The 114,716-nt window shown below is 62.3% G+C and carries 100 protein-coding genes and 3 tRNA genes (1 of these 103 running past the window's edge); 43 read left to right on the top strand and 60 right to left on the bottom strand.

The window, feature by feature from the left end; genetic code table 11:
• The 5 genes from AC1DZP_RS14005 to AC1DZP_RS13985 all read left to right on the top strand — a co-directional run.
• Positions 1-533: the 3' portion of an electron transfer flavoprotein subunit alpha/FixB family protein gene (locus tag AC1DZP_RS14005; protein ID WP_477303105.1), read on the top strand. It extends 436 nt beyond the left edge of the window; the window shows 533 of its 969 coding nt (coding positions 437-969); its start codon lies beyond the left edge, outside the window; its stop codon occupies positions 531-533.
• 1 nt (position 534) lies between these two features.
• Positions 535-2,514, top strand: coding sequence for a heterodisulfide reductase-related iron-sulfur binding cluster (locus tag AC1DZP_RS14000; RefSeq protein WP_477303103.1), 1,980 nt, complete (start codon positions 535-537; stop codon positions 2,512-2,514).
• 46 nt (positions 2,515-2,560) lie between these two features.
• Complete coding sequence (locus AC1DZP_RS13995; protein ID WP_477303101.1) at positions 2,561-3,484, top strand: NAD(P)-dependent oxidoreductase; 924 nt, start codon at positions 2,561-2,563, stop codon at positions 3,482-3,484.
• Between the two features lie 104 nt (positions 3,485-3,588).
• Positions 3,589-4,281 (top strand): N-acyl homoserine lactonase family protein, encoded by a 693-nt coding sequence (locus AC1DZP_RS13990; RefSeq protein WP_477303099.1) that lies wholly within the window; start codon positions 3,589-3,591, stop codon positions 4,279-4,281.
• A 749-nt stretch (positions 4,282-5,030) separates the two neighbouring features.
• Positions 5,031-5,270, top strand: coding sequence for a hypothetical protein (locus AC1DZP_RS13985; RefSeq protein WP_477303097.1), 240 nt, complete (start codon positions 5,031-5,033; stop codon positions 5,268-5,270).
• A gap of 248 nt (positions 5,271-5,518) precedes the next feature.
• On the opposite strand, the gene AC1DZP_RS13980 is transcribed toward AC1DZP_RS13985, so the two are convergent.
• The 9 genes from AC1DZP_RS13980 to AC1DZP_RS13940 all read right to left on the bottom strand — a co-directional run bounded on the left by AC1DZP_RS13980 (position 5,519) and on the right by AC1DZP_RS13940 (position 15,021).
• Complete coding sequence (locus AC1DZP_RS13980; RefSeq protein ID WP_477303095.1) at positions 5,519-7,207, bottom strand: ABC transporter ATP-binding protein; 1,689 nt, start codon at positions 7,205-7,207, stop codon at positions 5,519-5,521.
• Entirely contained in the window at positions 7,207-8,151 is a 945-nt protein-coding gene (locus AC1DZP_RS13975) for an acetamidase/formamidase family protein (protein ID WP_477303093.1), read from the bottom strand. Before AC1DZP_RS13975 ends, AC1DZP_RS13980 begins: the two co-directional genes overlap by 1 nt.
• Positions 8,152-8,255: 104 nt before the next feature.
• Positions 8,256-9,884, bottom strand: coding sequence for an ABC transporter substrate-binding protein (locus AC1DZP_RS13970; protein ID WP_477303091.1), 1,629 nt, complete (start codon positions 9,882-9,884; stop codon positions 8,256-8,258).
• 29 nt (positions 9,885-9,913) lie between these two features.
• Positions 9,914-10,834, bottom strand: coding sequence for an ABC transporter permease (locus AC1DZP_RS13965; RefSeq protein WP_095088311.1), 921 nt, complete (start codon positions 10,832-10,834; stop codon positions 9,914-9,916).
• 2 nt (positions 10,835-10,836) lie between these two features.
• Positions 10,837-11,685 carry an ABC transporter permease gene (locus AC1DZP_RS13960; protein WP_457152773.1) on the bottom strand — a complete coding sequence of 283 codons (849 nt, stop codon included), beginning with the start codon at positions 11,683-11,685 and terminating at the stop codon, positions 10,837-10,839.
• A 7-nt stretch (positions 11,686-11,692) separates the two neighbouring features.
• A complete protein-coding gene (locus AC1DZP_RS13955) occupies positions 11,693-12,277 on the bottom strand; it encodes an ANTAR domain-containing response regulator (RefSeq protein ID WP_477228923.1) in 585 nt (194 codons plus the stop codon).
• Complete coding sequence (locus AC1DZP_RS13950) at positions 12,274-13,413, bottom strand: transporter substrate-binding protein (RefSeq protein WP_457152775.1); 1,140 nt, start codon at positions 13,411-13,413, stop codon at positions 12,274-12,276. The genes AC1DZP_RS13955 and AC1DZP_RS13950 overlap by 4 nt, the downstream gene beginning before the upstream one ends.
• 725 nt (positions 13,414-14,138) lie before the next feature.
• Positions 14,139-14,215: transfer RNA gene (locus AC1DZP_RS13945), tRNA-His, on the bottom strand.
• Between the two features lie 347 nt (positions 14,216-14,562).
• On the bottom strand, positions 14,563-15,021 hold the full coding sequence (locus AC1DZP_RS13940; protein WP_095088547.1) for a phasin: 459 nt from the start codon (positions 15,019-15,021) through the stop codon (positions 14,563-14,565).
• A 247-nt stretch (positions 15,022-15,268) separates the two neighbouring features.
• Here AC1DZP_RS13940 and AC1DZP_RS13935 point away from each other — a divergent pair, with 247 nt between their 5' ends.
• Positions 15,269-19,210, top strand: coding sequence for a PAS domain S-box protein (locus tag AC1DZP_RS13935; RefSeq protein WP_477303089.1), 3,942 nt, complete (start codon positions 15,269-15,271; stop codon positions 19,208-19,210).
• Between the two features lie 368 nt (positions 19,211-19,578).
• On the opposite strand, the gene AC1DZP_RS13930 is transcribed toward AC1DZP_RS13935, so the two are convergent.
• Entirely contained in the window at positions 19,579-21,549 is a 1,971-nt protein-coding gene (locus tag AC1DZP_RS13930; protein ID WP_477303087.1) for an acetoacetate--CoA ligase, read from the bottom strand.
• A 200-nt stretch (positions 21,550-21,749) separates the two neighbouring features.
• Here AC1DZP_RS13930 and AC1DZP_RS13925 point away from each other — a divergent pair, with 200 nt between their 5' ends.
• A complete protein-coding gene (locus tag AC1DZP_RS13925; RefSeq protein ID WP_477225443.1) occupies positions 21,750-23,603 on the top strand; it encodes an AsmA family protein in 1,854 nt (617 codons plus the stop codon).
• Positions 23,604-23,671: 68 nt separating this feature from the next.
• Here the strand turns inward: AC1DZP_RS13925 and AC1DZP_RS13920 are convergent, their stop codons facing one another.
• From AC1DZP_RS13920 to AC1DZP_RS13895, 6 genes are all read right to left on the bottom strand, one after another.
• Complete coding sequence (locus AC1DZP_RS13920) at positions 23,672-24,490, bottom strand: ABC transporter permease (RefSeq protein ID WP_477303085.1); 819 nt, start codon at positions 24,488-24,490, stop codon at positions 23,672-23,674.
• Complete coding sequence (locus tag AC1DZP_RS13915; RefSeq protein ID WP_477303083.1) at positions 24,487-25,458, bottom strand: ABC transporter permease subunit; 972 nt, start codon at positions 25,456-25,458, stop codon at positions 24,487-24,489. Before AC1DZP_RS13915 ends, AC1DZP_RS13920 begins: the two co-directional genes overlap by 4 nt.
• A 9-nt stretch (positions 25,459-25,467) precedes the next feature.
• The gene (locus AC1DZP_RS13910) at positions 25,468-26,607 is read right to left on the bottom strand and encodes an ABC transporter ATP-binding protein (protein ID WP_095088558.1); all 1,140 of its coding nucleotides are present in this window, start codon (positions 26,605-26,607) and stop codon (positions 25,468-25,470) included.
• 82 nt (positions 26,608-26,689) lie between these two features.
• A complete protein-coding gene (locus tag AC1DZP_RS13905; RefSeq protein WP_477303081.1) occupies positions 26,690-27,787 on the bottom strand; it encodes a polyamine ABC transporter substrate-binding protein in 1,098 nt (365 codons plus the stop codon).
• Between the two features lie 350 nt (positions 27,788-28,137).
• Positions 28,138-29,091 (bottom strand): DMT family transporter, encoded by a 954-nt coding sequence (locus AC1DZP_RS13900; protein WP_477303079.1) that lies wholly within the window; start codon positions 29,089-29,091, stop codon positions 28,138-28,140.
• A gap of 150 nt (positions 29,092-29,241) precedes the next feature.
• Positions 29,242-30,684 (bottom strand): helix-turn-helix domain-containing protein, encoded by a 1,443-nt coding sequence (locus AC1DZP_RS13895; RefSeq protein WP_095088564.1) that lies wholly within the window; start codon positions 30,682-30,684, stop codon positions 29,242-29,244.
• 236 nt (positions 30,685-30,920) lie between these two features.
• Here AC1DZP_RS13895 and aceA point away from each other — a divergent pair, with 236 nt between their 5' ends.
• From aceA to AC1DZP_RS13880, 3 genes are all read left to right on the top strand, one after another.
• Positions 30,921-32,210, top strand: coding sequence for an isocitrate lyase (gene aceA / locus AC1DZP_RS13890; protein WP_477225438.1), 1,290 nt, complete (start codon positions 30,921-30,923; stop codon positions 32,208-32,210).
• 58 nt (positions 32,211-32,268) lie between these two features.
• A complete protein-coding gene (locus tag AC1DZP_RS13885) occupies positions 32,269-32,511 on the top strand; it encodes an SMc00767 family acetate metabolism repressor (RefSeq protein WP_095088567.1) in 243 nt (80 codons plus the stop codon).
• Between the two features lie 229 nt (positions 32,512-32,740).
• Positions 32,741-33,193: an ANTAR domain-containing protein gene (locus AC1DZP_RS13880; protein ID WP_457152492.1), complete on the top strand. Its 453-nt coding sequence runs from the start codon at positions 32,741-32,743 to the stop codon at positions 33,191-33,193.
• A 43-nt stretch (positions 33,194-33,236) separates the two neighbouring features.
• Here the strand turns inward: AC1DZP_RS13880 and AC1DZP_RS13875 are convergent, their stop codons facing one another.
• Entirely contained in the window at positions 33,237-33,953 is a 717-nt protein-coding gene (locus tag AC1DZP_RS13875) for an HAD family hydrolase (protein WP_477303077.1), read from the bottom strand.
• Positions 33,954-34,109: 156 nt separating this feature from the next.
• Here AC1DZP_RS13875 and AC1DZP_RS13870 point away from each other — a divergent pair, with 156 nt between their 5' ends.
• The 3 genes from AC1DZP_RS13870 to AC1DZP_RS13860 all read left to right on the top strand — a co-directional run bounded on the left by AC1DZP_RS13870 (position 34,110) and on the right by AC1DZP_RS13860 (position 38,141).
• Positions 34,110-35,546, top strand: a complete 1,437-nt coding sequence (locus AC1DZP_RS13870; RefSeq protein WP_477303075.1) for a glutamine synthetase family protein — start codon at positions 34,110-34,112, stop codon at positions 35,544-35,546.
• Positions 35,547-35,644: 98 nt separating this feature from the next.
• Entirely contained in the window at positions 35,645-36,931 is a 1,287-nt protein-coding gene (locus tag AC1DZP_RS13865; protein ID WP_477303073.1) for an NAD(P)/FAD-dependent oxidoreductase, read from the top strand.
• Between the two features lie 343 nt (positions 36,932-37,274).
• Entirely contained in the window at positions 37,275-38,141 is an 867-nt protein-coding gene (locus AC1DZP_RS13860) for an SH3 domain-containing protein (protein WP_477303071.1), read from the top strand.
• Between the two features lie 186 nt (positions 38,142-38,327).
• Here AC1DZP_RS13860 and AC1DZP_RS13855 read toward each other — a convergent pair whose 3' ends face one another.
• The gene (locus AC1DZP_RS13855) at positions 38,328-39,074 is read right to left on the bottom strand and encodes an SDR family oxidoreductase (protein WP_095088868.1); all 747 of its coding nucleotides are present in this window, start codon (positions 39,072-39,074) and stop codon (positions 38,328-38,330) included.
• Positions 39,075-39,418: 344 nt separating this feature from the next.
• On the opposite strand from AC1DZP_RS13855, the gene zwf reads away from it, so the two are divergent.
• The 3 genes from zwf (at position 39,419) to edd (ending at position 43,481) form a co-directional block, all read left to right on the top strand.
• On the top strand, positions 39,419-40,888 hold the full coding sequence (gene zwf / locus AC1DZP_RS13850) for a glucose-6-phosphate dehydrogenase (RefSeq protein ID WP_095088578.1): 1,470 nt from the start codon (positions 39,419-39,421) through the stop codon (positions 40,886-40,888).
• Positions 40,870-41,586, top strand: a complete 717-nt coding sequence (gene pgl / locus AC1DZP_RS13845; protein WP_477303069.1) for a 6-phosphogluconolactonase — start codon at positions 40,870-40,872, stop codon at positions 41,584-41,586. Before zwf ends, pgl begins: the two co-directional genes overlap by 19 nt.
• Positions 41,587-41,657: 71 nt before the next feature.
• Positions 41,658-43,481 (top strand): phosphogluconate dehydratase, encoded by a 1,824-nt coding sequence (gene edd, locus AC1DZP_RS13840; RefSeq protein ID WP_477303067.1) that lies wholly within the window; start codon positions 41,658-41,660, stop codon positions 43,479-43,481.
• A gap of 71 nt (positions 43,482-43,552) precedes the next feature.
• Here the strand turns inward: edd and AC1DZP_RS13835 are convergent, their stop codons facing one another.
• The 4 genes from AC1DZP_RS13835 to AC1DZP_RS13820 all read right to left on the bottom strand — a co-directional run bounded on the left by AC1DZP_RS13835 (position 43,553) and on the right by AC1DZP_RS13820 (position 50,177).
• Positions 43,553-45,223: a vWA domain-containing protein gene (locus AC1DZP_RS13835; RefSeq protein ID WP_477303065.1), complete on the bottom strand. Its 1,671-nt coding sequence runs from the start codon at positions 45,221-45,223 to the stop codon at positions 43,553-43,555.
• A gap of 126 nt (positions 45,224-45,349) precedes the next feature.
• Entirely contained in the window at positions 45,350-46,312 is a 963-nt protein-coding gene (locus tag AC1DZP_RS13830; protein ID WP_013530232.1) for a GlxA family transcriptional regulator, read from the bottom strand.
• Positions 46,313-46,368: 56 nt separating this feature from the next.
• Positions 46,369-47,268, bottom strand: a complete 900-nt coding sequence (gene folD, locus AC1DZP_RS13825) for a bifunctional methylenetetrahydrofolate dehydrogenase/methenyltetrahydrofolate cyclohydrolase FolD (protein ID WP_477303063.1) — start codon at positions 47,266-47,268, stop codon at positions 46,369-46,371.
• Positions 47,269-47,513: 245 nt separating this feature from the next.
• Positions 47,514-50,177, bottom strand: a complete 2,664-nt coding sequence (locus AC1DZP_RS13820) for a Wzz/FepE/Etk N-terminal domain-containing protein (RefSeq protein WP_477303061.1) — start codon at positions 50,175-50,177, stop codon at positions 47,514-47,516.
• A 200-nt stretch (positions 50,178-50,377) separates the two neighbouring features.
• Between AC1DZP_RS13820 and AC1DZP_RS13815 the strand changes: the two genes are divergently transcribed.
• Positions 50,378-51,676, top strand: a complete 1,299-nt coding sequence (locus AC1DZP_RS13815) for a lipopolysaccharide biosynthesis protein (RefSeq protein ID WP_477303059.1) — start codon at positions 50,378-50,380, stop codon at positions 51,674-51,676.
• A 96-nt stretch (positions 51,677-51,772) separates the two neighbouring features.
• Here AC1DZP_RS13815 and AC1DZP_RS13810 read toward each other — a convergent pair whose 3' ends face one another.
• From AC1DZP_RS13810 to AC1DZP_RS13800, 3 genes are read right to left on the bottom strand one after another with little or no spacing between them, the layout of a single operon-like run.
• On the bottom strand, positions 51,773-52,696 hold the full coding sequence (locus AC1DZP_RS13810) for a DUF6492 family protein (RefSeq protein ID WP_477303057.1): 924 nt from the start codon (positions 52,694-52,696) through the stop codon (positions 51,773-51,775).
• The gene (locus tag AC1DZP_RS13805) at positions 52,693-53,487 is read right to left on the bottom strand and encodes a WecB/TagA/CpsF family glycosyltransferase (protein ID WP_477225425.1); all 795 of its coding nucleotides are present in this window, start codon (positions 53,485-53,487) and stop codon (positions 52,693-52,695) included. The genes AC1DZP_RS13810 and AC1DZP_RS13805 overlap by 4 nt, the downstream gene beginning before the upstream one ends.
• Positions 53,484-54,656 carry a glycosyltransferase gene (locus AC1DZP_RS13800; protein WP_477303055.1) on the bottom strand — a complete coding sequence of 391 codons (1,173 nt, stop codon included), beginning with the start codon at positions 54,654-54,656 and terminating at the stop codon, positions 53,484-53,486. Before AC1DZP_RS13800 ends, AC1DZP_RS13805 begins: the two co-directional genes overlap by 4 nt.
• A 171-nt stretch (positions 54,657-54,827) precedes the next feature.
• On the opposite strand from AC1DZP_RS13800, the gene AC1DZP_RS13795 reads away from it, so the two are divergent.
• From AC1DZP_RS13795 to proC, 3 genes are all read left to right on the top strand, one after another.
• Positions 54,828-55,826 carry a glycosyltransferase family 2 protein gene (locus tag AC1DZP_RS13795; RefSeq protein ID WP_477225423.1) on the top strand — a complete coding sequence of 333 codons (999 nt, stop codon included), beginning with the start codon at positions 54,828-54,830 and terminating at the stop codon, positions 55,824-55,826.
• Positions 55,795-57,120: an O-antigen ligase family protein gene (locus tag AC1DZP_RS13790; protein WP_477225422.1), complete on the top strand. Its 1,326-nt coding sequence runs from the start codon at positions 55,795-55,797 to the stop codon at positions 57,118-57,120. Before AC1DZP_RS13795 ends, AC1DZP_RS13790 begins: the two co-directional genes overlap by 32 nt.
• Positions 57,121-57,199: 79 nt before the next feature.
• On the top strand, positions 57,200-58,015 hold the full coding sequence (proC, locus tag AC1DZP_RS13785) for a pyrroline-5-carboxylate reductase (protein ID WP_477303053.1): 816 nt from the start codon (positions 57,200-57,202) through the stop codon (positions 58,013-58,015).
• 4 nt (positions 58,016-58,019) lie between these two features.
• On the opposite strand, the gene AC1DZP_RS13780 is transcribed toward proC, so the two are convergent.
• The 3 genes from AC1DZP_RS13780 to metH form a co-directional block, all read right to left on the bottom strand.
• Positions 58,020-59,336: an NAD(P)H-dependent oxidoreductase gene (locus AC1DZP_RS13780; protein WP_477303051.1), complete on the bottom strand. Its 1,317-nt coding sequence runs from the start codon at positions 59,334-59,336 to the stop codon at positions 58,020-58,022.
• 152 nt (positions 59,337-59,488) lie between these two features.
• Positions 59,489-60,883 (bottom strand): multicopper oxidase family protein, encoded by a 1,395-nt coding sequence (locus tag AC1DZP_RS13775; protein ID WP_477303049.1) that lies wholly within the window; start codon positions 60,881-60,883, stop codon positions 59,489-59,491.
• A gap of 178 nt (positions 60,884-61,061) precedes the next feature.
• Complete coding sequence (metH, locus tag AC1DZP_RS13770) at positions 61,062-64,871, bottom strand: methionine synthase (RefSeq protein ID WP_477303047.1); 3,810 nt, start codon at positions 64,869-64,871, stop codon at positions 61,062-61,064.
• A gap of 453 nt (positions 64,872-65,324) precedes the next feature.
• On the opposite strand from metH, the gene AC1DZP_RS13765 reads away from it, so the two are divergent.
• Together AC1DZP_RS13765 and AC1DZP_RS13760 are read left to right on the top strand one after the other, a co-directional pair.
• Positions 65,325-66,095 carry an SDR family NAD(P)-dependent oxidoreductase gene (locus tag AC1DZP_RS13765; RefSeq protein WP_477303045.1) on the top strand — a complete coding sequence of 257 codons (771 nt, stop codon included), beginning with the start codon at positions 65,325-65,327 and terminating at the stop codon, positions 66,093-66,095.
• A gap of 111 nt (positions 66,096-66,206) precedes the next feature.
• Complete coding sequence (locus AC1DZP_RS13760) at positions 66,207-66,416, top strand: hypothetical protein (RefSeq protein WP_477303043.1); 210 nt, start codon at positions 66,207-66,209, stop codon at positions 66,414-66,416.
• Between the two features lie 63 nt (positions 66,417-66,479).
• On the opposite strand, the gene AC1DZP_RS13755 is transcribed toward AC1DZP_RS13760, so the two are convergent.
• From AC1DZP_RS13755 to AC1DZP_RS13725, 7 genes are all read right to left on the bottom strand, one after another.
• Positions 66,480-67,169: a GNAT family N-acetyltransferase gene (locus AC1DZP_RS13755; RefSeq protein WP_477303041.1), complete on the bottom strand. Its 690-nt coding sequence runs from the start codon at positions 67,167-67,169 to the stop codon at positions 66,480-66,482.
• Between the two features lie 19 nt (positions 67,170-67,188).
• Positions 67,189-67,929, bottom strand: coding sequence for a class I SAM-dependent methyltransferase (locus AC1DZP_RS13750; protein WP_477303040.1), 741 nt, complete (start codon positions 67,927-67,929; stop codon positions 67,189-67,191).
• 33 nt (positions 67,930-67,962) lie between these two features.
• Positions 67,963-68,880, bottom strand: coding sequence for a ketopantoate reductase family protein (locus AC1DZP_RS13745; RefSeq protein ID WP_477303038.1), 918 nt, complete (start codon positions 68,878-68,880; stop codon positions 67,963-67,965).
• A 161-nt stretch (positions 68,881-69,041) separates the two neighbouring features.
• Positions 69,042-70,778 (bottom strand): adenylate/guanylate cyclase domain-containing protein, encoded by a 1,737-nt coding sequence (locus tag AC1DZP_RS13740; protein WP_477303037.1) that lies wholly within the window; start codon positions 70,776-70,778, stop codon positions 69,042-69,044.
• A 256-nt stretch (positions 70,779-71,034) separates the two neighbouring features.
• On the bottom strand, positions 71,035-71,328 hold the full coding sequence (locus tag AC1DZP_RS13735; protein WP_142869763.1) for a GYD domain-containing protein: 294 nt from the start codon (positions 71,326-71,328) through the stop codon (positions 71,035-71,037).
• A gap of 112 nt (positions 71,329-71,440) precedes the next feature.
• Positions 71,441-73,543 carry an alpha/beta fold hydrolase gene (locus AC1DZP_RS13730; protein WP_477303035.1) on the bottom strand — a complete coding sequence of 701 codons (2,103 nt, stop codon included), beginning with the start codon at positions 73,541-73,543 and terminating at the stop codon, positions 71,441-71,443.
• A gap of 711 nt (positions 73,544-74,254) precedes the next feature.
• Positions 74,255-74,329, bottom strand: a tRNA-Thr gene (locus tag AC1DZP_RS13725).
• Positions 74,330-74,423: 94 nt separating this feature from the next.
• Between AC1DZP_RS13725 and AC1DZP_RS13720 the strand changes: the two genes are divergently transcribed.
• From AC1DZP_RS13720 to yacG, 9 genes are all read left to right on the top strand, one after another.
• A complete protein-coding gene (locus AC1DZP_RS13720) occupies positions 74,424-74,657 on the top strand; it encodes a hypothetical protein (protein ID WP_477303033.1) in 234 nt (77 codons plus the stop codon).
• Positions 74,658-74,785: 128 nt separating this feature from the next.
• Positions 74,786-76,078, top strand: coding sequence for a UDP-N-acetylglucosamine 1-carboxyvinyltransferase (murA, locus tag AC1DZP_RS13715; protein ID WP_477225412.1), 1,293 nt, complete (start codon positions 74,786-74,788; stop codon positions 76,076-76,078).
• Between the two features lie 193 nt (positions 76,079-76,271).
• Entirely contained in the window at positions 76,272-76,706 is a 435-nt protein-coding gene (locus AC1DZP_RS13710; RefSeq protein ID WP_477303031.1) for a DUF2948 family protein, read from the top strand.
• Between the two features lie 7 nt (positions 76,707-76,713).
• Positions 76,714-78,006 carry a histidinol dehydrogenase gene (hisD, locus tag AC1DZP_RS13705; protein WP_477303029.1) on the top strand — a complete coding sequence of 431 codons (1,293 nt, stop codon included), beginning with the start codon at positions 76,714-76,716 and terminating at the stop codon, positions 78,004-78,006.
• 6 nt (positions 78,007-78,012) lie between these two features.
• The gene (locus tag AC1DZP_RS13700; protein WP_095088641.1) at positions 78,013-78,498 is read left to right on the top strand and encodes a UPF0262 family protein; all 486 of its coding nucleotides are present in this window, start codon (positions 78,013-78,015) and stop codon (positions 78,496-78,498) included.
• Entirely contained in the window at positions 78,486-78,950 is a 465-nt protein-coding gene (locus AC1DZP_RS13695; RefSeq protein ID WP_477303528.1) for an arsenate-mycothiol transferase ArsC, read from the top strand. Before AC1DZP_RS13700 ends, AC1DZP_RS13695 begins: the two co-directional genes overlap by 13 nt.
• A gap of 87 nt (positions 78,951-79,037) precedes the next feature.
• Positions 79,038-79,256 (top strand): translation initiation factor IF-1, encoded by a 219-nt coding sequence (gene infA, locus AC1DZP_RS13690; protein ID WP_006200926.1) that lies wholly within the window; start codon positions 79,038-79,040, stop codon positions 79,254-79,256.
• Between the two features lie 21 nt (positions 79,257-79,277).
• Positions 79,278-79,907 (top strand): Maf-like protein, encoded by a 630-nt coding sequence (locus tag AC1DZP_RS13685; protein WP_477303027.1) that lies wholly within the window; start codon positions 79,278-79,280, stop codon positions 79,905-79,907.
• Entirely contained in the window at positions 79,904-80,101 is a 198-nt protein-coding gene (gene yacG / locus AC1DZP_RS13680) for a DNA gyrase inhibitor YacG (protein ID WP_095088647.1), read from the top strand. Before AC1DZP_RS13685 ends, yacG begins: the two co-directional genes overlap by 4 nt.
• A 24-nt stretch (positions 80,102-80,125) precedes the next feature.
• Here yacG and melA (AC1DZP_RS13675) read toward each other — a convergent pair whose 3' ends face one another.
• From melA (AC1DZP_RS13675) to melA (AC1DZP_RS13650), 6 genes are all read right to left on the bottom strand, one after another.
• Positions 80,126-81,496: an alpha-galactosidase gene (melA, locus tag AC1DZP_RS13675; RefSeq protein ID WP_477303025.1), complete on the bottom strand. Its 1,371-nt coding sequence runs from the start codon at positions 81,494-81,496 to the stop codon at positions 80,126-80,128.
• Positions 81,497-81,515: 19 nt separating this feature from the next.
• Positions 81,516-83,183 carry an ABC transporter ATP-binding protein gene (locus AC1DZP_RS13670; RefSeq protein WP_457151824.1) on the bottom strand — a complete coding sequence of 556 codons (1,668 nt, stop codon included), beginning with the start codon at positions 83,181-83,183 and terminating at the stop codon, positions 81,516-81,518.
• A gap of 10 nt (positions 83,184-83,193) precedes the next feature.
• The gene (locus AC1DZP_RS13665; protein ID WP_477303023.1) at positions 83,194-84,333 is read right to left on the bottom strand and encodes an ABC transporter permease; all 1,140 of its coding nucleotides are present in this window, start codon (positions 84,331-84,333) and stop codon (positions 83,194-83,196) included.
• Complete coding sequence (locus tag AC1DZP_RS13660; protein ID WP_477303021.1) at positions 84,334-85,341, bottom strand: ABC transporter permease; 1,008 nt, start codon at positions 85,339-85,341, stop codon at positions 84,334-84,336.
• Between the two features lie 116 nt (positions 85,342-85,457).
• A complete protein-coding gene (locus AC1DZP_RS13655) occupies positions 85,458-87,539 on the bottom strand; it encodes an ABC transporter substrate-binding protein (RefSeq protein WP_477303019.1) in 2,082 nt (693 codons plus the stop codon).
• A gap of 119 nt (positions 87,540-87,658) precedes the next feature.
• Positions 87,659-89,125, bottom strand: a complete 1,467-nt coding sequence (melA, locus tag AC1DZP_RS13650; RefSeq protein WP_095088881.1) for an alpha-glucosidase/alpha-galactosidase — start codon at positions 89,123-89,125, stop codon at positions 87,659-87,661.
• Positions 89,126-89,190: 65 nt separating this feature from the next.
• On the opposite strand from melA (AC1DZP_RS13650), the gene AC1DZP_RS13645 reads away from it, so the two are divergent.
• Positions 89,191-90,246, top strand: coding sequence for an AraC family ligand binding domain-containing protein (locus AC1DZP_RS13645; protein WP_477303017.1), 1,056 nt, complete (start codon positions 89,191-89,193; stop codon positions 90,244-90,246).
• 67 nt (positions 90,247-90,313) lie between these two features.
• On the opposite strand, the gene AC1DZP_RS13640 is transcribed toward AC1DZP_RS13645, so the two are convergent.
• The 5 genes from AC1DZP_RS13640 to AC1DZP_RS13620 form a co-directional block, all read right to left on the bottom strand.
• Positions 90,314-92,341: an aldo/keto reductase gene (locus AC1DZP_RS13640; protein WP_477303015.1), complete on the bottom strand. Its 2,028-nt coding sequence runs from the start codon at positions 92,339-92,341 to the stop codon at positions 90,314-90,316.
• 34 nt (positions 92,342-92,375) lie between these two features.
• Positions 92,376-93,455 carry an ABC transporter ATP-binding protein gene (locus AC1DZP_RS13635; protein ID WP_477303013.1) on the bottom strand — a complete coding sequence of 360 codons (1,080 nt, stop codon included), beginning with the start codon at positions 93,453-93,455 and terminating at the stop codon, positions 92,376-92,378.
• A gap of 8 nt (positions 93,456-93,463) precedes the next feature.
• Entirely contained in the window at positions 93,464-94,300 is an 837-nt protein-coding gene (locus AC1DZP_RS13630; protein ID WP_477303011.1) for a carbohydrate ABC transporter permease, read from the bottom strand.
• Complete coding sequence (locus AC1DZP_RS13625; RefSeq protein ID WP_184872124.1) at positions 94,297-95,157, bottom strand: carbohydrate ABC transporter permease; 861 nt, start codon at positions 95,155-95,157, stop codon at positions 94,297-94,299. The genes AC1DZP_RS13630 and AC1DZP_RS13625 overlap by 4 nt, the downstream gene beginning before the upstream one ends.
• A 106-nt stretch (positions 95,158-95,263) precedes the next feature.
• Positions 95,264-96,535: an extracellular solute-binding protein gene (locus AC1DZP_RS13620; RefSeq protein WP_477303009.1), complete on the bottom strand. Its 1,272-nt coding sequence runs from the start codon at positions 96,533-96,535 to the stop codon at positions 95,264-95,266.
• Between the two features lie 85 nt (positions 96,536-96,620).
• On the opposite strand from AC1DZP_RS13620, the gene AC1DZP_RS13615 reads away from it, so the two are divergent.
• From AC1DZP_RS13615 to AC1DZP_RS13605, 3 genes are all read left to right on the top strand, one after another.
• Positions 96,621-97,514 (top strand): helix-turn-helix domain-containing protein, encoded by an 894-nt coding sequence (locus tag AC1DZP_RS13615; protein WP_477303007.1) that lies wholly within the window; start codon positions 96,621-96,623, stop codon positions 97,512-97,514.
• Between the two features lie 326 nt (positions 97,515-97,840).
• A tRNA-Phe gene (locus tag AC1DZP_RS13610) sits at positions 97,841-97,916 on the top strand.
• 447 nt (positions 97,917-98,363) lie between these two features.
• Positions 98,364-98,768 carry a DUF2335 domain-containing protein gene (locus AC1DZP_RS13605; RefSeq protein WP_477303005.1) on the top strand — a complete coding sequence of 135 codons (405 nt, stop codon included), beginning with the start codon at positions 98,364-98,366 and terminating at the stop codon, positions 98,766-98,768.
• Positions 98,769-98,820: 52 nt separating this feature from the next.
• Here AC1DZP_RS13605 and AC1DZP_RS13600 read toward each other — a convergent pair whose 3' ends face one another.
• The gene (locus AC1DZP_RS13600) at positions 98,821-99,297 is read right to left on the bottom strand and encodes a hypothetical protein (protein ID WP_477303003.1); all 477 of its coding nucleotides are present in this window, start codon (positions 99,295-99,297) and stop codon (positions 98,821-98,823) included.
• On the bottom strand, positions 99,294-99,737 hold the full coding sequence (locus AC1DZP_RS13595; protein WP_477303001.1) for a hypothetical protein: 444 nt from the start codon (positions 99,735-99,737) through the stop codon (positions 99,294-99,296). The genes AC1DZP_RS13600 and AC1DZP_RS13595 overlap by 4 nt, the downstream gene beginning before the upstream one ends.
• A gap of 420 nt (positions 99,738-100,157) precedes the next feature.
• Here AC1DZP_RS13595 and AC1DZP_RS13590 point away from each other — a divergent pair, with 420 nt between their 5' ends.
• Both AC1DZP_RS13590 and AC1DZP_RS13585 read left to right on the top strand, forming a co-directional pair.
• On the top strand, positions 100,158-101,120 hold the full coding sequence (locus AC1DZP_RS13590) for a site-specific integrase (RefSeq protein WP_477302999.1): 963 nt from the start codon (positions 100,158-100,160) through the stop codon (positions 101,118-101,120).
• A gap of 278 nt (positions 101,121-101,398) precedes the next feature.
• Entirely contained in the window at positions 101,399-101,656 is a 258-nt protein-coding gene (locus AC1DZP_RS13585) for a hypothetical protein (RefSeq protein WP_477302997.1), read from the top strand.
• Here AC1DZP_RS13585 and AC1DZP_RS13580 read toward each other — a convergent pair.
• On the bottom strand, positions 101,653-101,955 hold the full coding sequence (locus tag AC1DZP_RS13580; RefSeq protein WP_477302995.1) for a hypothetical protein: 303 nt from the start codon (positions 101,953-101,955) through the stop codon (positions 101,653-101,655). The two genes, AC1DZP_RS13585 and AC1DZP_RS13580, sit on opposite strands and share 4 nt — an antisense overlap.
• Before the next feature lie 322 nt (positions 101,956-102,277).
• On the opposite strand from AC1DZP_RS13580, the gene AC1DZP_RS13575 reads away from it, so the two are divergent.
• On the top strand, positions 102,278-103,765 hold the full coding sequence (locus tag AC1DZP_RS13575) for a hypothetical protein (protein WP_477302993.1): 1,488 nt from the start codon (positions 102,278-102,280) through the stop codon (positions 103,763-103,765).
• The gene (locus AC1DZP_RS13570) at positions 103,762-104,064 is read left to right on the top strand and encodes a hypothetical protein (protein ID WP_477302991.1); all 303 of its coding nucleotides are present in this window, start codon (positions 103,762-103,764) and stop codon (positions 104,062-104,064) included. Before AC1DZP_RS13575 ends, AC1DZP_RS13570 begins: the two co-directional genes overlap by 4 nt.
• A gap of 169 nt (positions 104,065-104,233) precedes the next feature.
• Here the strand turns inward: AC1DZP_RS13570 and AC1DZP_RS13565 are convergent, their stop codons facing one another.
• Together AC1DZP_RS13565 and AC1DZP_RS13560 are read right to left on the bottom strand one after the other, a co-directional pair.
• Positions 104,234-104,434, bottom strand: coding sequence for a hypothetical protein (locus AC1DZP_RS13565; RefSeq protein WP_477302989.1), 201 nt, complete (start codon positions 104,432-104,434; stop codon positions 104,234-104,236).
• Between the two features lie 48 nt (positions 104,435-104,482).
• The gene (locus AC1DZP_RS13560) at positions 104,483-104,731 is read right to left on the bottom strand and encodes a hypothetical protein (protein WP_477302987.1); all 249 of its coding nucleotides are present in this window, start codon (positions 104,729-104,731) and stop codon (positions 104,483-104,485) included.
• Positions 104,732-105,341: 610 nt separating this feature from the next.
• On the opposite strand from AC1DZP_RS13560, the gene AC1DZP_RS13555 reads away from it, so the two are divergent.
• Complete coding sequence (locus AC1DZP_RS13555) at positions 105,342-105,572, top strand: hypothetical protein (protein ID WP_477302985.1); 231 nt, start codon at positions 105,342-105,344, stop codon at positions 105,570-105,572.
• 200 nt (positions 105,573-105,772) lie between these two features.
• On the opposite strand, the gene AC1DZP_RS13550 is transcribed toward AC1DZP_RS13555, so the two are convergent.
• Both AC1DZP_RS13550 and AC1DZP_RS13545 read right to left on the bottom strand, forming a co-directional pair.
• The gene (locus AC1DZP_RS13550; RefSeq protein WP_477302984.1) at positions 105,773-106,066 is read right to left on the bottom strand and encodes a hypothetical protein; all 294 of its coding nucleotides are present in this window, start codon (positions 106,064-106,066) and stop codon (positions 105,773-105,775) included.
• A gap of 168 nt (positions 106,067-106,234) precedes the next feature.
• Positions 106,235-106,612 (bottom strand): hypothetical protein, encoded by a 378-nt coding sequence (locus AC1DZP_RS13545; RefSeq protein WP_477302982.1) that lies wholly within the window; start codon positions 106,610-106,612, stop codon positions 106,235-106,237.
• A 110-nt stretch (positions 106,613-106,722) separates the two neighbouring features.
• On the opposite strand from AC1DZP_RS13545, the gene AC1DZP_RS13540 reads away from it, so the two are divergent.
• The gene (locus AC1DZP_RS13540; RefSeq protein WP_477302980.1) at positions 106,723-106,929 is read left to right on the top strand and encodes a hypothetical protein; all 207 of its coding nucleotides are present in this window, start codon (positions 106,723-106,725) and stop codon (positions 106,927-106,929) included.
• Positions 106,930-106,950: 21 nt separating this feature from the next.
• Here AC1DZP_RS13540 and AC1DZP_RS13535 read toward each other — a convergent pair whose 3' ends face one another.
• The 3 genes from AC1DZP_RS13535 to AC1DZP_RS13525 form a co-directional block, all read right to left on the bottom strand.
• Complete coding sequence (locus AC1DZP_RS13535; protein WP_477302978.1) at positions 106,951-107,109, bottom strand: hypothetical protein; 159 nt, start codon at positions 107,107-107,109, stop codon at positions 106,951-106,953.
• 225 nt (positions 107,110-107,334) lie between these two features.
• Positions 107,335-107,625 carry a hypothetical protein gene (locus tag AC1DZP_RS13530; protein ID WP_477302976.1) on the bottom strand — a complete coding sequence of 97 codons (291 nt, stop codon included), beginning with the start codon at positions 107,623-107,625 and terminating at the stop codon, positions 107,335-107,337.
• An 11-nt stretch (positions 107,626-107,636) separates the two neighbouring features.
• Complete coding sequence (locus AC1DZP_RS13525) at positions 107,637-108,491, bottom strand: ATP-dependent DNA ligase (protein WP_477303526.1); 855 nt, start codon at positions 108,489-108,491, stop codon at positions 107,637-107,639.
• Positions 108,492-108,848: 357 nt separating this feature from the next.
• Between AC1DZP_RS13525 and AC1DZP_RS13520 the strand changes: the two genes are divergently transcribed.
• A complete protein-coding gene (locus AC1DZP_RS13520; protein ID WP_477303524.1) occupies positions 108,849-109,955 on the top strand; it encodes a DegT/DnrJ/EryC1/StrS family aminotransferase in 1,107 nt (368 codons plus the stop codon).
• Entirely contained in the window at positions 109,952-110,893 is a 942-nt protein-coding gene (locus tag AC1DZP_RS13515) for a glycosyltransferase family 2 protein (RefSeq protein ID WP_477302974.1), read from the top strand. Before AC1DZP_RS13520 ends, AC1DZP_RS13515 begins: the two co-directional genes overlap by 4 nt.
• Positions 110,894-110,945: 52 nt before the next feature.
• Here the strand turns inward: AC1DZP_RS13515 and AC1DZP_RS13510 are convergent, their stop codons facing one another.
• From AC1DZP_RS13510 to AC1DZP_RS13495, 4 genes are all read right to left on the bottom strand, one after another.
• The gene (locus tag AC1DZP_RS13510; protein ID WP_477302972.1) at positions 110,946-112,541 is read right to left on the bottom strand and encodes a hypothetical protein; all 1,596 of its coding nucleotides are present in this window, start codon (positions 112,539-112,541) and stop codon (positions 110,946-110,948) included.
• Positions 112,534-112,944: a GtrA family protein gene (locus tag AC1DZP_RS13505; RefSeq protein ID WP_477303522.1), complete on the bottom strand. Its 411-nt coding sequence runs from the start codon at positions 112,942-112,944 to the stop codon at positions 112,534-112,536. Before AC1DZP_RS13505 ends, AC1DZP_RS13510 begins: the two co-directional genes overlap by 8 nt.
• Before the next feature lie 7 nt (positions 112,945-112,951).
• Positions 112,952-113,920 (bottom strand): WxcM-like domain-containing protein, encoded by a 969-nt coding sequence (locus AC1DZP_RS13500; RefSeq protein ID WP_477302970.1) that lies wholly within the window; start codon positions 113,918-113,920, stop codon positions 112,952-112,954.
• Between the two features lie 121 nt (positions 113,921-114,041).
• Positions 114,042-114,716 (bottom strand): rhamnan synthesis F family protein (locus AC1DZP_RS13495; RefSeq protein ID WP_477302968.1); only part of this gene is annotated, 675 nt, incomplete at its 5' end.

Below are 114,716 nucleotides of genomic sequence, written 5' to 3'. Positions count from 1 at the left end.
CGGCAATCCTGATGATCAATCCGGGCGCCTTTGCGGAGGCAGCACCTGGTCCGATCGATACGGCGAGGGTGCGCACGATCGATGCCGAACCCGTGCTCGCCGGCGGCAAGGTGAAGATGGTGGCCATCGACGTGCCCGACTATGCCGACGTCGATCTGACGACGGCCGAGAGGATCGTGTGCGTGGGCCGAGGCATCGGCGACGAAGCAAGCATTGACCTTGCGCGCGATCTGGCGACGATGCTGGGGGCGGAGATCGCCGGCAGCCGTCCGGTCGTCGACAATGGCTGGCTGCCAAAGCTGCGCCAAGTCGGCAAATCCGGCCAGAAGGTCAAGCCGAAGCTTTATCTGGCGCTCGGCGTGTCCGGTGCGCCCGAACATCTCGAAGGCATGTCGCAGGCCGACCTTATCATTGCAGTCAACACCGATCCGAAGGCACCCATTTTCAATGTCGCGCATTACGGCGCGACCTGTGACCTGTTCGATCTCGTCGCCAATCTGAGCGACAGGCTGCGGGCCGGCTCTGGCCGTTGAGATGGCATCGACCCTGCCACTCTGGATCCTGGTCATCACAGCACTCGCGTTGACGGTCTGGCGCTCGCGCCGTTACGCGGTTGCTCTTGCCAATGCACCGGCAGCGGCCCGCTTCGACCGCCCGATGCTGCGTCTCCAGGGCGTGATGGTCGCCATCGGCATGCACCGGAAAATGGTCCGCAAGCCGCTTTCCGGCGTGCTTCACGCAATCATCTTCATTTCGTTCTTCGTGCTGTTCACCGCCACGATCGATGCCTTCGGCTCGCGGCTGTTTCCCGGGTTCTCACTTGCGCCCATCGGTGGCGAAACCTGGATTGCCGCTCTGCAGGATATCTTTTCGGTGCTGATGCTGGTCGGCGTCGGACTTGCACTCTATCAGCGTTACGTGCTGCGGCCTGCCCGTTTCGACGGCTCGAGCGGCAGTGATGCGGCAATCATCTATGTGTTGATCGTCCTGATCGTGGCGTCTCTGCTGCTTGAGGCGGCCGCGCGCATAGTCGGTGGCGCCGACGGCTCGTGGCGGCCGGTCGCGTCAGCGCTGGCAGGACTGCTCGATCGTGCCGGCATGTCGGCGCATGCGGGCGAAGAGCTGTTCTACTGGGTTCACATCGGCGCCATTCTGGCATTCCTTGTCTATATCCCCGGTTCGAAGCACCGGCACATGTTCCTTGCCGCGCCCAACATCTACTTCCGCAGCCTCGAACCGCGCGGCCTGGCGCCCGCGGTCCCGGAAGCGCGTGAGACTCCAGGCATCGACAGCCTGGGGCAGTTCGACTGGAAGCAGCAGCTCGACCTTCTGTCCTGCACCGAATGCGGCCGTTGCCAGGCGGTCTGCCCAGCCTATGCGGCCGGTCTGCCGCTCAGCCCGAAATTGCTGATCACCGACATGCGCGACGCGCTTGCCGCAGGATCATCGGCGGCCCTGCTGGTCGGCGGGGTGATTTCCGAGGAGACGCTGTGGGCCTGCACCACCTGCCGTGCCTGCATGGAGGCATGCCCGGTCGAGATCGAACATCTGCCCAAGATCATCGACATGCGCCGTCATCTGGTCGACGAAGGCCATGTCAGCCCCGGTCTGCAGGAGGCGCTATCGAACCTGACCCGTCTCGGCAATTCCATGGGCAAGCCTTCCAAGATGCGGGCGCGCTGGACCCGGGAGCTCGGCTTTCCGGTCAAGGACGCGCGCGAGGAACCCGTCGACGTTCTGTGGTTCGTAGGAGACTACGCGTCCTACGATCCGCGCATTCAGGAAATCACCCGCAAGGTTGCAGAACTGCTGACCGCGGCCGGTGTCGACTTCGGCATTCTCTTCGATGCCGAGCGCAACAGCGGCAATGATGTGCGGCGTGCCGGCGAAGAAGGTCTGTTCGAGACGCTCGCTCAGTCCAACATCGATGAGATCAAGGCGTGTCGCTTCAACCGGATCATGACCACCGATCCGCATAGCCTGAATGCGCTGAAGAACGACTATCAGCATTTCGGCGCGGCGTTCGAGGTGTTGCACTATACGGCGCTGCTGGCGGAACTCATCGCGGCAGGAAAACTCGACCTGCATGTCGTCGACGGCGCCAGGGTCACCTATCACGATCCCTGCTATCTTGGGCGCTACAATGGCGGCTTCGATGCGCCGCGCGAGCTGATCCGCGCCGCCGGCTATACGCTTCATGACATGCCGCGCTGCCGCGAGAATTCCTTCTGCTGCGGCGCCGGCGGCGGCCGCATCTGGCAAGGCGACGACGGCGTGACCGAGCGGCCGAGCGAGAACCGCATCCGTGAAGCGCTGAGCCTGGGCGACATCGCCTATTTCGTCGTCGCCTGCCCGAAGGACAAGGTGATGTACACCGCCGCGATCGATGCGCTCGGCGTGGCCGACAGATTAAAGGTCGTGGACATAGCGGAACTTCTCGTGCCGCGAACAGGCCAGGCGCTCGAAAATGCCCACGGTGGAAACGACCTGACGGAATGCGATCCCAGAGATTGAGACCAAGCACCATGGGCAATAGGCCCCGAAAGAGGAGAGAGCGATCATGTCGACCCTGAAAATCGGCTTTGTTGGCATCGGAAAAATGGGCACGCCGATGGCGACCCGTCTCATCAAGGCCGGATACGAAGTGACTGTCTACGACGTCGACGGCAAAGCCGTTGCGGAGTTGACCAATGCGGGCGCGAAAGCCGCCGCCGGTGCGCGCGATGTTGCCGACAATGCGGAGATCGTCTTTGCCAGTCTGCCCAGCCCGCAGATCCTGGAAAAGGTGGTGCTCGGCGAAGGCGGTATCGCCGAGGGCAAGGCGGTTCGCATCTTCATCGACATCTCGACGACGGGTCCGCGCACGGCCGCCAAGGTTGCCGAAGGCCTTTCTGCCAAGAATATCGCCATGATCGACGCGCCCGTCAGCGGAGGATTGAAGGGAGCGCGCAACGGCACCCTCGCCGTTATGGTGTCGGGGCCGAAGGCTGCCTTCGAAACGGCAAGGCCGGTGATCGAGAATTTCGGGCGGATATTCTTCATGGGCGAGGTTCAGGGCTCCGCCCAGACCATGAAGCTTGCCAACAATCTGCTTGCGGCGGCGGCACTTGCGATCTCCTCCGAAGCGGTCGTGATGGGCGTCAAGGCAGGCCTCGACCCCAAGGTGATGATCGACGTCATCAACGCCTCGAGTGGCCGCAACAGCGCCACCGAAGACAAGTTCCCGAAATCCGTCCTGCCGCGCACCTTCGATTTCGGTTTCGCCACAGGCCTGTCCTTCAAGGATGTACGCTTGTGCGTGGATGAGGCGGAGGCGATGGGCGTACCGATGGTGGTGGGCAGTGCCGTGCGCCAGTTACTCAGCGTGACGAACCAGCTCTACGGGCCTGATTCCGATTTTACCTGTATGGTCAAGACGGTCGAGACATGGGCTCATGTGGAGGTCGGCTCGGCCCAGACCACAGATGTCGCCAAAGCGAGCTGATCATGGGTGACCCCGGACGCTATGAAATCCATGCCGTTCGCTACGGCCATTTCAAGCGCCGCTCGGGCGAGAATTTCCTGGGCGGCGACACGCATGATGTTCCCATGCCGCTGGACTACTTCGTCTGGGCGATCGTTGGGGAGAAACGCACCTTCATCGTCGACACCGGCTTCGACAAGCCGACCGGCGACAAACGCGGACGCAGTGTCGTCAGGCCCGTCGATGAAGGCCTAGCGGCAATCGGCATCAACCACGCCGACGTCAGCGACGTCATCATCTCCCACATGCATTACGACCATTGCGGGAACCATCATCTATTCCCGAACGCGACCTTTCACCTGCAGGATGCGGAGATGGAGTTCGCGACCGGCCGCTGCATGTGCCACCATGCCATGCGCCATCCCTTCGAGGCCGAAGACGTCACCACCATGGTGCGGCGCGTCTTTGCCGGAAAGGTCTGCTTCCACGACCCCGAGTCGCAGATCGCGCCCGGCATAACGCTCCACAAGGTTGGCGGCCACTCGCGCGGATTGCAGGTGGTGCGGGTGGAAACCGACAACGGCGCGGTCGTGATCGCGTCGGACGCAGCCCATTTCTACGCCAACATGGAACGCGAAAAACCTTTTCCCGTCTTTGACCGGCTGAGCGATGTGATCTTCGGGGTCGAGCGTATGAAACAACTCGCCAGTTCCCCCGCTCACATCGTCCCCGGGCACGACCCTCTGGTGCTCAAGCGCTTCGCGCGTACCCGCCAGGACGTCGAAGGCATTGTTACGCTGAGCCGCCCGCAGCACTGAACATGTTGGTGCCGCAGGGGTCTCGGGGGGCACGTCCGGCAGCTTTCGAAACTTGTCCTCACGTTGAAACAATCGACGTCCGCTTCTTGAGGATAGTGCGGATTGCCTGAACGGCCGACATGAGGCGCAAAGCTGCCGCCCTCTTGCGGCTGGCGCAGGTCAACTTTGGGGCAAGTCGGGACATACCACATGTCCAGTCCAGTGATCCGGAACGACTCAAAGATCAACTTCGCGGCAGGCCTCGAAATCGTTTTCGAACACAATCCAATTGATTTTTATGAGGGGTTCGAGTCCATGGCGTGGGCCAGGAAATAATAAATAACTTACATGGGTATCTTGGTGGGCCCGGAGGGTCACCGTTTTCTACAGGAAATCAATGCGCTAGCGGATGGTTCGCCAAGCCATATTCTTCGTATTCTCTCGTATGGTCTGGCGAACCCAAGGACGATGAACGCGACTAATTACAGGCTTCGAGATATTGCTGATTTAGCCGTAGGTAGAACTCGCTTGTAGCGAATGACCGAAATGGGGCCGGAAGGAGAACGTCCGGTCTCGGCTGCCGTTGGCGATAAGCTGTCGTTCAGCCGATGGTTCATGCGAGGCATCGAAGCGGTGCTGGGTTGGTACTCTCTTACACTGTTTACAGAAATGTAAGCCTTTCGCTTACTAAATATCAGACGGGCTCACCGGAGGACACGATAAAAACGCGCGGCAGCTGGCGGAGCCGCAACCCGAGGTCCGCGAACGTGTTGGCGGTGGCCATCGCGGCATTGCTGGTGGGCTGGCCAGCGTATGGTGTGCTGCACGACGATTTCGCGGTCCCCGTTGGCCGCCTCGACGGGCGCGATTTCCATTTTCACGGCGCGGCGCTTTGGCTGATGTTCGCCGGGTTCGCCTGCCAAGCCGCAAGTATACCCGTAACAGTGGCCATGGTGGGTGCATTCATCATCATGGCGATGGTGGTCCTGAAAATGATGAGCCTGGTGTGAAGGGTCAATGCCGGACATGGCGCCGCCCAAGCCGGACGTCAGCTTTGGGGACCGGCGAGTTTGATGCCCGGGTTGAGGCGCAAAGCGGACGTCACTTGCAGAACTATACGCTCCCGCGGCTACTCCTCCTTCCGATGGCTGGCAGGTTCAGTCCCTGAAAAACTAGCCAAGGTCGGTAGGGCCACTAGCCACCCACCCGCCACCGAGGAACCCGGCCGAGATGATTTGGTGCGCCGGTCTCAGCAACGCTACTTCTGTGGGTTTGCGATGCGTGGGGCCGGTATAGGCACGGCGGCGATCAGTTCACGCGTGTAGGCTTCGCGCGGTGATGACAGCACCGCGCGGCGTGCGCCAGCCTCGACGATGCGGCCGGCGCGCATGACGGCGACGTTGTGGCTCATGCGCTCGACCACGGCCATGTCGTGTGAGATGAACAGATAGGAGAGCCCGAGCGTCTCCTGCAGCTCAAGCATCAGGTCGAGCACGCGCGCCCGGACCGACACGTCGAGGGCCGCAACGCTTTCGTCGGCGACAATCAGCTTCGGCTCGAGTGCCAGCGCTCGGGCGATGCAGATGCGCTGGCGCTGGCCGCCGGAAAATTCATGCGGATAGCGCGTGGCATGATCGGCGGCGAGGCCGACGTGCTTCAGAAGCGAGGCCACACGCTCGTTGCGGTCGCCCTTGGCACCAATGCCATGGATGACGAGCGGTTCTGCGATGGCAGCGCCCACTGTCATGCGCGGGTCGAGCGAGGCGTAGGGATCCTGAAAGATCATCTGCGCGGCGCGGCGCACCGGCCGCATCGCGGCGGCGGAAAGGCCCTGGATGGCCGTGCCGCCGATGGTCACTGCACCCGTGAAAGGCACCAGGCCGAGCACGGCCTTGCCTGTGGTGGATTTGCCGGAACCGCTTTCACCGACGAGGCCGAGCGTCTGTCCCGGCATGATGTCGAAAGAGACGTCCTGCACCGCCGGCGCCTCGGCGGCGCGGCGACGAAAAAGGCTGGCGGAAGCGCCGTAATCGACGACGAGGTTCTTGACCGACAGCACCGGCGCGGCGCCCTCTGGCGCGGCTGGTCGGATGGTGGCGGTGACCCTCGGCGGCGCGTCGGTCGCGGCGTGCGCGCCGAGGCGCGGCACGGCGGCGAGCAGCTCGCGCGTGTACTCGGCTTGCGGCCGCTCGAAGATGTCGAGCACCGGGCCTGCCTCGACAATGCGGCCGTCACGCATCACGGCCACCCGGTCGGCCATCTCGGCGACGACGCCCATGTCGTGGGTAATCAGGATGATGGCGGTGCCGAATTCCCGCTTCAACTCGCGCATCAGTTTCAGGATCTGCGCCTGCACGGTCACGTCGAGCGCCGTCGTCGGCTCGTCGGCCAGCAGCACTTTCGGCCGGCAGGACAGCGCCATGGCGATCATGACGCGCTGGCGCATGCCGCCGGAGAGCTCGTGCGGATATTGCTTCATGCGCCGCGCCGGGTCGTTGATCTGGACGACGTCGAGCATGGCACGGGCGCGGCTTTCGATGCTGGCGCCTTCCGCGCCCTGATGGGTGCGGATCGCCTCGGTCAGCTGCGCGCCGATCGAGTGTACCGGATTGAGCGAGGTCATCGGCTCCTGGAAGATCATGGCGATCTCGCCGCCACGCACATCGCGCATGGCGCGCTCGGACAGGAGCGGCAGGCTCTGGCGATCGAGCCTGATGTCGCCGCCGGCGATGCGCAGCGAGGTGCGCGGCAACAGCCGCATGATCGAAAGCGCCGTCACCGACTTGCCCGAACCGGACTCACCGGCGATGCACAATGTCTCGCCCGGCGCCAAGGCAAAGCTGATGCCGTCGATGACGCGCCTCGCCCCTTCAGGCGTCAGCGCGTCCACCGACAATTTGTCGACGGTCAGGACGGCATCCTGCTTTGGCCCGGAAGCATCCGCCATCAATTGAAGACGATTCTTGGGAAGTAGAACGAGACGACCCAGTTCGGCATGTCAACGATCTCGCTGATGCGCAGGTCGCCGCAAACCGAGCAGAGCATGTAGGCGTCGACCGGCTTCAGCCCATGCTCCGCGGCAAGCAGGTCGACCATGCGCATGACGCTTTCGCGCGCCGCGGTCATCAGGTCCGGCCCGATGCCGGTGGTGGCCTCGTAGCCGGCCGCGTCGAGATGGCGGGTCACCGGTCCCGGCGTGGTGAAGCGCGGACTTTGGAGCCGCGCGTCCTTTACCAGCTCGATCGTCGCCTCGACATCCATACGGCTCTCGATGGCGGTGCCGCAGACCTCGCCGTCGCCTTGAGCGGCATGGGTGTCGCCGATCGAAAACAGCGCGCCCACGACCTCGACCGGCAGATAGAGCGTGGTGCCAGCCGAAAGGTCGCGGATGTCGAGATTGCCGCCGACACGGCGCGGCGGCACGACCGAGTGCAGGCCGGGTTCGGCAGGCGCCACGCCGATCGTGCCGGCGAAGGGTTTTAGCGGTACGCGGCCACCAGGGCCAAAGAGTGCCGGCGTCATCGCGGCGGCGTCATATTTCCAGATGTGCAGCGCCGGCTCCTCGAACTGGTCGGCGAGCAGGCCGAAGCCTGGAATGTTGGCGGTCCAGCCGAGGCCCGACGGTTCGAAATGGCGCAGCGTGATCTTCAGCGCATCGCCGGGCTTGGCGCCCTCGACATAGACCGGTCCGGTCACCGGATTGACCTTGCCGAAATCCATCGTCTTGACGTCCGCGACCGTGGAGCTGGCGTTGAACTGCCCGCCTGAGGAATCGAGACATTCGAAATGGATTGTCGAGCCGGGCCTTGCCGTCAGCGCCGGCTCGAAGTCGCGGTTCCAGCCGAAATGATGACTGGCGCGATGGATGGTGTAATCGCACTTCACGCACATGGTTTTTTCTCGTTGTCTTGGGCAAGCCGCCCTCCCGTGCAGGCGGCATCATGGGACGGTCCCGGCGGTGAGCTGGATGCCTGCCGCCGGGAGATGAGAAGAGCCTATTTGTTCGCGTAGATCGCTTCGTAATCGATGACGCGGGTGGGATCGATGTAGATCTCGTCCGGGCCGCCCATGCGCTTGGACTTGGCCACCACGCGGCGTTCGTTGAAGACCGGGATCCAGGGTGCTTCATTGGTCTGGATGTCGGTGAAGATCTGCGCCCAGGCCTTGTTGCGCTCCTCGGCCTTGGCCGGTACCGGCATGGCGTCAGCGGCCTGGCCGCGGGCGTCGATGTCCTTGTTGCAGTACCACGACCAGTTCCAGCCGCCGGCAACAGCGCTGCCGCAGCCCAGGATCGGCCCGTAGAAGTCGGACGGATCCGGGAAGTCGGCGATCCAGCCGAGGCCGCCGGACCAGACCATCGGCGCCTGCCCCTGCGTGCCGCCGGCGGCGATCACGTTCGGGTTCGCCACCGCCTTGATCTCGGCCTTGACGCCGATCGCCGCCAAATCCTGCTGGATCGCCTGGGTGATGCGTGGCTGCGGATCGGTGTTGGAGGTGTAGATCTGCGTCGAGAAGCCGTCCTTCAACCCGGCTTCGGCAAGCAGCGCCTTCGCCTTTTCGGGGTCGTAGGCATAGCCCTTGTAGTTCTGGTCATAGCCCGGCATCAGCGGCGGCAGCACCTGGCTGGCCGGCGTGGCGCGGCCGTTGATGATGCGCACGATGCGGTCCTTGTTGATGGCCATGTTGACGGCCTGCCGCACCTTGGCGTTGTCGAACGGCTTCACCTGCGTGTTCAAGGTGACATAGCTGGTCTCGAGCTGCTGGCGGTCGACGATCATGCCCTCGAACTCGGCCGACTTCTTCATCTCCAGATATTTCGCCGGCGGGATGCCGTCGCCGGCGATATCGACCTCGCCCTTCTGCAGGCGCAGCAGCGCCACCAGCGGCTCCTGGCCGACTTCGACGGTGAAGCTGTCGACATGCGGCCGGTCCTTGACGAAATAGTCGGGGTTCTTCTGGAAGACGAGGCGCTGGCCGATCGTCCATTCCTTCAGCGTGAAGGCGCCGGAGCCGACCGGGTGTTTGCCGAAATCGCCATTGGCGGCTTCCACGGCCTCCTTCGGCACGACGGAAGCGAAGTTCAGCGCCAGGACGTTGAGGAAGGTGGCGTCGGGCTGCGACAGGGTGAACTTGACCGTGTGGTCGTCGACCGCGGTAATGCCTTCCATCGTGTCGGCGGTGCCGGCGGTCATCTTGTCGGCGCCGACGATCGAGTGGAAGAAGCCGGCGCCGGGGCCTTGCGTCTTCGGGTTGACGGCGCGCTCGATCGACCACTTCACGTCCGCCGCCGTCACCTCGCGGCCGTTGGTGAACTTGACGCCCGGATGCAGTTTGAAAGTGTAGATCTTGCCGTCGTCGGAGACGTCGTAGCTGTCGGCAAGCGCCGGCCCGAGCTCCGTCGTGCCGGGCTTGTAGTCGACGAGGCGCGAGAACAGCGCGTTGATCATCGACCAGTTCTGCCAGTCGTAACCGACGGCCGGGTCAAGCGTGGCGATGTCGTCCTTATAGGTGACGATGATGTCGCCGCCGTTGGTCGGCGTGTCAGCGAAGGCAAGCTTGGCCGGCACCAGGGCGGAGGTGGCGAGCAAGGCCGCCAGGCCCATCCTTTTGGCGAATTTGTTCATTGAGTTCACTCCTCTGTTGGTTTTGTTGGTTATTGGCTGCGGATGCGCGGGTCGACGAAGGGCGCGATGAAGTCGGCGAGCAGATTGCCGAGCACTATGGCCAGCGCCGAAACCAGGGTGACGCCCATGATGATGGGCACGTCGACCTGCTGGATGGCCTGCCAGGCGAGCTGGCCGATACCGGGCCAGCCATAGACGGCCTCGACCACCACCACGCCGCTCATGAACTGGCCGATGTCGATGCCGACCATGGCGATGATCGGCAACAGCGCGTTGGGCAGCGCATGGCTGAGCACGACACGGCGGCCGCTGAGACCCTTGGCATGGGCGGTGCGCACATAATCCTGGCGCAGCACCTCGATCATGGCCGAGCGCACCATGCGCGCGTACCATCCGGCGCCGAGCACGCCGAGCGTGAGGGCCGGCAGCACCACATGCCGCGCGGTGCCGAAGCCGGACATCGGGAACCAGCCGAGCGTGGCGGCAAAGACGTATAAAAGCAGCAGCGCCACGACGAATTGCGGCGACGAGACGCCGACGAAGGACAGCATCATGATCGAACGGTCGACGAAGCCACCGCGCCAGACCGCCGCGATGATGCCGAAGGTCAAACCAAGCGCCACCTCGACGACGATGCCGGCGGCCATGAGCACGAGCGTCGCCGGCAAGCGCGCCAGGATCAGCGGCAGCACTTCGGTCTTCTGCGTGTAGGAGCGGCCGAGGTCGCCATGCAGCAAAGAGCCGACATAGTGCAGGAACTGCATGATCAAAGGCTGGTCGAGGCCGAGCTCATGACGGATCGCGGCCACCATCTGCGGCGTAGCTGAGCGGCCGGCGATCAGCACGGCGGGGTCGGCCGGCAGGTAGTAGAGCAGAAGGAAGGTGATGGCGGCGACGCCGAGCAGGATCAGCACGGCCTGGACAAGACGGCGGGCGAGGAAGACGGCCATCGTTACAGCCTCCCGCGCTGCGTCGGGTCGAGGATGTCGCGCAAGGCGTCGCCGATCAAATTGAACGACAAGGCGGTGGCGAGGATGATCGCGCCGGGGATGAACACCAGCCAGGGCGCATCCTGGAAATAGCTCTGGCTCTCGAAGATGATGTTGCCCCAGGAGGGTTGTGGCGGCTGCACGCCGATGCCGAGAAAGGACAAGGTCGCCTCGAGCAGCACCGTGGTGGCGATGCCGAGCGTGCCCCAGACGATCGCTGTCGGCATCAGATGCGGCAGGATGTGCAGGAAGATGATGCGGCCATTGCCGGCGCCGAGCGAACGTTCGGCGACGATGAAGTCGCGCTCCACCAGGCCGCGCGTTTCTGTGTAGACGATGCGGGCGACCTGCACCCAGTTGACCAGCGCGATGACCATGGCGACGATCCACAGGCTGGGCTTGAGCAACGCCGCGAGCGCGATGGCGAGCAGCAACGCCGGGAATGCCATCATCAGGTCGGTGAAGCGCATCAGCAAATTGCCGACGGTGCCGCGCAGATAGCCGGCGAGCAGCCCGACGAGAAGGCCGATCGCGACGGCGACGCCATTGGCGACGAGACCGATGATCAGCGACGTGCGGGCGCCGAACAGAACGCGCGAGAAGAGGTCGCGTCCAAGCGTGTCGGTACCGAACAAATGCTCGCCGCTGGGTGGCAGCGGTGCGCCTTCGAGCGACAGGCCGTCGGTGAGCTGGTTGTCCGGCGAGAAGTGCACGATCCAGGGCGCGAAGATCGCCGCCAGCAAAACGATGACGACCACGATCAGCCCGAACAGGGCGGAAGGCCGTCTGACAAGTTCGCGCAAAACCCGCATGCGGCGCCTACATCGCCCGCGGCACGGGCTCATGCCCGGCGACGATGGCCGCGGCGACATGCTCGACGGTGAGTCGGCGCTGCATGGCGAGGCGACACAGGATGCGATAGGCGCCGTCCTCATCCGTACCCTGCGCGGCCATGATCGAGCGCATAGCGTCATGGACGATCGGCCTGAGCCGCAAGCGCTCCTCCAGGCCGGCAATGCGCGCCCGCACAGCGGTACGCTCGTGATGGGCATGTGTGGCAAGCACCAGCGCCGGATAGACCGAGGAGGCGACGACCGGCTTTGCCATGATCGCGCCGGCGCCCTTGGCCAGCGCCCAGGCGATGCGGCCCGGCGCTTCGGAGCCGAGGAGTGCCACCACCGGAACCGGTGCATCGTCGCCATTCCATGGCAACAGATCGTCCCACCCCTGATCGGCATCGACCAGGACGATATCGGCCGGCGTCTCGGCAAGATCGAGCGGCTTCCACTGCACCAGAACGGTGACGCCGAGACGTTCAAGCTGCCGCTTCAGGCGCTCGATGTTGTCGTCGGCGCGATGCAGGATCGCGGCGCGCCAGGAAACGAAATTGGGCGTGCGCGTCATTGCACCACCCTCAGATGCGGGGCGTGCTGGATGGGCAGCGTGCCGACGAGATAAGGGTCGGCGGCGATGGCGCCATGCGAGGCGATGATGTCGAAGCCGGAGCGCTCGTTGATGCGGCCCAGATGGAAGGGCAAGGCGGCGTGGTTGGTGCGCGGATCGATGGCCAGCGTGCCGAGCACAGTCTGCCGCGGCCGGGCATGCAGGAAGCCGCGCACGCTGGCAGGGTCGTCGCGGTCGGCCTCCGACACCGCCTCGGCGCAAAGTTTCACGGCGGCGTAGGCGCCGGCAAAGAAGCTGGAGACGCGACGCTCGGCGCCGAAGCGGGCGGCGACGCGTTGCTTGAAGCCGCGGTTCTCGAACGACGCCAGGCTTTCGAAATAGGAAGCCGTCGAGAGCTGGCCGATAGCCACGCCCGGCTCGATCTCGCCGAGCTCGCATTCGGTCAGGTCGCAGCTCAGCACCGGGCAGTGCTCCGGCGCGAAGGCGGGATCGTGCGCGGCGAGCTGCTTGACGGCGGCAAGGAAGGCATAGCTCGAAGGGCCGATCATGTTGTTCAGGATGAAGTCCGGCCGGTGGCGCTCCAGGTCGGCGATGAGCAGGCCGACATCGGTCTCCTCGATCGGCAGGCAGCGCTCGCCCACCACCTCGCCGCCGGCGCGCATGAGAAGCTCGCGCGCCAGCCGGTTCATCTCCCAGCCCCAGACATAGTTGGCGCCGGCGAGATAGACGCGCTTGCCGTGGCGCGGCAGCATATAGTCGAACAGCGGGATCAGATGCTGGTTGGGACAGGCGCCGGTGTAGATGACGTTCTCGTTGGCCTCGAAACCTTCATAGGGGCAGATGTACCAGAGCAGCCCGTCATATTTCTCGACCAGCGGGATGACATCCTTGCGCGACAGCGAGGTGATGGTGCCGATCACATTGCGGCAGCCCTCGTCGCGCAGCATCGAACGGATCAGATCGAGGTAGCGCTCCGGCTGCCCGGCCGGATCGCCGAACACCGGCTCAATGCGCACGGGGCTGCCGGCCTTCTCCAGTTCCTCGATGGCGAATTCGGCGCCGGCGCGGCAGTCGCGCCCGATCGCCCCGTAGGGACCGGTGGTCGAATAAAGAATACCGACCCTGAACGTCTTCACCCGGACCTCAAAAAACAAAGGCCCCACACGCACCCCATGCTCGATGAGACGCGGCGGGGCCATGCTGCCCTTGTCCGGCCTTGCCGGACGCGATGTGTTACGCGGAAAAATGTGCGCTTGCGAAATAGAACACGAGCAGGCGCACACTTGTCAACGGCGACTTGCTCGAATGGAATAGCTTGGAGGTTAGCTCATTAGACGGTCGGCTCGAGATGGAGCATGCAGGTCAGTCCACAGTCTGCATTTCGGCCGGGCTCCTGAAGGCTGCCGGTTAGAATGCGAGCCGATCGACTGCCTTCAAATCCGGCAAGGGGAAATGCCCGATCCTGGCGTAATCACGACCTCCAAGTGGTCGCAAGCATGTCCGCTTTCGTGAAGCGGCGAGGCTGACCTCTACGACCGAGATGAGGCGCGAAGCAGTCGTTCGAGATGGGTGGCCAGGAAAGGACTCTGTGGCGCGAATCCAGCTAATTCGTTGGGCATTTGCGTTTAGAGGATGCCACCGAAATCGTCGGGTCCGCTGCCGGGGAGACAGCGGACTCAAACTAGGGCCAGGAGGGGCAACGCCCTTTATGATCCCTATGCGGGGATCATGGGTACACCACCGGACTGTTACAAACGTTCCGTCGGCTGAAAGATATATCCCGGGCTGAGGGTGGCAAACTCGCCGCTCAGCGGCGGACGAAAATTCTATAATGAATTCAATTTTTTAGCCATAAATCCGATGGTACCGTTGGCTGGGATCGAACCAGCGACCTCCGGATCCACAATCCGGCGCTCTAACCATCTGAGCTACAACGGCACGTTCACCGAGCCGGACCACGTGGAAAGCGCGCTTTCCGTGATCCGCTCCGTCGTTCGGCGATGCGTCCTTACGGGCTAATGGATTTTAATTCAAGACTTTTGCTAGGCAAAGGTCGCTTGCCCACAAACAGCATCGACTTTTCGCCGGACAAAGAAAAAGGCCGGCGGGAGGAGGTGCCGGCCTTTTCCTGTTACGAGCCAGCGGGAGGAGGTGCTGGCTGGTCACCCCGGGAGCAGAGGGAGGAGGTTCCACTCGCCGGGTATTCCTTGATGGCTACCATCATACGCCTGATCGTTTTTAAGAAAATGCGACCTTTTGTTGCATCTTCAGATCATGCGCAAATGTTAGGCAACCTTGATTTCCTTCATCGCCTTCTCGAAGGCGGTCTTGATCGGCTTGGAGACATCCTCGGCCGCCTTGGAGGCGACGGTCTGGAAGTCCTTGGCCTGCTCGACGGTCATTTCGACGCGCTTGCGCAGGAAGGCGGTCTGCAGCTCGACGACTTCCGACAGCGACTTGGCGCCGATCAGGGCCTCGAGGTGTGAGAAACCGGCCTCGGCATTGGCACGGAGAGCAGAAATGGTCTTGAGCGACAGGTCGCTGGAAACGGTCTTGGCGGTCTCGTAGGTCGACTCCAGAGCCTTCTGGGTCTCCTCGGCGCCGGTCTTCAGCTTAGCGTAGGCTTCCTTCGACTGCTCAACGCCCTTTTCGGCGAAAGCGCGCATCTGGTCGGTAGCCTTGGAAGCGTCGAAGCTCGGGAATTCAACGTTTTCGATCGTGTCGGCAGTTTTGGTCCTGGACATTTTCCATCCTTTTCAGCGTCAGCGGCTTTGACAGAAAGCCGTCTCGTTCATGTATGATGGCAATATAAAGGCAAATTTTGTGCATTGCAATATCTTTGTTGCAGTGCACCATAATTTTCTTCGGGCCGTTAACCAAGAGGCCAGATTCCAGCCTTTGCACGTTCTGGCTTGTGGACCTTCGCGCCGCCGGCTTTTATTAACAAAGCGTTAACCGCAATTTGCCGCTCCGTGAGGGTTCGCCAAGCGCATGCCGTCCGAATATTCCTTCCTCGACGTCGCCGTGCTCGAAGCAGTCCGCCAGCGCTTTGCCGCCGGCGACGCGATCGCGATTCTTTCGACGGATCTGGAGCAGGTGATCTGGGCCAATGGGCCAGGAGCCGCGGTGTTCGGCTACCCCGACATCGAGGCGATCATCGGCGCCTCCGCGCAACTGCCGTTGATCGCCAGACGCCAGATCATGGCGACCAGCGGATTTCCCGAGATCAGCGGCGACCGCGCCATCACGGTGCGGCTGGCAACGGGCATGACGAGCCGTGCCGTCGGCTTCCTGGCCAGTGCCGTGACCATGCCGGACGCCGAAAAGGCGATCATGCTGACCATGCCGGCGGCGCAGACGGGCTCGCGCAGCGCCGGCGAAATCGCCGCTCGCGCCATCGGCGGCTTTACCGAAGACGGCCATTTCATTGCCTTTGTCGATGCCAGCGGAAACGTCGAGGCCGCCTCGGAAGGATTTTCGGCACTGGGCATCTTGCCGGAGACGCTGGCGGCGCTGGTTGCCGACGTCGCGGATGAGGGCGACCGCATCGTCAAGCGCCTCGTTCCCGGCGGTGCGACCTCCTATCCGGCAGGGCTGGCAAGATTGACCGAGGAACGGCATCTGCTGGTGGTGATCGACGAGGACCAACTCGACGACACGTCCGCTGCCGACGACAGTGTCGCGGACACGCAAGCGCCAGCCCAGGTTGAAACCGCGGCTGCGGTAAGCGCGATTGCCCAGTCGGAACCGGACCAGGACAACAGACCGGCAATCGACATCGAACACCCGGCCGTGGACGAACCGAGCGTTCCGGAAGCCGCCGAGATCATTCCGCCAGCGCCTGAGAATGCCGATCCAGCGGGGCAGCCTGCGGAGGCGGCGGATAACGACCCGGGAACTGCCGCCGCTACGGCAGCGCAGCACGATCACTGGTACTTCAATGCCGGTGAGGAAGACAGGCAACGGGCCGGCCGGGCCGCTGCAGCCGAGCCGGTTGAGCCCCCTGCCGCCGTCGCGGAGGGTGCGGCGGAAATCCCGACGCGGCACGACACCAAGGCCACCGCCCCTGTCGAACGGCCGGTCGTGCGGTCGATCGACCGCACGGCGGCGCCACTGCGCTTCGTCTGGCGCACCGATGCCGATGGCAAGTTCAGCACGCTGTCTCCGGAATTCGCCGACATTGTCGGCAAGCCGGCCGCCGATGTGATCGGGCGGCGCTTCAGGGATGTGGCGGCCACTTTCGGCCTCGATCCCTCCGGCGAGATCGCCGGCTTGCTGGAACGCCGCGATACCTGGTCCGGCCGCTCCGTGCTGTGGCCGGTCGCCGGATCCGACCTGAAGCTCCCTGTCGACCTCGCGGCGCTGCCTGTCTATGGCCGCAGCCGTGCTTTTGAAGGCTTCCGTGGCTTCGGTGTTGCCCGGGCCAGTGACGCGGTCGTCGATCCGGAAGCCATCGGCATGGCGCTGGTGCCCAACGGCAAGGCCCCGGAGACGCCGGAGCCGCAAGCCGTGGAACCCGTGCCTGAACAGCCCAAGGCTGAAGCGCCGAAAGCCCAGGAGCCGAAGGTCGAGGAGCCGAAGGCATCGGACCCGTTCCAGGGCGAGGTGCCGGCGCTGACCATCGTGCCGAAACCGGAGCGACGCTTTGCCGACAAGGTGATCCGGCTGGCCGAACATCGCCAGCCAGCCAACGATAAGGGCCTGTCGACGCTGGAGCGAAGCGCGTTCCGTGAGATCGGCGAAAGGCTGAAGAAGGACAGTTCCCCGGTCGAGCCGCCGGAGGCCGAGAAGCCCAGCCTGGACAATCCCAGGGAACGGACCGCCGAGACACATGCCGAGGCTGCGGCAGTCGGCGAGATTCCGTCAACAGCGGATGTGGCCTCGCACGAAGGGCCGACGCTGGCCGGCGAAATCCCGGCGGCGGAGCCGGAGACGATGCGGGCCGAGACGGATGTCGATGCCGAGGACGAAGCGGATCTGGCGCGGCTTGACGGCGGTCACCCGGACGAAGCGGGTCATGAGGCACCCTCCGACACCCTGCCGGGTTCGTTGCTCGACTATGCCGACCGTGATGATGAACGCGGTCCTGTCGCGGACAACAGCGACGGGGCCCCGGTCTCCGAACCGGTGGCGGCGCAACCAGAGATCACCGAGCCCGTCGCCACCGGCAAAGGGCCGGTTGTAGCCGATGCGACACATGACGCTGTTGATGACGACAGCATGACATCGGCGGATTTTCGCGATGCCGAGGATAGTGAAGATTGGGTACAGCCCAACGAGGAAGCCGCTGCCTCTAACGAACAGGCGTCCGCGTCCGTCGCGGAAACAGCCGGCGCAAGCGGCGACGCGGCACGCATCGCGCGCCCACGCCTCAATGTGCCGCCGCTCAAGGTCGAAGGTTTCGTGCCGTCGGCCTTTTCCGCCGGAGATGAGCACAAGGCTCCTGATACCTCGCTTCTGAGCAAACTGCCCGTGCCGCTGCTCATCCATTCCGGCGACCAGTTGCACTATGCGAACGAGGAATTCCTCAACCTGACCGGCTATGAGGCGCTCGACGACCTGGCGGATGCCGGCGGCCTCGGCGCGCTCTTTGCCGACCCCTATGCCCACGATGGGACCTCCGACGGCACCGATCGCGCCTTGCGACTGAAGACGCGCGATCGGCAGGAATTCCCGATCGAGGCTATCCTGCGCTCCGTCCCCTGGCGTGACGGCAAGGCATTGATGCTGGTCGTGCGCCGCACCGGCGAAGATGACGCGCCGGCGGCCCTGCATGTGGTTGGCGACGAGCAGACGCAGCCCGACATTCCCGAGCTCAAGGCACGCATCGCCGAGATGCGCACCATCATCGACACCGCCACCGACGGGGTCGTGCTGATCGGCCGTGACGGCACCATCCGCTCGATCAGCCGGCCGGCCGAAGCGCTGTTCGGTTTCGACAGTGACGAAGTGACCGGCAAACCGTTCGCCTCGCTGTTTGCGATAGAAAGCCAGCGTGCGGCGCGCGATTATCTCAACGGACTGTCCGAGCCCGGCGTGGCGAGCGTCATGAATGACGGCCGCGAGGTGATCGGGCGCGAGGCGCAGGGCCGCTTCATCCCACTGTTCATGACCATCGGCCGGCTGCCCAACGACAGCGGCTTCTGTGCAGTCGTGCGTGACATCACGCAGTGGAAGCGGGCCGAAGAGGACCTGACCCAGGCACGCGCGGTGGCCGAGCGTGCGTCCTCGCAAAAGACCGATTTCCTCGCCCGCATCAGCCACGAGATCCGCACGCCGCTCAACGCCATCATCGGCTTTTCCGAACTGATGGTCGACGAGAAGTTCGGACCGGTCGCCAATGACCGCTACCGCGACTATCTGCGCGACATTAATCGCTCGGGCAACCATGTGCTCGACCTCGTCAACGACCTGCTCGACATCTCGAAGATAGAGGCCGGCCAGCAGGAGATGGCCTACGAGGCCGTGTCGCTCAACGACACGCTGGCCGAGACGGTGGCGATGATGCAGCCGCAGGCCAACCGCGAGCGCGTCATCATCCGCTCCAGCTTCGCTTCGCGGCTGCCCGAAGTGGTGGCCGACCTGCGCAGCGTGCGCCAGATCGCGCTCAACATCCTGTCGAATGCCATTCGCTACACCCAGGCCGGCGGCCAGGTGATCGTCTCGACCGCCTATGAGACGTCAGGCGACGTCGTCATGCGGGTGCGCGACACCGGCATCGGCATGAGCCACGCCGAGATCGAGCAGGCACTGAAGCCGTTCAAGCAGATCAACGCGTTGAAGCGCGGACGTGGCGACGGCACGGGGCTTGGACTCCCGCTGACCAAGGCGATGGTGGAAGCCAACCGCGCCCGGTTCACCATCAACTCGACACCGGGTGAAGGCACCCTGGTCGAGGTCGCGTTTCCGTCGACCCGCGTGCTCGCCGAATAAGCAATTCCGGAAAACAGACCGACCTACAGCGCAGCGTGTCCGATCAGATTCAGGCGATGCGCTTTCGGTCTTTATCCTTGTGCATGTCGTTCTCCCAAACCGGGAGCACTTTTGGGCGGCATGCAGCAGCAAAAGAAAAGGCGCCCAAGAGGACGCCTTAAGAGATGGGATTGCTGTCACAACGGGGCTTGAGCGAATTCAGATCCTCCGGGGGCAGAGGAACGGGATTTCTCCCTCAAGTTACGTGCGACTATCGACGCCGGGCCTTAACAACTCCTTACCGGCGCCGCCGAAAATTTACGAATGTGTACCACTCATGAAATCTAGGTAAATTCTCGCGACATATTTGGTTAACCATGCCTGCCCGGTCACTCGGCCAGCTGCGGCAGGTTCCTGAACAGCTCCAGCGCCTCGGGGTTGGCGAGCGCCTCCTTGTTCTTGATGGCGCGGCCATGCACCACGTCGCGCACGGCGAGCTCAGTGATCTTGCCTGACTTGGTGCGTGGGATGTCGGTGACAGCGACGATCTTGGCTGGCACGTGACGCGGGCTCGCCCCGCTGCGGATCTTGGAGCGGATGCGTTTTTCCAGATCGTCATCCAGTTCGACGCCGGCCGCGAGCCGCACGAACAGCACGACGCGCACGTCGTTGTCGAAATCCTGGCCGATGCACAGAGCTTCCAGAATCTCCGGCATCTGTTCGACCTGGTTGTAGATCTCCGCCGTGCCGATACGCACGCCGCCCGGGTTGAGCGTGGCGTCGGAGCGGCCATGGATGATCATGCCGCCATGCACGGTCCATTCGGCGAAATCGCCATGGCACCAGACATTGTCGAAACGCTCGAAATAGGCGGCCTGGTATTTCTTGCCCTCGGGATCGTTCCAGAAGCCGATCGGCATAGATGGAAACGCCCTGGTGCAGACCAGCTCGCCCTTCTCCTGGCGGATCGGCTTGCCGTCGTCGTCCCAGACATCGACGGCAAGGCCAAGGCCAGGTCCCTGGATCTCGCCGGTCCACACCGGCTGTGTCGGCACGCCGAGCACGAAGCAGGAGACGATGTCGGTGCCGCCGGAGACCGACGCCAGATGGACGTCCTTGCTGATGCCGTCATAGACGAAGCGGAAATCCTCCGGTGACAGCGGCGACCCGGTGGAGGAAATCGCCCGCACGCTCGACAGATCATGCGTGCGGATCGGCTTGAGACCGGCCTTGCGCACGGAATCGATAAACTTGGCCGAGGTGCCGAAAAAGGTCATCTTCTCGGCATCGGCGAAGTCGAACAGCACATTGCCGTTGGGGTAGAAGGGTGAGCCGTCATAGAGCAGCAGCGTCGCGCCCGAGGCGAGCCCCGACACCAGCCAGTTCCACATCATCCAGCCGCAGGTGGTGAAGTAGAAGAAGCGGTCGCCGTCGGTGAGACCGGCATGCAGCCGATGTTCCTTGACATGCTGGATCAGCGTGCCGCCGGCCGAATGGACGATGCATTTGGGAATGCCGGTCGTTCCCGACGAGAACAGGATGTAGAGCGGATGCGCGAACGGCAGCCGCTCGAAGGTGACGGGCTTGACGGCGAAGGGCGAAAGCGCCTCTTCCAGCGCCACGGCCTTGTCGATGACATCAGCGACATCGCTCGAGGTGCCGAGATAGTCGACGACCAGAACCTTGCGCACCGTGCCAAGCTTGGCCGCAACCGCGGCGATCTTGTCGGCGACCTCGATCGCCTTGCCATTGTACCAGTAGCCATCGGGCGCGATGAAGACCACCGGCTCGATCTGGCCAAAGCGGTCGAGCACGCCCTGCTCGCCGAAATCGGGAGAGCAGGACGACCAGACGGCGCCGATCGAGGCGGCAGCCAGCATGGCGGCGACGGTCTCCGGCATATTGGGCATCATCGCTGCGATGCGATCGCCCTTCTTCACCTTGAGCGACAGGAAAAGCTGCTGCAGCTGTGACGTCAGCGCCTGCAACTCGTTCCACGACAGTCGGCGCTCGACCTTGTCTTCGCCGCGAAACACGATTGCCTCACCAGCGCCGGTCTTCTTCAGCAGATTCTCGGCGAAATTCAGCGTCGCGTCGGGGAAGAACGAGGCACCAGGCATCCTGTCACCGTCGACGAGCACGCGCTCGCCCCCATTGGTCCCCTTGTCGCCGACGATACCGCCGAAGTCCCAGACCAGGTTCCAGAACCCTTCGCGGTCCTCGACCGACCAGCGGTGGAGCTCCGAATACGAAGAAAACGCTACGCCGGCTTTCACTGCCGCAGCCTTTGTGAAAGCGGTCAAGGGTGCTGCATCAATCTGGTCTTGCGTCGGGGTCCAGAGCGGTACTTCGGCAGCCATGATCGTTCCTCCACGGTCGCCACCGCTTATGCATATCGCAGCGCAGCAGAGCAAGATTTTGTTCGGTCAGTGAGACCAGATGTGCGCAAATGCCATCGCCGGGCCATAAAGACTTGAAATGCCTCAGCCCTAAGTCGTAGTGACGACTGGGGTTACACCCGTCAGGCGATTTTTGTCGGAATGGAAACATACGGGGCGATATGCCATCAACTTTGATCCGGCGCGGAATATGGGCGATCGGCGCTGCCGTGCTCGTCATCGCGCTGGTCGTTGCCGCCCTGCCGCTGATCGCCTCCACCCGAATCGTGCGTGACCGCATTGCCTGGGAAATGAGTGCGTGGAGCGGCTTCCGGGTCGCCATCGACGGCTCGCCGCGCATCGAGGTCTGGCCGAAATTCCGCGCGATCCTGACCGATGTGACGCTTTCGCAATGGACCGACACCGAGGCGCCGCCGGTGGTCGAGGCCGAGCGGGTCGAGGTTGACCTTTCCGCCATGGCGGCCTTGCGCGGCGACGTGGAGTTTTCGACGGCGCGGCTGGTGCGGCCGACGATCCGGGTTGAGCGAACGCCGGCCGGCTTTTTCCTGCCCGCCGTCCCGACCGGCGGGCGCATCACGCGTTCCATCGACACGGCGCGCGGCGTGGTCAATGCCGACCCCGCCAAGCCCGACCTCGACAAGCTGCCGGCCGACACGTTCGGCACGGTGGAGTTCCGCGACGGCCGCATGGTGGCGTCCATCGCCGGCAAGGATGTCGAGATCCTTAGCAGCCTGTCCGGCCAGGCGAATTGGGCGGCGATGAACAGCAATGCGACGCTGTCGGCAACTGGGATCTGGCGCGGCGAAAGCGTCGCGCTGGACGTCGCCTCGCCGAAACCGCTTGTGCTGTTTGCCGGCGGTACGGCACCGCTGACGCTGTCCTTCAAGGCGGCGCCCGCGACCTTCTCGTTCGACGGCACGGCCAGCATGTCCGAAAACGCTTACTTCGACGGTCAGGCGAAATTCTCGGCACCTTCGCTACGGCGTGTCCTGGAGTGGTCGCAGGCCGGCATTGCGCCGAGTGCTGCGATCGGTTCGGTCAGCATTTCGAGCAAGATCACCGCGACGGCAGGGCGAGTCAAATTCGACAACACCGCGATCGCGCTGGACAACAATCCGGGAATGGGCGCGCTGGATCTCTCGTTGGGCGAGGCGCAACCGGTGATCTCCGGGACGCTCGCCTTCGACACGCTCGACCTCAGATCGTTTCTGTCGGCCTTCACGCCGCTGGCGCCGACCGGAGGGGCGGAACCCGGCGACATCGACACAAGTTTCGCCGACAAGGTCAACCTCGATCTCAGGCTGTCGGCAGCGCACGCTACGGCGGGGCCTATCCAACTCGCCGACGTCGCCGCCACCGCCCAGGTCAAGGATGGTCTTTCCGTCTTCGATATCTCCGATGCCTCGGCCTTTGGCGGCAACATCCAGAGCAGCCTTCGCTTCGACCGCAAACCGGAAGGCTCGCAGGTCGAGATTAAGCTGCTGGCGTCCGACATCGATGGCGGCGCCTTCGGCACGGCGGCTGGGATGACCCGGCTGGTGCCGGTCGCCACCGGAACGGTCTCGGTGATCCTCAAGGGACCAGGCAGAACCTGGGACTCCATCTTCGACAATGCCGACGGCTCGGTCTCCGCGACGTTCGGACCGGGTGTGTTGAGCAAGCTCAACCTGCCCGCCTTCCTCAAGCATACCGAACAAGGCGGCTTCTTCGCGCTCGACGACGTCTCCGACGGAACATTGCCGATCGACGGTGCCGAGATCAAGGCCAGCATCACGAAGGGCGTGGCGCGGATCGACAAGGCCGAAGCCAATTCGGCGAAGTACAAGCTCTGGCTGTCCGGGATCGCGTCCTACACCGGACGAGGACTGGCCTTGTCCGGCGGTATCATTCAGCCGGACCAGGCGGCAACGCAGGCCAACGGCCAGCAAGGCCCCATCCAGTCATCCTTCTTCGTCGGAGGAACGTGGAGCACGCCGTTCATTTCCCCGATCAGCCGCGGCGTTTCTGGCGAATAGACCTTACCGCCGGTTTGTCCTGAAGCAATTCCCTATGGAAAGCGCTACGCGCTTTTCCCGGAATTGCCTCAGCCGCGTTCTGCGGCCCGCTCGTCGAGTTGGCGCTGCACCTCACGCCGCTTGTTGGCGACCGAGGCGATGATGACGCCGACCGCGACAACGGCGATCAGGATCGTGCAAGCGGCGTTGATCTCCGGCGTCACGCCGAGACGCACCTGGCTGTAGATCTTCATTGGCAGCGTTGTTGCTCCAGGCCCGGAGGTGAAGCTGGCGATGACCAGATCGTCGAGCGAAAGCGTAAAGGCCAGCATCCAGCCGGACACGATCGCCGGCATGATGACCGGGAGCGTGATCTGGAAGAAGGTCTTCACCGGCGTTGCGCCAAGATCCATCGCAGCTTCTTCCAGCGAGCGGTCGAAGCTGACCAGGCGCGACTGCACGACGACGGCGACGAAGCACATGGTGAGCGTGATGTGGGCGAGCGTGACGGTCAGGAAACCGCGGTCGAGACCGACGGCGACAAACAGCAGCAACAGCGACAGGCCGGTGATGACTTCCGGCATGACCAGCGGCGCAAAGACCATGCCTGAAAACAGCAACCTGCCCCTGAAGCGCGTGTAGCGGGTCAAGGTGAGCGCCGCCAGCGTGCCGAGCACGGTCGCCACCGTGGCCGAAATGACGCCGACGCGCGCTGTGACCCAGGTGGCGTCCATCAGGCCCTGGTTGTGGAACAGCGAAACGTACCATTTGGTCGAGAAACCGCCCCAGACGGTTACCAGTTTCGACTCGTTGAAGGAGAAGACGATGAGCAGGACGATCGGCAGGTACAGGAAGGCAAAGCCCAGCACGATCGAGGTGACGTTGAATCGGCTCCAGGTGGTGTTCATTTGTCCTGCTCCTGGGCGCGCGCCTGGGCCTGCTGGAAGAACATGATCGGCACGGTCAAGAGCAGCAGAAGGATGACGGCCACGGCCGACGAGACCGGCCAGTCACGATTGGCGAAGAACTCGTTCCACAGCGTCTTGCCGATCATCAGCGTCTGCGATCCACCGAGCAAATCGGGAATGACGAACTCGCCAACGGCGGGGATGAACACCAGCAGACAGCCGGCGATGACACCGGGCAGCGACAGCGGGAAGGTGATCTTCCAGAACGCGCTGGTCGGCGGGCAACCAAGATCCTTTGCGGCCTCGATCAGCGAATAATCCATCTTTTCGAGCGACGAATAGAGCGGCAGCACCATGAACGGCAGGTAGGAATAGACGATACCGATGAAGATCGCCGTATAGGTGTTGAGGATGATCAAGGGCTGGCTGATGATGCCTGTGGCCAGCAGCAGCTGGTTGAGCAGCCCCTCCGGCTTGAGGATGCCGATCCAGGCATAGACGCGGATCAGGAACGAGGTCCAGAACGGCAGGATCACCAGCATCAGCAATGTCGGGCGGATCGTTGCCGGCGCGCGTGCCATGCCATAGGCGATCGGGTAGCCGACAATCAACGTCAGGACCGTCGAGATCGCGGCGATGATGACGCTTGTCACATAAGCGTTGAAATAGAGGGCATCCTGCGTCAGCCAGACGTAGTTGTCGAAGCTGAGCGCGCCAAAGCCGGCGAAGAACCCGGAGATGCCGCCCTTGAAGTCGAGCACCGGCGTGTAGGGCGGCATGGCGATCGCCGTCTGCGACAGCGAAATCTTGAAGACAATGATGAAGGGAACGAGGAAGAAAAAAAGCAGCCAGACATAGGGGACGATGATGACCAGGCGGCCGACGAAAGCCGCTCCCAGCCTGGCCAGGATGGACTTGTCGGCATTGGTTGCCGGGGCTGATGAGGCGGTGGTGGCGGCGTTCGACATGACCGCCCCCTACCGCGTCAGCACGACGCCGGCGTCGGGCCGGAAAGAAACCCAGGCGCGGTCGTTCCAGCTCAGCGGATCCTCGGTGATGCGGGCGGCATTCATGGTGCTGGCCCGCACCATCTGCCCGTCATCCAGCCTGACGTGAAAAACGGTCATGTCGCCGAGATAGGCAATGTCATAGACTTCGCCTTCAAGTGCATTCACCGCATCGGCAGGCTTCTTAGACGAAATCTTGATCTTTTCCGGCCTGATGGCGAACACGATATCGGCGCCTGCAGCCGTCTTGGCGGCGTTGTCGACGACGATCTGGGCTCCGCTCGAACCCGCGATGCGTGTCGTGTTTGCGGTCTGCTCGGCGACCTTGCCCTCGAACATGTTCACGTTGCCGACGAAATGGGCGACAAAGCGCGATGTCGGCGCTTCATAGACTTCGGCCGGCGTCGCCACCTGCATCACCTCGCCCTTGTCGATGATGGCGATGCGATCGGCCATGGTCATCGCTTCTTCCTGGTCGTGGGTGACGACGACGAAGGTCAGGCCGAGATTCTGCTGCAGGTCCATCAGTTCGAACTGTGTTTCCTCGCGCAGCTTCTTGTCCAGCGCGCCGAGCGGCTCGTCGAGCAACAGCACCTTCGGCCGCTTGGCGACCGAGCGGGCGAGCGCGACGCGCTGGCGCTGGCCACCGGATAATTGATGCGGCTTGCGCTTCGCGAACTGTTCGAGCTTGACCAGCTTCAGCATCTCGGCCACGCGTGACGCGATCTCGGGCTTCGGCATGCCGTCCTGCTTGAGGCCGAAGGCGATGTTGTTCTCGACCGTCATATGCGGAAACAGCGCATAGGACTGGAACATCATGTTGACCGGCCGGCGATAGGGCGGAATGCCGCGCAGATCCTGGCCGTCGAGCAGGATGCGGCCAGCTGTCGGCTCCTCGAATCCGGCGAGCATCCTGAGCAGCGTCGACTTTCCGCAGCCCGACGCACCGAGCAGGGCGAAGAACTCGCGCTCGAAGATGGTCAGCGACAGATTGTTGACGGCGGTGAAGTCACCGAACTTCTTGGTGACATTGTCGAACTGGATGTATGGCTTGGCGTTCGGGTCGTTCCACGGCGCAAAATCCCTGCGGATGCTGCCAAGCGATTTCATATCCCACTCCGTCCTGTTTCTTGCTTCTTGCCCCAGAAAGAATCGGTCCCGGCAGGTGGCTGCCGGGACCGTCTCGGATTGCTTATTGGCCGGTGACGATCTTGGTCCAGCTGCGTGTGATCAGACGCTGGGTCTTGGGATCGTAAGGCTGAACCGTATAGAGCTTCTGCAAGGTCGCCGCGTCGGGATAGACTGACGGGTCGTTGAGAAGCGCCTTGTCGACGAACTGCTGCGACGCCTTGTTGCCGTTGGCGTAGAGCACATAGTTCGACGATTTGGCGATCACTTCCGGCGTCATCATGTAGTTGATGAATTCGAGCGCCTCGGCGACATGCGGCGCATCTGCAGGGATCGCCATCTGATCGAACCACATCTGAGCGCCTTCCTTCGGCACGGAATAGCCGATTTCCACGCCTTGCTTGGCCTCGACCGCGCGGTTGCGGGCCTGGAACACGTCACCAGACCAGCCTACGGCCAGGCAGATGTCGCCATTGGCGAGTGCGTTGATGTACTCCGAGGAGTGGAATTTTCTGATGTAAGGCCGGACCTTGAGCAGGGCCTCCTCGGCCTTGGCGATATCGTCAGGCGAGGTGCTGTTGGGGTCGAGACCGAGATATTTCAGCGCCGCCGGGATGATGTCGGCCGGTGAATCCAGCACATAGACGCCGCAGTCCTTCAACTTGGCCAGACTGTCCGGATTAAAGAACACATCCCAGCTGTCGATCTTGTCGGTGCCGAGTGCCGCCTGCACTTTCTTGATATTGTAGCCGAGACCAACCGTGCCCCACATATAGTTGACCGAGTATTCATTGCCGGGGTCGTATTTGGCGGTTCGCTCCGAAACCGTGTCCCACATGTTGGAAATGTTCGGCAGTTTCGACTTGTCGAGCTTCTGGAACACGCCGGCCTGGATCTGGCGCGCGAGGAAGTTGCCGCTGGGCACGACCACGTCATAGCCGCTGCCGCCGGCAAGCAGCTTGGTTTCCAGGATTTCGTTGGAATCGAAGGTGTCATAGACGACCTTGATGCCGGTTTTCTTGGTGAAATCATCGATGATCGAACTGTCGATATAATCCGACCAGTTGAAGACGTTGACGACGCGGTCTTCGGCATGGCCGCCGACGGTGAAAAGCGTCAGAAATACCGAGGTCGCCGAAAGCCAGAGCGCTTTGCGGATCATGCTATTCTCCTTTGATGAGTGTTCCTTCGCCGGCTCGTCGCGGACCCCGCGCGGCCGGGCATTTGTTTCAGACTATTGAGCTTTCCAGGAAGCAACAAGCGCCAACTGCCGACAGCATGCGGGCGGTTCGATGAGCGGCGGGTGGTGGGTTTGTGTCCCTGTCGCTGCCTGGGAGGCGTGCGGATACCGTCAAAGGCTTTCGCCGTGGCGGGGGCAGAGATACGACGATGTGGTCCGGTCTCGATCTGACCGGCAGGGAGACTTGGCAAGATACGCCTGTCTTGTTGTTGCGTAGTCTCAGCCTGCCCGCGCGGCAGCGAATTTGTCAATGGCAAAGCTTGCACGCCGCATCAATTAGGCGATGGCACCCCTGTGACCCCTGCACGCTCGGGTCGCGCCTGGCGCTTGAATTCGAGCCCGATATGGACGAGCAGCGCCGTCACCACCACCCCGCCGCCGATGATGGTGCGCTCCGACGGTACTTCGGAATGGACGAGCCAGACCCATATCGGGCCGAGGATCGGCTCGAACGTGCCGAGCAATGCGGCGACGGCCGCCGGGATCAGCCGCGCCCCGGTGGCAAAGAAGGCCAGGCCAAGACCGAGATTGACCACGCCGAAGGCAAACAGAAAGCCCATGTCACTGGCCGACACGGCGAATGTCGATGCCTGCGAGGCGGCAAAGCCCGCCGCAAGCATGGTGCCGAGACAGGTCGCCGGCGTCATGCGAACGCTGGAAAATCGCCGGGTGATGACGGTGGCGATCGAGAACATGACAGCAATCAAGAGCGCCAGCCCGTCGCCTATCGGCGAGACGGCGCCATTGAGCGATTCCGACACCATGATGGCGACACCGGTAATGACGGCGGCGATCGCCAGCCATGTCGCGACACTCACCCTCTCGCGAAACAACGCCCAGGCAAACAGCGCCGCCAGAAGCGGCACGCCGGCCTGCATCAGCAGGATGTTGGCGACGGTTGTGTAGGCAAGTGCGACGACGAAGGCGGTCGATGCCGTGGCGAAGCAGAGCCCGACGGCCAGGCCGGGCAGACCCATGTCGCGGAACAATTTCAGCGTGCCGCGCCACCCGTCGCGCCAGACCATGAAGCAGATCAGGAAGGCCGCTGCCCAGACGGAGCGCCAGAAAATAACTGTCCAGCTGTCGCCGACGACGATGAAGCGGGCGATGGTGCCACCGAAACTCCACATCAGCGCCGACAGGAACACCAAAAGCATGCCTACGCGTTCGTCGCGCGGCGAGACGGTCGACAAAACAACGCTCGGTGATGGTGCTGTGTCGGTCATGGGCGCGACTGTCGGGCTTTTGTGGACGGGACGATGCGCAAGGGACGACAAAAAGATACTCCGTTCGCGTAACGCAAAGGCGAAGGCCGGGGGTGAGCCAGAGATCGACGACAATTGTGGCACCCGGCACAGCGTCACTGGGGCCTGGGGTCACTGGAAGTCGAAGGCACTCAGGCCGGTCACCATCTCGTCGAGGCCAAGCGGACGCGTCACCGGCGGCTCGGCACGCGCCAGACAGCCGACGCGTTCGCAAAGCCGGCAGGCGGGCCCGACCGGCGTCGCCGTGACGCTGCCCGCCTTCGCGGTGGCAGCCGCGCCGGGAAGTGCCGCGCCATAGACGATGTCGTCGCGAAAGCCGATGTCGCAGCCAAGCAGCAACGCCGTGCGGCGCGGACGCTCGGAGAAGGCGCCTTGCGGACCTTCCAGCGTGCGGGCAATGCACAGGAACTCGGCGCCGTCGGGCATTTCCACCGCCTCGACGAAGATCTGGCCGGGCTGGGTGAAAGCGACATGCACGGGCAGCTTGGGACAGCCGCCACCGAAGCGGCTTTGCGGAAAGCCCTGGCTGCCGGCCTTGCGGAAGCGGTTGCCGGCATTGTCGACCTCCAGCATGAAGAACGGCACGCCCTGGACGCCCTGCCGCTGCAGCATGGTCAGCCGGTTCGCCGCCTGTTCGAAGGAGACGCCGAAGCGCGAACGCAGAACGTCGATATCATAGCGGGCGCGAACGGCAGCCGCATGAAAGGCCTGGTAGGGCATCATCAGCGCATGCGCCGCATAGCGGCCGAGTTCGAAACGGGCGAGACGGCGTGCCTCGTCGGTGGTCAATTTGAGCGCCTGGATCTCGCCGGCGACCGCGACCGTCATGCGGATCAGGCAGGCCTCCATCGCCACTTCGCGCAGTTGGTCGAACGGCGACAGCCGTTCGGACAGGAACAGGCGCTGCGAGTGGCGATCATAACGGCGGCGCCAGTTCGGCATGGTGGCGACCGGCAGCACCTTGACCACGATGCCGTATTCGCGCTTCAGCCAGGCCTTCAACGCGCCGAACAGATCGTCGCCGGGATCAAGCACCGAGGTGAACGCCGCGGCCTCTTCCTCGAGTGCCGCGAAATGGTTGGGCCGGCGCTCGAAAATCTCGTGCACCTCGTCTATCGGCAAGCGAGCGCCGGAAAGTGCGGTCGCCCGACCTTCGCGCGCCAGGAGCTCGTTGAGGTCGGACAGGCGCTCGGCCTGCTCGCGATAGGCGCGGAACAGTTTTATCACCGCCGCCGACGCGTTGGGCGCCGCCTCGGCAAGCTCGATCAACTCCTGATCTCCCGGCAACTCGCCGACCAGCAGAGGATCGGTGAACACTTCCTTCAAGGCAGCGACGGACCCCCTTGCCTCGCCCTGCAGTTCGTGCGGATCGACCTTGTAGACGGACGCCAGCTTGAGGATCAATTGCACCGTCAGCGGCCGCTGGTTGCGCTCGATCAGGTTGAGATAGGACGGCGAGATACCGAGCCCCTCGGCCATCGCCGTCTGCGTCAGGCCCTTGGCGTTGCGGATGCGCCGAATGCGCGGCCCGGCAAAGATCTTCTGGTCAGCCATCACCTGTCCTTGACAATAATTTACACCACTTTCGCGGCGACCCCACGCCCGCATCTTTTACAATCATGACAAATTTACAACGGCTTCCTGTCAAACACAACACAGGTTTTCCCCTATTTCAAGCTGATTTCCTTGATTTCTCTGGCCCATTTCGCACCGCAATGTAAATTCAGTCATATCCCGGTGCGCAGATCATTGGCGCCGGACACGGGTGTAGCAATCCTTCGGAGTGACCAATGACTGACTTTTACAACCTTGTCCCCTCGGCGCCGGAAGGTCGTTTCGACGGCATCGAACGGCCCTATTCGCCGGAGGATGTGAAGCGGCTGCGCGGTTCGGTTCAGATCCGCCAGAGCGTCGCGGAAATGGGCGCCAACCGGCTGTGGAAGCTCATCCACGAGGAGGACTTCGTCAACGCACTCGGCGCCATGTCCGGCAACCAGGCGATGCAACAGGTGCGCGCCGGGCTGAAGGCGATCTACCTGTCGGGCTGGCAGGTTGCCGCCGACGCCAACACGGCTGGCGCGATGTATCCGGACCAGTCGCTTTATCCGGCAAACGCGGCGCCCGAACTGGTCAAGCGCATCAACCGCACGCTGCAGCGCGCCGACCAGATCGAGACCTCGGAAGGCAACGGGCTTTCGGTCGAGACCTGGTTCGCGCCGATCGTGGCTGATGCGGAAGCCGGTTTCGGCGGACCGCTCAACGCCTTCGAGATCATGAAGGCCTTCATCGAGGCAGGCGCGGCTGGCGTCCACTACGAGGATCAACTGGCGTCGGAAAAGAAGTGCGGCCATCTCGGTGGCAAGGTGCTGATCCCGACCGCGGCGCACATTCGCAACCTCAACGCCGCGCGCCTTGCGGCGGACGTGATGGGCACGCCGACCCTGGTCGTCGCGCGCACCGATGCGGAAGCCGCCAAGCTGCTCACGTCCGACATCGACGAACGCGACAAGCCTTTCGTCGACTACGGCGCCGGGCGCACCGTGGAAGGCTTCTACAACGTCAGGAACGGCATCGAACCCTGCATCGCCCGCGCCGTCGCCTATGCGCCTCACGCGGACCTGATCTGGTGCGAGACTTCGAAGCCGGACCTGGCGCAGGCCAAGAAATTCGCCGAAGGCGTGCGCAAGCATCACCCCGACAAGCTGCTCGCCTACAATTGCTCGCCATCGTTCAACTGGAAGAAGAACCTCGACGACGCGACGATCGCCAGATTCCAGAGGGAGCTTGGCGCGATGGGCTACAAGTTCCAGTTCATCACGCTCGCCGGCTTCCACCAGCTCAACTACGGCATGTTCGAACTGGCGCGCGGCTACAAGGCACGGCAGATGGCGGCCTATTCCGAGTTGCAGGAGGCTGAGTTCGCGGCGGAGGCCAATGGCTACACCGCGACCAAGCATCAGCGCGAGGTCGGCACCGGCTATTTCGACGCCGTGTCGATGGCGATCACTGGCGGCCAGTCGTCGACCACCGCCATGCACGAGTCGACCGAGCACGCGCAATTCAAGCCGGCCGCCGAATAGCAAACAGAACAACACAGAGGAAACGCCCAACAGGGCTTGGAACACAAGGAGAAGACCAATGGCATCGATAAGCCGTGTCAAGGAACGCGCCGAAGAACAGGCCACAACGATGACCGTCGACCAGCAAGCGACGATCCGCATGCTGGCCAATGATCTGCATCGCCTAAACCAGTCGGTGATGAAGGCAGTCGAGGCCGGCGTCTCGGTGGAGCTCGTGCGCTCGGCACGGCATCACGGCGGCGACGGAAACTGGGGCGATCTCTTGATCCCAGTGATCGTCACGCAGCAGAGCCACAGCTGATCGAACTCGCGCAACCGACCCTTCACCTGCGCAGTCTCTGCGCAGGTGAATTTTCTTTTTATGAAGCCCACCTGTGGACAGTTGAGTACAGTAGCGTTGCTTGAAATTCATTGTTCCCAGGGATGATCTGGGGGCTTTTATTTCAACTTGACATAGACGGCGATCTCACGCCAATTGCGCTCCAGATTCAACTCTGCATTGAAATAGGGGCGAGCTTCTTGGCCGACTTGTGTGCCCAGTGAACCGCGAAGGCGAGACTCCAAGACACCTGAATTTTGTTGCCCGCGACTCGAACACAGAAACGATCCGCGATCCATCGCAAGTGCTCGTCGTCTGCAAATCGCCGATCAATCGCGTGGTGATTTCGAAGATCGTCGAGCGATCCGGGCTCAAGCCAATCTCGGAATCTCCCGACATGGCGGTAAAGATCCTGCGGTCCCTCATTCCCGGCGCGGTTGTCCTTGACGGCGGCGCCGACAACAAGGACTGCGACAATCTGATGGCCAGCATCGACGCGTTGCGGCGAGCCTCCGGCAAATCGCTTCCGGCGGTGATCCTGCTTTCAACCAAGAATGGCACGCCGGAGAGCCTGGGCCTGTCGAGCGTCATAGACGTGGTGGTCGCCAAGCCGATCACACCCGAACGGCTGCAGCCGGTGATTGATCGCCTGATCAACCGCTAAGCAATTTCCGTCCGGAATTGCGCAAAATAGGAAGGCCCCGCGATCAGTCCGGATTGACGATGCTTTCGACCAGTCCGGGCAGTTGTCCGAGATCGGATATCTCACGAAAGCGTGGCTCGGTCACCGGAGCCTCGACATGCTCAAGCACCCAGGTGAGTTCATGCGGCACGTGGACACCCCAACCACCGGCCTCGATGGCCGGCACCACGTCCGACTTCAGCGAATTGCCGACCATCATGCTTCTTGCCGGACCATCGCCGTGGCGGCTGAAGAGGCGGGAATAGGTGGCGGCACTCTTGTCGCTGACGATCTCGATCGCGTCGAACAGATCTCCGAGGCCTGATCCAGCCAGCTTGCGCTCCTGGTCGAAGAGGTCGCCCTTGGTGATCAGCACAAGGCGGAATGCGCCGGCAAGCTTCTCGATCGTCTCGCGCGCATGCGGCAGTGCCTCGATCGGATGGCTCAGCATCTCGCGGCCGGCATCGAGAATTTCTGAAATCACCGAAGCCGGCACACGGCCTTGCGTGACCTCGATCGCCGTTTCGATCATCGACAGCGTGAATCCCTTGATGCCGAAGCCATAGACGGCAAGGTTGCGTCTTTCGGCCTCCAGCAATCGTGCCGAGATGTGCTCGGCTTCGCCATGATCGGCAAGCATGGCGGCAAAGCGCTTCTCCGTCATGCGGAAGAACTGCTCGTTTTGCCAGAGCGTGTCGTCGGCATCGAAGCCGATCGTCGTCAGTTTGCTGTCGTGCTGCATGCAAAGTCTCGATTGGGATCGGGGTCTCGATTGGGATTGGGAAACTAAGCCGATTGGCGTGATTTTCAACCGTGTCGGCCAACGCCCGACGTGGCTCCCCTTCCCTTCCACAGGGGCGCACGGCTATACTCCACAATCCGCAACCCAATCTGGTGAATGATGCCGCCTGCAAAAAAGGAAGTCCGTCCGTCGAGCCGCGGAGGACGGGCGCGTACGCCTGCCTTCGTGAAAAACCAACGTGGCGTCAAGAACTGGAAGGAAGCCAGCGCCTGGCTGGAATGGCGCGGCATCGAGGACATCGAGTGCATCACACCTGACCAGGCCGGCGTCGCACGCGGCAAGATGATGCCGTCGAAGAAATTCACCTCCAACACCTCGTTGGCGCTGCCGTCGGCTGTCTTCATGACGACGATTTCCGGCGGCTATCCCGAGGATGGCAACGGCTTCCACTATCCGGAAGACGATGGCGACCTCAAGCTGATGCCGGACCTGTCGACGCTGACTGTGGTGCCCTGGGAAGAAGACCCGACGGCCGCGGTCATCTGCGACCTCGTCCACCAGGACGGACGCTCGGTCGAGTTCACGCCGCGCAATGTGTTGAAGCGCGTGCTTGCCGCCTACGACAAGCGTGGACTGAAGCCGGTGGTGGCGCCCGAGATCGAGTTTTATCTGGTGCGCAAGAACCCCGATCCGGACTATCCGCTGACGCCACCGGTCGGCCGTTCGGGGCGCGCCATCGGCGGCGGCGCCGGCTATTCGATCGCCGGCGTCAACGAGTTCGACGAACTGATCGACGACATCTACCATTTCTCCGAGGGCCAGGGCCTGGAGATCGACACGCTGATCCATGAGGAGGGCGCCGGTCAGCTCGAAATCAACCTGCGCCACGGTGACCCGATCGAGCTGGCCGACCAGGTGTTCATGTTCAAGCGCACCATTCGCGAGGCCGCGCTGAAGCACGAAATCTACGCCACCTTCATGGCCAAGCCCATCCAGGGGCAGCCGGGCTCAGCCATGCATATCCATCAGTCGATCATCGACAAGAAGACCGGACTGAACATCTTTTCGGCAGAGGACGGCTCGGAGACCGAAGACTTCTTCCATTTCATCGGCGGCATGCAGAAGCATGTGCCGAACGCGCTGGTGATGTTCGCGCCCTATGTCAATTCCTACCGCCGGTTGACACAGGCGGCGTCGGCTCCGGTCAACAACAAATGGGGCTACGACAACCGCACCACGGCCTTCCGCGTGCCGCGCTCGGATCCCGCGGCGCGGCGCGTCGAAAACCGCATCCCCTCCTCCGATGCCAATCCCTATCTGGCGCTGGCGGCATCGCTTGCCTGCGGGCTGATCGGCATCACCAACAAGATCAAGGCCGAGCCTCCCGTGCTGACCACCGCCAACGCGGCCGAGATCGACCTGCCGCGCAGCCTGCTCGAAGCCGTCGACCTGTTCGAGGGCGATGAGGAACTTTGCGCACTGCTCGGCAAATCCTTCGCCGCGACCTATGCGGCGATCAAGCGGGCGGAATTCGAGACGTTCATGGAAGTGATCAGTCCGTGGGAGCGGGAGTATCTGCTGCTGAATGTTTAGCGAGTAGCGAGTAGCGAAGGTGCCCGATATTTTTCTATTCGCTATTCGCTATTCGCTTTTTTCCTCCTCCTTCTGAATCACCGAGTCTTTCCTCCATCATGCCCTACCAATCCCCGATTTCTCCCGGCCGTTCCTGGTATGAGGACAGCGCCGGCCCACGGCCGGAATATCCGGCGCTGGATGGCGACAAGACATGCGATGTCGTCATCATCGGCGGTGGTTTCACCGGCCTGTCGGCGGCTGCTCACCTTGCCAAGGCAGGCACGAATGTCGTGCTGATTGAAGCCTACCGCTTCGGCGATGGCGCCTCCGGGCGCAATGGCGGCCAGCTTGGCACCGGCCAGCGCGCCTGGGTCGAGGACCTGGAAGCCGAATACGGCCTCTCCCGCGCCAAGGCTTTGTTCGACCTTGCCGAAGAGGCCAAGGCGCATCTCCTTGAGTTTGCCGCCGCCAACCAGATCGATATCGACTATATGCCGGGCCAGCTCTCGGTGGCGCACAAGCCGCGCTATGTCGACGACTACAAGGCGCATGCCGAGATCATGGCGAGCCGTTTTTCCTACCCGCATATCTCGTTCATGGATGCCAAGGAGACGGCGGAGCGGCTGGGCTCGACCGCCTATTTCGGCGGAACGCGCGACACCGGCACCGGCCACATCCACCCGATGAAGCTGGTGATCGGCACCGCGCGGGTGGCGGCGCAAGCCGGCGCGCAACTGTTCGAGGAAACGCCATCGACCGGCATCATTTCAAGTGGCGGCAAGGTCAAGGTTTCGACACCGAGAGGCACGCTGACAGCGCAGAAATGCCTGATCGCGGTCAACGCCTATGGCGGCACGCTTGAGCCGGTGAGTGCCGCGCACATCATGCCGATCGGTTCGTTCATCGGCGCAACGGTGCCGCTGGGCGCGGACTCGACAGTGCTGCAGGGCGGCGAGGCGGTCGACGATTCCCGCTTCGTCGTGCGCTATTTCCGCAGATCGAAGGACGGGCGGCTGCTGTTCGGAGGACGTGAAGTCTATGGCGTCAACGATCCGAAGGACATCCACATCCACATCCGCCGTCAGATCGTCGAACTCTATCCGGCACTCAGGGATGTCGAGATCACGCATGGCTGGGGCGGCTATGTCGGCATCACAGTGCCGCGCAAGCCGTTCGTGCGCGAAGTGATGCCCAATGTGATCTCGGCCGGCGGCTATTCCGGCCACGGCGTCATGCTGTCGAACTTCTTCGGCAAGCTCTATGCTGAAACCGTCGCCGGCAACCGCGACCGCCTGAAGCTGATCGAGGATCTGAAGATCCCGCCATTCCCCGGCGGCCGGCGCTTCCGCGCGCCGCTGCTGTTCCTGGCACTCAACTGGTTCGCATTGCGCGACAGGATCTAGAAGCTGTTCTGTCCAGGTGGAATTGGGAGCGTGATCTCCTGCGAAACCGCATGGTCACTTTTCGGGATCGTGGTCCGGACGGACAGGATCGCTCTCATCTATGTAATATTGCTGTAATATTTGTTGCCGTAACGGCACATTGCAGAATCCCCTCCAAAGGAGCAGAATCCCTGATGAGGGCGTAGTGATGCCACAATCAGCGATATAAAGATGCCGGTTGTGGGTTACTGACGGGGAATTCTGCGGGCTTGCCCGCTTTGATTCTTGGGACTGATGCAGATCTGGCGCCAGGTTCTTGGCATTTGATCGGAAGAACATCGGCCCGCTTATGGAGGTGGCAAGAGTGAGAGAGCCCTTCAGTTTCGGTACGCCGGAACGTCGGCGCTTTGCCATGCAGTTCGGATATGACATGCGGCCGTCCTTCTGGCAGGAGGTTCGCTCGAATTCGCATCTGGTGATCGCCGCGATCGGCACCGCCGCACTGCTTGGTGTCGCCGCGGTGGCGCTGTGGCTGGCATTGCCGGCCAATGACAGGCAAGCGGCGGCGAGCCCCGAGCAGACCATTCCAACCATTCCGGTGAAAACGACGAAAATCGCTCCGGCGGGAGCAACTGTGGCTGCAGCGGCCGTGCCGCAGGCGGCGCGCAAGTCGGACAAGATTTTGCCGACCGTGGCGGCCGCGCAAGCCACCATACCGGCGCTGCCAGCCAATGATCCGCGTTGGACCGGTTCGCAGTCGAAGGCCGCATCCGCTGCCGGTACGCCTGCTCCCGGCCTGGTGGCGAACCAGGCTAAACAGGCACCGGACAAAGCCGCGGTGGCATTCGCGCAACCGGCAGCAGATAGCGATGCTGCCAGCGAACTTGCCAAGGTTGCCGCCCCCACTCCGCCGGCGGGTAGCCATCCCGATGACGCGAGAACCGCCGCCATCCCGGCGGTGCAGCCGCAGGTGCCGTCAGAGCAGCCCGCAGCGGCTGAAGACGACGACAGCCAGGCCAAGTCGAAGCCACGCAAAGTCGAGGCCGCCGGAACCGGACTGATCTTGCGGGCCGTGACCATGCGCAGCGGCCCGAAGAAAAATGCGGCCGCTATCCTCACGGTGCCAGCCAAAAGCTCGGTGCAAGTGATGAGCTGCAAGAAGTGGTGCCAGATTACCTACAACGGCAAGACCGGTTGGATCTACAAGACCTACATCAAAACCGGCGCCTGACGACTCGAGCAATTTCAGGAAAAGTGTGAAGCGGTTTCCCCGGGAAAAGCGCGTAGCGCTTTCCCTGAGCGAATTGCGTCAAGACAAGAGATAGACCCGTCGCCGAAATGCTGCCTCCGTGCGGCATTTTGATTTGCACATGATCCTTTCCGAAAATCGGTACCGATTTTCGGGGCATTGCCGCTTTCAGATGCAGCGTCCGCCGTCCACTTCCAGCGCCACACCGGTGATGAAGGCGGCTTCATCCGACGCCAGCCAGAGTGCGGCGTTGGCGATATCGAGTGGTGTTGAAAGCCGGCCGAGCGGGATCGACGCACGGAACTTCTCGCGGATTTCAGGCGTGTCGGCGCCCATGAACTTCTCCAGCATGCCGGTCTCGCCGGCAACCGGGCAGAGGCAGTTCACACGGATGTTCTTCGGCGCCAGTTCCACCGCCATCGACTTGGTGGCGGTGATCGCCCAGCCCTTCGAGGCATTGTACCAGGTGAGGCCGGGCCGTGGCCGCAGACCGGCGGTGGAAGCCGTGGTCAGGATGACGCCGCCGCCTTGCCGATCCATGATCGGCACCACGGCGCGTGCGGCGTGATAGATCGCCTTCATGTTGACGGCGGTGATCAGGTCGAAGGTCTCCTCGTCGACGTTGAGCATGTCGCCGTTGCGATGGGTGTAGCCGGCATTGTTGACCATGATGTCGATGCGGCCAAAGGCGCTCTTGGCGGCATAGACCATCTCGTCGAACTCGGACCGCAGCGAAACATCGGTCTGGGTCCAGATCGCTGCCTCGCCGATTTCGCTGGCGACACGCTCCGCGCCCTTGGCGTTGAGGTCGGCGACGACGACCCTGGCGCCTTCCTGCGCAAAGCGCCTGGCGATGCCCTCGCCAAAGCCCGCGGCCGCACCGGTGATCACGGCAACCTTGTTTTCCAGACGCATGCTTTTCCCGCTCATGGTTGGTGACGATCGACCGGAGTGCCCGCGGCAAACGCAAAGCCACGACTTCTGACCGGGCCACGACTTCCAGCCGGCCCACGACTTCTAACCGGCTTGGTCGAAAGATGTGCGGTCATCGCCGATTTCTCCTTTGGCTTTCGCTTCGATCCCGCTCTATGCTGCAACTGCGAAGGCTTCCGGGGCCGCGCCTGTCGACAAGCCTCCGAGGCATCGGGCTGTCAAGAGGCAGGCGCAACACTCAGATGTGACACCATGGCACTGGAAAATTTAAATCGATTAGATTATATCAGCCGCGTCACAGCGACCGGCGTCAGAGCGGACAGACCATGACCAGCCAGATCATCCCCGTCGATCCTTTCGACTTCATCATTTTCGGCGGCACCGGCGATCTGTCGGAACGCAAGCTTCTGCCGTCGCTCTACTATCGCCAGCGCGACCATCAGTTCTCCGAGCCGACGCGCATCATCGGCACGTCGCGCTCGAAGATGACCGACGAGGAATTCCAGGCCTTCGCCAAACAGGCGATCTCGGACCACGTCAAAGCTGACGATATCGACGCCAAGGAACTGAAGACGTTCCTCGCCCGCCTCTCCTACGTTTCGGCCGATGCGACGACGGGCGCCGGCTTCGACAAGCTGAAGAAGGCGATCGGCGATAGCGACCGCATCCGCGCTTTCTACCTGGCGGTGGCGCCGGCGCTGTTCGGCGATATCTCGCACAAGCTGAAAGAGCACAAGCTGATCACGCCGAACTCGCGCATCGTGCTGGAGAAGCCGATCGGCCGCGACCTTGCCTCGGCGCAAGCGCTCAACGACCTGGTCGGCGACGATTTCCACGAAAGCCAGATCTTCCGCATCGACCACTATCTCGGCAAGGAGACGGTGCAGAATCTAATGGCGCTGCGCTTTGCCAACGCGCTCTACGAGCCGCTGTGGAATTCCGCCCATATCGACCACGTGCAGATCACCGTGGCCGAGACCGTGGGTCTGGAAGACCGCGTCACCTATTACGACAAGGCCGGCGCGCTGCGCGACATGGTGCAGAACCATATACTGCAGCTGCTGTGTCTTGTTGCCATGGAAGCGCCGTCGTCAATGGACGCCGACGCGGTGCGCGACGAGAAGCTGAAGGTGCTCAGGGCACTGAAGCGCATCAACGGCAACGAGGCGCCCAAGCACACTGTGCGTGGCCAGTACCGCGCCGGCGCCTCGGCCAGCGGAGCTGTGAAGGGCTATGTCGAGGAGCTTGCCCACGACAGCAACACCGAGACCTTCGTCGCCATCAAGGCCGAGATCGGCACCTGGCGCTGGGCGGGCGTTCCGTTTTACCTGCGGACCGGCAAGAGGCTGGCGACCCGGGTTTCGGAAATCGTCATCGAGTTCAAGCCGATCCCGCATTCGATCTTCGGCGACAGCGCCGGGCCGATCTTCGCCAATCAGTTGGTCATCCGGCTACAGCCGGACGAAGGCGTCAAGCAGTTCATCATGATCAAGGATCCGGGTCCGGGCGGCATGCGGCTGCGCCAGATCTCGCTCGACATGAGCTTCGCGCAATCCTTCGACGGCCGCGCGCCGGACGCCTACGAACGGCTGATCATGGACGTCATCCGTGGCAACCAGACGCTGTTCATGCGTCGCGACGAAGTCGAGGCGGCGTGGAAATGGATCGACCCGATCCAGAACGCGTGGGAAAGCGCCAGACAGGAAGCGCAGGGCTACACAGCGGGCACCTGGGGGCCGTCGGCCTCTATTGCACTGATCGAACGTGACGGGCGGACATGGCACGAGAGCAATTGAACGGCGCCGCCTATAGCTGGAACGGCTTTGCCGGGCGCCAGGAGTTGGCGGTCGCCCTTGCTGGCCATGTCGCCGGGCGCCTGACCAAGGCGATCGCCGAGCGCGGTATAGGGCTGCTCGCCGTCTCTGGCGGCACCACACCGGCAAAGTTCTTCGCCGCCCTTTCGGTGATACCCATCGCCTGGGACAAGGTGATTGTGACGCTGGTCGACGAGCGTTTCGTGCCTGCGTCCTCGCCGCGCTCCAATGCCGGGCTGGTGGCCGCCAATCTCTTGCAGAACGCCGCAAAAGCTGCACGGTTCGTGCCGCTCTATCACGAAGGCGTCGGCATCGAGGATGCGGCGGCTTCCGACAATTCGGCGCTGCAGTCATTGCCCTGGCCGCTCGATGTCGTCGTGCTCGGCATGGGACCGGACGGCCACACCGCCTCGTTCTTTCCCGATGCCGATGATCTGGCAAAGCTGCTCGACCCGTCCTCCGACAGGATCGTGCTGCCGGTCCATGCGGCCAGCGCCGTCGAGCCGCGGCTGACCTTGTCGCTGGCGCGCATTGTCGATGCAGGCTTCATCGCGCTGCACATCGAAGGCGAGGACAAGCGCGCCGCCTTCGACAGCGCGGTTGCCCCTGGACCGCGAAAGCCAATCCGCGCCGTGCTCGACGCCGCACCCAAGCCCGTAGAGGTTTTCTGGGCGCCCTGATTTGAACGTGCTGAGGGTCCCGGCAGACAGCCGGATTGTGTTCCGGGACCTCGCCTGAAAGGACCGACACCATGACCGCCAGACGCGACATCGAAGCCATCACCGAGCGCATCCGCCAGCGTTCCAGACCGGGCCGCGAGCGCTACCTCGGCCGCATCGCCGAAGCGTCGAACCGCACCGCAAACCGGGCCGTGCTGTCCTGCGGCAACCTCGCCCACGGCTTTGCGGTGTGCAGCCCCTCGGAAAAGCTGGCGCTGGGTGCGGACACGGTGCCGAACCTCGGCATCATCACCTCCTACAACGACATGCTGTCGGCGCATCAGCCGTTCGAGACCTTTCCGGCGCTGATCAAGGACGCGGCGCGCGAGGCCGGCGGCATCGCCCAGGTGGCCGGCGGCGTGCCGGCAATGTGTGATGGCGTCACCCAAGGCCAGCCCGGCATGGAACTGTCGCTGTTTTCGCGCGATGTGATCGCGATGGCCGCGGCGATCGGCCTGTCGCACAACATGTTCGACGCCGCCGTCTATCTCGGCGTCTGCGACAAGATCGTGCCGGGTCTGGTGATCGCCGCACTCACCTTCGGCCACCTGCCCGCAGTGTTCATTCCGGCAGGGCCGATGACCACCGGCCTGCCGAACGACGAAAAGGCCAAGGTCCGCCAGCTCTATGCCGAAGGCAAGGCGGGACGGGCCGAACTGCTGGAGGCCGAGTCCAAGTCCTATCACGGGCCGGGAACCTGCACCTTCTACGGCACGGCCAATTCCAACCAGATGCTGATGGAGATCATGGGCCTGCACACGCCGGGCGCCTCCTTCGTCAATCCAGGCACGCCGCTGCGCGAGGCTTTGACCCGCGAGGCGACGAAGCGGGCGCTGGCGATCACCGCGCTCGGCAATGCCTATACGCCGGTCGGCCGGATGATCGACGAGCGTTCGATCGTCAACGGCGTCGTCGGCCTGCATGCCACAGGCGGCTCGACCAATCACACCATCCACCTGATCGCCATGGCGGCGGCCGCCGGCATCGCCATCACCTGGCAGGACATTTCCGACCTGTCGGAGGCGGTGCCGCTGCTGGCGCGAGTTTATCCGAATGGTCTCGCCGACGTGAACCACTTCCACGCGGCGGGTGGGCTCGGCTTCCTGATCCGCGAACTGCTCGACGAAGGCATCCTGCACGAGGATGTGCAGACGGTGTGGGGCGAAGGTCTGCGGCCCTATGCGGTGGAGGCCAAGCTCGGCGCCGACGGCGGCGTGGTGCGCGAAGCCTCGCCGCGCGAAAGCGGTGACGAGAAGGTGCTGGCGCCGTTCAAAAAGGCGTTCCAGGCAACCGGTGGTCTGAAGGTGCTGTCGGGCAATCTCGGCCATGCCGTCATCAAGACCTCTGCGGTAAAGCCGGAGCGGCGCATCATCGAGGCGCCGGCCAAGGTCTTCGACAGCCAGCAAGGATTGAACGAGGCGTTCAAGGCGGGAACGCTGACCGGTGATTTCATCGCCGTCATCCGCTTCCAGGGGCCGAAGGCCAACGGCATGCCGGAACTGCACAAGCTGACCACGGTGCTCGGCATCCTGCAGGACCGTGGCCAGCGCGTGGCGCTGGTCACCGACGGGCGCATGTCGGGCGCCTCCGGCAAGGTGCCGGCCGCCATCCATGTCACGCCGGAAGCAGTCGAGGATGGGCCGATCGCCAGGATCCATGATGGCGACATCGTCCGGCTCGACGCCGACGCCGGAACGCTGGAAGTGCTCGTGCCGGCGGGCGATTTTGCACTGCGCCGGACGGCGGATGCCGACCTCATCGGCAATGAATTCGGTTTCGGCCGCGAGCTGTTCGCCGGCTTCCGCCAGTTGGTCGGCCGTGCCGACCATGGCGCCAGCGCCTTCGGCACGGCGTGACGAAATCATCGTCCTGTCGATGAAAAAGGGCGGCTGACAGCCGCCCTTTTTTGCTGCCGGTCATACGGCAGTCATGGCGTAACGGTGATCTCGGTACGCTCGCCAGCCTTGACCGTCACCGGCATTTCCTTGTCATGGCCTCCATCGGACATGTGCCGGACGACCACGTAATCGCCGGCCGGAATGGTCTGCTGCCAGGCGTCGCCATAGTTCAGGCCAAGCGCCTTGCGATTGCCCTGAATGTCCTTTTTCGGAGACAGGACCTCGATCGAGTAGGCGCCAGGGGCCGACATGGCCAGAACGCCGGCACCGAGCGGCACCTTGATGTCCTGATTGTCGCCGACCTTGACGCTGAACGGCTGTTCGACGGTCGCGAGATCAAGCGTGGTGAGCGCGACATAGTCGTCCGGCGGCAGCCAGAACTTGCTGTCCGGCCCATAGGAATGCTCGACATCGTCGCGTGAACCGTCGATCTTCTTCTTCGCCTTGACGATCTGGAAGCCGAGCCCGGAACTGTCGGCCTTGTCGCCGCCGGTGACATAATAAGCGTTGAAGACGACGTGCCCGACGCCGACGATGACGTCCTTTTCGATCGTCTGCCCGGCGGCCAGTTGGATGGTCTCGACCACCGAACCGCTGCCGATCTGAACCGTGACCTTCTGTTCACCCGCCGGTACGATGATCTTGGTGTCGCCATAGTGGGTGGTGTTGCCGCCGGGATAGGTGAAGTCGACATGGGCCTCGTCACTGATGTCGGCGCCCTGGCTCGGCCGCGGATGAATGAGCATGGTGCCCGCGTTCAAGGTGAACAGCGGCTTGTAGACCTGGCCGGCCTCGATCTTGAATTTCTGCTCCACCTTGGCCTCGTCGTCGCGTGCAACGACGACATAGTCGCCGGGCTCGAGATTGCCCTTGTAGGCGCCATATTCGGTGGTCACGGAATCCCCGCGCGAGCCGTCGGAATTCGCCTTGTAGATCTCCCAGGCGTTGCCGTCGGTGATCGGCTCGCCACCTTCGGCCATCACCACCGTCGGCTGGAAGTTGAATTCCGGTTTCGCGGGCTCCGGCGCAGGCGTCGGGGCGGGAGCCGGTTCAGGAGCAGGAGCGGGTGCTGGTGCTGGTGCCGCCACCGTCTCGACTAGCGCCTCCTGCAACGCCTTCTCATCGGAGGCCTGGATGTACTTGCCGCCCGTGTTGTCGGCGAGGCAGGCGATCTGCTTGCCTTCGTCGGCGGTGAGGCCGAAGCCGACGACGTCAGCGGTGAAATCGACGCCGGACGCCTCGAGTTCCTTGCCAAGCGCGCAGGGATCGCCGCCGCATGTTTCCAGCCCGTCGGTGATGAGGACGACGGTCGCCTTGTCCTCGGTGTATTTCAACGCTTCGGCCGCCTGCTTGACGGCGGCCGTCAGCGGCGTCTTGCCGAGGAATTTCAGGCTGTCGGCAGCGGCCGAGATGGCGCTTGCCGAGCCTGCCTGTGGTGGCACGATCAACTGGATGTCGTCGCAACTGCCTTTTTCGCGATGGCCATAGGCCATGAAGCCGATCTCGTCATCGGCGGGAACCGATTGAAGCACGGTTCTCAGCGATTCACGGGCGATTTCGAGCTTGGGCTTGCCGTCGATCTGCGCCCACATGGAGCCAGAGGCATCGAGAATGATGATGACCTTGTTTGCGGCAAAGCCGAACGTCGTCATCGACAAAAGGAGGATCGCCGCAGCGACGCTCCGTGCAAATCCCGCCATCGAAATCTCCTCAAATCCGCCCCGATCCGGGCGGGAAACTATTTGACGCAGCGTCAGGACACAAGGCCGGGCGCGGCTGGGAGGGGACGGAATGTCAAACTTTTGAGCGGAAGCGAAAATCTCCGCTCAGTAGGTCGTGCGGCGCTCTTCCGAGGGCGGCCTGCCGAATTGCAGCCGGTAGCTCTGGGCAAAATAGGAATGCGAGGTGAAGCCCGTGGCGATCGCCACGTCGAGGATCGGCATGTTGGTCTGGCGCAGCAATTCGCGCGCCCGCTCCAGCCGCAGCCGCATGTAATAACGGCCCGGCGTGACGCTGAGATGGCGTAGGAACAGGCGCTCGACCTGGCGCACCGACAGGCCGGCGGATTTGGCCAGCTGCACCGCCGACAGCGGCTCATCGAGGTGGTCGGCCATCAGTTCGACGATGCGCCTGAGCTTCTCCGACTTGCCCGTGAGATCGCGTTCCGGCCCGACACGCTGGCGGTCGCCGGCCGAGCGGATGCGCTCGTGCTGGAACTGGTTGGCGACGCCATTGGCGAGGTTGGAGCCGAAATCGCCGCGCACGATCTCCAGCATCAGGTCGATCGAGGTGGTGCCGCCGGCGCATGTGTAGCGCTTGCGGTCGATCTCGAAGACATTGCCCGTGCAGTTGATGTCGGGGAAGCGTTCGACGAAGCCGGCACGGTTTTCCCAATGGATGGTGCAGCGATAGCCTTCCAGTTGGCCGGCCTCGGCCAGCAGGTAGGAGCCGACCGACAGCGCACCGAGCGCGTTGCCGCGCCGGCCCCAGCTGCGCAGCGCCGCCAGCACCTTGCTCTTGCCGGGAAATTCCGTCGTCAGTCCAACCGAGACGAAGAGGATGTCGACCGGAGGCAGGTCTGCAACGGCATAGTCGATCTTCAGCGGCAGGCCATTGGAGGCCATCACCGGATCGCCATCCGCGGAGACGGTCGTCCAACCGTAGAAGTCGCGTCCAAGCAAACGGTTCGCCGATCGGAACGTATCGATCGCCGCGGCCAGCGAGAACATCGAGAACTTGTCGACCAGCAGGAAAGCGAACTGCCGGCCGCCTTGAACGGGATCCGTCATGACCGGCCGTTCTACAGGAACAGTTGGGTTCGGCAAAGCTGCGGCTTTCTGGTGGGTCAGAAGGACGGCCGTTTCAATCCGGCCGCGAGGTAGGCAGAGGCTAACGTATTGGCCATCAGCATGGCAATGGTCATCGGGCCGACACCACCGGGCACCGGCGTAATGGCGCCGGCGGCCTCCGCCGCTTCGGCATAGGCGACATCGCCGACGAGGCGAGACTTGCCCTCGCCCTTTTCCGGCGCCGGAATGCGGTTGATGCCTACATCGATGACCGTAGCGCCGGGCTTCACCCAATCACCTTTGATCATCTCCGGCCGACCGACCGCCGCGACGAGAATGTCGGCGGTGCGGGCAAGCGCCGGCAAATCCCTAGTGCGGCTGTGGGCAATGGTGACGGTGCAGTTGGCGGCAAGCAGGAGGTTGGCCATCGGCTTGCCGACGATGTTGGAGCGGCCGACGACGACCGCGTTGAGGCCGGACAGGTCCTTGCCGCGCACGCGCTCGATCAGGAGCATTGAGCCGGCCGGCGTGCAAGGCACGAAGGCGGTCTCGAGTTCGCCGGTGCCGAGCTTGCCGACATTGATGAAATGAAAGCCATCGACATCCTTTTCCGGCGCGATGGTCTGGATGATCTTGCCGGCGTCGATATGGGCGGGCAGCGGAAGCTGCACCAGGATGCCGTTGATGGCCGGATCGGCGTTGAGATCACCGATGATCTTCAGCAATGCCGGCTCGGAGGTTTCGGCCGGCAGCGTGTGCTGGACGGAATGAAAGCCGCATTCCTTGGCGGTGCGCGACTTGGAAGCGACATAGACCTGGCTGGCCGGATCCTCACCGACGATGACCACGGCAAGACCGGGTTTGGCCTTGCCTTTCGCGACAAGTTCGGCCGTCAGGGTCTTGACCGTCCGCACCACGTCTTCGGCGACGCTCTTCCCATCAATCACTTCGGCCATGGTCCACCCTCAACACCGTTCCGCCCAAACGGCCGCATCGAAAACATGAATGCGGCACCCTGGATCCTTGTCTGACGCATGCCGCGAAACCGCGCGCCCCGGTCAAACTCGGAAGCGTGCCCTCGGCACCATGCAGCGCGGCATTTTCACGAAAATTCCAACACGCAATCCCGTCAAAGCGCCGTCCCATGCCGTTTACGCGAAACCGGCATGTTTTTGTTCGGCAGCGCGACTTATTTTGTGGCTCAGAAGTAGCGGCGGCGCGCGCGGGTCTCGGTAAGTTCGCGGACGGCTTCGCGGAATTCGCGCAGGCTGGCGCGGATTTCGTCGATCGGGGCGTGCCGCTCGACATCCTCCGCCGCCCGGGGCGCCTCCACCGATGGCTCGTCGGGCTGAGCTGCCTGCTGCGGCGCGGTGGGCTGTTGCGGATAAGTCGCGGAAGCAGGGTGGGGCGGATAAGACATCTGCCCGGCATCGGACATGGGCTGCGGGTAGGGATAGCCCGGCTGCTGCGGCACCTGCCAGTGCTGCGCCTGCGGAAGGCCTAACGGCTGCCCATAGGGATAGGCCTGCGGACCCGAATACGATCGCTGCGGCATCATGTGGGGAGGCAATGGCGGCTGCGCCGTCTGTTGCGGATAGGGAACATGGCCGCCGGGCCGGAAAGGCGGTGGTGGATAGGCTGCCGCGGCCGACGGCAGGGGCGCAAAGGCCGCTGCCGACTGGGAATAGGCGGGGTGCGTCAGATCTTCCGTTGGCTTCCCATCGGCGAAGGATGAGACCCACTCACCGGCATCGATGGTGTCCTGCGGGGACTGCTTGCGGGACATGGCCTTGCGCAGCTTCGACAGCAACGCACTGATCCGACCGGGACCTTCGGTCGGCGTGACGTCAGCCTGTTGAACAGGCGCGGGTGGTGCAGGCGGTGGCGGGGGCGGTGCAGGTGGCGGTGCCGGTGGTTTTGGCGGCGGTGGCGGTGCTGCCTGATATGCCTTGTCTTCGTAAGGCGTCCGGCGTTCGTCCATGCTGCGGTCGCGGCGCGAGCGCGATGTCGCGGTGTCACGCAAGCTCTCATAGGCGCCACGCATGGCGCCGAGGCCAACGCCGGAGGCAAAGCCCAGCAGCAGGCCGGCAAGCGCCACCACGACCCGCGACGGCCCGTTCGGCTCGAGCGGCGCGAAGGCCTTCGAGATCACATTGATGTTGGCGGTGTTGATGTCTTTCTGCTCGCCTGTCTCCTTGGCGCGCAGCAGATACTGTTCATAGACGGAACGCTTGGCGGCGGCCTCGCGCTCCAGTTCGCGCATCGACACTAGGTCGCTGTTGACGTCGCCGCTGCGAACCTTCAGCTGCGCCAGACGAGAGGCGAGATCCTGTTCGAGCTGGACCGCGCGCTTGAGGTCGACCTGCAGCGACGAGCCGATGCGACGCAGTTCCGCGGCGATGCGGTCGCGTGCGCCGGCAAGCTGGGCATTGAGCGCCTGGAGTTCGGGGTGCCGTGGACCGAACCGGATGGCGGCGCGGTCGGCCTCCTGCTTGAGTGACGCATATTGCGAACGCAGATCGCTCATCGTGTTGGAGTTGATCTCCTCCGGCAAGGTGCCGGTGAGAACCGAGTTGACGTCGACCGAACGCGCCGAAGCGGCCCGGGCGTTGAGTTCCAGCGTGCGGGCGCGCGCAACCGACAGCTGCTCGTTGAGCTTCAGCATCTCGTCGTCGCTGATGAGGTGGCCCTGCGCGTCGACGAGGTCGTGCGTGGCCCTGAAATCCTCGACCTTGCGTTCGGCCGCCTCGACGCCCTTGCGCAATTCATCAAGCCTGGCCGTCAGTTCGTCGGTGGCGCGGCCGGCGGTATCGGACTGGATCTGACCGAAGGTCTGCAGGAAGACATCCGTCATCGTGTTGGCGATGAGAGCCGATTTCTCGCCATTCTGAGTGGTGGCGCTGACGGTGATGACGAAGGTCTTGCCGCCGCGCTCGACTGAAAGGCTTTCGCCCAGATTGCCGACAGTAAGCGCCCGGCGGCGGGTCTCGTCGACACCACCCGGCCCGTCGTGGCGCGACAGGATGGAGCGGATGAGCGACATGACGCTGAGGCCGCCGCTACCCTGCCCATTGAATTCCGGGTCGTTGACGAGATTGAGCTTGTCGACGACCTTGTTCAAAACGGTGCCGGAGGTCAGCACCCGGACCTGGTTTTCGACGATGGCCAGCGTGGCGTCGGAGGCGACGACCGACTGGGTGAGGTCGCGGTCGGTGAGCTTCAGGTCGCGCGGATCGACGATCAGTTCCGTGGTGGCTTCGTATTTCTTCGGCGTCGACAGCGCGATGGCGATGCCGAGCCCGGCACCCAGTATCGTCGTCGCCACGATCAGCAGCTTCGACTTGCCAACGCCACGGACGACCTGCATCGGATCGATCAGCGGCTTCCATTGCTGGCTGTCCGCGCCGTCGTTGCGGGACGCCCGCGCGTCGCCTGAATGGTAAGGTTCGGATGTGCGATCGGGGCGATAGGTGGTGCCTGCGGTTTCAGCAGTCCGTGACGTGGTTTGCGCGTAGTCCGATGATGCCGACCTGGTTGCTGAAAAATCGTCGGCGGATCGACCGCCTTCAGGCGGCACCTGCGCAGACGAAGCTGGCTCATGGCCAGCCTGATATCCATCTGTTGCAACGGAGTCCGACAGCTTCGGATTCGACAGCGCCTCGCGCTGCGAAGGGCTCGTCCGCGCTTCGCGCTGTGACCGGGCGAGACGATGACGCGCGGCGGCATCCTCGCGCCATGACGGGTCAGCCCGCTCCCCGATCGAGACCAGGGACGCGTCGGGTTCGTCGTCGCCGCGCACAGCCTTGCCGAGCGCCAGCAGCGAACGCTCGCGCTTCCAGTCTTCACGGTTTTCCCTGTCGACCATCGTCTGGAGCTTTACCCTTGGCGGCCTGCAAACGGCGCTTCGCCATTCGTTAAGCCACGCTAAACAGGCATGGAAAACAAAAGGTTAATTTTCGCGCGCCGAAGCCCCCGTTTCTCCCTGCGCCAGCACCTATTTTTCAACACGCCCCTGGGCTCCAGAACGGCACGTTAAGTTTTCCGACCTAAGCTCTCCCTGGAGATATGACGCAAGCCAGTGACATACCGCAAAGGCGGCCCACCCTCGCCCGGATCGGCACTTTTTTGGCCGAACGACGAGGGCTGCTGCGCGACTATTTCTCGGCGATCAGCGGCGCCGGCGGGCGGCTGGTGTTTTCACTCGCCTATTTCATCGCGCTGGCCAACACGCTGTCGATTTCCGAGTTCGGCATGTTCGCCACCGCATCGGCGGCCGGCGTCATGCTGTCGCGCATTCTCGCCTTCGGTTTCATCTCGGCACTCTATCGCACCGCCACCATCCGCCCCAATCTGATCGGGACCTTCACCGCCGGCTTCCTGCTGCTCGGCCTGCTGTCGCTGCCGCTGTTGGCCGCGGCCTCGTTCGGCGTTTACCTGATCTTCTTCGCTGACACCGTGCCGCTGTCGGTGTTTGCGGCAATCGTCTTTGCCGAAGCTCTGTTGTGGCGGCCAGTGGAGGTGGCGCTGATCGTCAACAACGGCCTGGGCAAGTTCGGCCGCGCCGCGCTGCTGGCCATCCTGGCGACGGCGCTGCGGGCGCTCGGCGCGGTGCTGTTCATGTTCTGGGCGCAACACAGCGTCTGGATATGGTCGTGGTTCTATATCGGCGCCAATGCCGCCTCGTTGCTGATTGCCTTCGGCTTCTTCTACCCGCGCCAGCGTTTGCGGCTGCGCATCGAGCTTTATCTTCGGCGACTGGCTGACTCCATTTACGTGGCCGGGGCCGAAGTGCTGTTTTATCTGCAGATGGAGTTCGACAAACTACTGGTCCTGGCGATCGGCGGACCGCATCTGGCCGGTATCTACGCCATCATCATGCGGCTGGTCGACCTGACGGCCATTCCGATCCGCACCTTCTCGATGATGCTGGTGCAGCGCATGATGCGCGCGCCGGAGCTGCTGTCACGGCTGGCGGTCAAGAGCGGCATTGAAGGCGGCGTTTTCGCGGTCTCGACGCTGGCGCTACTGACGCTTGGCATCGTGCTGCATTTCTTCCCCAATGCGCTCGGCAAGAACGTCGCCGAGGCCGCCCCTCTGGTGGCGCTGGCGATCTGCGTCCCGGGACTGCGTAATTTGGTCGAATACCAAGCGGAGCTGCTGTTCGCCCGCGGCCAGACGCTGGTGCGGGCGCTCAATCTCGGCCTGCTTGCCGGACTGAAGGCGGTGCTGCTGACCTATGTGCTGACGACCATCCTCGACACGCCGAACCTGGTGCTGTCGCTCAACGTCGTGTTCCTGCTTCTGTATCTTGCCTCGACGCTGCTCACCTATTCGGCGATGCGCAAGCCGGCGAAGCCGGTCTAGGGCGGTTCACCGTTTCACGGAAACGCAGAACCACCCCATCTCCCAGCTTTGACGCAATTGCGGACGGAAACCCGGCCCGCTTTAAGGATCCGGCCTTTAGTTGAGCCCGATCAGACGGCGGATGCGGCCGATATCGGTGCCTATGAAAGACTGCATGCCGATTGCCACCTGCTCCGGCGCCATGGCGGCGACGAAGCGGCGGAACTCGTCGTCCGACAGCGCTTGCCCGGTCCAGTGGACGCGGCAGAACTCCTCCGAAGCGTGGAAGTGGCCGGCACCCTCCAGCAGATCGTCGACATAGCGGCCGTAGATCATGCATTCGGAGAACTTGCGCGCCGAGCCGACAACCTCGACCCAGCCACGCGCATGGACCTTCTCGATCTCGCCGCACATGGCCAGCACAGTGTCACGCCGCCACGCGATCAGCGTCGAAATATAGTCATGGGCCGATGTCCGGGACGGGTCGATACCGAGTGCCGCACCGGCGTTGCGCGACCAGATGCGATGCTCCTCATGCCCCTCGTCCGCCAGCACCCCGTCGCGGCGGAACAGCCGCGCCGTGCCACCGCGCCAGAAGGTGCCGCAGTCGAAAGGTTTGAGGAAGGCGACGTCGGAGTCGCAGAAAATCAGCACGTCTTCCCCGGCGTGCGCGGCGATCGCGATACGGCGCAATTGCTGCACGTGCCAGCCGCGCAACGGCTGCGTCTTCAGGCTGAGCCAGACACGCCGACGAAACAGGCTGAGCGGATCATCGAAGGCATGCAGCCAACGCGGCAGCAATTCCCGCTCATCGACGATGCTGCGACGGCCGTTCTCCAACTGACGGAAAGGCTTGATATCGCGATGTTCGACAAGGATATAGTGGTGCGCCGCGCCCGAGACGTGGCGGTCAAGCGTYTCGCATAACAGCCGGCAACGCTCGAAATCCGGCGCATAGCTTGCCGTCACTATTGCCGCCGTCGGAACCTGCCGAAGCGAGCTTGGTTCGATAGCGGCGCCTGGGACGAACCGGCTGTTCAATGGATGTCTCCCGCAGCTTCCGGTGTGCGCGAGAGTTTCTGCCTGACAACGCGCAGCAGGAACAAGGGATTGCCGACCACGTAGCGGCGCCACAAGCGACCGGGTTCGACGGCCAACCGAAACAGCCATTCGAGCCGCAGCCGGCGCATCCACAAGGGCGCCCGCGGCACCGCGCCGCTCAGGAAATCGAGCAATGCGCCGACGGCGATCGGCAGCGTGCAGTGACGCGCGTCGATATGGCGTGCGATCCACAATTCCTGGCGCGGCACGCCCATGGCCACGAGCAGCACGTCCGGCCGCAATTCTTCGATCCGATCGACTATTCCCGCCTCCTCGGCCGGCGAGAAATAGCCGTCATGGATGACCACGAAGCTGTGCTGCACGGCAAGTGCTGCAAGCTTGGCCGACGCAGCTTCGGCATTGACGCGCGTCGCGCCGAGCAGCCCGACCGTCAGGGGCGTCGTCGAGGCCTGCAGGAAGGCGGGGACGAAGTCGGTGCCGTTGAGGTTGTCTGGAAACGGCGCTCCATAAAGAAGTTTCGCCGCCAGATCGACACCGATGCCGTCGGGCAGGATGAGGAAATCATCGAGCGCGTCGGCAAAGACCGGGTCGGTGGAGGCGAGGTTGGCGTTGTGGGCGTTGAGAAAACTGACCTTGGTGAAGCGCCGCTCGGCAATCAGGCGGTTCAGCAGTCCGACCGCATCGTTCCAACGGATGGCGAGCACCGGGATACCGAGGATCGTCTTCGAGGTGTCGAGCCCCGACGGGGTGCGGGCGGCATGCATGTTCATGCAAACGCCTCCTGCCTGACCGGCCCGAGCTTTTCGAGGCCGAGCCGGATGGCGGCATCGAGCGCCCTGACCTGCGACCGACGGAAAGCGCTGCCGTCGACATCGTGGATGACAGTTGCCGCGGCCTCCAGGGCCCGGGCAAAATCGGCCGGATCGTCGGTGACGACGCAATTGGCCGGGCGATGATCGATGCCGCGCAGCGAGCGGCTGGTGGCGACGGAGGGCAGGCCGAGTTCGAAGGTCTCGATGGTCTTCAACTGGACGCCGCTGCCGGCGGTGCTGATCAGCGGGATGACGGCAGCGCTGCGCACGAAAGCCTGCGCATCCGGCACACGGCCGACGAATTCGACACCGGGATGCTTCGACGTGACGCCCGAAGGCATGCTGCCGGCGATGCGAATGCGGAAACCGGGCCGCAGATGCGGCACCACCTTGCCCAGGAACCAGTCCAGGCCGATACGGTTCGGCTGCCAGGTCCAGGTGCCGATCAGCGCTGCCTCGCAATCGATCCGGCGCAAAGCTACCTCGGTCGGCGGCTGCGCGCCCGTCACTAAAGGCAGCACCGCCGAGCGGTCGTCGGAGGCGACACCGAGTGCCGCGCGGTCTTCCTCGGCCAGCGTGAAGATGAAGCGCGCGCGGCGGCAGAGACGCTCTTCCATGGTCTCGAGCAACTTCGCCTCGCGGCGAAACAGCAGGCGCTGGAAGAGGCTGCCGGCGGCAGCGGCATTCTCCCGCGCCGAAAGATGCTCGACATTGTGGGCGACGAAGATCGAGGGCCGGTCGGCGAACAGCTTTTCGAAGGCGCCGGCGAACTGCACGGAATTCAGCACATAGCCGTCGAACGGACCGGCGCGTGCGACCGCGGCGAGAACGTCGCTGTCGGGCACTGCGCGCAACTTGACCGAGGCGAAGGTGAGGCCTGAGAGCAGCGCCTTGCCGACCCAGGCCAGCTTTTGTCGTGCAGAGGCATTGTCCGTGCGCACGTCGATCGCACCCAGCACCACGGTGTTTTCGGGGTCGTCTGCGGGCTTTCCTGGCCAGGTGAAGCCGATGACGGTGACGCGCACGCCAGCGCGCCGCAAAGCAGCGATGATCGCAGCGTTGGCGATCTCATAGCCCGAGGCATGAGCGCCGTCGGGCACGATCGATGTGGCGAACAGCAGATGCATCTCACCTATCCTGTGGTGTAGCCGGTAGCAAAGTGCGGTGAACCCTTGATTAAGCGAGCACAATCGACGAGCGAATGCCGCTGGCAGGCAGGCTTCTCCGTACAGGGTGATTAACGAAACCTTATCACCGTGGTGCTACCAGAACCCAACTCACCATGTGGCTGGACACAGATGATCCCTTTGCCATCGGACAGTTCGGTATCGATCGCGGGGCGCTCGCCCCGGCTTGACGTCGAGGCTGTCGAAGTCGTCGTCACCTTGCCGACCTTCAAGCGGCCCGAGCAGGTGCTGGAAACGCTGGCGTCGCTGCGTGCGCAGCAAACCGGCCGGTGCTTTGCCGTCATCGTCATGGAAAATGAAGCCGAAGCGCGTGCCGGCGCCAAGGCGGCGGTGCCGCTGTTCGAGCGCGGCGAGATTTCAGGTCTGGTCATCATCGCCCATCAGCGCGGCAATTGCAGCGCCTACAATGCCGGCTGGCAGACAGCGATCCTGCAATTCCCCAGCTTCAGGCATCTGCTGGTCATCGACGATGACGAGATCGCTGATCCGCAATGGCTGGAACGGATGTGCACGGCGGCCGAAACGCTCGGCGCCGATATCGTCGGCGGTCCGCAGGTGCCCGACTTTGCCGACCCCGCCCATGCGAAATGGGCCGAGCATCCGGTGTTTGCGCCGCCCTACCGGGAAACCGGACGCGTGCCGGCGCTCTATTCGTCCGGCAACCTTTTGGTCGGACGCAATGTACTGATCGCCATGGGTCCGCCCTTTCTCGATCTGAAATTCAACTTCATGGGCGGCGGTGATTCTGATTTTCTCAGCCGGTCCGCACAGAGAGGCTTCGTGCTGGGCTGGTGCGCCGAGGGACAAGTGCATGAAACCGTTCCGGCCCGGCGCCTCGAGGCCGACTGGATCCGTGCCCGCAGCCTGCGCAACGGCGTGATCTCGACACTGGTCGAAAAGAAGAAACGCGCCGGCGCGCCGCTGGCCGGCGCCATGGTGTTGCTGAAGAGCCTGGCGCTGCTTGCCGCCTCGCCGTTCCGCGGCATGCTCCGGCTGGCGCGGACAGGATCGCCGGCGATCGCCATCTACCCCGTCCATGTGGCGCTGGGCCGCGTGCTGGCCGAATTCGGATATGCCAATGAGCAATACCGCCAGCCTGAGAAAAACTGAGCGCGCCCCGCTCAGCGAAGCGTTCACGCGCGAAGGCGTGGCGACCGCGATCGCAGCACTGCTGTTCACCGTCATCATGGTGTCCTTCCGCCCGTTCCAGCCGGCCGGCGCCGAACTGACCGGGGAAGGCGGCGACATCGTCAACCAGCTTGGCTTCGGCTCGCTCGGCGCCATGTCGATCTTCTCGCTGATGGCTTTCGCCGATCCGCGCGTGGTGCGCTCGCTGCTCAGCCCGTCCTGGGTGCTGATGCTCGGTTTCTTTTTCCTGTCGGTGGTGCTGGCAACCGACCCGCCCACGGCGATGCGTGCCGCCTCGTTCACGCTGATCGGCATTTTGACGATGGCGACGATACTGGTCTTGCCGCGCGACGCCGAGGCTTTCTCAAAGGTCATCATCTTCACCGCCGTCGTGGTCATGGGCCTGTCCTATTTCGGCCTCATCGTCTTTCCGCACGAAGCCATGCACACCGCCGACTCACAGGAGCCCGAACATGCCGGCCTGTGGCGCGGCGTGTTCACCCACAAGAACATCGCCGGCCCGATCATGGCCTGTTTCAGCTTCGCCGGCCTGTACCTCTACCGGCGCGGGCAGCGGCTTTGGGGGGCGGCGATCTTTTGCGCGGCGATGATCTTCATGCTGCACACCGGCTCCAAGACGACGGCCGGGCTGGTGCCGTTCTCGATCCTGATCGTCGTGCTGCCGAGCCTGATGGGGATGCGGCTTGGCACGCCGGTCCTGTTTGCGCTGGCGATGATCGGCACGGCGGTCGGCACGCTGGGCATCGTCTTCCTGCCGCCGGTGAAACATCTGGCGGCGATCTATTTCCCCGACATGACCTATACCGGGCGCACGACGCTGTGGGAGTTCGCCGGCAGTATGCTGGCGAAGAGACCATGGACCGGCTACGGCTATGAAAGCTTCTGGGGCACGCCGCTGCTGCTCAACCAGGACCAGCCCTTCGACCGGCCGTGGGACATCAGAACCATCGTGCACGGCCATGACGGCTATCTCGACATCGCCGTGCTGATGGGCATTCCGGCACTTTGCGTCGCGGTCTACACCTTCCTCATCGCGCCGCTGCGCGACTACATGCGTATCCCGCTTCGCAAGGAAAACATCTATCTCGGCGACTTCTTCATGATGGTGGTGCTGTTCACGGCGCTCAACGCCTTCCTCGAAAGCTTCTTCTTCCATCGAGGCGACCCGGTCTGGCTGTTCTTCGTGCTCGGCGTGCTTGGGCTGAGACAGGTGTCGCTGCGGCCCATGGCAGTGCGGGATTCCGATCGCGGTTAGCGGTCTTCTCGTCCGTCCTGACGGGGCTTCCCCACCGAACCGCGAGCGTCTATGTGAAGGCCTTCCTTCGGAGGGTTCCATGACGATCAAGCTCGTTCTCGCCGGCTGCGGCAATATGGGTTACGCCATGCTCTCGGGCTGGCTGAAATCCGGCAAGCTTCAACCATCGGCGGTCTTCGTGGTCGAGCCCAATGCCGACCTACGCAATCGAGCAGCAGTGCTGGGCTGCGGGACATCAGCCGATGCCGGCGGCATTCCAGCCGATGCCGTTCCCGATCTCGTCGTCATCGCGGTGAAGCCGCAAGTGATCCGCGACGTGACGGCCGCCTACAAGCGCTTCGGCGACGGCCGCACCACCTTCGTCAGCATCGCTGCCGGGACACCGGCCGCCACTTTCGAAGAAATCCTGGGCAGCCGCGCACCGGTTGTGCGCTGCATGCCCAACACGCCCGCTGCCATCGGCAAGGGCATGATGGTGGTGTTCTCCAACCGACTGGTCTCCGACGACACCAAGCGTTTCGTTTCCGACCTATTGTCGGCGAGTGGCGAAGTGGCCACCATTGACGACGAGGGCCTGATGGATGCGGTGACCGCCGTGTCCGGATCGGGGCCGGCCTATATTTTCCATTTCATCGAGGCACTGACCGTGGCCGCCGAGAAGGCTGGCCTGCCGACGGCAACCGCCAAGCTGCTCGCCATGCAGACAGTCTACGGCGCTGCCTCGCTCGCCGCCGAAAGCGGCGAGGAGCCAGGCGTGCTGCGCCAGCAGGTCACCAGCCCCAATGGCACGACCGCAGCCGCGCTTGGCGTGCTGATGGGCGAGGACAGGCTGACCAATCTGCTTGTCCAGGCAGTCGAGGCTGCGCGGCTGCGGTCGATCGAACTGGGGAAGTAAGAACTCAGTTCGTTCCGTACAGCATGTCGTCCTGCAGCCGACGCAAGGCGAACAGCCGCGTGGTCTGGTCGGGCGCGGCATTGTCGGTGGTCAGCAATTCACCTTTCCGGACCCGCTTCAGCACCTTGCCGCCCTCCAGCAGGCCGACGGGCACGGCGCGTTGGGCGCGAGCGTCACCTGTGGTCATGGTCCAGGAGCGATAGCAGGTCTCGCCGATCGCATCGAACGTCTCGCCGGCGGCGAGATCGCGCTTGGCGACGGCGCACACTTCTGCCACCGGCTTTGGCAGCGGCACCATGTCGGGCTTGCCGAAAAGCACGATGCGGGCAGCGGTCAGCGGCACTTCCAGCGAGGTCAGATGATACGGCCGGAACAGGCTGTAATAAGGGCCGTGACCGATATGCAGATCGTCCATGCGCTCGATGATGCGCGGATGCGTCGCCTCGACGATGACGAAGACGCCGGGCGCGACGCCCTTGCCGACCGTGTAGTCGACGACGCCTTTCTTCAACAGCAGACCGCCATCCTCGCGCGGGATGAGCACTTTGGCGAGGTCATCACGATCGGCCCTCGGGCCATGCATGCCGGGGACATCGGGCACCAGCCCGGTGGCGTTGGCGATGGCGCACATCTCAACCATGGTTTTCGAACCGTCGACGAATTCGACCAGCATGCGCGGGTTCATATTGCGGCGGATCGCTTCCTCGCGATAATCGTCCGGCACAGCATCGTGGTTGAGTGGGTTGTTCTTGCCCTTGCCGGCGGAGACGATGGTGTAGCCGAGCGCGGACGCAAACTCGATCAGCTCCATGCAGCTCGACGGCTCGTCGCCGGCGCCGACCGAATAGACGACGCCCAACCGGTCGGCCTGCTGCTTCAGATAACAGCCGATGGTGACGTCGGCCTCGACGTTCATCATCACCAGATGCTTGCCGTGCTCCATCGCCATCAGGTCGAAATCAGCGGCGACGCCCGGCTTGCCGGTGGCGTCGATGACGACGTCGATCAGCGGATTGGTGACCAGCATCTCGTTGGAGGTGATGGCGATCTTGCCGCTCTCGATGGCGCCGGTGACTTTCGACGCGGTGTCGGCTTCGACCGCCATCGCTTCATCGCCATAGGCAATACGGATGGCCTCGCGCGCGGTGTGCGGACGGCGTGTCGAGACCGCGCAGACCGAAATGCCTTTCATCAGCATGCCTTGCGTCACAAGATCGGTGCCCATCTCGCCCGAGCCGATAACGCCGATGCGCACCGGGCGGCCCTCGGCGGCACGCCTGGCGAGATCGCGGGCAAGCCCGGTCAAGGCGACATTGGTCATGCAGGTGCTTCCATGCTTCTCGATTTCGAGGCGGCAATAGCAGGGAATCGCCCCCTTTTGCCAACGAAACCGCAAGCCGACGGCAATTTCTCGCTCGTCAATGCAGCGTTAGAACAACCCTCCCACCCATCTCCGAGCCGTTGAAACCGGGTTCAGACCACCCTGACATAGCTCGTCATTCCCGATTTCTGGTGCTCGATGATGTGGCAGTGCAGCAGCCAGTCGCCGAGATTGTCGGCGACGAAGCCCAGGCTTACCTTCTCGTTGGGCTGGATGAGATAGGTGTCCGAAATCAGCGGCTGAACCTGGCGCGTCGAGGACGACAACACCTTGAAACTCATGCCGTGCAGATGCATCGGATGGGATTGCGGCGTCAGGTTCTCCATGTCGATGACATAGCTTTTGCCGAGCTTCAGTTCGGCCAATGGCGCGGTTGGATCGGGCGTATCGCCTGGCCACGGCACCTTGTTAATGGCCCAGAAACTGTAGCCAAGCGAACCGCAGATGCCATCGCTCGGGACGTTTTCCGCCGTGGCGCTGAGCGCCAGCGAAATATGCTGGGCGGCGGTGAGATCCACCTCCGCCACCGGATTGACCTCGAGGGGTGCAACATCAAGAATGTCGCGCTTGAGCGAGCTTCCAGTCGTGCGCAGGGTCGCGAGCACCCTGGGCTTGGTGCCCCTGACGTCTCGCAGGCTGACGATCGCGCCCTCGTCGTCGGGCATGCGGATGGCCAGTTCCATGCGCTGGCCGGGTCCAAGCAGCAGAGCATCGGGAGTAAAACGCTGCGGCACCGGATTGCCGTCAAGCGCCATGACGGTGGCCTCCGCGCCGTCGACGAGAAAAGCATAGATCCGCGTGACGTCGGTGATGGCGACCCTGAGCCGCACCAGCCCGCCGGCCGGCGCATCATATTGGGGCTGATCTAGCCAGTTGGCGGTGCGCACGGTGCCGTAGGTGCCGGTTCTTGCGGCATCGCGCGGTCGGAACTGGTCGATGAACTGGCCGTCGTCGCCGAGCCGCCAGTCACGCAGATTGAGGACCATCTCGGCATCGAATGTCGGATCGCCGGGGTTTTCGACCACGATTACGCCCGTCAGGCCGTGGCCCATCTGGGTCAGCGTGTTGCAGTGCGGGTGGTACCAGAACGTGCCGGCGTCGGGCGGCGTGAACGCGTAGTCGAAACGATCACCGGTATAGACATAGGGCTGGACCAGAAACGGCACGCCATCCATCTTGTTCGGCACGCGAATGCCGTGCCAATGGATCGTTGTCGGATCGTCGATCGCATTGACAAGCCGCGCGGCGAAGGGCTCGCCCTTTTTCATCCTGAGTACCGGCGGCATTCCGGCGTTGCCATAGCTCAGCACATCCCTGGTCTGGCCGACATCCATCAGCTTCGCCTGGATTTTGGCCGTCTCCAGCACCACCGGCTCAGGCCCGGCAGCGGCCCAGCCAGCAAACCTGCCCATGGCCGAGAGCCCTACCCCGCCGGCGCCGGCAATCGCTGCCGTTTTCAAAAGCCTACGGCGTGTGAGGACAGTCATTTGGCGCTCCAACTACAAAGACGGCTACCCCGAAGGTGTAACCGCCACGCCATGGATCACAAGCCGGCAACCAGAGCAAATTCTGTTGACGGCACAGTGTGAACCAGAGTCAAAACACCTGCGCCTGAGTCCCGTTCACACCGACTGTCAGAGCGAAAAGGCGACAGACCTTGCCGCGCTATTCAGCCGCCTCGGCATGGTGCGCCGGAACATAGTTGAGGATGGGTCCGAGCCAGCGCTCGACCTCGGCCAACGGCATGGCCTTGCGGCGTGCGTAGTCCTCGACCTGGTCGCGTTCGACCTTGGCGACGCCGAAATAATAGCTTTCGGGATGCGACAGATAGATCCCCGACACAGACGAGCCCGGCCACATCGCATAGCTTTCGGTCAGGCTCACCCCCGCATTGCCTTCGCCGTCGAGCAGCCGGAAGAGCGTCGCCTTCTCGGTGTGGTCGGGTTGCGCCGGATAGCCGGGCGCCGGACGGATGCCGCGATAGGGCTCGCCGATCAGTTCGTCTGGCGCCAGATTCTCGTCTGCCGCGTAGCCCCAGAACTCCTGGCGCACCTTCTCATGCATGCGCTCGGCGTAGGCCTCGGCGAAGCGGTCGGCCAGCGCCTTGACCATGATCGAGGAATAATCGTCGTTCGCCCGCTCGAAACGCTCGGCGATCGCCACCTCCTCGATGCCGGCAGTGACGATGAAGCCGCCTATATAATCGGGCTTGCCGCTGTCCGACGGGGCGACGAAATCCGACAGCGCGACATTGGCTTTGCCGTCGCGCTTGGTCAGCTGCTGGCGCAAGGTGAAGAAGGTCGCCAGTTCCTGCGAGCGTGCTTCGTCCGTGAACAGTTTGATGTCGTCGCCAACGGCGTTGGCCGGCCAGAAGCCGATGACGCCGCGTGGCGCGAACCATTTTTCGGCAATGATCTTCTTCAGCATTGCCTGCGCATCCTCGAACAGCTGGCGAGCAGCGGGACCCTGCGCCTCGTCTTCCAGGATCTTGGGATAACGGCCCTTCAACTCCCAGGTCTGGAAGAATGGCGTCCAGTCGATGTAACGCGCGAGTTCGGCGAGGTCCCAGTTTTTAAATACCTTCACGCCTGTGAAGGACGGCTTTGGCGGCTCGTAGCTCGACCAGTCGATCCGGTGCGCGTTGGCTCTCGCCTTGGCCAGCGGCAGCCGCAGCTTGTCGGCTTCGGAGCGGGTATGCGCGTCGGCGACCTTCTTGTATTCGGCGCGCACCGCGTCGACATAGCCACCCTTGGTCTCGTTCGACAGCAAGGACGAGACCACGCCGACCGCCCGGCTGGCGTCGGTGACGTAGAAGGTCTGGCCTCTGATATAGCGCGGGTGGATCTTCACCGCCGTGTGCACGCGACTGGTCGTCGCGCCGCCGATCAGCAGCGGAATGTCGAAACCCTCGCGCTCCATCTCGGCGGCCATGTGCGCCATCTCGTCGAGCGACGGTGTGATCAGGCCGGACAAGCCAATGATATCGACGTGCTGCTCGCGTGCCGTCTGCAGGATCTTGGCCGCCGGCACCATGACGCCGAGATCGATGATCTCGTAATTGTTGCAGGCAAGCACGACGCCGACGATGTTCTTGCCGATGTCATGGACATCGCCCTTCACCGTCGCCATCAGGATTTTTCCCGCCGTCTGGCGCTCACCATTGTCGATGCCATTGGCGGCGTTCGTCAGCTTCTCAGCCTCCATGTGCGGCAATAGTCCTGCGACGGCTTGTTTCATCACCCGAGCGGACTTCACCACTTGCGGCAGGAACATTTTTCCCGCGCCGAACAGGTCGCCGACGACATTCATGCCGGCCATCAGCGGGCCTTCGATGACATGCAACGGGCGCTCGGCCGCCAGCCGCGCTTCCTCGGTATCGGCATCGATGAACTCTGTGATGCCGTTGACCAGCGCATGACTGATCCGCTGCTCGACCGGCAATTCGCGCCAGGCGAGATCGCGCTCCCTGGCCTCCTGACCCGCCGTGCCCTTGAAGCGTTCGGCGATCTCCAGCATGCGTTCGGTTGCGGTGCCGCCGGCCTTGGGCACGCGGTTGAGCACGACATCTTCGCAGGCCTCGCGCAGTTCCGGTTCGATCGTGTCGTAGACCGCAAGCTGGCCGGCATTGACGATGCCCATGTCCATGCCGCGCTGGATGGCGTGGTAGAGGAACACGGCGTGCATCGCCTCGCGCACCGGCTCGTTGCCGCGGAACGAGAAGGAGAGGTTCGACACGCCGCCTGAGATATGGACATGCGGCAGCGTCGCGGTGATCTCGCCGGTCGCCTCTATGAAGTCGACGCCGTAATTGTCGTGCTCCTCTATGCCGGTGGCGATGGCGAAGACGTTGGGGTCGAAGACGATGTCCTCCGGCGGAAAGCCCGCCTGTTCGGTCAGGAGCTTGTAGGCGCGGGTGCAGATCTCGACCTTGCGCGCTTTGGTGTCGGCCTGGCCGTCCTCGTCGAAGGCCATGACGACCACGGCCGCGCCATAGGCGCGCACCAGCCTGGCATGATGCAGGAACGCCTCCTCGCCTTCCTTCATCGAGATGGAGTTGACCAGCGGCTTGCCCTGAACGCATTTCAGGCCGGCCTCGATGATCTCCCATTTCGAACTGTCGACCATCACCGGGACGCGGGCGATGTCCGGCTCGGCGGCGACCAGGTTGAGATAACTGACCATCGCCTTCTTCGAATCGATCAGCCCCTCGTCCATGTTGATGTCGATGATCTGGGCGCCGTTGGCGACCTGGTCGCGCGCCACGTCGAGCGCGGCGGCATAGTCGCCCGCCGTGATCAGCTTGCGGAACCTGGCCGACCCCGTGACGTTGGTCCGCTCGCCGACATTGATGAACGGAATCTCGTCGGTCAGCGTGAACGGCTCCAGCCCGGACAGGCGCATCTTGGGCTCGATCTCGGGAATGGCGCGCGGCGGATATTTCCGCACTGCCTCGGCGATCGCCCGGATGTGATCCGGCGTCGAGCCGCAGCAGCCGCCGACGACATTGACCAGCCCCTCGCGAGCGAAATCCTCGATCTGCGCGGCCATGAATTCCGGGCTCTCGTCATACCGGCCGAATTCGTTGGGCAGGCCGGCATTCGGATAGGCACAGGTGAACGTGTTGGCGACGCCTGAAATCTCTGCCAGATGCGCGCGCATGGCCTTGGCGCCGAGCGCGCAGTTGAGGCCGATGGTGAACGGGCTGGCGTGACGCACAGAATGCCAGAAGGCCGTCGGCGTCTGGCCGGACAGCGTGCGGCCGGACAGGTCGGTGATGGTGCCGGAGATCATCACCGGCAGGTGCACGCCCTTCTCGATGAAGATCTCGTTGCAGGCGAAGATCGCCGCCTTGGCGTTCAGCGTGTCGAAGATGGTCTCGATCAGGATGATGTCGGCGCCGCCGTCGATCAACCCGCGCAACTGTTCGCCATAGGCGAGGCGCAGATCGTCGAAAGTCACTGCGCGATAGCCGGGGTTGTTGACGTCAGGCGACATCGACGCCGTTCGGTTGGTCGGCCCCAGGGCGCCGGCGACGAAACGGCGTTTGCCGTCCTGCTGCTGCGCCCTCAGCGCTGCGCGGCGCGCCAGCCGCGCCCCGTCGCGGTTCAACGCATAGACGGCATCCTCCATGCCGTAATCAGACTGGGCGATAGAGGTCGAGGAGAAGGTGTTGGTCTCGAGGATGTCGGCGCCTGCCATGGCGTACTGATAGTGGATTTCCTCGATCGCCCCGGGTTGGGTCAGGATCAAAAGGTCGTTGTTGCCTTGCTGGTGGCAGGCGCAGCCGGCGAAGGCCTCGCCCCGAAACTGGCCCTCGTCGAACCCAAGGCCCTGGATCTGCGTGCCCATGGCGCCGTCGAGGATGAGGATGCGTTCGCGTGCTGCCGCCGTCAGCGCCGCAAGCACTTCCGAACCGTCGGGCTTTGCCGCAACGGGACCGAACAATGCGTCCAGCGATGCAGAATTCTGCGACATTTTTTATCCCTTTGACGACAAGCCTATTCATGTCACATAAGGATATCTTTATGTCAATATACGACGAACGATCGACGATGTCACGCGCCGTTGCAATCGCCTGGCTCCCGAGGGAAATCGCTGCGTCAGTGCAGTCCGGCCAGCAGGGCTTGTGCCTCGGCGAGATTTTTTCCGAACCGGCGGTGAGATCGTCCGTATTGCAGTCCGGGAAGATAACGAGCGCGTCCTGGCATGCGGCGACGGCTTCCTCAGCCATCGCCTTCTCCTTGCGGACAGCGCCGAGATCGGCCAACACGTCGCACAGGCTGTCTAGTCCGGGGGGCAAGCCGTGTTCTTGTCTTGAGCTGTCTTCAGATGCCGGCTGGCTTTCACGCCGCGAGCGGATAGTGTTCAGCGTAAAGGTCGTGACTTATCCGTGCAGTTTCGGCCCGAAAACCTTCAGGGGAGGTTGCGATGACAGAGTTCACACCAAAGTTCGATCTGACCGGTAAGGTGGCGCTGGTCACCGGCGCCTCGCGCGGCATCGGCCGCGCCTGTGCGCTGGCCTGTGCCGGGTCGGGGGCCGACATGATCGTCGGCGTGCGCAGCAAGGCCGACGGGGCGGAACTGGTCGCCGAGATCGAGAGTTTGGGCAGGCGGGCGCTTGCCGTACAGATGGATTTGACCGACCTCGCCACGGTGCGAAAGGCCGTCGCCGAGGCGCACACCGCCTTCGGCCGCATCGACGTGCTGGTCAACAATGTCGGGCTTGGGCCGGAAAACCTGGCCGAAAACGTCACCGAGGAGGATTTCGACCTGACGGTGAACGTCAACCTCAAGGGCACGTTCTTCACCACCCAGGCGGTCGGAAGGCTGATGATCGCGCAGAAATCCGGGCGCATCATCAACATCAGCTCGCAGGCCGGCACGGTGACGCTGAAGGGCGAGGCGATCTACTGCATGAGCAAGGCGGCGATCAACCATTTGACGCGCTGCCTTGCCGCCGAATGGGCGCAGCACAAGATCGCCGTCAACAGCGTGGCGCCGACCTTCATCTGGACCGACGGCACGCGGCCGTCCCTCGCCGAGCCGGACTTTCACGCCCATGTCTTGGGGCACATTCCGCTCGGCCGCATCGGCGATCCGATCGATGTCGCAGGAACCGTCGTGTTCCTGGCCTCGCCCGCAGCCTCGATGATCACCGGCGCCAATATTCTGGTCGATGGCGGCTGGTCGGTGGCGTAAGATCGCGGGTTGTGAGCGAAATCAAAAAGGGCGCAATCGAAGCTGGCGCTCGTTCAGTCCGTCCTTTTTGCGTGAGATGCGTGTATACTTTTCGAAAGGAAGGAAGGCGGCATGCCCATCAATCGCAAACTCAAAGAGGCGGGCAACTTCACGCCGTCCGAGATGGGACTTCTTGGGCGTGTCTTCGACCAGGCAAAGCGTGAGGGCGACTCTGATGCCAGCCGAGAAGCGCTGGCCTCCCGCATTATCGCCAACTATATGGCCGGAATCACCGACGAGGCCGAGCTCCTCGCCTTGTCACGGCAACCGCTTGGTCGGTGACGCGGGACTGTGATTTCAAGGGATTGACTGGTGCTGCGACTGAGGATTGACCTCTGGATCATGCTAATCAAGGCCGCTCCTGATCTCGGCAACCGAGCGAAGCTGCCGCCCGGCGTCGAAATTTCCGGGATCGAGCCAGGCCTCAAAAGCTGAGCGATGGTCCGGCCATTCGCTGGAAAGCATCGAATAGACACAGATGTCGCAAGGTTTGCCCTTCAGGAACAGGCCCTGGCGCAGCGTGCCCTCATAGACGAAGCCGAGCCGATCGGCCGCCTTGCGCGAGCGCAGGTTGGTCGAGGTGCAGGTCCATTCGAGGCGCCGGTAGCCAAGATCGTCGAAGACATGGCGCAGGATCAGGTAGAGCGCCTCGGTGGCGAGCCGTGTGCGTTGCAGCGGCGGCGTGTAGAGCACATAGCCGAGTTCGACGACATGATGGGTGGGTCTCGCCTCCATCAGGCAGAGCCACCCCAGCGGCTTGTCGTCGAGGCCAGCGACGGCAAAGAAGGCGCGTTTCTTGTCGGCCACCAGTTCGGCGACGTGGTCGGCGAAACATTGCTCGCTGGCGAACGGGCCAACCTTCATGTCGACCCAGGTGGCATTCGTGTGCTCGTCATGCGACAGCGGGTAGAGACAGGATGCGTCGCGCCCGGCGTCGAGCGGGCGCAGGCGACCCGAGCGGCCGACCAGCACGACGGCGGCGGGAACTGGAGCGTCGCCCGGCGGGATCTCACCCGGTTTCAGATTTGATGACATGGTCGCCCCGATGCGCTGGCTAGTTCCAGTAGCGGAATACCCTGCCCATTCTGTTCGGCATCATGAAAATCTCCTCGGCGCGGCGAAACCCGGCATCCCGCCCCATGCCGAGCCAAGTGTCGGCGGTTTCAGGGTAATCGGCCAGAAGCATATGCCGTTCCATGGAAGCGAATTCCTCGTCGGAAACGGTCGACCATTTGTCTCGCAGCAACGAGAAGCGGGCGAGCCAGGCGGCGCGATCTTCTCCCTGGAACAGGGCCGGCTCCCAGATGACGAACTGGCCCACGCCGCCCAAGGCCCTGCGGGCGTGCCGCATCAGCTTCGCCTTGCCCTCGGTCGCTAGATGGTGCAGCGACATGCCGATCCAGATTACGTCGACGGGTTCCGACCAGTTCGCCATCGCTTGCGCGAAGTCGCCGCAGCGCAGCTCGACCGGGCATGGGAGCCCTTCGAGCGCGCGAGCGGCAAGCGCTAGCGACGCTTCCGACAGGTCGATGCCGACATAGCCGCCGATCGCGGACGTCTTCAGCATCGCGGCAGAGGCAGCGGCATCGCCGCACGCCACGTCGAGGAATCGAAACGACCCTGGTGCATGCTCGACGAGCAGATCGCGCAGGAGCCCGTAGACCTCGCGGTGGAACATGAGGTTTGTGGCCACGATCCTGCGGTACGTCTCCAGCTCCTTGTTGAACATGTCCTGGGAGCCGGTAGCTTCGTTAACGGTCGCCACCGGCATGCTCTCGCTCGACGAACTGGCCATGATATCCTCCCAAGAAACGTTGACGGGGCGCCGCTACGGAGCTGCACCCGCTGCGTAGAGATGCAGGGCGCGGAAGACCGCCGTGTGGCCGGGGGTCGCAACACCGAACCTGATGCCCAATTCGTGCATGCGCCCGGACAGCCAGGCGACCTCGATTGGCTTGCCCCTTTCGAGGTCGTTGGCCATCGACGATTTTACGTGCGGTGGGAATGCGGTCCATCTGGTCACAACGCGCCCTTCGAACCCCTCGGCCATGGGATGACCGGCCGCGGCCGCGACCGCCATCCCCTCGTCGCGCAGTTGCTCGATGAAGATACGAGCCTCGGGGTCGTCGAGGATCGGACCGATCCCGGAGCGCATGAGCGACGTCCCTCCGGAAAAGGCCGCGAGTGTCACGAACTTCTCCCACAGCACATTGTCGATGTCGGCAACCGGCTTCAGCTCAAGCCCAACAGCACGATCGCAGAGCGCCTGAAGGTCCTTGATGAGAGGCTCGCGGTGCCCGCCGACCAGGATGTGACGCAGCCCGCCAGCGTGGACGACTTCTCCCGGCTGTTTGATGAATGCGGACAAGTAGGTGGCGCCGCCAATCACCTGGTCGCCGGGAACATGGCGGCCTAGAATCTCGACGCTGTCGATGCCGTTCTGCAACGTCACGACACGCGTATTCCTGCCGATGAGCGGTCCGAGCGCGGCGGCGGCCTTCTCGCTGTCGTAGAGTTTCACCGCGAAAATCACGAGATCGACGGGACCGATGTCGGCCGGCGCGTCGCTCGCGGACACATTGGGGAGAAAGACGTTGCCGATATCGCTTTGAATTCGCAGGCCGTCCCGGCGCATTGCCTGCAAGTGGGCACCGCGAGCGATGAAGCTGACGTCGCCCCCCGCCTCTGCGAGCCTTGCGCCGAGATAGCCGCCGATGCCGCCCGCCCCGATCATTGCGATCCGCATGCGTCCCCCCCGACATCAGCTGCCGCCATGGGCCGAGCGAAGCTGGAACGGCATCCGCCGGCCCGATGTCTATTAGCATTTACTTGAATACAAGGCCAGCCGACGGGGTTCGAGTGCGACGGCAAGCGATCACGATTGGTCCTCGGCTACTTCACCGCCCGTCACGCCGGCAATCCGGCCTTGATGAGCCCTTCACGGAGAAGCTCCCGGTCTTCGGCGTGTTCAAGGAGGACGCTCTCGCGCATGTATTCAGCGGTAGAGAAATCAGGCTGCAAGCGCAGGACCTCCGCCACGGCTGCCTGTGCCGCTTCGGTCCGTTCGAGCTGGGCGTAGCAGGCCGCCAGCCGTGCACTCGACCACGAGCTTGGCAGGGGCATTTTTTTGAACGCCTGAGCGGCCTCTGCAAAGCGCCGAAGCGAATAAAGGGCGATGCCAAAGTGAACATCGTACCAGCGAAAGTGTAGTGGGTTCAGGCGACCAGCAGCTTCCAAGCAAACCAGTGCTTCTTCCGGCCTGCCACGAAAGGCCAGCAAGCGGCCCTTCATGATCAGTCCGTCTGCATCATTGGGATTGAGGTCGAATGCCCGGCGGAGATGTTGCTCGGCCATGTCGTATTCACGACGGTAGAGACAGATGGTCGACAGTATGCGGTGGCAGCGGCTCTCCAGAGGGTCGAGTGCGATCGCGTGCTTTGCCTCGTTGAACGCCGCGTCCAGCACTTCGGTCGGTGCGGCGGCGTGACCGTTCTGTGCCACCTTCACGAATGCACGATACGAATGCGCCACGGCATACCGCGCGTCGAGGGCCACCGCCTTCTCGAACATCTCAAGCGCTTGCCGATTGGCATCCGTGTCACTCCGAAAGTGGGCCATGCCCCGCAGCAAGCAGTCGTAGGCGGCAAGGCTGGTTGTCGGCTTCCGGAGCGATTGCTGAAGTCTTGCATCTTCAATTCGCCCAACCAGCGTCGACACAATGGTCTGCGCAACTTCGTCCTGCACCGTGAAGACGTCGTCGAGGCCGCGGTCATAGCGTTCGGCCCAAAGATGCGCGCCGGTCACCGCCTCGATGAGCTGCGCAGTGATCCGCACGCGCGCTCCGGCGCGCCGCACGCTGCCTTCGAGAAGATAGGACACCCCAAGCCGCCGACCGATCTCGGCAAGGTCGATCGACTTGCCGCGAAAGGCGAAGGAGGAGTTACGGGCAATCACGAACAGCGAGCGGAAGTGCGTCAGCCCGGTGACGATGTCTTCGGTGATGCCGTCGCTGAAGTAGGTCTCCTCCGGCTGCCCGCTCAGATTGTCGAACGGAAGCACTGCTATTGAGGGTCTGTCGGGCAAGGATAGCGGCGCACCGGCGGCAGGCGGTGCCGATCCCTTGGACCAGCACCAAACGCGGACCGGCTGCGCGATGTTCTTCAGCTTGCGCTCGCCGGTGTCTTCAAAGGCGAAGTCAGTCTTGCCGGCCAGTTGCTTCTGCGCCGCATCGGCAATGCAAATGCCCCCAGGCTCCGCCAGTGCCTCAAGCCGTGCCGCGATGTTGACGCCATCCCCGAGCAGGTCGCCGTCCTCTACGACAACGTCACCGACGTTGATGCCGATGCGGAACACTATGCGGCTCTCGGGCGGGTCCTCCCGCTGATGCTCCGCCGTCCCTTCCTGCATTGCGACGGCACAGGCCACGGCCTCAACAACGGAGCCAAACTCAACGATTGCGCCGTCGCCCATTAGTTTGGCAACACGGCCCCTGTGGTCTGCGATCAGCGGGTCTACCACTTGGGAGCGAAGGGTCCTGATCGACGCGAGTGTACGAGCCTCATCTGCTTCGATCAGGCGTGAATAGGCCACTATGTCGGCGGCCATGATCGCGGCGAGCCGCCGCTCCACCCGAACAACTGGCATAAGATGCCTTCCAGTACATCGCTAAGTGAACGCCCAATCTTCGCAGCTTCAAGTACGACCCGCAATCCGAACGGCAATGGCTTCAAGGTAGCCGCTATGCAGCTGGCTAAGGTTGCGATTTGACCAAAATATCGAGTTGAACCGCACTCATAAAAAACCCTGGCCTCGTCCCAGGGTTTTCGCTTCAAGGATATGAGCGAGGCCGCCGTTCCCCTCGCCAGCGGGCTTCGATCGCCCGTTCACGGCAGAGTGGCGGTCAGGCCATTTTTGCCATGATCTTGGCCATATCCGCGGCGTCGAACGCCCTCAATGTCTGGGTTCTGATGTTGCCTAGCGACGCGATCGACAGGGCTAGTGCGGTCGCAGCAATGTCGTCGTCGGCTTCGGCAATCGCCACGACATCATGCTGGCCAAGCGTCCACAACAAGGTGTGAACCTTGATGCCGTTCTTGCTGGCCATCGCCTTGAAGGCCTCCGCGCGCTTCTGGGTATCCTTTATGCTCTTGATACCTTGATCTGTGAAATTTGAGAGCAATACGTAGTAAGCCATTTTTTCCTCCCATTGTGGGAGCGGGCGGGCACTCACGGCGCGTCCGCCGTCTCCCGCAACGACGATACCACGAGTCAGGTGCGCGAACCACTTGCGTCAAGGATCATCGCCGTCAGGCTGGCCCACCGACGGAGAAAAGCTGCAAGCTCCCGGGAAGCCCGGCAAGTTCCGTATCGCCGCGCTCTTCAAACATCAGGCCGGAGCCGACCACAAGATCACGAACGGTCCGCGAGGCAATGATCTCGCCTGGCCGCGCATGATCGAGCAGCCGCGATGACAGCTCGATCGCCATCCCGGTGAAGTCATCGCCGCGCTCCTCGCATTCGCCGGTATGGACTGCCGAGCGGACATCGAGACCGGATTGCTTCAGGCGTTGACGAATCGCGATCGCGCACTGGATCGATCGCGTCGGGCCTTGGAACACGGCGACAAATCCGCTTGCCGTGCGTCTGATCCGCCTGCCTTCTGCACCGAGCAGTTCGCGACGGATCTCTTCGGCGTGTCGCTCAATCAGATCCGTGCCCGCACCAGAGGAAGGGCCTTCTATCTCTACGGACAGCACCGACACCAGGAGCCGCTTGCCCGGCACCGCCGGCAAAGCGCCGGTGACAAAAGCCTGGATCTCGTCCACGAGGCGATCGGAATTCTCCCCCCAGATCACGTGGTCCCGGCCGGCAAGCTCGATGTATCGGGCACCTTCGATATGCGTTGCCAGGTAGCGTCCTTCTTCCCGCTTTACCCAGCGGTCGCCCGTCGTCTGAGCGATGAGCGTCGGAACGTGAATGGCCGGCAGAATGTCGCGAACGTCGATTTCGGTTCCCCAGCGCCAGAGCGCTATCGCGTCGGCGGGAGAGGCTGAATTCCTGAGGTAGGCGGCGAACCATTCTCTCTCGAAACTGTCGTTCATCAGGCTGGGCGCGGCGTTGCTCATGTCCGCCGGCTCTCCCCACTCTCTCTCGACGACTGTTAGATCTTGTTCCACCTGCTCGCTTGTTCTCGCCCAGGGATAATCCTTCGACCATCTGCCGCTGGCATAGGCTCCGTTGAGCACGAGCGCCGCCGTGCGCTCGGGATAGGTCGCCGCGAACAACATGCACATGGGGCCGCCCTCGGAGCTGCCGAACAGAACCGTGCGCTTCGAGCCGACCGCATCCAATACTGCCCGCACGTCCTCCATCCGCTCTTCCATCGTCGGCAGACCGACATTGCGGTCGGACAGCCCCGTGCCGCGCTTGTCCATACGGATCAGGCGGCAGAAGCTGCCGAGGCGCTGGAGCACATGCGCCAGCCGCGGCGACGACCAGGAAAGGTCGAGGTTGGAGACCCATCCGGGCACATAGATCAGGTCGATCGGCCCGTCGCCGGTCACCTGATAAGCGATGTTGATCCCCGCCGATTTGACGTAGTGCGTCGGCGGGCTGATGGTCTGACCTGAGTCCGGGCGCCTATCGGCTTGGGATCGCGGTGTGATGCGGCGCGCCCGAAGGTCGTCATACAGCTTTCGGGTTTCGGGCTCGGGCCGCAGGTCGAGCTGTCGCTGCAGGGCATCGCGGCAGCGCTCATATTGCTTCAGGGCGAGGTTGACGCGACCCTGGGCTGCATAGGCCCGCATCAAGGTGCGGTGAATGTCTTCCCGCAGGGGTTCAAAAGCCAGCAAGCGCGTAGCCGCCCGCACGCATGATGCAAGATCGCTTGTCGCGGAATGGTGTGCGACGAGCTTCTCCAGCACAGCTATGGAGATTGCCCTCAATCGCTCGCGCTCGAACCTCAGCCAGTCTTCGAACGGCTCCTCCTTGAGATCGAAGCCGTCGAGGAGGTCGCCGCGATAGACAGCAAGCGCTTGCTCGAGCTGCTCGGGGGCGGAGCCAGCAGCCAGCGCCTCGAACCGCGCGACATCGAAATCGAGATCGTCGAGATTGAGGCTGATGGTGTCGCCCTCGGTGAGGAACCTCCCGCCCCCTGATGCGTGAGTGGCCTTCCTGACGGCAGACAAGGCCTGCCGCAGGTTCGTCCGGGCCTGGGACTCGCTGTTGCAACCCCACAAAAGGGAAGCGAGTTTCTCGCGCGATTGCGAGCGTCCGGACTGGAGGGCCAGGTAAGCTATCATGGCACGCGCCTTGCGGCCGAGGAGCGGAACCGTCGCTGCATCGCTGGCAAAATCGAAACCACCGAGCAGACAGAGATGAGGGTGCGTCATCGAATCCGCCACAGCCATAGCTCCCACCGGCAATCATTTCCCCTACCTGCCCCTATTTCAATCGCGATTTTGCCGGCGTGACGCTTTTCACGCATTCATCACGCTGGTTCCAACGCATTTCTCACGAGCGGCGGAGGAGATTACCCGGACGAGGCAGCCCTTGTCTCAGGAGGAGGATGCTATGCTGCACCCGAACGAGTGGCCCATCTGGCATGATGATCTCGGGCAGAACCCGCGGCTGTGGAATGCGGTTGCGCCGCAACGCCACGAAATTGCACTCGCGCGCTATCTTGAGAAGCAGCGGGCTGGCCGAGAATCAACGGTCCGCTCGTTCGATCTTCGGACCGCGACGATCCGCGCATGTGTGCTGATAGCAGATGCCGGGAGGGACTTTCTCAGGCGCTTGGTCGCTCCCGTCGGAGCGCCAAGAACTCACCGTCGCTAACCGGGTCAGCATCATTCAGCAGTCCAGCGATCGCCGGAGCTGTGCAACAACGCGCTCATGATGATGAGCAGCGACGGCACCTGGCAGTGCCTTGTGAGCCGAACCAGGCTGAAGGCGTGTTCGTAGCCCCTGTCCTGCACTCCATAAAGGGCCGAAGGTCCTTGGGGATCACAAGCCTGGTGGACAGCGGCCGTCTCGATTTCCGTCTTGCGACGTCATCTGTAACGACAGAATGACGGAACGCGTAGCGCGCCAATGGCTTCAGCGATTTCAACGGGATGAACTGGTGCTGCGAGAGAGGATTGAACTCTCGACCTCTCCCTTACCAAGGGAGTGCTCTACCACTGAGCTACCGCAGCCGCCGATGGCGGGGCTTCTGCCATATCGAACCGGCAAGCGCAAGGCCAAGTGCAACGCTTCTGTGAAAGCCTTTGCCGGATCGCTTTTGATGACATGGCGGCGCCACAATGTTGGCTATCCCTGAATAGCGGGCTGGTTGGTCGCGGGACAATGAACGACAAGACAATTCCACTGAAAAAGGGCGGCACGAACCGCAAGGACCGGCTCGCCGAGCAATTGCGCGCCAATCTACAGAAGCGCAAGGCGCAGTCGCGCTCGCGCCGCACCGGCGAAGCCGACCAACGACCGGACGGGCTCGGCTCGGCGAAGGAAATGCAGAAAGATTAACTCAAATCGACCACTCTTGGACCGGAGCGGGCGAAATCCTATTTCTTGAACCAGACCGGCCAATGGTCTAGAGGGGCCGATACTCAACCGATTGAACCGGCTTTTTTGGCCGAGAGGGACGTTTTTCCATGGATCGCATCAGAATTGTCGGCGGCAACAAGCTTGCCGGAAGCATTCCGATCTCGGGCGCCAAAAACGCCGCCCTTCCCCTGATGATCGCCTCGCTCCTGACCGACGACACGCTGACGCTGGAAAACGTGCCGCATTTGGCCGATGTCGAGCAGCTGATCCGCATCCTCGGCAATCACGGCGTCGACTATTCGGTCAATGGCCGCCGCGAGAAGCAGAATGAGGGCTATTCGCGCACCATCAATTTCTCGGCCCGCAACATCGTCGACACCACGGCCCCCTATGAGCTGGTGTCGAAGATGCGCGCGTCGTTCTGGGTGATCGGGCCGCTGCTGGCGCGCATGGGCGAGGCCAAGGTGTCGCTGCCGGGCGGTTGCGCCATCGGCACGCGCCCAGTCGATCTTTTCCTCGAAGGCCTGCAGGTGCTGGGCGCCGATATCGACGTCGACACCGGCTACGTCATCGCCAAGACCCGGAACGGCCGACTTGTCGGCAACCGCTACGTGTTCCCGAAGGTCTCGGTCGGCGCCACCCATGTGCTGATGATGGCGGCGTCGCTGGCCAAGGGCGAGACGGTGCTTGAAAACGCCGCCTGCGAGCCCGAGATCGTCAACCTCGCCGAGTGCCTCAACGCCATGGGCGCGAAGATTTCCGGCGCCGGCACGCCAACCATCACCATCGATGGCGTCGAATCGCTGTCGGGCGCCCGCGTGCGCGTCATTCCCGATCGCATCGAGACCGGCACCTATGCCATGGCCGTCGCCATGACCGGCGGCGACGTGGTGCTCGAAGGCGCACGCCCCGAACTGCTGCAGACCGCGCTCGACGTGATTTCGCAGACCGGCGCCGAGATCACGCCGACCAATTCCGGCATTCGCGTCAGGCGTAACGGCGCAGGCATCTCGCCGGTCGATGTGACGACGGCGCCATTCCCGGCCTTCCCGACCGATCTGCAGGCGCAGTTCATGGGCCTGATGACCATGGCCAAGGGCAAGTCGCGCATCACCGAGACGATCTTCGAAAACCGCTTCATGCATGTGCAGGAGTTGGCCCGGCTCGGCGCCCACATCACGCTTTCGGGCCAGACGGCGATCGTCGACGGCGTGCCGAAGCTGAAGGGTGCGCCGGTCATGGCGACCGATCTTCGCGCTTCGGTCTCGCTGGTCATCGCCGGCCTGGCGGCTGAGGGCGAGACGACGGTCAACCGCGTCTATCATCTCGACCGCGGCTTCGAGCGGCTGGAAGAAAAGCTGTCCAATTGCGGCGCGGTGATCGAGCGGATTTCGGCGTAGCCAATCGCCAGGCCTCGCGGCGCGGCTGCGCGGACGGGAAAGACCCGCCTGGAGCCTGTTTCATCTCGACTAAGGTCGAGATGAGGCTCCAGATTCCTGTCTGAGCATGATCTTTTGCGAAAACCGGTTTCCACTTTTCGGGATCATGCTCTAACAGAAGGCTGAACAATCAACCTTCAGGTGCGAAATCCGCATGACCGCCCTTAAGCTTATCGCACTCGACGACCAGGATCTGAGCATCGTTTCGGCCCATCTCCAGGATGCCGTGATGAAGGTCTCGGACCTCGAGTTTCTGCCTTCGGCAAAGCGTTTCGTGCTGACCATGAACCGCTTTGTCTGGGAGGCCAAATCCAGCCTGTTTCGCCAGCACAATGAGCGGCGGCAGGCGGTGCTGCATTTCGACCGCGTGCTCGGCGCCAAGACCAATGGCATTGCCCGAGACAAGCCGGCCGAGGTCCTGTCGCTTTTGGCGGTCAGTTTCATCGAGATCAGCAAGCCGGCCGGCATCGTCGAGCTGATCTTTTCGGGCGGCGGCACCATCATGCTCGATGTCGAGTGCATCGAGGCCCGCCTTGCCGACATCGGCGGCGCGTGGGAAGCCACCTCGCGTCCCGTCCACAAGGCTTGAGCGTCCGATGGCCATCACGCTTCGTCAGTCCGATGCCGATTTCGAGCAGCGTTTCGCCGCCTTCCTTCTGACCAAGCGAGAGGTGTCGGCCGATGTCGATGCCGCGGTGCGCGACATCATCGCCCGCGTGCGCGCCGAGGGCGACGCGGCGCTGATCGACTACACCAGGAAATTCGACCACGCCGACCTCGGAAGTCTCGGCATTGCCGTATCAAAGGACGACATCGCCCGGGCTTACAAGGCCGCCGACCCTAAGACGATCGAGGCGCTGGAATTCGCGCGCGACCGCATCCGCTCGCATCATGAGCGGCAGCGGCCCAGGGATGATCGCTATACGGACGCCGCCGGCGTCGAGCTCGGCTCGCGCTGGACGGCGATCGAGGCAGTCGGGCTCTATGTACCGGGCGGCACCGCGAGCTATCCAAGCTCGGTGCTGATGAACGCCATACCGGCTGGGGTGGCGGGCGTCGAACGCATCGTCATGGTCGTGCCGGCGCCTGGCGGCATCATCAATCCGCTGGTGCTGGTGGCGGCTGATATCGCTGGCGTGTCGGAAATTTATCGTGTCGGCGGCGCGCAGGCGATCGCCGCCCTTGCCTACGGAACCGAAACGATCAAGCCCGTGGCCAAGATCGTCGGTCCCGGCAATGCCTATGTCGCTGCGGCCAAGCGCCAGGTGTTCGGCACCGTCGGCATCGACATGATCGCCGGGCCCTCGGAAGTGCTCGTCGTGGCCGACGGCAGCAACGATCCGGACTGGATCGCCGCCGACCTGCTAGCCCAGGCCGAGCACGATGCGTCGGCGCAGTCGATCCTGGTCACCGACGATCCGGCCTTCGGTCGTGCCGTCGAAAAGGCCGTGGAACGCCAGTTGCAGAGCCTGCCGCGCGCCGAGACGGCAGCGGCGAGCTGGCGCGATTTCGGCGCGGTGGTCGAGGTCGCCACGATCGACGCCGCGCTGCCGCTGGTCGACCGCATCGCCGCAGAACATGTCGAACTTGCCATCGACGATGCTGAAGGGTTTCTGGCGCGGATGCGCAATGCCGGTGCCGTGTTTCTCGGCCGCCACACGCCGGAGGCCATCGGCGACTATGTCGGCGGCTCCAACCACGTGCTGCCCACGGCACGCTCGGCGCGCTTCTCGTCGGGCTTATCCGTGCTCGACTTCGTCAAGCGCACCTCGATCCTGAAGCTTGGACCGGAGCAGCTGCGGATTTTGGCGCCGGCGGCGATTGCGCTCGCCAAGGCGGAAGGCCTCGATGCGCACGGCCGCTCCGTCGCCATACGGCTGAACATGTAGGCCGCCATGTCGGACTCCGATCAAACCCGCGCCAGGCTGATCGATGTCGAACTCGATGAATCGATCGGCCGTTCGACGCCCGATGTCGAGCATGAGCGTGCGGTGGCGATCTTCGACCTGATCGAGGAGAACAGTTTTCAACCCGTCAATGACAGCGGCCCCGGGCCATACCGGCTGAAGCTGTCACTGGCCGAGCAACGCCTGGTCTTTGCCGTGGCGCGCGAGGACGGGGATGCCGTCGTCACCCACATCCTGTCGCTGACGCCGCTCAGGCGCATCGTCAAGGATTACTACATGATCTGCGAAAGCTATTACGACGCCATCCGCTCCTCGACGCCGAGCCATATCGAGGCGATCGACATGGGCCGCCGCGGCCTACACAATGAGGGCTCGCAAACGCTGATGGACCGGCTGGCCGGCAAGATCGACATCGATTTCGATACGGCGCGCCGGCTGTTCACGTTGGTCTGCGTGCTCCACTGGCGGGGCTAGCCCTGGCTGCCCTGCCCCGCTCGATCCTGTTCCTGTGCGGCATGAACGCCGTGCGCTCGCCAATGGCCGAACAGCTGGCGCGGCGGGCGCTGCCGGCCACTGTCTTCGTCGCCTCGGCCGGCGTTCGCGCTGGCGAGCGCGATCCGTTCGTCGATGCGGTGCTGGCCGAGGAAGGGCTGTCGCTGGGCGAGCGTCACCCAAGGACGATGGACGATCTCGAGGACGACTATTTCGACCTCATCGTCACGCTGGCGCCGGAAGCACACCACGCGGCGCTCGAACTCACCCGCTCGCTCGCGGTCGAGGTCGAATACTGGCCGACGCCGGACCCGACCGACGCCGCCGGCACGCGCGAACAGATCATGGCCAGCTATCGCGACGTGCGCGAGCGGCTGAAAGCACGCATAGATCGACGTTTTTTGCTTCCAGAAGCAAAAAACGAGACGGATTAAGCGTGTTCACAAGCGGGCGTTTATCATATAGGTTCCGCCGAAATTCCGGCCAGGGCGCTGGAACTACCATCCAAGCAAAGGTATCGAATGCCGAAGGAAGAAGTCCTCGAGTTTCCGGGTGTCGTGACGGAATTGTTGCCCAACGCGATGTTCAGGGTGAAACTCGAAAACGAGCACGAGATCATCGCCCATACAGCCGGCCGCATGCGCAAGAACCGCATCCGCGTGCTGACCGGCGACAAGGTTCTGGTCGAGATGACGCCATACGACCTGACCAAGGGCCGCATCACCTATCGTTTCAAGTAAGCAAAGCCCGACTGGTCCGCGATGAGCATTTTGCAGAAGCTGGTGCTTGCCTCGGGTTCGCCGCGCCGGATCGAGCTCTTGCAGCAGGCCGGCATCGAGCCGGACCGCGTGCTGCCGGCCGATGTCGACGAGACGCCGCTGCGGGCCGAGCATCCGCGCTCTCTGGCCAAGCGGCTGTCGAAGGAAAAGGCCGAGAAGGCATTCGCCTCGCTGACGGCCGAGGCCGACTATGCGCCTGGCTTCGTGCTGGCAGCCGATACGGTGGTCGCCGTCGGGCGGCGCATCCTGCCCAAGGCTGAAACCCTCGACGACGTCGCCAATTGCCTCGGGCTGCTGTCGGGCCGTTCGCACCGGGTCTATTCCGGCATCTGCCTGATCACGCCGGGCGGCAAATTGCGCCAGCGACTGGTCGAGACGCGGGTGCGCTTCAAGCGGCTGCCGCGCGAGGAAATCGACGCCTACGTGGCCTCGGGTGAATGGCGCGGCAAGGCCGGCGGCTATGCCGTCCAGGGTCTCGCCGGCGCCTTCGTCGTCAAGCTGGTCGGTTCCTACACCAACATCGTCGGCCTGCCTCTCTACGAGACAGTGGCGCTGCTTGCCGGCGAAGGCTTCAAGGTGCATCGCGGCTGGCAGGTGGGAGCCCGGCTGTGAGCCTGGACGACAAGGTCACGCCGCTGCGGCCGAAGCGCCCCTGCCCCGAATGCGGCAAGCCCTCGGCGCGCGAGACCTATCCGTTCTGCTCGACGCGCTGCAAGGACATCGACCTCAACCGCTGGCTGAAGGGCGCCTATGTCATCTCCGCCCGCGACGACGAGGAAGAAACGGACGCCGACGAGCCTAAGTGAGGCCAGACTGCCGGGAGCGACCCATCAAGCCGCCTCGGTCATGCGCCCCACACGCGCCCAGGCCGGCAGCCAGTCGCCGTGGGCGGCGAGGAGATCATCGACCAGTGACCAGATCTGGTCGAGATCGAGCTCGGCTGCGGTGTGCGGATCCATCATCGCGGCATGATAGATGTGCTCGCGGTTTTCGTCGATCAGCGCCCGTACCGTCAGTTCCTGGACATTGATGTTGGTGCGGATCAGCGCCGTCAGCTGCGGCGGCAGATCGCCGATGTAAGTCGGCTGGATGCCGGAGGCGTCGACCAGGCACGGCACTTCGGCGGCGCAATCGCGGGGCAGCGAAGTGATGCAGCCATTGTTGCGGACATTGCCGTAGATCACCGAGGGTTCGCCCGTCCACACCGAGTTCATGATCGAGGAGGCATACTCCTTCGACTCCTCAACCTCGATGCGTTGGGCCGAGCGGTAGGCCTGCGCCTGGTCTTTCCAGCGCTCTATCTGCTCGATGCAGCGTTTGGGATATTCGTCGAGCGGAATGCCGTATTTCTCGATCAAATCGGGGCGGCCTTCCTTGATGAAATAGGGCGTGTATTCGGCGAAATGCTCCGAGCTTTCGGTGACGAAATAGCCTAGCCGCGTCAGCATCTCGTAGCGCACCTTGTTGGGGCAGCGCGGATTCCAGCCGGGCTTGGGCGCGCGGCCTTCGCGATAGGCGCGCACGAGATCGGGATAGAGGTCGCGGTAGGAACCGTCGGGCTGGCGATGCTCGAATTTCAGGTAAAAGGCCATGTGGTTGATGCCGGCCGAGCGATAGCGGATCTCTTCGTAGGGAAGGTCGAGATCGTGGGCCAGCTCCATTGCCGTGCCCTGCACCGAATGGCAGAGGCCGACCTGCCTGATCTCAGGATATTTCTCTGATATCGCCCAGGTGTTGATCGCCATCGGGTTGACGTATTGCAGCATGATTGCCTGCGGGCAGACGGCGAGCATGTCCTCGCAGATCTTCCACAGATGCGGGACGGTCCTCAAGCCGCGCATGATGCCGCCGACGCCAAGCGTGTCGGCGATCGTCTGGCGCAGGCCGTATTTCTTCGGCACTTCGAAGTCGGTGACCGTGCAGGGCTCATAGCCGCCGATCTGGAAGGCGACGACGACGAAGTCGGCGCCCGCTAGCGCCTTGCGCTGGTCGGAATGGGTCTCGACCTTCGCCTTGACGCCGAGCGTCGCGATCAGCTTGTTGACGACGATCGCGCTCTCTTCGAGCCGCTGGGGATTGATGTCCATCAGCGCGATCGTCGCGCCCGAAAGCGATGGGCGCTGCAGCACGTCGCCGACAATGTTCTTCATGAACACCGTCGAGCCGGCGCCGATGAATGTGATCTTGGGATTTCTTGCCACGCTAACCTCCGGCATATGTTCAAGCCACATCGAAAGCGGCCCTGACGAGCCGTTCGGTGTAGGCGGTCTTGGGATTGGTGAGGACCTCGTCGACGGGGCCCTGTTCGACGATCTTGCCGTGCTGCATGACGATGACGCGGTGGCACAGCGCGCGCACCACCTTGAGGTCGTGCGAGATGAACAGGTAGCTCAAGCCACGCTCGTCCTGCAGCTTGCGCAGGAGGTCGATGATCTGCGCCTGGACGGAGAGGTCCAGCGCTGATGTCGGCTCGTCGAGCAGGATGAATTCGGGCTCGAGCGCGATGGCGCGGGCGATCGCGACGCGCTGGCGCTGACCGCCCGAGAATTCGTGCGGGAAACGCGACAGGATATCGCCCGGCATGCCGGCACTGACCAGCGCCTCGCGCACCCGGTCGACCCGCTCGGCCCGCGTCGCGCCTATGCTGTTGACGACCAGCCCTTCCTCGATGATCTGGCCGATCGTCATGCGCGGATTGAGCGAAGAGAAAGGATCCTGGAAAACGATCTGCATGCGCGCGCGCAGTGGCCGCATCTCGTTGCGTGACAGGCCCTGGATCGGTTGGCCGTCGAAACGGATTTCGCCGCGCTTGGTGTCGATCAATCTCAGCAGCGCCTGGCCGAATGTGGTCTTGCCGGAACCGGATTCGCCGACAAGCCCCAGCGTCTCATGGCGGCAAAGCTTGAGGCCGAGATCGTCGACGGCGACCAGCTCGCGCCAGTCCGGCCTCAGGAAACTGCCGTGACGCAGCATGAAGCAGACGCGCACATCATTCGCTTCGAGGATGGCGCCGCTACCCTCGGGAAGCGGTTGCGGACGCCCACGCGGCTCCGCGGCGAGCAGCCGCTGCGTGTAGGGATGCTGTGGGTCCGCAAACAGCCGTTCGGTGACGTTGTGCTCGCACATCGCGCCATGCTGCATGACATAGACATAGTCGGAGAATTTGCGCACCACGGTGAGATCGTGGGTGATCAGGATCACCGCCATCCGCAGTTCTTTTTGCAGATTGCGGATCAGGTTCAGGATTTGCGCCTGGACGGTGACGTCGAGCGCGGTGGTCGGCTCATCGGCAATCAACACGTCAGGATCGTTGGCCAGCGCCATGGCGATCATTACGCGCTGCCGCTGACCGCCCGAAAGCTGATGCGGATACTGTTTGAGCCGCGCCTCCGGCTCGGGGATCTGGACATGCCGCAAGAGTTCGAGCGCCCGTGCCCAGGCCTGCCTGCGGCTCACCTTGCGGTGCACCCGGATCGCCTCGACGATCTGGCTGCCGACCGTATAGATCGGGTTGAGCGAGCTCATCGGCTCCTGGAAGATCATCGAGATGCGGTTGCCGCGCAGCTTGCGCCGCTCGCTCTCGGGGAATTTCAGGATGTCCTGGCCATCGTAACAGATGCTCGATTTCGGCGACACGGCGGCCCGGCGCGACAGCAGCCCCATGACGGCGCGCGCCGTCACCGACTTGCCCGAACCGGATTCGCCGACGATGGCGATCGTCTCGCCGCGATAGAGCTGGAACGAGATGTCCTTGACCGCTTCGACAACGCCGTGCTCGACCTTGAAGGCGACCTCGATGTTGCGGGCGTCGATGATGGGCTGGTCCTGGCGCCCGTCATGGTCATGACGAACGGTGGGGGCGAAGGATTCGGCGAGTGCGACGGTCATCCCAGCCACCTCAATACGGATCGACGGCATCGCGCAGGCCGTCGCCCAGCGCGTTGAAGGCAAAAACGGTGACGAGCACGAAACCGACCGGCGACAGGATCCAGGGATAGGTGCCGATAACGGAATAGGTCGCGGTGTCCTGCAGCATCAGGCCCCACGAGATCAGCGGAGGCTTGACCGCAAAGCCGAGGAACCCGAGGAAGCATTCGAGCAGCACCACCGTCGGGATCGCCAAGGTGACGGCGACAATCACGTGGCTCATCACATTGGGCAAGATGTGCTGCAGGATGATGCGCCGGTCGGTGGCGCCGACCGCCATTGCGGCGCGCACATACTCGATGCGCGCCAGCGCCAACGTCTTGCCACGCACCTCGCGCGACATCTGCGCCCAGCCCAGCGCCGACATGACGACAATGACAAAGGCGAGGAAGACATTGGTCGGCGCGGTGACGGGGATCAGCGTCGTCAGCGCAAGATAGAGCGGCAGCTGCGGGAAGGCGAGCACCAGTTCGACGAAGCGCTGCATCCAGATATCGAACCGGCCGCCGAAATAGCCGGAAACCATGCCCACGGTGGTGCCGATGACGGTGATGATGAAGACGACCGTCAGCGCGATCATCAGCGAGACGCGCGAACCATGTATGGCGCGCGACAGGATATCGCGGCCGAACTTGTCGGTACCGAGGAAATGCACCGGCTGGCCGTCCATCGAGGCGAAGAAATGCCGGTCCGCCGGGACCAGCCCGAAGAGCTTGTAGGGCGCGCCTTCGACAAAGAAGCCAAGCAGTCTCGGATGGTCGTAGTCGGGGCCGACGACGGGCTGGAAGGTGACCGGATCGAGGTCGGCCGAATCGGCCAGCGCATAGACCCGTGGCCGCGCGACGAAATTGCCGTCCTTGTCGTGGAAGGAGGGCAGTTGCGGCGGAGCGAAGCCGACATCGGTCGCCTTCGGGTCCATCGGCGCCAGGAATTCGGCGAACACGGCCATCACCAACAACAGAACGACGAGCCCAAGCCCGGCCATGCCGGTCCAGGAGCGCTTCAACCGACGCCAGACGAGCGCAATATAGCTCTCATTGCCACGCGCCGGTCTGGCGACGATGGGTCCTTCCGCCGGCAGCGGTGGAGGTGATGGATCGCGGGCCAGCATCTAGCTCTCTCCGTATTGGCGGATGCGCGGGTCGAGCAGGACGAGCAGCATGTCGGCGATGATGTTGCCGACGATCAGTGTCGCCGACAGCACCATCATGAAGGTGGCAGTGACATAGACATCACCGACCGCCATCGAACCGACGATCGCCGGGCCGACGGTCGGCAGCGCGAAGATAATCGCCGTCTCGATCTCGCCGGTGAGCATGTAGGGCAACACCACACCCTGATACATGACGAGTGGATGCAGCGCATTGGGCACGGCGTGCCGCATGACGACGGCGCTACCGGTCAGGCCCTTGGCTCTCGCCGTCTCGACATATTGCGCGTTAAGCGTATCCAGCAGATTGCCGCGCATGACGCGCATATTGTAGGCGAGGCCGCCGAAAGTGGCGATCGCCACCACCGGCCAGACATGCTTGACCAGGTCGACGAACTTCGCCCAAGACCATGGCGCGCCGCCATATTGCGGCGAGAAGAATGAGCCGATCTCCGACAGGTTGAACTGGAAGACGAGGAGATAGACGATGATCAGCGCCATCAGGAAGCGCGGCACGGTCATGCCGAGGAAGGCGATGGCCGAGAGCGTCGAGTCGATCCACGTGTATTGCCTTGTCGCCGCCCATATGCCGAACGTGATGCCCAGCACCGAGGCGAGCAGATGGCAGACCAGCGCCAGGAGCAGCGTTCTCGGCAGGCGCTCGCCGACGACATCGGCCACCGGCTTGTTGTAGTAGAGGCTATAGCCGAAATCGCCGCGAGTAATGATTCCGCCGATCCAGTTGAGATACTGGACGGGAAGCGGCTTATCGAGGCCGTGTTCGACACGGTAGGCCTGGGCCTGCGCATCGGCCTCGGCGAAGGACGCGCCGCCCTGGTTGATCAGCTGCGAACGGATGTAGTCGGCATAGCCACCAGGTGGCGCCTGGATGATGGCGAAGGTGACAAGGCTCAAGATTGCGAGGACCGGTATTGCCGACGCTATGCGCATAAGCAGGAATCGCAGCATGGACGGTCGGCTTCCTCATTTCGCCGGACGCTCCCATTGAGGGTCGTTCGGAGGGTTGGTTTGCCCCGGCCGCGCCAGCGGCGCGGCCGGGTCTCTCTTGGTCAGGGGAGGTGAACTTACATCGGACCCTTGTCTCCGGGCTTGCCCGGGAGCTCCTGCGGGAACAATTCGTATTTCGCCTGCTTGTCGGCCGCGACGAAGACGCGTTCTCGGACGATCGAATCCTCGGCCCAGTTGAACATGAAGATCGGCGTGCCCTGCGGAATGTTCGAGAAGCGCTTGTTGACGATCAGCGCGCCGGGATATTCCGTCAGGCCGACATTGTAGACGTGTTCGGTCGAGATCTTCTGGAACTCTTTCATCAGGCTGGCGCGCTTGTCGTTGTCCTCTGACGCGACGAACTTGTTGACGATGTCGACGAGATCTTTTTCGAAAGGCATCAGGTCGACCTCGCCGCTTTCCGGCGCACGATGATTCCAGCTGGTTTTCGGGCCGACAGGCGCAAGCTGTTCGGTGTTCTGCACAACCGAGGTCAGTTCCTGGTCGTTGCGCCGGATCAACCAGTCGAAACGGCCGGAATATTGCGAGGCGTCGCGCTGGGTACCGTTGAGGCCGTTCAGCACGACCCTCAAGCCCAGCTTTTCCATTTGCGCGACGACACCTTCGGCAAGGCTTTTGTCGGTGCCGTAGTCGTTGTTGACCAGCATCACGATCTCGACGTTCTTGCCGCCGGCTGTGCCCGCCGGGAAGTTCACGAAACCGTCGCCGTCGGTATCCTTGAGGCCGGCCTTGGCGAGTTCGGCCTTGGCGCCCGCGAGGTCGAATGGATAGTAGACGGTGGACTTGCGGTCATAGAAGCTTGTGCCCGAGGAGAAGCCGCCGGGATAGATGGCGGTGAACGGCCCCTTGACCAGGGAGTCGCCCAGTGCCTTGCGGTCGAGTGCCATGGTGACCGCCTTGCGGAAGTCCTCATTGCGGTTCAGCTCACGGACTGCCTGGCTGCGCTCGTCCGGGTTGCCCCAGCCATTGGCGGAATAGTTCAGGCGCAGATTGTAGCCGATGAGGCGTGGACCAAAGGCGAGCCGTGCCGGCGCGTTGGCTTCAGCGGCGCGCTTCAGCGAGGCGACAAAGTTTTCCGGCTGCTCAAGGTTGGAGAAGTCGCCCGAGCCGGCGACCGCCTGGACGTCGCGGTCGGCCCAGGTCGACAGCTTGTACTGCAGTTCGTTGAGATAGGGCAGCTGGTTGCCCTTTTCGTCGACCTTCCAGTAGTAGGGGTTGCGGCGCATGACGATGATGTCGTCCGGCCGGTATTCGACCGGCACCCAGGCGCCCATCACCGGCATGTTCATATATTCCGGCGGAAAGGCGTTCTTGAACTGGTCGTAGGTGTTCTTCGAATATTTCGGATGCTGCGGCTTCAATATGTGCTCGGGGCCGGGGCAGAAGGTACCATAGGCCATGGCGTAGAGGTACTGTTTCGGGAAGGCGTCCTTGAAGGTCCACTCGACGGTGTAGTCGTCGATCTTCTTCAGCGTCGTGCCGACACCGAAGGTTTCCGGCGTCGCGCCGTTCAACGGGGAGACGTTGGGATCAACGACCTCGTCGTCCCAGTAGAACATGACGTCGTCGGCGTTGAATGCCACGCCGTCAGACCATTTGGCGCCCTCGATCAGATGCATGGTCAGCTTGTGGCCGTCCTTCGACCAATCCCAGCTTTTGGCAAGGTTCGGCAGCGGCTCGGTGTCCTTGGCTTCGACCTGGAACAGTGGCGCCGTGCGCGTCAGACATTCGGAAAGGCCAATATCGATGCCGCCCCAGCCTTGCGTCTGGCCGGCACCATAGTTCCAGCCTTCCGGCCGGCCGCCGATGACATGGCGCATCGTATCGCCATAGACGCCCACGCCGTCAGGCATGTTGGCCGTCTTGAAGACCAGCGGCTCCTTGGGCAGCCTGTCCTTCACCGGCGGCAGCTTGCCGGTCTTGACGTATTTTTCAGTCAACCAATCCGGCTCATGATATTCCGGAAGGGCTTTGAACTCCAGGATGGAGTCACGCGCGACGTATTTGATCTTGCCCTCGGCTGGAAAAGTCGCCGGCACCGGCGGGACTGTCGGCTCTGAAGCGAAAGCGTTGAGTGCCGGAACCGAGACGCTCAGCGCCAGTCCGGCAGCAAGACTGATATTGCGTAAATTCCTCACTGTCTCTCTCCCTCTTGTTTGTTCCGGAGCTTTTATACCTGCTCCGCTTCTCCTCGAATCCAAACGACTTCGTGGCAGTGGATCCGCCTCCCGTAGATCCACCATCACCGCATGAAATTTCAGCCGGCTTGTTTCAGCGCGGCTTTTTCGGCGCGCAATTCCTCGATCGAGCGCACGCTGCGCCGCGCCGCGCCGGCCCATTCGCGGGTCTTGACTTCGGATGTCGACAGCCGCGCCCTGGCGGCCGGAACCGCGTGGGCATATTGCGGCAGCCAGGCTGCCTGGGCGACGACCATTTCGTCGACCATCTGCCAGACCTCCTCCGGGGTTGAAACCGCGCCGACCAGCGGGTCATGCAATACGGCGAGCTTGAGCAGATCGATGTCGCCGGCGATAGCGGCATGGACCGACATGCGCTGGACGTTGATCGAGGAGATGCAGGTGGCCGCACAGGCTTCCGGCAAGGTGATGCCGGCGGCCATGTTGATGCCGAAGCGGTCGACGAAACCGGGCGACTCGATGATGGCGTCCTGCGGCAGATTGGTGATCACGCCATTGTTCTTGACGTTGAAGTGGCCGCGATAGACGCGGTTGGTCTCCAGCGCCTCCAGGATGTGACTTGCATGCTCGTTGGAGCGTTTTTTGGGATCGATCGGCTGTGATGCCGCTTCGAGGAACTGCGGGTATTCCGTTTCGAACCAGTTGCGGGTTTCGGTCGAGTAGCGGAGATAGCCGCCCGTCTCGCCATGGATCCAATCGGACATATCGATCCAACGCGTGATCTCGTCGGGCCGTTTGCGGTACCAGGGCAGATATTCGGAAAGATGGCCGTTGCTTTCGGTCGAATAGACACCGAAGCGCTTCAAGACATCGATGCGCAGCTTCTCCTGCCTGGAATAGACCGGATGCGCCTCGAAGGCGGCGACCAGTTCGTCCTTGCCGATCTCGCGGCCGTTGAGGCGCAGATCGATGAACCAGGTCTGGTGGTTGATGCCGGAGCAGACATAGTCGAGTTCCTGTCTGGACTTCGCGCCCAGCACCTCGGCGATCTGCTCGGCGCCGTGCTGGACACCGTGGCAGAGCCCAACGGTGTCGACCTTGCCGTACTCGATCGCAGCCCAGGTGTTCATCGCCATCGGGTTGGCGTAGTTCAGGAATTTGGCGTTCGTCTCGGCAACCTCACGTATGTCCTTGCAGAAATCCAGGATCACCGGAATGTTGCGCTGGCCATAGAGAATGCCGCCGGCGCAGATCGTATCACCGACGCATTGGTCGATGCCGTATTTCAGGGGAATCCTGATATCGTCGGCATAGGCTTCGAGGCCGCCGACCCGCACGCAGCTGATGACATAGCGTGCGCCTTCGATTGCCTTGCGGCGGTCGGTGGTCGCCGTCACCTTGGTCGGCAGTCTGTTTGCCTCGACAATCCTGTCGAGGATCGCCTTGATCATCTCAAGATTGTGCGCGCTGACGTCGGTTAGCGCGAATTCTATGTCGGTGAATTCGGGCACGCACAGGATGTCGGTGAACAGCTTCTTGGTGAAACCGACGCTGCCGGCACCGATGATAGCGATTTTGAAACTCATCAGCCGGACCTCATTTCGTTCGAATGGCAGGCAAGGAACGACAAGGGAAGGTTCAGCCACATACCATGACATGTATGCGCGACAGACCGGAATCCGGCCTGCCAACCTCCCTGTCCGCTCCTCGATTGCGGATCTCTCTCGCTTTTCGAGGGGGAGTATGCGCTTATTCGCGAGCACGACCAGAGAAGGATTGTGCTTTCAAGGGTAATTTTGTGCTGCAGGATTTGATAGCCAACGGACAGTCCATGCGCACGATCTCGCTGCCGCGTGGCCGCCAGCGCCTGCACGCCATGCCGACGAGCACGGGCTATGAAGTGCGCGAGGACGAGATCTACGACTGGGACGGGCGCAAGCGCGGCCAGACACCGTTCACCGTGCTCCAGCACACGATCAGCGGGACCGGCCGGCTGCGCTATGAGAACCGGAACTACCGCCTGCAGAAGAACGACACATTGCTGGTGCTGGTGCCGCACAACCACCGCTACTGGCTGGCCAAGGATGAACGCTGGGAATACTTCTGGATTTCGATGAACGGAGATGAGGCGCTTCGCATCCACAAATCCATACTCGGCACCTCGGGTCCGGTGTTTCGGTTGCAGCCGGCGACGATCGACCATCTTGCCGATTGCAGCCTGCGCCTCATTAAGGGCGCCGCATCGCCGGGTGCTGCTTCCGCCGTCGCCTACGAAGCCGCGATGGCGCTCTATGACGATGTCTTCGGCTCGCATGCCTTTGCCGAAAAACAGAGTGCGATGCAGCCGGTCATCGATCACATCAGTGCCAATCTCGACAAGCCGCTGCAGGTGGCGGACCTGGTCCAGATCAGTGGCCTCAGCCGGGCCCATTTCTCACGCTGTTTCGCCGAGAGCGAGGGCCTGCCGCCCGCCGAGTTCGTGCTGCAGCAGCGCCTGCAACGCGCGGCGAAGCTGCTGACCAAGGTGGACTTCCTGCCGGTGAAGGAAGTCGCCATCCTGTGCGGCTTCGACGACGCTAATTATTTTTCGAAGGTCTTCCGCCGCTGCTATGGCATCACGCCCAGCCAATTCCGCACCACCGGCATGTATGCCAGCATGAGAACCCCGGCCAGACGCGGCGCCAGCGTGCCGGACGACGAGACCTGACGCCGCCTTGGGATCGTGGTTTCATGCATGTCGACCAAAACCGCCGCGCACTTCTGGGCGACATGCATCAGGCAGCGTGCAGCCTGCCGCCATCCAGCCATTCGAGATCGGCCGGCGAAAGCGTGATGTCGAGTGCGCGCAGGCTGTCATCCAACTCGCCCAGTGTGCGTGGCCCGATCAGCGGAATCGATGGGAAAGGCTGATTTAGCACATAGGCCAGTGCAATATGGATCGGGCTCTTGCCCAGCCGCGCGGCAAGTTCGATCGCCCGGTCGCGGCGGCCGAAATTCCGCTCTGAGTACCAGACCCGCACCAGTTCCTCATTGTCGTGCCTGTCGCGGCCGGCGCGGTCGGTGAAGAAGCCGCGCCCCTGGCTCGACCAGGCGAAGTTCGGCATCTGCCGGGCGGCCAGCCACGTCTTCCACGCATCGGTCGAGGACGTCACGCAGCCGGCCCAGATCGGCTCCAGCATTTCGGCCAGCGAGAAGTTGTTGGACAATGCGCCGGGCTTCTGTTTGCCGGTCCGCTCTGCATAGGCAATAGCCTCGTCCATACGTTCCATCGTCCAGTTCGAGCCGCCGAACGGGCCGCGGATGCGGCCTGCCTTCACCTCGCGATCCATCGCATCGATGAATTCGCCGACCGGCACATCGGGGTTGTCGCGATGCATGAAATAGACATCGACATGGTCGGTTTGCAGGCGGTCGAGTGACTGGTCAAGCTGCTTGCCGATCACATCGGGATAGCAGAGCGGCGAATGCGCGCCCTTGGCGATGACCACCGATTGCGCGCGCACGCCGCGGTTTTTCAGCCACTCGCCAAGCAGCGCCTCGGTGTAACCGCCGCCGTAGACATAGCCGGTGTCGAAGAGATTGCCGCCGGCCTCGAAAAAGGCATCGAGCAGGATCGACCCGGAAGAAAAGGTGCGGAAATCCTCGAAGCCGAGCGCCACCACGGACGCCGGCTTCGACAGGCCCGGAATGGTGCGCTTGGCGATCGCCGTTCCGCCGGAGCGTAAAGGCCGGCCGGAGATGGTGTTGGTGCGCTGCGGGGCCTTCTCGATCCCGTATTCCAGGCCCGCCGCCGCCCGCCATCTGTCGAGGACGCGCAAGGTGCCGAGACTGTCGGCCCAGTCCATGCCCGGCCAGGCGAATTCCTGGCGCCCGGCGAGGATAGCCTCACCGGCGGCGTCGACCTCGAAAGAATAGACATGGCGCTTTTCGTCGACGCTGATGGTCTCACGCGCGCCATCGGATCCGATCACGTCGATCCGGCCGAGGCCGACGTTGCGGTCGCCGCCGGCGAACCAGAAGTCCGGCACCTCGATGCGGCCCCTGGTGCCGAAGATTCTGAGCACATTGTCCTGGTTGAGCGAGATGCTGCAGGAAACTTCGGCGATGATGCCGCCCGGGAAATGCAGCACCGCCGAAGCCCATTCGTCGACACCGGAGTGGCCAAGGTGGGCCGTACCAACCACCTTGTCCGGCTCGGCGAAGGGGAGTCCCGCCGCCGCCCCGGCAATCAGCCGCGCCATCGAGACCGGATAGCCGCCGACATCCAGAATGCCGCCGCCGGCAAGATCGTTGGCATAGAGCCTATGCTCCGGCATGAAGCCAGGCATGGCGAAGCCGAAACTCGACTTGATCATCCTGATATCGCCGATGACGCCCGATCTGATCAGTTCGACCAGCTTCAGCGTCTGCGGATGCAGCCGGTACATGAAGGCTTCGCCGAGAAAGGTGCCGGCCTTGCGCGCGGCATGGATCATGGCGTCGGCCTCGAAGGCGGTTAGCGCGAGCGGCTTTTCGCAAAGCACGTGTTTGCCCGCTTCCGCCGCCCTGATCGCCCATTGCGCGTGGCCGGGATGCGGTATCGAAATGTAGATGGCGTCGATGTCGGGATCGGCGAGCAAGGCATCGTAGCCATCAACGATGCGGGCGCCGGGGAAACTCTCGGCGAGACCTGGCTTGGCGGGGTTGCGCGCGCCGATGGCAACGAGCTTGCCGGTGCGCGAAGCGGCCGCGCCACCGGCAAAGGCCTGGGCGATGCTGCCCGGGCCGAGAATGCCCCAGCGAATGGGCGTTGTTGAAGTCATTGTCATTCTCCTTGAAGGCTGGAACCGGCGGCCGTCAGCGCAGCCGCAGCCCTTTTTCATCGAACAGGTAGGATTTGCGGATGGAAACGGTGATCTCGGACGCATCGGGAACGTTTGCCGCGTCGCGCTGGATCACCACGTCGTCACCGTTCGCCGTTCTGGCATAGAGAAAACTTGTGCCGCCCAGGTGCTCGACCACGTCGATGCGCACCACAAGGTCGGTGTCGCCCTCTCCGGCGCTGCCGAAATGTTCGGGACGCACCCCGACCATGACCTTGCTCCCTGCTTCGGGTGCGGCACCCGTCAGCGGTTGCGCGATACGGGTCTTCTCCTGACCCGCCAGTTCGACCACGACACCATGTACATCGTGCCCGACAATGCGGCCGCTGATGAAGTTCATCTTTGGCGAGCCGACAAAACCCGCCACGAACTGATTGTCGGGATTGTCATAAAGATCGAGCGGCCGGCCGATCTGCTCGATATGGCCGGCGCGCATCACGACGATCCTGTCGGCGAGTGTCATCGCCTCGGTCTGGTCGTGCGTGACATAGATCATGGTGGTGCCGAGTTCCTTGTGCAGGCGCGATATCTCGACCCGCATCTGCACTCTGAGCTCGGCGTCGAGATTGCTCAGCGGCTCGTCGAACAGGAACACCTGCGGCTCGCGCACGATGGCGCGGCCAATGGCGACGCGCTGGCGCTGGCCGCCCGACAATTGCCTGGGACGTCGCTTCATCAGCTCATTTATGCGCAGGATTTCTGAGGCTCTCTTGACGCGCCGGTCGGTGTCGGCCTTCGGATTGCCGGTCATCCTGAGCCCAAAACTCAGATTCTGTTCGACGCTCATGTGCGGATAGAGCGCGTAGGACTGGAAGACCATGGCGATGCCGCGGTCGGCCGGCTCGACATCGTTGACGAGCTTGCCGCCGATGGCGATCTCGCCGCCGCTGATGTCCTCGAGCCCGGCGATCATCCTGAGCAGCGTCGATTTTCCACAGCCGGAGGGGCCGACGAAGACGACGAACTCGCCATCCTTGACGTCGATGTTGGCGCCATGGACGACCTCGAAGACGCCGAAGCGCTTGATGACATTGTTGAGCGTGACTGTCGCCATGCTGTCCCTTACTTGATCGCGCCGGCGGCGATGCCGGCGATGAAATGGCGCTGCAGAAGCACGAAGACGACAAGCATCGGCACCGTCAGCATCACCGCGCCCGCCATGATGCCGCCCCACGACACCTTGGTGAGGCCGATCAGCGTGCCGAGCGCCACCGGCGCCGTCATCGAACCGGGCTGGCTGTTGATCAGGAGCGGCCACAAATAGTTGTTCCAGGAGGCAAGGAACAGGATGATGGCGAGCGCCGCCAGCATCGGCCGCGCCAAGGGCAGTGCGACGAAGAGGAAGATGCGCCATTCCTTCACCCCCTCGACGCGCGCCGCATCGAAAAGGTCGTCCGGCATCATCGAGAAGCTCTGCCGCATGAACAGCACGCCGAGCGAATTGAACAGCGGCGGCACGATCAGGGCCACCCAGGTGTTGGCAAGCTGGAAATCGCGCGCCACCATGATGAATTGCGGGATCAGCACCACCGCATAGGGCAGCGTGATGGTGCCGAGGATGATGGCGACAACCACGCCCTTGCCGACGAACCTGTAGCGGGCCAGCGCCCAGCCGGCCATCGACGTCAGCAGCACCGACAGGAACGTGTAGGTCACCGCCACGGAGACCGAAATGCCGATGGCGCCGACGAAGTCGGTGTCACGCTGCAGATTGTTGAAATTGTCCATGAAATTGCCATGCGGCAAAAGCTCGATGCCGGGGCTGAAGATGCCGTTGTCCGGCATGGTCGAGAACACCACCATCATCCACAGCGGAAACAGCCAGATCAGCGCCAGCGGCGTCAGGAACAGATGCAGCGCGATGCTGCGTCCCAGCCTGGCGGAGGAAAGCGAACTCATTTCGGTTCCCTCGTCAGCCACAGCTGCACCAGCGTGATCGCGATCGCCAGCCCGGCCATGGTGTAGGCGACGGCCGACGCGTAGCCGAAGTTGAGCGATCGAAACCCCTGGCGGTAAAGCAACAGGCCAAGCGTCTCGGTGCCGCCGCCGGGTCCGCCGCGCTCGGTGATCAGGAAGGGCTCAGTGAACAGCTGCATGGTGCCGATGATCGACAGCACAAGGCAGAACACGATGACCGGCTTCAAGAGCGGCAGAGTGATAAAGAAGAACTGCTTGAGCTTGCTGACGCGGTCGAGCGTCGCCGCCTCGTAGACATCTTCGGGGATGGACTGCATGCCGGCGAGCAGGATGATGGCGTTGTAGCCGGCCCAGCGCCAGGTGACCGCGATCATGATCAGCGCCATCGCCGGCGTGACGTTGGAAAACCAGTCGACGCTGGGCAGGCCGACGCTGTTCAAGAGCTTGTTGATGATGCCGAAATTGAGGTTGAACATCAGCCGGAAGACCGCCGAGTAGGCAACTTCGCCGACCACGACCGGGGCGAAGAAGGCGAAGCGATACAGGCCGCGCGCCTTGAGCAGCGGCGAGTTCAACAGCACCGCCATCACCAATGCCAGCGTGATCATCACCGGCACCTGAATGACGAGGATGAGCAGCGTGTTCTTCAGGGCGTTGAAGAAGGCGGGGTCGCCGATCAACCGGCCCCAGTTGAAGGTGGGCGCGAACCGCCATGGCACGGTACGTGTCGCCTGGAAGGAGATCATGAACGAATCGATGATCGGCCACACCCAGAAGATTGCAAAGATCAGCAGATACGGCGCGAGGAAGCGATACGCCGTGGCATTCTGATAGCGCATTGTAGCCTCCTTTCCGCGTTCAAGGGGGTGGCGCGCCCGTGCCGAGACACGTGGCGCGTTCGGCCCCGGACAGCATCAATGCCGCCCGGGACCGTCTCGGTCCAGATCAAGATTTGACGGGCAATCCGGTCGCCGCGGCGATCTGGCTTGCGGCATCGTCGAGTGCTGCCTTGGCGTCGGGGTAGCCGCCGGCCAGATATTTGGTCTGCACGGCGCGGACGATGATTTCGGCGTCGCTCTGGAATTGCGTGCCGCGGCTCGGGACGACCTTGGGCAAGGTGCCGAGGATGTCCTTCCACACCGCCTGGCCGCCCCAGTAGGGCAGGCCTTGCGCGACATAGGGGTCATTGAGCGCCGACACCAGCGAGGGCACCAGGCCGAAGTCCTTCAGCATGGTGATCTGGCCTTCATTGGTTCCGAGCGTGTATTTCAGATAGGCGTAGGCGGCCTCCTTGTTCTTGGACGCCGAGGTGATGGCAAGCGAGGAGCCGCCGAGATTGGCGGCGCGCGGGCCGTCGGCGGTGAGGCTCGGCATCAGGTAGACACCCCATTTGCCGTTTTCACCGGACGATTCGGTGCGAATGGTGCCTTCATACCAGCCGCCATAGACCTGGGTGGCGACGGTGCCGGCGGTGTTGTTGGTGATCTTGGTGCCCCAGTCGGCCGAAGAGACGATGCCGGCGTCCTTCATCTCCTTGACCTTGGTCATGGCATCGACGCATTTGGGCTGGTTGATCGTGATCGACTGGCCGTCCTCGGCGAAATAGGCGCAGCCCTGTTCGTTGGAAATCATGCGGAAAAATTCGCTGTCGCCGTTGAAATCCGCATTGGTCATCGAGACGCCCGGGTTGGCAGCCTGGATCTTCTTGCCGGCGGCGATGAAATCGTCCCAGGTCTTGATCGATGCCGGATCGACGCCGGCCTTTTCGTAGAAGTCGCGGCGGTAAAAGGCCGCCACTGGACCCGAATCCCACGGCATTGCATAGGCCTTGTCGCCGACTTCGAGCTCGGTGCGCTTGAAGTCGGGGAATTTCTTCTGGTCCTCGGCGGTATAGCCCAGCGTATGCAGGTCGACGAAGCAGTCGGGGAACTGGCTCCAGTAATTCTCGGCTTCGCCGTTCTCGATGGTGACGATATCGGGCAGGCCGACGCCTCCGGCGGCGCAGCCGGCGATCGACTTGTCGTAGGTCGGCTGGTTGCCGAGATCCTGGACCGTCACCTTGACGTCGGGAAATTGCTTGTTGAAGCCGGCAACGGTCGCCTTCAGCGATGAAGCCGCGACATTCCAGCTCCAGATCGTGATTTCGCCGGATTGCGCAAAGGCCGGGGCAGAGCCCAGGGCGAGCGCGAGCGCGGCGCAGGTCATTGTGATGCGCATTGAAATCCTCCCATTCCATTTGCTCTCTCACTGTGAGCGTGGCTAGACTATGCGGTGGGCAGGGCCTGTCGCCGTCAAAGGGAATATGAAATTGGCGGAAAGTAAGATGTCGGAACGGCCGTTTTATCAGCCTGGCGCCAGCAGCGTGGAAGGCCTGCCGCTGCTGCTGCAAATGTTTCACACCAGTCCTCTGGTGATGCTCAAACCGCATTGGCATGCCCAGGTCGAAGTGAATTTCATCGTGCGCGGCAGCGTGCATTACCGCATGAACGACCACGAGATTTCGCTGTCTGCCGGCGAGATGTGCCTGTTCTGGGGTGGCCTGCCGCACCAGATGGACGATTTGTCCGACGACGCCGTCTATGCCGGAGCGCATCTGCCGCTGGTGCATTTTTTCCGGCTGCACCTGCCCACGGACATCCGGCACCGGCTGATGACGGGTGCCACACTGGTGACGAGTGCCACCGACCCCTCCGACAACCATAATTTCGAGCGCTGGAACCGCTACGCCCGGTCCGGCGACCAGGCCAAGGCGGAACACGCCGTCAACGAATTGCTGCTGCGGCTGGAGCGGGTGCGGTTCGAGCCCTACCGGCTCGTATCCGCAACCCCGATCGGCCAGGAAACGGGCAGCGCCTTCGACCAGCAGTCGTCGCGCAACGTCGGGCGCATGTGCGATTTCATCGCCGAGAACTTCCTCTACGACATCGATTGCGTGAACATCGCGGCGGCAGCCGACATCCATCCCAAATACGCCATGAGCCTGTTCAAGAAATCGACGGGCATGACGCTCAACGAGTATGTCAACCTTTTGCGGCTGAGCTACGCGCAGGCGCTGTTGATGCATCAGGACGCCAATGTGCTCCGCGTCGCCATGGATTCGGGCTTCGGCTCGCTCAGCGCCTTCAACAAATCGTTCCGCAAGCTGGCCGGTATGTCGCCCTCCGATTTTCGCAGGGGCATGCCCGGCGCCAGATAGAATGCGGAGACCTGGCGGTGCTTGCCCGGCGCCGCGAATGCATTGGCGCATCTTGATCGCCGGCTAAAAGACGGGTCGCGCCGTTGCGGTCCGCGACGGCAACGCGCACAAGGGCGCCGCCGGCCGAAATGGGACCGCGCCGCACGCCGTTCCGGCCATCGCCTCGGTACCGGAACCGGGCCACTGCACGGCGTCTCATTTCCTGTCTGAAATCGCCATCTGGGCGCTGGACAGGCCGGATTCCCGTGCTATAACCCACGCGCTTTCAAGGGGCGCCCATGGTGCCTCATGATATCCGGTGTGCGAGATTTCGTTTGCCGGAACAGGCCCAGATAGCTCAGTTGGTAGAGCAGCGGACTGAAAATCCGCGTGTCGGTGGTTCGAATCCGCCTCTGGGCACCAGCCCTTTCCCTAGTAAATTCAAGACCTTATCAAGTGGAAGAGTTGTCCACTTGATGGGTTCTATGTCGCATCATGTTGCAATTGGCTACCGTTGATTTCCAAGGGTTTCCTGCGACTATCGGCAGGTCCGTGCGACATGGACGCGACATGAAATGACGGCTCCAGCCTCGCACAAGCCTTACGGGCACAACGATGTTAAGGAACCTTCATTTGATTTTTACGTTCGGGGAACATATCCTTCATGCATGGTGAACGCGATGAAATCGAAGAAACGCAGGACGCGTGCCCTCCGAATCCGGGTAGGATTCGTGGATGGGCTCGCTTCACTTCTGACAGTGATGAACGAGCCTCGCCGGCTAAAGCGGCGCTCGCCGGCAGCAGCTTTGCGAGACGATTTTGCGACAATAGGCGCCGACATGTATCGCGTCGTGGATCGTGAGCGGGCCGATGAAAAAGCCCGTCGCAAAGCGATCACAGCCGCAGAATAATCCTCCTCCTCCTGGCCAGAACCATACTCAGATATCGGTGCATTCTCATAAATGGGACGCTCCCATTCCTCCTCCAGAGGTTCTCGCGCGTTTCAACGACGTGGTTGAAAATGGAGCCGAGCGGATCGTAACTGCTTGGGAAGGGGAGATCGAGCACCGCCGCGAGATGGAAAAGACTGAGTTGCGGCGGTTTTATAACGACGCCCAGCTCGGCAAGATCCTCGCATTCCTGTTCGTGGCCCTGGCGCTAGGGATTTCCGGATACGCGGCTTCAGTCGGATCGGAATGGTTTGCGACCATTTTGGCGGGCGGTACGATTGCTGCGGTGGTCGGGGCGTTCGTCAAAGTCCAGACGCGGAAATAAGTAGGCCCGCCACCGTGAGGCAGCGGGCCACTTTGCGTAAATTTGAGTTAGGTCAGTCGCGCGATCGAACAGCCCGGCGCCTTGGCTGTTTTGTGATTGGATGCGCCGCGAGAAACGCCTCGTCGGCCGCTATCAGCGCTGCGATTTCTGCTGCCTTGATCGGAAGGAAGGAATCATCCTTAGCGGCTGCACGCTTCCACTGGACGGCGAGGCGATCAGGGGCGGACGCGCGGATCTGCTCGGCAATCGCGTGTCGCCATCCTTTCAACACGCGATGGCGCCGATGTTCAACCTCGTCGGCGGCGACGGCATCCCCAAGCACCCACCGCGCGTGATTGTTTTTGGCTAAAAGATATTTCGCCTCCGCCTCGGCGAGGTCGGTGACGAAACTGGCTTTCCTCCAGTTCTCGCCGCGCGCCTTGCGCATCAGATGGTTGTGTTGCGTGTCGATAAGGACGGCATCCGGCAACGGGTCTAAGCATTGCAGCAAGAATGCAGACATCGCCTTTCGGTTGATGGTCGCGCTCATGACTGCACCTCGAAATAGGCAATGGCAGCTGCAAGCAGCGGGCCAACGAGGGGGCTCGCCGCGTATGCGTTATTCTCTTCGGCGACCAGTCTGAGCGCTTCCAGGGCGCCCCTGTGCGTCTTTGCCGGCTGCTCCCATTCCTCCAGAACCTCCATCGGTGGCCCGTAGCTCACTTCGATATAGGCGACGGCCTCATCGTCATCGTCTGGCGCGTTGACGTTGAAGTCGGCCATGCCAGCACGGAAAGCACGGACGGCATCGAGAAGCGGGTCGTCGATGGTTTCCGGTGTGGTACAGCCGGAAGCCGCTGTAGCCGCGCTTAGGGCCGGGACAGATGCAATGACGCCAAGCAGGGCGCGGCGGGAAAATCTCCCCAGGATGGGCATTACTTCGGCAGCGGGCACAGCTTCGCGGGCCGCCGGAACACGAGTGTTCGGCATAGGGTTGTCTCCGTTAATGATTTCTGGCACCCTTCTATTTGGGTAATTTAACCATATGCGTGGTTGCCACTTGCCGTCAAGCATATTTTGTGTAAAAAAACCAAGAAGGGATTTTAAAGGACCAAATGCCAGTGACTGGAAACCAGATAAGGGCGGCTCGATCGCTCGCCGGAATGAACCAAGAAGAGTTGGCGACCTCCGCGAATGTCGGGATCAACACGATCCGAAACTTCGAAGGTTGGGGCGATCAAATCGTCCGTGGTCGCATCGACACACTGGACGCACTACGCGCGGCCTTTCGAGCAAAGGGTCTCGAACTGCTTGAGGATGGACAGGCGTCCACTGGCGGACTGGGCGTGCGGTTCATAAGCCCGCGCTCGTAGCGAGAATACCATTTATCACTAGGCACGGAGGGTTTCTATGTCTGCTCTGAGCATCGTCGCACCGTCGAACACGCTCCCGGCCGTCTCCGATCTCACTGACGAGGCGATCGACTATGGCCGGGCCGCGCTATCGGCTAACACCATGCGCGCCTACCGGACCGACTGGAGCGCCTTTCAGGACTGGTGCACAGCGCGAAGCCGGGCCTCGCTACCGGCATCTCCCGCCACCGTGGCGAACTTCGCATCCTTCCTCGCCAACGCGGGCAAGCGTGTGTCGACGATCGGCCGCAGCCTTGCCGCAATCCGGTTCTTTCATCGCGGCGCCGGCATGGACAACCCGACTGAGGATGCTGGCGTTGCTGCCATCCTGAAAGGCATACGACGCACCGTGGGCGTAGCGCCTCGCCAGAAGGCTCCAGCGACCGCCGACGTCATCCATAGCATCTTGGCCCATGTCGGGCGTCACACGCTCCAGGGGAAGCGCGACAGGGCATTGTTGCTGCTTGGCTTCGCCGGTGCCTTCCGCCGCTCCGAGCTGGTCGGCATCATCGTTGCGGACCTGACCTTCAACGACAAGGGCGTCGATGTCTTTCTCGGCCGCTCCAAGACCGATCAGGAGGCCAAGGGCCAGTCAGTTGCCATCCTCAACGGAAAGGCGCTGGCGGCTGCTGACAGGCTCAGGGAATGGCTCGACGCTGCCGGCATCACCGAAGGCCCGATCTTTCGACCGATCAGCCGTGGTGACAACGTGATGGCCGGGGGCCTCACGTCTCAATCTGTGGCGCTGATCGTGAAGAAATACGCGGACGCTGCCGGGCTCGACGTAGCCAACCTGTCGGGGCATTCGCTCCGCGCGGGCTTCATCACGTCGGCCGCCGATAACCGCGCCTCGATCAGCCGTATCATGGAGGTGTCGCGGCACAGAGATCCGCGATCGGTCGAGACCTACGTCCGCCGCGCGGATCGCTACAACGACCATGCCGGCGACGGGTTTCTATGATCTGAAACCCGACGAACTTGGCCCCGGCGAGCATGAAAGAAAATGAAAGCAAATCAAAGCTTTTTCGCAGCGTCTCCCGCTTTGGGCCTTTTTGATTTCCTTGATTGTTTTTCGTTTGCCATGGCAAAAATGTAGCCTTTGCTAGGCGTGCTTCCTTATCTTTCAATGCTTTAGCATTCCCGCCTGCTGCTCCTGCGGAGCTTCTCAACTCGCTTTCTGCGCTGTTGAAGCCCACGGCTGGCATAGCGGGCTGACCGACGCCGCGCTATATCGAGCGCATGGCAAATGGCTGGACGTTCCAATCTCTGATCGACGGCAAAATGACCGTGACGGCGCACTGCCATTATGCGCCCTGCAACCATAGCCAAAAGCTCGACCTGCTGAAGCTTCGCGATCGCTTCGGACCGGATGCGCCCGCAATGGCGGATGACCTCGTTCGAAAACTGAAATGTGGCAGGTGTGGCGGCAGGAAAGTCGGCCTGATCTACTCGCCGGACACAACGCCGACCGGCTTCCGGGAAGCCAAAGGCAGCTAGTCGACCATGTCTCGGATCGGCTTCTTGCGGGTCGGAGGGCGGTATTTCTCCACCAGCCTAACCTTGTCGATGGCAACCGTCACAAGCGGCCCCAGGGCGATCGTCACGCTATCCTCGTCAATGCGCGTGACCTCGCCAGTCAACTCTAGCTCCTGGCCGCGCTTGACCTTGGACGAGTCGCGGATCGAGTGCGGGAAATCGTAGGACGGAATCGAGACGCTAACGGTGTAGTCATCAACCCGCCGTCGCACCGTCGCTGTGACAGCTACCAGATCTCCGATGCCAATTCCGCGCACCATGTAGAGGATTCTGGAGCGAGCAAGGGCTTAGTCAAGGGATCGCTAATTTACCGACAAGCAGCCTAGCGATAATCGTGTTTCTCACTATCTGCCTACGTCCTAAGCTCAGCTTGCGCCCTTCTGCAGATCGTTGTGAAGCCCGCAGCGGCCGGGCGACCTGGTTTCAGGTGGCAGTTTAACCATCGCCAAATGGCCTACTTGCCGATGATCTCCGTCGCGCCTATGCTTTGGGCACGGGGAAAATTTCTGCGGCATTTGGGTAGGGGTTGCTGCAATGCTTCGCGCTATACGCAAATTCTGGAGAGATCAGCGCGGTGTCGCGATGATCTTCGTCGCCATCTTATTTCCGGTTCTGATCGGCTTTTCCGTGCTGGCGATCGATGTGGCTCGGGTCAACGGGCTTCACAACGATCTGCAGAAGGGCATCGATGCTCTTGCTATTGCTATAGCGGCGGAACTGGATGGTCGTGCGGATTCGATCACCAGGGGCAATCTGGCGGCGACCACACTCCTCAGCAACAATACCAAGTTTTCAACGGCCGATGATCACACCCTGACTCTTGCCGACGTGACCATTACCTACCTGACAGGGATTCCGGCCAGCGACGACATCACATTGACCGCCGCTGGTGTCGACGGCAACGGTGTCAATTGGGCAAGCACTGACCCTACCGCGGTGCAGTTTGCCGAGGTGACGGTGAACGCGTCCGGCTTGGCAGATGGTGCGGGTGCCTTCGAAGCGATCTTTCCGGCAAGCATGATCGGCAGCGCCAACAAAATGGACATCCAGCCACAAGCCGTGGCCGGGTTCGTTCAGTCGATTTGCGAAACCGTGCCGCTTTTCATGTGCAACCCGTTCGAAACGAACGATCCGTTGACCAGCAAAACAATCCAGCAAGCCTTTGCTGCTGGTCTTACTTACGGCCGCGAGCTGCGTGTACTGAAGGTCGACAGCAACCCGGGCCCTGGCAATTTCGGCTTGCTCGATAACGGACTGTCGTCGATACAGGATGGCATGGCGAGGGGAAGCTCTGGCACCTGCTACAACCGTAACGCATTGACATCTAAAACGGGCGTGACCTTCGGCCAGGTGAATACGGGGCTTAACGTTCGATTCGACCTCTATCAGGGATCATTGAAGAACAACACAGACCCCGGGTATCGGCCGGCGAGCAACGTGCGCAAGGGTGCCAGCAAAACCAGCAACTGCAACAAATATGATGTCGCGGCCGACGGCCCACCTCCCTCTGCGTTACCTCTGCCTCCAGGAGCGCCTTTCGACAACACTACGGGCATGAGCGGTCCGATCACTTCGAACAGCTTTTGGGATTCCTACTGGAGCGTAAACCACGGCGCGCCCTATCCGGGCTCGGCGGTCAAAAGCCTGACGAACCCGACCGGAGATATGACCAAGCCGGCTTCCCGATATGACGTCTATAATTACGAGATCGCCAACAACAAGGTCAATGACAAGTCGCTCGCCCCTTCCAATGAAAGGGGAACGCCGGCATGCTTCAAAGGCGACCTGACTAAGGCTGATCCGAGCCGCCGCTTGATGAACTTGGCCATCATTGATTGCAAAGCTAACCAGGCAAAACTAAACGGGCACACCCAAGTCAAGCCGTCTGGTTACGCGAGCGTCTTCCTCAACAGCCCCGTCCAGAAACAGAACCCCAGTGACGAGAACAACCCCGAAGGGACCGGCGCCGACAAGCCAATCAGCCTGGAGATCGTCGACGTTGATGGAGGGTTTGCCAACAACACCCTTGTAGACAAAGCATTCCGAAACGAGGCGCAGCTTTACCGGTGAAAAGATTTCTCATCTTCGTACTACTCGCCTCACCAGCCTCGGCCGATGAGATATCCCCGCAAGCCTGTGGCGTCTTGGCGAAATCCGCAGATGAGGCGGCACAGGCCATCAACAACATGGCGGATAGGCACAAAAGCAACGAAACCATGCTCGCCTTAGAGCCGGTTCTATCGCCCGAAGGGAAGGCCGCCGCCGATCGTCTCGAAAAGGCCCGCGTTGCAGTTCTTAACCCAATGCGGGACTATGCCGACGCGATGACCGAATTCGCCAAGACCATGCACCACTGTGCTGCCCTTTAGGCTGCTTTCCTAATCAAGAATTGCGGCAACTAAGACGAAAGCCCGGGCAGAAATGTATCGGCGGGCGTCGCGCCGGCCCCTTTTCATACGAACGATTCGACCTTCGCCAGGCCATAGCTGACGCCATCACGACGCCAGCGGATAGTGAGAAACCCGCTTATCGCTAGGCTCACGCCGCGCGTTTCTCGGTTTCGCTGATCTTCACCTTCCGCCTCTTGCCCTTGTCGGCCGGCTTGAACACGATCGGCGCCGACCTGAGTTGGCGGGCATAGAGGTAGATCATCCCGGCAAGCGCGTGGCGCTGGTGGACCACGCCACGGAGCTCGTTCACGGTGGCCATCATCGGCCCCAGTGGGAGCGCGTCGAACATCTCAAGCAGTGCCGACGTCTTTCCCTCGACTAGATCGGGACATGCCCGCTACAAGTCACTGACGGCCCACAATGAGGTTTCATCGATCAGGGCGTTGTTGCCTCTGCCTTCAGCGAGAATGCACAGGACGAGCCGCGCATGCTCTACGCCATGCCGATCGATGATCCGACGGATTGTGCCGACAGCGCGGGTTTCGCCCGGTTGGGGGTAGAGGTGCGCGCCGACGATCCGCACGTCGAACTCTTCGCAAAGCGCCTTCACGCGTGGATCAGAGACGACGCCCGTCCTATCTGCCATTGACGGACCTCAAAGCGTCACGAATGCCCTGTTCGGTTGCCCGGCGCACGGAGGCAAGGCTTTCCTTGGAAGGCGGCGAGTTTCCGTCCCAACGATTGGTTTGGCTGAATGAGATTGGCCGATCACCGCCACCGCTGGAGCCGCCGCTGGACGATCCGGGCCGCACATCTGCGAATTGATCCGGTCGGGCAATGATGACCTTCTCGCCGGGGCTCTTGAAGAACTCGACATGCTCCGTGTCGCTGCTGTCGCACAGCCCGATGCGCAACCTGCTCTGGCGTGGCAGCAAGGCCGTCAAGACCGTAGCCAATGATGCCTTTCAACTCGTCAGCCCTGATACGCCGTCTATAGCCCGCCAGTGCTCGGGCTCCCGTACCTGGCTGTCATTCTAGGCACGGATGGAGTAGTCACAGCCCGCCCCTTCGATACTGCCCAAGATGCCGCCGCCTTCAACAGGCGGATGGCCGAAAGGGAACACACCGGCAAGGTCAGGAATTGACTCGCTAACCCACTGTCGGAAGCGTACAGTTCTTTTGTCGCTCGATCTAGCAAGGCAACGAGCGCTTGAAAGAGTCGATCACGCTTTCGCCCTGTAAGGGAGTTACGCGCGATGACCAATCGTGGCATGGCCGACGACGTACAGTTGGCGACACTTACCAGAATTCTAGACGAGTATTGCGAGCAAGCCGGAATTGAGGGCTCGCACCCGGCACGGGAGCATTTGGCGCGTCGCCTCATCGCCCTTTTCAGCGGCGGCACCGACAGTCAAGACGAGATATGGATGGCTCTAGACGGCATCGCAAAGGACTATAAACCAGGCGCTACCCAAGCCGTAGAGTAATGGCCGGTGCGGCTGGGCTATTTGGGATGCTGGCGTGCCGCACCGGCCACTGCGGGATGGGCTCTTTGGGATGTCCCCCGACCTAAGCTATAGGCACATCAGCAACTTCGCAACTGAGACTATTGGGGCGGGACTCAGACTCAAGTCCCAGTTTCTGCGCTACCCGCTGGGCCGCTGGTACCGATGTGCGTTCGCTGATTTCACCCTGTGACCAACCCCAGCAGCTTTCCACTTTCCTTCGCGCTGAAATGGTTGGCCATCAGTTTCTTGTAGTGCACCAGCATCTCTGCGGGGACTGCGAAGCCGCGCCGAAAGTCTGCGGCGGCTTTCTGGGTGCGGGTGATGCCCAACTGGCTGGCCGTAGCCTTAACAGAAGCCACGCTACAGTTAAGCCGTGTGGCTATAACTTTCGGGCTCTCGTTGTTTGCATACCCTTCCTTGATTGCAATCCGCCGTTCTGTCATTCCAGCGCGCTGACGAACGCTTCTATCCATCTGATTTCTCCGAACTTTCCGGAGATACAACAACCGTAGAGGTAAGCTGTTCCACGCCACGGCTTAGATGAGACCATTGCGTTTTGCCGATCAGACTTAAGTCCAACGTGGCGACCATTCACGCCCCGCTTTTCGGCTTCGCTGCTCCTGGCCTTCAGCATCTTGCCCTTATCGGCCGGCTTGAACACGATTGGCGGCGACCGGAGTAGCGTACAGGTAAATCATTCCTGCCAGAGCATGGCGCTGGTGAACGAAACCACGGAGCTCATTCACGGTGGCCATCATCGGCCCCTGGAGAAGCGCGTCGAACATTTCCAGCAGTGCCGACGTCTTTCCCTCGACTAGATCGGGACATGCCCGCAAAAGGTCGCTATTGGCCCAGAGCGACGTTTCATCTATCAGGGCGTTGTTTCCCCTGCCTTCAGCCAGGACGCACAGCACAAGCCTCGCATGGTCGACGCCATGCCGATCGATGATCCGCCGGATGGTGCCCACGGCACGGGTTTCGCCCGGCTGGGGATACAGGTGCGAGCCGACGATCCGCACGTCAAACTCGTCGCAAAGCGCTAAGCGCGCCGTTGCGCGGGGGCGAAGCTTGCCTTCGCGCACAGGTTGCGCGATGCTGCCCTCGGGGAATGAAGAGATGGGGCAATCCAATGGCGGCCGAGATCAACAGCGAGAAGCAAGCAATTGCCATCGACAAGTGGGAGGTAGCCATGAGTGAAGCAGTCGGAGGCGTCGTTCTACTACTGTTCCCGACCGAAGGCGATGTTGTCCCGATCATACTTAGGCCCGCTCAGGCAACAAAGTTGGGCTACGATCTACAATCGCCAAAATTCATACCGAAGCCGACAGTCCAATGATCCGGAAGGTATTCTATTGCGCTAGCGCCTCTTCACCTTCGGCGTGATCTCCTCGACACGAACCTTGTCGCCGATCTCCCTTGCCCAGGCCAGCGCCTTCGCCTTGGTGGTCAGCACTGTCCGCCAATGCGGCTTCTCGAACACGCTCACAACGTAGGTTGTTTCAGGTTTGTCGGTCATATCTTCCCTGGGCACTCAAAGCCCGCGCCTCCGCCTTAACGTTTATTCAACACGCCTAATTTAGCGTCATTTGATGCGCTTCTCCATTCTGCTTTTTGGCTGGGCGGCATCTTCGGTTGGGACTTTGCTGCCAACGATGGCCAGTTCACAATTGGCCTTGGTGTGCGATTTGCCGACCTAATCCATCTGTCGAGATTTATGTGAAGCGCTAGGTTCCGGACCATCCTAGCGTTGTGGATCGAAAGTCGGTTTCCAGTCGCGGTTCCGCTTCACATTGATGCCCGCGTAGTCAGGAACGAAGGTGAAGAACACTGGCCGGCGGTCGCGGCCCGCAGCCTTGCACGACGAGCAGCGGAAGATTCCGACCAGATCCCAGTGCATGGAACCGTGATCCGGCCCGAGCCTGTCGATCAGTGCTTGGACGTCGAGCTTTGTCGACTTGCAGCAAGCCGGATGCCCGCAATTGACGTGGAGCGATTCGTTGGCGGCCAGGGTGTCGGCGAGGGTCTTGGGCATGGCGAACTCCGCTAAAGGGGTCGCCGCAACGAAAGGATTATATTCCTCATCTGGAAGTGGCCGGCAAGTGCCGTATACGTCTCTTCCCTGAAATCCTGCAGCGAGGCGTGGCGCAGCTCGTCCTCGCCCCGCAGATGCTTCACGCGGCCGATCAGCCCACGTTTGACCCATTGCGCCGCCGGCCGCTTCATGCCCTTCGGAGGCGGCCCTGCGTGCTCCTGGACTCGCTTCCATAGGCGTTCGCGGACGGCGCGGCTCGAGTTGATAAACGCAGAGCCGACATACCTCCCGGTCGCACGATCGGCCATCAGTGCGAAGGCTGGCTTACCGGGCTCACGCTCGACGCCAAGCAATTGGTATTCATCGATCGTGTAGCATTTCGTCTTCAGCCAGGCCGTCGAGTTGCCGCTCCGGTATTTGCTATCCCGCCGCTTCGAAACCATACCCTCCAGCCCAGCCTGGTCGACCAGATGAAAAATCGCCTTGGCATCGCCCGGCAGCGCCTGACTGAATTGGATGCGACCGCCTTCCGGGATCATTGCGGCCAGGATCTCGCGGCGGTCCTCAAGAGGCATGTCGCGCAAATCATGGCCGTTGAGGTGCAGAAGGTCGAAGGCGACAAAATAGAGGTCTTGCTGGCGCCGAGTGATCGCCGTGCGTAGCGCGGCGAAGTCGGACAGGCCAGCCTCGTTTAGCACCACGATCTCGCCGTCGATGATGGCGCTTTCGACCTCGAGCAAGGCGGCAGCGGCGGCTAGATCGCGATACTCCGACGTCCAGTCGAGACCGCGGCGGGTGAAGATGCGGACGATATTGCCTTCCAGAACGATCTGCGAGCGGTAGCCGTCGAACTTTACCTCGTGAATATGTGCGTCTCGCGGAGTCAGCGGTAGCGTGACGTAAGACGCCGGACGAACTGGCGCTCATGCCCGTATCGGGCAAGATGCCAGCGTCCGGCTTCGAGAAACTGGACGACGCTGCCTGTCCGTTCTCGCCTCCCCCGTCGACCGAGGAACGATCTCCCGCAGCGCGCGGATGACCAGAACTCGCCGCGACGCAAATTCGTGTCGCAGTTCCACCCACCGCATATGACCGTCAACACAGACAAGTTCGTTTGAATTCTGTGCTCGAATAAGCCAAGAACGCAGCGGCGAAATAGTTGCAACTTGATGAGTCTAGCGCGCCCAGAAAGGTGATACTTGACCCCCAACGCGTCCATTCCGATGAACGATCTCAGCCGGCTGTTCGCAGCGCATCAGCCGGCGGTCGAGGCAGCAGCCTTAGAGACATTGCGCTCCGGCTGGTGGCTCAACGGACCGAGGAAGAAGTCTTTCGCCGACCGTTTCGCTGAGTATCTCGGCGTTTCAATTTGCATCCCGGTGGCCAACGGCACGGATGCCCTTGAACTGGCGCTACGCGCCGTCTCGCATCAGCGCGGACCGGGCGCAGAGATCGTAACCGTCGCCAATGCCGGAGGTTATACTACCACGGCTTGTCGACAGGTCGGCCTGGTACCAGTGTACGCCGATATCGAGGTCCGCAGCCAACTGCTGGCCATCGAATCGGCTGTCGCCGGGTTGAGCGAGCACACAGCCGCGGTGGTGGCAACCCACCTCTACGGCAACACGATAGACGTGCCAGGTCTGCGATCGGCGATGGACGCGGCCGGCTACAAAAATGTGGCGATCATCGAAGACTGCGCGCAGTCGCATGGAGCAAGCATCGGCGCGACTAAGGCCGGGGCGCTGGGTGATCTTGCAACCTTCAGCTTTTATCCGACCAAGAATCTCGGCGCGATGGGGGATGGCGGCGCGGTCGCGACCAACGATCCGATACTCGCCGACACCATTCGGCGGCTACAGCAATACGGTTGGAGCACGAAATACGAGATCAGACTCGCCGGCGGCCGCAACTCGCGCATGGATGAGATCCAGGCAGCGATTTTGGAGGCCATGCTGCCGCATCTCGACGCACAAAACGCCGAACGTCAGCAAATCCTGGACCGCTACAGCCTTGTGGCGAAGGAACAGGTACGTTTCATCACCCGCCGTGACGGTTCAATCGTCCATCTTGCCGTGGCGCTTTGTGCGGATCGCCAGGGCTTCCGCAAGTTTCTCGCGGAACGCAACATCGCTTCGGACATCCATTATCCCATCCTCGACCCCGACCAAGCGGGCTGGTCCGGCCTGCCGATGCGGGAGTCGTCGTCTGGACTGAAAGCGTCGCGCGACAGCGTCGCTCGTATCCTGTCACTGCCCTGTTTTCCCGGCATGACAGACAGCGAGGTCGATCGCGTCTGTTCGGCGATTGTCGATTGGAAAGCCAGATGACCACCCATTCGCTCGTGATCCCGGTTTACCGCAATGCCGAGAATATCCCAAGTCTTGCCGCAGCTCTAGAAGGCCTCAATGCAAAACTCGGCGGCGATCTCGAAGTCGTCTTCGTCGTCGACGGGTCTCCGGACCGGTCCGGACAGCTCTTGGTCGAGCTTGCGCCAAAAACCCCCTATACTTGCAAGGTAGTGTTCCATAGCCGCAATTTCGGTTCTTTCGCGGCGATCCGCACCGGCATGGAAAAGGCATCGGGAAAATACATCGCAGCAATGGCCGCCGACCTTCAGGAACCGCCCGAACTTATCGTCGAGTTCTTTCGGATTCTGGCCGCCGATCGTGCCGACATCACGTTCGGCAAGCGCGAGGGCCGCAACGACCCGGCGCTGACGCGGTTCTTGTCCAATACGTTCTGGAGCGCCTACCGGGCCTTTGTGCTGCCTGATATGCCGAAAGGCGGCGTCGACATCTTTGCTTGCAACCGGGCGGTTCTGGATGCCGTGTTGGCGATCGAAGAGCCCAACAGTTCGCTGGTGGCGCAGCTGTTTTGGGTCGGATTTCGCCGTGAATTCGTTGCCTATGCGCGCAAACCGCGCCTGCACGGTAAAAGCGCGTGGAATTTTTCGCGTCGATTTCGCTACATGATGGACAGCGTACTTTCCTTCTCTGACCTGCCCATCATGCTGGTTCTTTGGCTGGGAGCCATCGGCTGCACGATAAGTCTGGTCATGGGTGTGGTAACGCTTATTGCGCGCGTAACCGGCTATATCAGCCAGGCCGGCTATGCGACACAGATTGTGCTGACCTTGTTCCTCGGGTCGCTGATTCTGACCGTGCAGGGCATTCTCGGTCTCTACATTTGGCGCACGGCCGAAAACACCAAACGGCGGCCGCTACGCATTATCAGCCACATCGTTTCGGGAGGCAGGGGATCATGAGTTGTCCTATCAATTCGTACGGGTCAGCACTCGCTTAGATAGTTGGATTCGATTATCGCACCCCAATCCTCTTGAAGATCAAGATGCCCCCACCGGAAACGGGATTGGGTATCAGCGTTGGATCGGAAAATAGCCCGCTCTGCTTAACGGCATCGACAAAGCGTTGCCGAAACTCGGCACTTGCGGTGGGTAGGTTTGGGATGACCTCAGTGAATTCGGGCGTATAGGCGACGACGACATCCGCCTTCTGAATTCCCCGCTCATGCTCGCCGAAATCTGCGCTCAACTGCATAACGCTCCAGCGAGGAAGGGGAAGTCCCTTCTGGCGGTATTGGAATTCCAGTGTCGAGAAATTAGAGTAGTTTGAAGATGTCGAAAACAGAATAGTTTTTTTGTCGACACTGTCTCCAATAACTTCTGTCATTTCATCGACCAATGCATGTCGGCTATTTGCTTGCGCTGTAGTGACGTATCCGTGTGCTATTGTGAACTCCCACTCAAACTGCCAGAGCGATACCGCCAGAATCAGCGCGCAGAATGCCGTCGAATAGATGCGCGGCAAGCTTCGCGCAATTACAGTGACCGCTAGGGCTGTAGACACCAGCAGTGCAGCCGCGAACGGAAATCCGTGCGGGCCCTTAAAGGTGGGAACTGTCACTGCGATATAAGCGATGAACACAAGCGCAGCAACCAATAGTGCTTTTCGCAGTGCAGTTATGTCGGCTCTTATCCAAAGGGCCATGAAGGCAAGGAGGGCGACAACCGGCGCGCCGTAAACCCACCAGCCAATCGATATTTTTCCGTAGTATCCGGTTAGGTAAAAATTGAGGGTTTCGACAAAAGGAAGGGGGTGAACCCAGATATCAGCCTGGCTTCCAAAAACCACGGTATATATATATGAAACAACGGTATCGATGGAGAAGGCATAGTAAAGCGAGCTTACTGCTATCGCCAAGCCGAACACGACCATGGCGGCATAAAGGATCTTCTTGTATTCTCTGTTGAAGGCGGCTGGAAGAGATGTCAGCAGCACCGCGATACCATAAAGCGCGAGCGTGAGCGGAAATATCGTCGGCTTTCCCCATAGCGACAAACCGCAAAAGATGCCGCCGACTATTTGCGCTCGACGGTTCGCCACCCAGTCCGTTCGCGTGACGATGTAGACGGTGCCGATGGCGATAAGCAGCGCAGCAAACATGTCTGGACGAAACCATATCAGCGCCATGCCGATATACGGGCCGCACCAAAGAGCCGAAAGAAGCAGCGTGGACTGCGCTATCGTTAGGTCTCGCGCTACTGTAAGGAATAAACGTGAGAAGAATAAAAGTATGACCGCGTTCGTTGCCGCTCCCACCCAATCGTGAACGCCGAAAAGCGCAAGTCCAGCGAAGGCTGCGCCGGTCGAAATCGGAGCGTGAGGTGGGCCAGCGAGATAGGTATTGAGAACGCCGGCGAAGCCTTGAGTATCGAAGATCGAAAGATAGGACCCACCTTGGTTGAGGTAGGAGACGTCATCGAAGGTCGGTGGGAGAGCCAACCTGCCATGTTGCAACGACTGCCGAATCATCAGCGCGCTGAAGAACGTCGTCACTATCGCAGCTTGTAGCCATAGTGACCCCGAACTTCTCTGAACGCTCCCGTCAGTCATTGTCCATTCCCTCATGTATCTTGGCGGCCAGCGCTTGTGCAGCAGCGGATCGCAAAATCAGATATTGCAATGGAATTGCCGTAATGATTACGACAGCCATAGCAAAAAACGCGGGCATCAGGAAAAAATTTATCAGTATATTCAGTGCTGCAAGGCCATAGAAATACTGAAGAAGGTACGAGGCAATCACAGCTGCTACCATTCGCTTGCTGTGTCCCGATCTAAAAACAAAAAATATATTTAAGAGATATGCGATGACAATCCCAACGGAATAAGACAGTGTGTACGCGATCGATGGGGAGCATAGCTGAATCAGCAGTAAAAATATGAGATATGTAAGTCCGGTGTTTAGTGTTCCAGACGCAAGGAACCGGATGACTTCCCATACGCTATGTTGAGACATCATTCGATCAGTCTGAGCTTGCATTGGCGGAGAGCGTCTGAAATTCATCGTACGTGCGGATATAGTCGTTCGTATCATAGAAATGAGAGGCAAAAACTAATAGTACCGAATCTTTAGAGTATTTATACTGAGTTCCCCAAATCATCTCAGGCATATAGACGCCAATCCTTGGGCTGTCCAGTGTTAATTCTCGGCGGGATTTGCCATCATCAAGCAGTACGCCTACAGACCCCTTCAGGCAGATCAGGAATTGCTTGCATTTTTTATGGGCGTGTTCGCCCCTCACTTCGCGAGTGGGGACGTCGAACACCACGAAATACCGTTGGGGTATAAAAGGAATGTTACGCTCGAACTCGCCGGCGGTAAGGCTGCCGCGCATATCGGCCACCACTTTAAGATCATGCAAGGTGGCGCCGCCAACGCCCAAGTCCTGCACACCGCCCGCAATGGCAGCCTGAGTCGGAGTCAACGACACGGGCTTGGACATTTGGGCGCCGCCGATCTGGACGTAGCCTTTTATTCGGGCTGGGTTGCCGGCTACGACCGCGTTCGGGGGGACACTCCGTGTGACGACTGCCCCGGCGCCGATCATGGCGCCAGGTCCGATCTCGATGCCGGGCAGAATGGTGGCATTGGCGCCTATGGAGGCGCCTTTCCGAACAATCGTCCGGTGAAAGGCTTCAGGATAGACCTTGCTGCGCGGAAACCGATCATTGGTAAACGTTGCGTTGGGACCGACGAACACGTCGTCTTCTAGTAAGACGCCGTCCCATAGCTGAACGCCGCACTTGACGGTGACGTTGTTGCCCACAACAACATCGTTCTCAATGAAAACTCCGTCGCAGATATTGCATCCTTCGCCAATCTTCGCATTCGGCAGGATATGGGCAAACGCCCAAATGCGCGTCCCATTGCCAATCGCCGCACTTTCGCAGAGTGCTTTTTCATGCACGAAAACGTTATCCGGTTCGATCATTTCGGCAGATCCAGCTAAATATTACAGTTGATAAACGGTCGGTCATGCTCGCGGAACGCTCATGTACGCATCCTGGCGTCTGACAGCAATGAAGGCATTTCGGCTGCCAGCCCAATTCCTGCTACCAACTCGTGCCGGGCGCGCGCAAACCAGCGGTATCGAATCCGGCCTTGCGCGCAACAAACGGCATCAAGCGCTCGATCGCGTGGAGGATGGTGCCGTCATAAGGAACGGGCTCCGATGGGTAATCGTTCCAATCGAGACCCAGTTCGCGTAGCGGAAGCAACACGCTTGGACGGCACCAGAACATGGTTCCCAGCGGAAAATCGAAAAAGTCCGCCAGCGGCATGGCGACGCCCATCCGTCTCGCCAAATCTTCAGCGATCTCCCTGTTGTCGTTCCAGCCGACGAGGTGTGGATCCTCCGCCATCAAAAGCCCTATCGCCGGTTTCGATGCGAAGACTTCGGCAGCCAGATCGAGCATCGCGTGTTCGCCACCAACCAGGTTCTCCCAAAGGAAGTGGCGCCATGCCTCACCCATAGCCGCGTCCGTGCCGACGCTTCTCTTGGCGTGCACATGGCCGATCAGGTCGTAGCGGCCATCAAGCAGCCGTGGCAGGAATTCAGTAAGAAGCGGTCCGACATCGCGCCCCCTGTTGGGAACGATTGCCATTTCAACGGACCCGTGGTGGTCATCAAACACGGCTCGAAGATGTCTGGCTTTGGCGTCGGTGTCCGTGGACAGGAACAGATCGCAGCGCGTGCGGTTACGCTTGAGCCGGAAGGCCAGATAGAT

The organism is Mesorhizobium sp. P2_F8 (genome assembly GCF_056403655.1).
The sequence above is the reverse complement of the archived record's forward strand: the minus strand, read 5'-3'. Positions and strand labels throughout refer to the sequence as shown.

Excerpts from the sequence above, each read along its gene's own strand:
- AC1DZP_RS13900 (WP_477303079.1), bottom strand. The coding sequence starts at position 29,091 with ATGACCGACACAGCACCATCACCGAGCGTTGTTTTGTCGACCGTCTCG.
- AC1DZP_RS13750 (WP_477303040.1), bottom strand. The coding sequence starts at position 67,929 with ATGGCCAGTTCGTCGAGCGAGAGCATGCCGGTGGCGACCGTTAACGAA.
- pgl (WP_477303069.1), top strand. The coding sequence starts at position 40,870 with ATGGCACGAGAGCAATTGAACGGCGCCGCCTATAGCTGGAACGGCTTT.
- AC1DZP_RS13555 (WP_477302985.1), top strand. The coding sequence starts at position 105,342 with ATGACCAATCGTGGCATGGCCGACGACGTACAGTTGGCGACACTTACC.
- AC1DZP_RS13765 (WP_477303045.1), top strand. The coding sequence starts at position 65,325 with ATGACAGAGTTCACACCAAAGTTCGATCTGACCGGTAAGGTGGCGCTG.
- AC1DZP_RS13855 (WP_095088868.1), bottom strand. The coding sequence starts at position 39,074 with ATGCGTCTGGAAAACAAGGTTGCCGTGATCACCGGTGCGGCCGCGGGC.
- edd (WP_477303067.1), top strand. The coding sequence starts at position 41,658 with ATGACCGCCAGACGCGACATCGAAGCCATCACCGAGCGCATCCGCCAG.
- AC1DZP_RS13565 (WP_477302989.1), bottom strand. The coding sequence starts at position 104,434 with ATGTTCGACGCGCTCCCACTGGGGCCGATGATGGCCACCGTGAACGAG.
- AC1DZP_RS13640 (WP_477303015.1), bottom strand. The coding sequence starts at position 92,341 with ATGACTTCAACAACGCCCATTCGCTGGGGCATTCTCGGCCCGGGCAGC.
- AC1DZP_RS13835 (WP_477303065.1), bottom strand. The coding sequence starts at position 45,223 with ATGGCGGGATTTGCACGGAGCGTCGCTGCGGCGATCCTCCTTTTGTCG.
- AC1DZP_RS13800 (WP_477303055.1), bottom strand. The coding sequence starts at position 54,656 with ATGCATCTGCTGTTCGCCACATCGATCGTGCCCGACGGCGCTCATGCC.
- AC1DZP_RS13550 (WP_477302984.1), bottom strand. The coding sequence starts at position 106,066 with ATGGATAGAAGCGTTCGTCAGCGCGCTGGAATGACAGAACGGCGGATT.
- AC1DZP_RS13535 (WP_477302978.1), bottom strand. The coding sequence starts at position 107,109 with ATGACCGACAAACCTGAAACAACCTACGTTGTGAGCGTGTTCGAGAAG.
- zwf (WP_095088578.1), top strand. The coding sequence starts at position 39,419 with ATGACCAGCCAGATCATCCCCGTCGATCCTTTCGACTTCATCATTTTC.
- metH (WP_477303047.1), bottom strand. The coding sequence starts at position 64,871 with ATGTCGCAGAATTCTGCATCGCTGGACGCATTGTTCGGTCCCGTTGCG.
- AC1DZP_RS13745 (WP_477303038.1), bottom strand. The coding sequence starts at position 68,880 with ATGCGGATCGCAATGATCGGGGCGGGCGGCATCGGCGGCTATCTCGGC.
- AC1DZP_RS13790 (WP_477225422.1), top strand. The coding sequence starts at position 55,795 with ATGAGCAATACCGCCAGCCTGAGAAAAACTGAGCGCGCCCCGCTCAGC.
- AC1DZP_RS13820 (WP_477303061.1), bottom strand. The coding sequence starts at position 50,177 with ATGGTCGACAGGGAAAACCGTGAAGACTGGAAGCGCGAGCGTTCGCTG.
- AC1DZP_RS13590 (WP_477302999.1), top strand. The coding sequence starts at position 100,158 with ATGTCTGCTCTGAGCATCGTCGCACCGTCGAACACGCTCCCGGCCGTC.
- AC1DZP_RS13625 (WP_184872124.1), bottom strand. The coding sequence starts at position 95,157 with ATGCGCTATCAGAATGCCACGGCGTATCGCTTCCTCGCGCCGTATCTG.
- hisD (WP_477303029.1), top strand. The coding sequence starts at position 76,714 with ATGGCCATCACGCTTCGTCAGTCCGATGCCGATTTCGAGCAGCGTTTC.
- AC1DZP_RS13670 (WP_457151824.1), bottom strand. The coding sequence starts at position 83,183 with ATGACCGTCGCACTCGCCGAATCCTTCGCCCCCACCGTTCGTCATGAC.
- AC1DZP_RS13830 (WP_013530232.1), bottom strand. The coding sequence starts at position 46,312 with ATGACGGATCCCGTTCAAGGCGGCCGGCAGTTCGCTTTCCTGCTGGTC.
- AC1DZP_RS13505 (WP_477303522.1), bottom strand. The coding sequence starts at position 112,944 with ATGTCTCAACATAGCGTATGGGAAGTCATCCGGTTCCTTGCGTCTGGA.
- AC1DZP_RS13815 (WP_477303059.1), top strand. The coding sequence starts at position 50,378 with ATGACGCAAGCCAGTGACATACCGCAAAGGCGGCCCACCCTCGCCCGG.
- AC1DZP_RS13930 (WP_477303087.1), bottom strand. The coding sequence starts at position 21,549 with ATGGCTGCCGAAGTACCGCTCTGGACCCCGACGCAAGACCAGATTGAT.
- AC1DZP_RS13875 (WP_477303077.1), bottom strand. The coding sequence starts at position 33,953 with ATGCAGCACGACAGCAAACTGACGACGATCGGCTTCGATGCCGACGAC.
- AC1DZP_RS13720 (WP_477303033.1), top strand. The coding sequence starts at position 74,424 with ATGGCGGCGCCACAATGTTGGCTATCCCTGAATAGCGGGCTGGTTGGT.
- AC1DZP_RS13965 (WP_095088311.1), bottom strand. The coding sequence starts at position 10,834 with ATGGCCGTCTTCCTCGCCCGCCGTCTTGTCCAGGCCGTGCTGATCCTG.
- AC1DZP_RS13530 (WP_477302976.1), bottom strand. The coding sequence starts at position 107,625 with ATGCCCAAGACCCTCGCCGACACCCTGGCCGCCAACGAATCGCTCCAC.
- AC1DZP_RS13805 (WP_477225425.1), bottom strand. The coding sequence starts at position 53,487 with ATGAACATGCATGCCGCCCGCACCCCGTCGGGGCTCGACACCTCGAAG.
- AC1DZP_RS13775 (WP_477303049.1), bottom strand. The coding sequence starts at position 60,883 with ATGACTGTCCTCACACGCCGTAGGCTTTTGAAAACGGCAGCGATTGCC.
- AC1DZP_RS13575 (WP_477302993.1), top strand. The coding sequence starts at position 102,278 with ATGATCTTCGTCGCCATCTTATTTCCGGTTCTGATCGGCTTTTCCGTG.
- AC1DZP_RS13960 (WP_457152773.1), bottom strand. The coding sequence starts at position 11,685 with ATGCGGGTTTTGCGCGAACTTGTCAGACGGCCTTCCGCCCTGTTCGGG.
- AC1DZP_RS13975 (WP_477303093.1), bottom strand. The coding sequence starts at position 8,151 with ATGTGCGTGAAGTGCGATTACACCATCCATCGCGCCAGTCATCATTTC.
- AC1DZP_RS13585 (WP_477302997.1), top strand. The coding sequence starts at position 101,399 with ATGGCAAATGGCTGGACGTTCCAATCTCTGATCGACGGCAAAATGACC.
- murA (WP_477225412.1), top strand. The coding sequence starts at position 74,786 with ATGGATCGCATCAGAATTGTCGGCGGCAACAAGCTTGCCGGAAGCATT.
- AC1DZP_RS13990 (WP_477303099.1), top strand. The coding sequence starts at position 3,589 with ATGCCGCTGGACTACTTCGTCTGGGCGATCGTTGGGGAGAAACGCACC.
- AC1DZP_RS13795 (WP_477225423.1), top strand. The coding sequence starts at position 54,828 with ATGATCCCTTTGCCATCGGACAGTTCGGTATCGATCGCGGGGCGCTCG.
- AC1DZP_RS13600 (WP_477303003.1), bottom strand. The coding sequence starts at position 99,297 with ATGAGCGCGACCATCAACCGAAAGGCGATGTCTGCATTCTTGCTGCAA.
- folD (WP_477303063.1), bottom strand. The coding sequence starts at position 47,268 with ATGGCCGAAGTGATTGATGGGAAGAGCGTCGCCGAAGACGTGGTGCGG.
- AC1DZP_RS13870 (WP_477303075.1), top strand. The coding sequence starts at position 34,110 with ATGATGCCGCCTGCAAAAAAGGAAGTCCGTCCGTCGAGCCGCGGAGGA.
- AC1DZP_RS13895 (WP_095088564.1), bottom strand. The coding sequence starts at position 30,684 with ATGGCTGACCAGAAGATCTTTGCCGGGCCGCGCATTCGGCGCATCCGC.
- AC1DZP_RS13995 (WP_477303101.1), top strand. The coding sequence starts at position 2,561 with ATGTCGACCCTGAAAATCGGCTTTGTTGGCATCGGAAAAATGGGCACG.
- AC1DZP_RS13580 (WP_477302995.1), bottom strand. The coding sequence starts at position 101,955 with ATGGTGCGCGGAATTGGCATCGGAGATCTGGTAGCTGTCACAGCGACG.
- AC1DZP_RS13605 (WP_477303005.1), top strand. The coding sequence starts at position 98,364 with ATGAAAAAGCCCGTCGCAAAGCGATCACAGCCGCAGAATAATCCTCCT.
- AC1DZP_RS13910 (WP_095088558.1), bottom strand. The coding sequence starts at position 26,607 with ATGAAATCGCTTGGCAGCATCCGCAGGGATTTTGCGCCGTGGAACGAC.
- AC1DZP_RS13980 (WP_477303095.1), bottom strand. The coding sequence starts at position 7,207 with ATGGCGGATGCTTCCGGGCCAAAGCAGGATGCCGTCCTGACCGTCGAC.
- AC1DZP_RS13645 (WP_477303017.1), top strand. The coding sequence starts at position 89,191 with ATGACATGTATGCGCGACAGACCGGAATCCGGCCTGCCAACCTCCCTG.
- AC1DZP_RS13615 (WP_477303007.1), top strand. The coding sequence starts at position 96,621 with ATGAAATTGGCGGAAAGTAAGATGTCGGAACGGCCGTTTTATCAGCCT.
- AC1DZP_RS13510 (WP_477302972.1), bottom strand. The coding sequence starts at position 112,541 with ATGACTGACGGGAGCGTTCAGAGAAGTTCGGGGTCACTATGGCTACAA.
- AC1DZP_RS13920 (WP_477303085.1), bottom strand. The coding sequence starts at position 24,490 with ATGAACACCACCTGGAGCCGATTCAACGTCACCTCGATCGTGCTGGGC.
- AC1DZP_RS13755 (WP_477303041.1), bottom strand. The coding sequence starts at position 67,169 with ATGTCATCAAATCTGAAACCGGGTGAGATCCCGCCGGGCGACGCTCCA.
- AC1DZP_RS13700 (WP_095088641.1), top strand. The coding sequence starts at position 78,013 with ATGTCGGACTCCGATCAAACCCGCGCCAGGCTGATCGATGTCGAACTC.
- proC (WP_477303053.1), top strand. The coding sequence starts at position 57,200 with ATGACGATCAAGCTCGTTCTCGCCGGCTGCGGCAATATGGGTTACGCC.
- AC1DZP_RS13595 (WP_477303001.1), bottom strand. The coding sequence starts at position 99,737 with ATGCCGAACACTCGTGTTCCGGCGGCCCGCGAAGCTGTGCCCGCTGCC.
- AC1DZP_RS13515 (WP_477302974.1), top strand. The coding sequence starts at position 109,952 with ATGACCACCCATTCGCTCGTGATCCCGGTTTACCGCAATGCCGAGAAT.
- AC1DZP_RS14000 (WP_477303103.1), top strand. The coding sequence starts at position 535 with ATGGCATCGACCCTGCCACTCTGGATCCTGGTCATCACAGCACTCGCG.
- AC1DZP_RS13740 (WP_477303037.1), bottom strand. The coding sequence starts at position 70,778 with ATGCCAGTTGTTCGGGTGGAGCGGCGGCTCGCCGCGATCATGGCCGCC.
- AC1DZP_RS13710 (WP_477303031.1), top strand. The coding sequence starts at position 76,272 with ATGACCGCCCTTAAGCTTATCGCACTCGACGACCAGGATCTGAGCATC.
- AC1DZP_RS13925 (WP_477225443.1), top strand. The coding sequence starts at position 21,750 with ATGCCATCAACTTTGATCCGGCGCGGAATATGGGCGATCGGCGCTGCC.
- AC1DZP_RS13935 (WP_477303089.1), top strand. The coding sequence starts at position 15,269 with ATGCCGTCCGAATATTCCTTCCTCGACGTCGCCGTGCTCGAAGCAGTC.
- AC1DZP_RS13760 (WP_477303043.1), top strand. The coding sequence starts at position 66,207 with ATGCCCATCAATCGCAAACTCAAAGAGGCGGGCAACTTCACGCCGTCC.
- AC1DZP_RS13730 (WP_477303035.1), bottom strand. The coding sequence starts at position 73,543 with ATGGCTGTGGCGGATTCGATGACGCACCCTCATCTCTGTCTGCTCGGT.
- AC1DZP_RS13685 (WP_477303027.1), top strand. The coding sequence starts at position 79,278 with ATGAGCATTTTGCAGAAGCTGGTGCTTGCCTCGGGTTCGCCGCGCCGG.
- AC1DZP_RS13500 (WP_477302970.1), bottom strand. The coding sequence starts at position 113,920 with ATGATCGAACCGGATAACGTTTTCGTGCATGAAAAAGCACTCTGCGAA.
- AC1DZP_RS13865 (WP_477303073.1), top strand. The coding sequence starts at position 35,645 with ATGCCCTACCAATCCCCGATTTCTCCCGGCCGTTCCTGGTATGAGGAC.
- AC1DZP_RS13660 (WP_477303021.1), bottom strand. The coding sequence starts at position 85,341 with ATGCTGCGATTCCTGCTTATGCGCATAGCGTCGGCAATACCGGTCCTC.
- AC1DZP_RS13630 (WP_477303011.1), bottom strand. The coding sequence starts at position 94,300 with ATGAGTTCGCTTTCCTCCGCCAGGCTGGGACGCAGCATCGCGCTGCAT.
- infA (WP_006200926.1), top strand. The coding sequence starts at position 79,038 with ATGCCGAAGGAAGAAGTCCTCGAGTTTCCGGGTGTCGTGACGGAATTG.
- aceA (WP_477225438.1), top strand. The coding sequence starts at position 30,921 with ATGACTGACTTTTACAACCTTGTCCCCTCGGCGCCGGAAGGTCGTTTC.
- melA (WP_095088881.1), bottom strand. The coding sequence starts at position 89,125 with ATGAGTTTCAAAATCGCTATCATCGGTGCCGGCAGCGTCGGTTTCACC.
- AC1DZP_RS13520 (WP_477303524.1), top strand. The coding sequence starts at position 108,849 with ATGAACGATCTCAGCCGGCTGTTCGCAGCGCATCAGCCGGCGGTCGAG.
- AC1DZP_RS13560 (WP_477302987.1), bottom strand. The coding sequence starts at position 104,731 with ATGGCAGATAGGACGGGCGTCGTCTCTGATCCACGCGTGAAGGCGCTT.
- AC1DZP_RS13885 (WP_095088567.1), top strand. The coding sequence starts at position 32,269 with ATGGCATCGATAAGCCGTGTCAAGGAACGCGCCGAAGAACAGGCCACA.
- AC1DZP_RS13905 (WP_477303081.1), bottom strand. The coding sequence starts at position 27,787 with ATGATCCGCAAAGCGCTCTGGCTTTCGGCGACCTCGGTATTTCTGACG.
- AC1DZP_RS13620 (WP_477303009.1), bottom strand. The coding sequence starts at position 96,535 with ATGCGCATCACAATGACCTGCGCCGCGCTCGCGCTCGCCCTGGGCTCT.
- AC1DZP_RS13940 (WP_095088547.1), bottom strand. The coding sequence starts at position 15,021 with ATGTCCAGGACCAAAACTGCCGACACGATCGAAAACGTTGAATTCCCG.
- AC1DZP_RS13915 (WP_477303083.1), bottom strand. The coding sequence starts at position 25,458 with ATGTCGAACGCCGCCACCACCGCCTCATCAGCCCCGGCAACCAATGCC.
- AC1DZP_RS13955 (WP_477228923.1), bottom strand. The coding sequence starts at position 12,277 with ATGACGCGCACGCCCAATTTCGTTTCCTGGCGCGCCGCGATCCTGCAT.
- AC1DZP_RS13540 (WP_477302980.1), top strand. The coding sequence starts at position 106,723 with ATGGCGGCCGAGATCAACAGCGAGAAGCAAGCAATTGCCATCGACAAG.
- AC1DZP_RS13665 (WP_477303023.1), bottom strand. The coding sequence starts at position 84,333 with ATGCTGGCCCGCGATCCATCACCTCCACCGCTGCCGGCGGAAGGACCC.
- AC1DZP_RS13970 (WP_477303091.1), bottom strand. The coding sequence starts at position 9,884 with ATGAACAAATTCGCCAAAAGGATGGGCCTGGCGGCCTTGCTCGCCACC.
- AC1DZP_RS13735 (WP_142869763.1), bottom strand. The coding sequence starts at position 71,328 with ATGGCTTACTACGTATTGCTCTCAAATTTCACAGATCAAGGTATCAAG.
- AC1DZP_RS13635 (WP_477303013.1), bottom strand. The coding sequence starts at position 93,455 with ATGGCGACAGTCACGCTCAACAATGTCATCAAGCGCTTCGGCGTCTTC.
- AC1DZP_RS13780 (WP_477303051.1), bottom strand. The coding sequence starts at position 59,336 with ATGACCAATGTCGCCTTGACCGGGCTTGCCCGCGATCTCGCCAGGCGT.